103 protein-coding genes and 2 tRNA genes (2 of these 105 only partly in view) are annotated in these 113,544 nt (G+C 66.3%); 37 read left to right on the top strand and 68 right to left on the bottom strand.

What is annotated here, in order from left to right:
• The 8 genes from darH to OTERR_RS09290 form a co-directional block, all read right to left on the bottom strand.
• Positions 1 to 909, bottom strand: the 5' portion of a protein-coding gene (gene darH, locus OTERR_RS09255) for a BtrH-related acyltransferase DarH (protein ID WP_149425576.1). It extends 105 nt beyond the left edge of the window; the window shows 909 of its 1,014 coding nt (coding positions 1–909); its start codon is at positions 907 to 909; the stop codon falls past the left edge of the window.
• A complete protein-coding gene (locus OTERR_RS09260; protein ID WP_149425577.1) occupies positions 906 to 1,301 on the bottom strand; it encodes a DarG family dialkylresorcinol biosynthesis protein in 396 nt (131 codons plus the stop codon). Before OTERR_RS09260 ends, darH begins: the two co-directional genes overlap by 4 nt.
• A complete protein-coding gene (locus OTERR_RS09265) occupies positions 1,301 to 2,434 on the bottom strand; it encodes a beta-ketoacyl-ACP synthase III (RefSeq protein ID WP_149425578.1) in 1,134 nt (377 codons plus the stop codon). Before OTERR_RS09265 ends, OTERR_RS09260 begins: the two co-directional genes overlap by 1 nt.
• On the bottom strand, positions 2,424 to 3,404 hold the full coding sequence (locus tag OTERR_RS09270) for a dialkylrecorsinol condensing enzyme (RefSeq protein WP_149425579.1): 981 nt from the start codon (positions 3,402 to 3,404) through the stop codon (positions 2,424 to 2,426). Before OTERR_RS09270 ends, OTERR_RS09265 begins: the two co-directional genes overlap by 11 nt.
• Positions 3,405 to 3,602: 198 nt before the next feature.
• Positions 3,603 to 4,376 carry a ferredoxin--NADP reductase gene (locus OTERR_RS09275; protein ID WP_054621737.1) on the bottom strand — a complete coding sequence of 258 codons (774 nt, stop codon included), beginning with the start codon at positions 4,374 to 4,376 and terminating at the stop codon, positions 3,603 to 3,605.
• Between the two features lie 177 nt (positions 4,377 to 4,553).
• Entirely contained in the window at positions 4,554 to 5,852 is a 1,299-nt protein-coding gene (locus OTERR_RS09280) for a TRAP transporter large permease (protein WP_054621738.1), read from the bottom strand.
• A gap of 21 nt (positions 5,853 to 5,873) precedes the next feature.
• Positions 5,874 to 6,392: a TRAP transporter small permease gene (locus tag OTERR_RS09285; protein ID WP_149425580.1), complete on the bottom strand. Its 519-nt coding sequence runs from the start codon at positions 6,390 to 6,392 to the stop codon at positions 5,874 to 5,876.
• A gap of 102 nt (positions 6,393 to 6,494) precedes the next feature.
• Complete coding sequence (locus OTERR_RS09290; RefSeq protein ID WP_246154097.1) at positions 6,495 to 7,490, bottom strand: TRAP transporter substrate-binding protein; 996 nt, start codon at positions 7,488 to 7,490, stop codon at positions 6,495 to 6,497.
• 189 nt (positions 7,491 to 7,679) lie between these two features.
• Here OTERR_RS09290 and OTERR_RS09295 point away from each other — a divergent pair, with 189 nt between their 5' ends.
• The 5 genes from OTERR_RS09295 (at position 7,680) to OTERR_RS09315 (ending at position 13,534) form a co-directional block, all read left to right on the top strand.
• Positions 7,680 to 8,243 (top strand): winged helix DNA-binding protein, encoded by a 564-nt coding sequence (locus OTERR_RS09295; RefSeq protein WP_054621740.1) that lies wholly within the window; start codon positions 7,680 to 7,682, stop codon positions 8,241 to 8,243.
• Between the two features lie 3 nt (positions 8,244 to 8,246).
• A complete protein-coding gene (gene pxpB, locus OTERR_RS09300; RefSeq protein ID WP_149425581.1) occupies positions 8,247 to 9,002 on the top strand; it encodes a 5-oxoprolinase subunit PxpB in 756 nt (251 codons plus the stop codon).
• Positions 8,999 to 10,045: a 5-oxoprolinase subunit C family protein gene (locus tag OTERR_RS09305; protein WP_149425582.1), complete on the top strand. Its 1,047-nt coding sequence runs from the start codon at positions 8,999 to 9,001 to the stop codon at positions 10,043 to 10,045. Before pxpB ends, OTERR_RS09305 begins: the two co-directional genes overlap by 4 nt.
• A gap of 22 nt (positions 10,046 to 10,067) precedes the next feature.
• Positions 10,068 to 10,853 (top strand): LamB/YcsF family protein, encoded by a 786-nt coding sequence (locus OTERR_RS09310; protein ID WP_149425583.1) that lies wholly within the window; start codon positions 10,068 to 10,070, stop codon positions 10,851 to 10,853.
• A 266-nt stretch (positions 10,854 to 11,119) separates the two neighbouring features.
• On the top strand, positions 11,120 to 13,534 hold the full coding sequence (locus OTERR_RS09315; RefSeq protein WP_149425584.1) for an EAL domain-containing protein: 2,415 nt from the start codon (positions 11,120 to 11,122) through the stop codon (positions 13,532 to 13,534).
• Positions 13,535 to 13,599: 65 nt separating this feature from the next.
• On the opposite strand, the gene OTERR_RS09320 is transcribed toward OTERR_RS09315, so the two are convergent.
• The gene (locus OTERR_RS09320; RefSeq protein WP_054621744.1) at positions 13,600 to 15,186 is read right to left on the bottom strand and encodes a methyl-accepting chemotaxis protein; all 1,587 of its coding nucleotides are present in this window, start codon (positions 15,184 to 15,186) and stop codon (positions 13,600 to 13,602) included.
• Positions 15,187 to 15,324: 138 nt separating this feature from the next.
• Here OTERR_RS09320 and OTERR_RS16585 point away from each other — a divergent pair, with 138 nt between their 5' ends.
• A complete protein-coding gene (locus tag OTERR_RS16585; protein ID WP_281290329.1) occupies positions 15,325 to 15,459 on the top strand; it encodes a hypothetical protein in 135 nt (44 codons plus the stop codon).
• A gap of 178 nt (positions 15,460 to 15,637) precedes the next feature.
• Here the strand turns inward: OTERR_RS16585 and OTERR_RS09325 are convergent, their stop codons facing one another.
• From OTERR_RS09325 to OTERR_RS09340, 4 genes are all read right to left on the bottom strand, one after another.
• Positions 15,638 to 17,431: an acyl-CoA dehydrogenase gene (locus OTERR_RS09325; RefSeq protein WP_054621745.1), complete on the bottom strand. Its 1,794-nt coding sequence runs from the start codon at positions 17,429 to 17,431 to the stop codon at positions 15,638 to 15,640.
• A gap of 63 nt (positions 17,432 to 17,494) precedes the next feature.
• Positions 17,495 to 18,160, bottom strand: coding sequence for an energy-coupling factor ABC transporter permease (locus tag OTERR_RS09330; protein WP_149425585.1), 666 nt, complete (start codon positions 18,158 to 18,160; stop codon positions 17,495 to 17,497).
• Positions 18,161 to 18,199: 39 nt separating this feature from the next.
• Positions 18,200 to 19,135, bottom strand: a complete 936-nt coding sequence (locus OTERR_RS09335; RefSeq protein ID WP_054621747.1) for an electron transfer flavoprotein subunit alpha/FixB family protein — start codon at positions 19,133 to 19,135, stop codon at positions 18,200 to 18,202.
• Positions 19,136 to 19,897, bottom strand: a complete 762-nt coding sequence (locus tag OTERR_RS09340) for an electron transfer flavoprotein subunit beta/FixA family protein (RefSeq protein WP_054621748.1) — start codon at positions 19,895 to 19,897, stop codon at positions 19,136 to 19,138.
• Positions 19,898 to 20,157: 260 nt separating this feature from the next.
• On the opposite strand from OTERR_RS09340, the gene OTERR_RS09345 reads away from it, so the two are divergent.
• From OTERR_RS09345 to OTERR_RS09355, 3 genes are all read left to right on the top strand, one after another.
• Positions 20,158 to 20,763 (top strand): TetR/AcrR family transcriptional regulator, encoded by a 606-nt coding sequence (locus OTERR_RS09345; protein ID WP_054621749.1) that lies wholly within the window; start codon positions 20,158 to 20,160, stop codon positions 20,761 to 20,763.
• Positions 20,760 to 21,356: an LOG family protein gene (locus tag OTERR_RS09350; protein WP_149425586.1), complete on the top strand. Its 597-nt coding sequence runs from the start codon at positions 20,760 to 20,762 to the stop codon at positions 21,354 to 21,356. The genes OTERR_RS09345 and OTERR_RS09350 overlap by 4 nt, the downstream gene beginning before the upstream one ends.
• Before the next feature lie 305 nt (positions 21,357 to 21,661).
• On the top strand, positions 21,662 to 23,254 hold the full coding sequence (locus tag OTERR_RS09355; RefSeq protein ID WP_149425587.1) for a methyl-accepting chemotaxis protein: 1,593 nt from the start codon (positions 21,662 to 21,664) through the stop codon (positions 23,252 to 23,254).
• A gap of 91 nt (positions 23,255 to 23,345) precedes the next feature.
• Here OTERR_RS09355 and OTERR_RS09360 read toward each other — a convergent pair whose 3' ends face one another.
• Positions 23,346 to 23,783 carry a MarR family winged helix-turn-helix transcriptional regulator gene (locus OTERR_RS09360; RefSeq protein WP_149425588.1) on the bottom strand — a complete coding sequence of 146 codons (438 nt, stop codon included), beginning with the start codon at positions 23,781 to 23,783 and terminating at the stop codon, positions 23,346 to 23,348.
• 121 nt (positions 23,784 to 23,904) lie between these two features.
• Here OTERR_RS09360 and OTERR_RS09365 point away from each other — a divergent pair, with 121 nt between their 5' ends.
• Positions 23,905 to 25,386, top strand: coding sequence for a DHA2 family efflux MFS transporter permease subunit (locus tag OTERR_RS09365; RefSeq protein ID WP_149425589.1), 1,482 nt, complete (start codon positions 23,905 to 23,907; stop codon positions 25,384 to 25,386).
• 430 nt (positions 25,387 to 25,816) lie between these two features.
• Here OTERR_RS09365 and OTERR_RS09370 read toward each other — a convergent pair whose 3' ends face one another.
• The 7 genes from OTERR_RS09370 to ppx all read right to left on the bottom strand — a co-directional run bounded on the left by OTERR_RS09370 (position 25,817) and on the right by ppx (position 33,577).
• Positions 25,817 to 26,602 (bottom strand): enoyl-CoA hydratase, encoded by a 786-nt coding sequence (locus tag OTERR_RS09370; protein ID WP_149425590.1) that lies wholly within the window; start codon positions 26,600 to 26,602, stop codon positions 25,817 to 25,819.
• A 100-nt stretch (positions 26,603 to 26,702) separates the two neighbouring features.
• On the bottom strand, positions 26,703 to 28,343 hold the full coding sequence (locus tag OTERR_RS09375) for an acyl-CoA synthetase (RefSeq protein WP_149425591.1): 1,641 nt from the start codon (positions 28,341 to 28,343) through the stop codon (positions 26,703 to 26,705).
• A gap of 75 nt (positions 28,344 to 28,418) precedes the next feature.
• The gene (locus OTERR_RS09380) at positions 28,419 to 28,994 is read right to left on the bottom strand and encodes an ABC-type transport auxiliary lipoprotein family protein (protein WP_187775208.1); all 576 of its coding nucleotides are present in this window, start codon (positions 28,992 to 28,994) and stop codon (positions 28,419 to 28,421) included.
• Positions 28,995 to 29,115: 121 nt separating this feature from the next.
• Complete coding sequence (locus OTERR_RS09385) at positions 29,116 to 30,060, bottom strand: MlaD family protein (RefSeq protein WP_149425593.1); 945 nt, start codon at positions 30,058 to 30,060, stop codon at positions 29,116 to 29,118.
• A 23-nt stretch (positions 30,061 to 30,083) separates the two neighbouring features.
• A complete protein-coding gene (locus tag OTERR_RS09390; RefSeq protein WP_246154099.1) occupies positions 30,084 to 30,863 on the bottom strand; it encodes an ABC transporter ATP-binding protein in 780 nt (259 codons plus the stop codon).
• Positions 30,860 to 31,978, bottom strand: a complete 1,119-nt coding sequence (locus OTERR_RS09395) for an ABC transporter permease (protein WP_149425594.1) — start codon at positions 31,976 to 31,978, stop codon at positions 30,860 to 30,862. The genes OTERR_RS09390 and OTERR_RS09395 overlap by 4 nt, the downstream gene beginning before the upstream one ends.
• Positions 31,979 to 33,577, bottom strand: a complete 1,599-nt coding sequence (gene ppx, locus OTERR_RS09400) for an exopolyphosphatase (RefSeq protein ID WP_149425595.1) — start codon at positions 33,575 to 33,577, stop codon at positions 31,979 to 31,981.
• A 234-nt stretch (positions 33,578 to 33,811) separates the two neighbouring features.
• Between ppx and ppk1 the strand changes: the two genes are divergently transcribed.
• A complete protein-coding gene (gene ppk1 / locus OTERR_RS09405; protein WP_054621760.1) occupies positions 33,812 to 35,911 on the top strand; it encodes a polyphosphate kinase 1 in 2,100 nt (699 codons plus the stop codon).
• Positions 35,912 to 35,967: 56 nt separating this feature from the next.
• Positions 35,968 to 36,288 (top strand): cupin domain-containing protein, encoded by a 321-nt coding sequence (locus OTERR_RS09410; RefSeq protein WP_149425596.1) that lies wholly within the window; start codon positions 35,968 to 35,970, stop codon positions 36,286 to 36,288.
• Positions 36,289 to 36,556: 268 nt separating this feature from the next.
• On the opposite strand, the gene minE is transcribed toward OTERR_RS09410, so the two are convergent.
• The 4 genes from minE to OTERR_RS09430 form a co-directional block, all read right to left on the bottom strand.
• Positions 36,557 to 36,826, bottom strand: a complete 270-nt coding sequence (gene minE, locus OTERR_RS09415; RefSeq protein ID WP_054621762.1) for a cell division topological specificity factor MinE — start codon at positions 36,824 to 36,826, stop codon at positions 36,557 to 36,559.
• 2 nt (positions 36,827 to 36,828) lie between these two features.
• Entirely contained in the window at positions 36,829 to 37,641 is an 813-nt protein-coding gene (minD, locus tag OTERR_RS09420) for a septum site-determining protein MinD (RefSeq protein WP_054621763.1), read from the bottom strand.
• Positions 37,642 to 37,720: 79 nt separating this feature from the next.
• Positions 37,721 to 38,602, bottom strand: a complete 882-nt coding sequence (gene minC, locus OTERR_RS09425; protein ID WP_149425597.1) for a septum site-determining protein MinC — start codon at positions 38,600 to 38,602, stop codon at positions 37,721 to 37,723.
• 108 nt (positions 38,603 to 38,710) lie between these two features.
• Positions 38,711 to 40,915 carry a RelA/SpoT family protein gene (locus OTERR_RS09430; RefSeq protein WP_054621765.1) on the bottom strand — a complete coding sequence of 735 codons (2,205 nt, stop codon included), beginning with the start codon at positions 40,913 to 40,915 and terminating at the stop codon, positions 38,711 to 38,713.
• 191 nt (positions 40,916 to 41,106) lie between these two features.
• On the opposite strand from OTERR_RS09430, the gene OTERR_RS09435 reads away from it, so the two are divergent.
• The 4 genes from OTERR_RS09435 (at position 41,107) to OTERR_RS09450 (ending at position 43,920) form a co-directional block, all read left to right on the top strand.
• Positions 41,107 to 41,517, top strand: a complete 411-nt coding sequence (locus OTERR_RS09435) for a VOC family protein (RefSeq protein WP_149425598.1) — start codon at positions 41,107 to 41,109, stop codon at positions 41,515 to 41,517.
• Positions 41,518 to 41,674: 157 nt separating this feature from the next.
• Positions 41,675 to 42,589: a DMT family transporter gene (locus OTERR_RS09440; RefSeq protein WP_149425599.1), complete on the top strand. Its 915-nt coding sequence runs from the start codon at positions 41,675 to 41,677 to the stop codon at positions 42,587 to 42,589.
• A gap of 16 nt (positions 42,590 to 42,605) precedes the next feature.
• Entirely contained in the window at positions 42,606 to 43,442 is an 837-nt protein-coding gene (locus tag OTERR_RS09445) for a M90 family metallopeptidase (protein ID WP_149425600.1), read from the top strand.
• Positions 43,443 to 43,461: 19 nt separating this feature from the next.
• Positions 43,462 to 43,920 (top strand): flavodoxin family protein, encoded by a 459-nt coding sequence (locus OTERR_RS09450; RefSeq protein WP_149425601.1) that lies wholly within the window; start codon positions 43,462 to 43,464, stop codon positions 43,918 to 43,920.
• Between the two features lie 313 nt (positions 43,921 to 44,233).
• On the opposite strand, the gene cysB is transcribed toward OTERR_RS09450, so the two are convergent.
• A complete protein-coding gene (gene cysB / locus OTERR_RS09455) occupies positions 44,234 to 45,175 on the bottom strand; it encodes an HTH-type transcriptional regulator CysB (protein ID WP_149425602.1) in 942 nt (313 codons plus the stop codon).
• A gap of 117 nt (positions 45,176 to 45,292) precedes the next feature.
• On the opposite strand from cysB, the gene OTERR_RS09460 reads away from it, so the two are divergent.
• The 8 genes from OTERR_RS09460 (at position 45,293) to OTERR_RS09495 (ending at position 53,410) form a co-directional block, all read left to right on the top strand.
• The gene (locus OTERR_RS09460) at positions 45,293 to 47,008 is read left to right on the top strand and encodes a nitrite/sulfite reductase (RefSeq protein WP_149425603.1); all 1,716 of its coding nucleotides are present in this window, start codon (positions 45,293 to 45,295) and stop codon (positions 47,006 to 47,008) included.
• On the top strand, positions 47,001 to 47,609 hold the full coding sequence (locus OTERR_RS09465; RefSeq protein ID WP_149425604.1) for a DUF934 domain-containing protein: 609 nt from the start codon (positions 47,001 to 47,003) through the stop codon (positions 47,607 to 47,609). Before OTERR_RS09460 ends, OTERR_RS09465 begins: the two co-directional genes overlap by 8 nt.
• A gap of 10 nt (positions 47,610 to 47,619) precedes the next feature.
• Positions 47,620 to 48,360, top strand: coding sequence for a phosphoadenylyl-sulfate reductase (locus OTERR_RS09470; RefSeq protein ID WP_149425605.1), 741 nt, complete (start codon positions 47,620 to 47,622; stop codon positions 48,358 to 48,360).
• A gap of 58 nt (positions 48,361 to 48,418) precedes the next feature.
• A complete protein-coding gene (gene cysD, locus OTERR_RS09475; protein ID WP_054621773.1) occupies positions 48,419 to 49,327 on the top strand; it encodes a sulfate adenylyltransferase subunit CysD in 909 nt (302 codons plus the stop codon).
• Positions 49,327 to 50,652 carry a sulfate adenylyltransferase subunit 1 gene (locus OTERR_RS09480; protein WP_149425606.1) on the top strand — a complete coding sequence of 442 codons (1,326 nt, stop codon included), beginning with the start codon at positions 49,327 to 49,329 and terminating at the stop codon, positions 50,650 to 50,652. Before cysD ends, OTERR_RS09480 begins: the two co-directional genes overlap by 1 nt.
• A gap of 173 nt (positions 50,653 to 50,825) precedes the next feature.
• Positions 50,826 to 51,890: a methionine ABC transporter ATP-binding protein gene (locus OTERR_RS09485; RefSeq protein ID WP_246154102.1), complete on the top strand. Its 1,065-nt coding sequence runs from the start codon at positions 50,826 to 50,828 to the stop codon at positions 51,888 to 51,890.
• Positions 51,880 to 52,533 carry a methionine ABC transporter permease gene (locus OTERR_RS09490; protein WP_054621775.1) on the top strand — a complete coding sequence of 218 codons (654 nt, stop codon included), beginning with the start codon at positions 51,880 to 51,882 and terminating at the stop codon, positions 52,531 to 52,533. Before OTERR_RS09485 ends, OTERR_RS09490 begins: the two co-directional genes overlap by 11 nt.
• A gap of 73 nt (positions 52,534 to 52,606) precedes the next feature.
• A complete protein-coding gene (locus OTERR_RS09495) occupies positions 52,607 to 53,410 on the top strand; it encodes a MetQ/NlpA family ABC transporter substrate-binding protein (RefSeq protein ID WP_149425607.1) in 804 nt (267 codons plus the stop codon).
• A gap of 164 nt (positions 53,411 to 53,574) precedes the next feature.
• Here the strand turns inward: OTERR_RS09495 and OTERR_RS09500 are convergent, their stop codons facing one another.
• Both OTERR_RS09500 and upp read right to left on the bottom strand, forming a co-directional pair.
• Positions 53,575 to 54,168 (bottom strand): DUF4136 domain-containing protein, encoded by a 594-nt coding sequence (locus OTERR_RS09500; protein WP_054621777.1) that lies wholly within the window; start codon positions 54,166 to 54,168, stop codon positions 53,575 to 53,577.
• A 92-nt stretch (positions 54,169 to 54,260) separates the two neighbouring features.
• Positions 54,261 to 54,890, bottom strand: coding sequence for a uracil phosphoribosyltransferase (gene upp, locus OTERR_RS09505; RefSeq protein WP_054621778.1), 630 nt, complete (start codon positions 54,888 to 54,890; stop codon positions 54,261 to 54,263).
• Positions 54,891 to 55,312: 422 nt separating this feature from the next.
• Here upp and OTERR_RS09510 point away from each other — a divergent pair, with 422 nt between their 5' ends.
• The 3 genes from OTERR_RS09510 to OTERR_RS09520 all read left to right on the top strand — a co-directional run bounded on the left by OTERR_RS09510 (position 55,313) and on the right by OTERR_RS09520 (position 58,759).
• Positions 55,313 to 56,245, top strand: coding sequence for a DMT family transporter (locus OTERR_RS09510; RefSeq protein ID WP_149425608.1), 933 nt, complete (start codon positions 55,313 to 55,315; stop codon positions 56,243 to 56,245).
• Positions 56,246 to 56,778: 533 nt separating this feature from the next.
• On the top strand, positions 56,779 to 57,798 hold the full coding sequence (locus tag OTERR_RS09515; protein WP_149425609.1) for a sulfate ABC transporter substrate-binding protein: 1,020 nt from the start codon (positions 56,779 to 56,781) through the stop codon (positions 57,796 to 57,798).
• 19 nt (positions 57,799 to 57,817) lie between these two features.
• Positions 57,818 to 58,759, top strand: a complete 942-nt coding sequence (locus OTERR_RS09520) for an EAL domain-containing protein (protein WP_054621781.1) — start codon at positions 57,818 to 57,820, stop codon at positions 58,757 to 58,759.
• A 105-nt stretch (positions 58,760 to 58,864) separates the two neighbouring features.
• Here the strand turns inward: OTERR_RS09520 and rlmB are convergent, their stop codons facing one another.
• Both rlmB and rnr read right to left on the bottom strand, forming a co-directional pair.
• Positions 58,865 to 59,620: a 23S rRNA (guanosine(2251)-2'-O)-methyltransferase RlmB gene (gene rlmB, locus OTERR_RS09525; RefSeq protein ID WP_149425610.1), complete on the bottom strand. Its 756-nt coding sequence runs from the start codon at positions 59,618 to 59,620 to the stop codon at positions 58,865 to 58,867.
• 111 nt (positions 59,621 to 59,731) lie between these two features.
• Positions 59,732 to 62,986 (bottom strand): ribonuclease R, encoded by a 3,255-nt coding sequence (rnr, locus tag OTERR_RS09530; protein ID WP_342780099.1) that lies wholly within the window; start codon positions 62,984 to 62,986, stop codon positions 59,732 to 59,734.
• Positions 62,987 to 63,048: 62 nt separating this feature from the next.
• On the opposite strand from rnr, the gene OTERR_RS09535 reads away from it, so the two are divergent.
• Together OTERR_RS09535 and OTERR_RS09540 are read left to right on the top strand one after the other, a co-directional pair.
• Positions 63,049 to 63,133: transfer RNA gene (locus OTERR_RS09535), tRNA-Leu, on the top strand.
• A gap of 482 nt (positions 63,134 to 63,615) precedes the next feature.
• Positions 63,616 to 63,700: transfer RNA gene (locus OTERR_RS09540), tRNA-Leu, on the top strand.
• Positions 63,701 to 63,901: 201 nt separating this feature from the next.
• Here OTERR_RS09540 and OTERR_RS09545 read toward each other — a convergent pair.
• Positions 63,902 to 65,116, bottom strand: a complete 1,215-nt coding sequence (locus OTERR_RS09545; RefSeq protein ID WP_223115917.1) for an MFS transporter — start codon at positions 65,114 to 65,116, stop codon at positions 63,902 to 63,904.
• A gap of 109 nt (positions 65,117 to 65,225) precedes the next feature.
• Between OTERR_RS09545 and OTERR_RS09550 the strand changes: the two genes are divergently transcribed.
• On the top strand, positions 65,226 to 66,008 hold the full coding sequence (locus tag OTERR_RS09550) for an AraC family transcriptional regulator (RefSeq protein ID WP_149425613.1): 783 nt from the start codon (positions 65,226 to 65,228) through the stop codon (positions 66,006 to 66,008).
• Positions 66,009 to 66,110: 102 nt separating this feature from the next.
• Here the strand turns inward: OTERR_RS09550 and OTERR_RS09555 are convergent, their stop codons facing one another.
• From OTERR_RS09555 to ndk, 16 genes are all read right to left on the bottom strand, one after another.
• Entirely contained in the window at positions 66,111 to 67,421 is a 1,311-nt protein-coding gene (locus OTERR_RS09555; protein ID WP_149425614.1) for an adenylosuccinate synthase, read from the bottom strand.
• A gap of 5 nt (positions 67,422 to 67,426) precedes the next feature.
• On the bottom strand, positions 67,427 to 68,581 hold the full coding sequence (locus OTERR_RS09560) for an ATP phosphoribosyltransferase regulatory subunit (protein WP_149425615.1): 1,155 nt from the start codon (positions 68,579 to 68,581) through the stop codon (positions 67,427 to 67,429).
• The gene (locus OTERR_RS09565; RefSeq protein ID WP_054621096.1) at positions 68,581 to 68,766 is read right to left on the bottom strand and encodes a DUF2065 domain-containing protein; all 186 of its coding nucleotides are present in this window, start codon (positions 68,764 to 68,766) and stop codon (positions 68,581 to 68,583) included. Before OTERR_RS09565 ends, OTERR_RS09560 begins: the two co-directional genes overlap by 1 nt.
• Entirely contained in the window at positions 68,763 to 69,641 is an 879-nt protein-coding gene (gene hflC, locus OTERR_RS09570; protein ID WP_149425616.1) for a protease modulator HflC, read from the bottom strand. The genes OTERR_RS09565 and hflC overlap by 4 nt, the downstream gene beginning before the upstream one ends.
• A gap of 12 nt (positions 69,642 to 69,653) precedes the next feature.
• Positions 69,654 to 70,910: an FtsH protease activity modulator HflK gene (hflK, locus tag OTERR_RS09575; protein WP_149425617.1), complete on the bottom strand. Its 1,257-nt coding sequence runs from the start codon at positions 70,908 to 70,910 to the stop codon at positions 69,654 to 69,656.
• Positions 70,897 to 72,165 carry a GTPase HflX gene (gene hflX / locus OTERR_RS09580; RefSeq protein ID WP_082396877.1) on the bottom strand — a complete coding sequence of 423 codons (1,269 nt, stop codon included), beginning with the start codon at positions 72,163 to 72,165 and terminating at the stop codon, positions 70,897 to 70,899. The genes hflK and hflX overlap by 14 nt, the downstream gene beginning before the upstream one ends.
• A 146-nt stretch (positions 72,166 to 72,311) precedes the next feature.
• Positions 72,312 to 72,551 (bottom strand): RNA chaperone Hfq, encoded by a 240-nt coding sequence (gene hfq / locus OTERR_RS09585; protein WP_054621093.1) that lies wholly within the window; start codon positions 72,549 to 72,551, stop codon positions 72,312 to 72,314.
• Positions 72,552 to 72,695: 144 nt separating this feature from the next.
• Positions 72,696 to 74,063, bottom strand: a complete 1,368-nt coding sequence (gene der / locus OTERR_RS09590; RefSeq protein WP_149425618.1) for a ribosome biogenesis GTPase Der — start codon at positions 74,061 to 74,063, stop codon at positions 72,696 to 72,698.
• Entirely contained in the window at positions 74,060 to 75,223 is a 1,164-nt protein-coding gene (gene bamB / locus OTERR_RS09595; RefSeq protein ID WP_149425619.1) for an outer membrane protein assembly factor BamB, read from the bottom strand. Before bamB ends, der begins: the two co-directional genes overlap by 4 nt.
• A complete protein-coding gene (locus OTERR_RS09600; protein WP_149425620.1) occupies positions 75,223 to 75,894 on the bottom strand; it encodes a YfgM family protein in 672 nt (223 codons plus the stop codon). The genes bamB and OTERR_RS09600 overlap by 1 nt, the downstream gene beginning before the upstream one ends.
• A gap of 1 nt (position 75,895) precedes the next feature.
• Entirely contained in the window at positions 75,896 to 77,209 is a 1,314-nt protein-coding gene (gene hisS, locus OTERR_RS09605) for a histidine--tRNA ligase (protein ID WP_082396875.1), read from the bottom strand.
• 12 nt (positions 77,210 to 77,221) lie between these two features.
• Complete coding sequence (ispG, locus tag OTERR_RS09610; protein ID WP_054621088.1) at positions 77,222 to 78,451, bottom strand: flavodoxin-dependent (E)-4-hydroxy-3-methylbut-2-enyl-diphosphate synthase; 1,230 nt, start codon at positions 78,449 to 78,451, stop codon at positions 77,222 to 77,224.
• 42 nt (positions 78,452 to 78,493) lie between these two features.
• The gene (locus tag OTERR_RS09615) at positions 78,494 to 79,549 is read right to left on the bottom strand and encodes a helix-turn-helix domain-containing protein (protein WP_149425621.1); all 1,056 of its coding nucleotides are present in this window, start codon (positions 79,547 to 79,549) and stop codon (positions 78,494 to 78,496) included.
• Positions 79,546 to 80,319: a type IV pilus biogenesis/stability protein PilW gene (gene pilW, locus OTERR_RS09620; protein WP_246154104.1), complete on the bottom strand. Its 774-nt coding sequence runs from the start codon at positions 80,317 to 80,319 to the stop codon at positions 79,546 to 79,548. The genes OTERR_RS09615 and pilW overlap by 4 nt, the downstream gene beginning before the upstream one ends.
• Before the next feature lie 50 nt (positions 80,320 to 80,369).
• On the bottom strand, positions 80,370 to 81,500 hold the full coding sequence (rlmN, locus tag OTERR_RS09625; RefSeq protein WP_054621086.1) for a dual-specificity RNA methyltransferase RlmN: 1,131 nt from the start codon (positions 81,498 to 81,500) through the stop codon (positions 80,370 to 80,372).
• 88 nt (positions 81,501 to 81,588) lie between these two features.
• Complete coding sequence (gene ndk / locus OTERR_RS09630; RefSeq protein WP_054621085.1) at positions 81,589 to 82,014, bottom strand: nucleoside-diphosphate kinase; 426 nt, start codon at positions 82,012 to 82,014, stop codon at positions 81,589 to 81,591.
• Between the two features lie 694 nt (positions 82,015 to 82,708).
• On the opposite strand from ndk, the gene OTERR_RS16725 reads away from it, so the two are divergent.
• Complete coding sequence (locus tag OTERR_RS16725; protein WP_425466035.1) at positions 82,709 to 82,768, top strand: hypothetical protein; 60 nt, start codon at positions 82,709 to 82,711, stop codon at positions 82,766 to 82,768.
• A gap of 121 nt (positions 82,769 to 82,889) precedes the next feature.
• On the opposite strand, the gene OTERR_RS09640 is transcribed toward OTERR_RS16725, so the two are convergent.
• From OTERR_RS09640 to OTERR_RS09655, 4 genes are all read right to left on the bottom strand, one after another.
• Positions 82,890 to 84,176, bottom strand: coding sequence for a TRAP transporter large permease (locus OTERR_RS09640; RefSeq protein ID WP_149425623.1), 1,287 nt, complete (start codon positions 84,174 to 84,176; stop codon positions 82,890 to 82,892).
• On the bottom strand, positions 84,176 to 84,898 hold the full coding sequence (locus tag OTERR_RS09645) for a TRAP transporter small permease (RefSeq protein WP_054621082.1): 723 nt from the start codon (positions 84,896 to 84,898) through the stop codon (positions 84,176 to 84,178). The genes OTERR_RS09640 and OTERR_RS09645 overlap by 1 nt, the downstream gene beginning before the upstream one ends.
• Before the next feature lie 165 nt (positions 84,899 to 85,063).
• Positions 85,064 to 86,062: a TRAP transporter substrate-binding protein gene (locus tag OTERR_RS09650; protein ID WP_054621081.1), complete on the bottom strand. Its 999-nt coding sequence runs from the start codon at positions 86,060 to 86,062 to the stop codon at positions 85,064 to 85,066.
• Between the two features lie 131 nt (positions 86,063 to 86,193).
• Positions 86,194 to 87,555 carry a dicarboxylate/amino acid:cation symporter gene (locus tag OTERR_RS09655; protein WP_054621106.1) on the bottom strand — a complete coding sequence of 454 codons (1,362 nt, stop codon included), beginning with the start codon at positions 87,553 to 87,555 and terminating at the stop codon, positions 86,194 to 86,196.
• A 260-nt stretch (positions 87,556 to 87,815) separates the two neighbouring features.
• On the opposite strand from OTERR_RS09655, the gene OTERR_RS09660 reads away from it, so the two are divergent.
• Entirely contained in the window at positions 87,816 to 89,936 is a 2,121-nt protein-coding gene (locus OTERR_RS09660) for a sensor histidine kinase (RefSeq protein ID WP_149425624.1), read from the top strand.
• Complete coding sequence (locus tag OTERR_RS09665; RefSeq protein ID WP_149425625.1) at positions 89,933 to 90,550, top strand: response regulator transcription factor; 618 nt, start codon at positions 89,933 to 89,935, stop codon at positions 90,548 to 90,550. Before OTERR_RS09660 ends, OTERR_RS09665 begins: the two co-directional genes overlap by 4 nt.
• A gap of 46 nt (positions 90,551 to 90,596) precedes the next feature.
• Here the strand turns inward: OTERR_RS09665 and tilS are convergent, their stop codons facing one another.
• From tilS to OTERR_RS09680, 3 genes are all read right to left on the bottom strand, one after another.
• Complete coding sequence (tilS, locus tag OTERR_RS09670) at positions 90,597 to 92,117, bottom strand: tRNA lysidine(34) synthetase TilS (protein WP_149425626.1); 1,521 nt, start codon at positions 92,115 to 92,117, stop codon at positions 90,597 to 90,599.
• Positions 92,086 to 93,054 (bottom strand): acetyl-CoA carboxylase carboxyltransferase subunit alpha, encoded by a 969-nt coding sequence (locus OTERR_RS09675; RefSeq protein ID WP_054621079.1) that lies wholly within the window; start codon positions 93,052 to 93,054, stop codon positions 92,086 to 92,088. Before OTERR_RS09675 ends, tilS begins: the two co-directional genes overlap by 32 nt.
• Positions 93,055 to 93,267: 213 nt before the next feature.
• A complete protein-coding gene (locus OTERR_RS09680; protein WP_054621356.1) occupies positions 93,268 to 93,804 on the bottom strand; it encodes an FxDxF family PEP-CTERM protein in 537 nt (178 codons plus the stop codon).
• A 571-nt stretch (positions 93,805 to 94,375) separates the two neighbouring features.
• Between OTERR_RS09680 and epsA the strand changes: the two genes are divergently transcribed.
• From epsA to OTERR_RS09700, 4 genes are all read left to right on the top strand, one after another.
• On the top strand, positions 94,376 to 95,101 hold the full coding sequence (epsA, locus tag OTERR_RS09685; protein ID WP_223115918.1) for an XrtB/PEP-CTERM-associated transcriptional regulator EpsA: 726 nt from the start codon (positions 94,376 to 94,378) through the stop codon (positions 95,099 to 95,101).
• Positions 95,098 to 96,558: an undecaprenyl-phosphate glucose phosphotransferase gene (locus tag OTERR_RS09690; protein WP_082396984.1), complete on the top strand. Its 1,461-nt coding sequence runs from the start codon at positions 95,098 to 95,100 to the stop codon at positions 96,556 to 96,558. Before epsA ends, OTERR_RS09690 begins: the two co-directional genes overlap by 4 nt.
• A gap of 87 nt (positions 96,559 to 96,645) precedes the next feature.
• Positions 96,646 to 97,494, top strand: coding sequence for a lytic transglycosylase domain-containing protein (locus OTERR_RS09695; RefSeq protein WP_246154107.1), 849 nt, complete (start codon positions 96,646 to 96,648; stop codon positions 97,492 to 97,494).
• Positions 97,475 to 98,182: a class I SAM-dependent methyltransferase gene (locus tag OTERR_RS09700; protein WP_054621359.1), complete on the top strand. Its 708-nt coding sequence runs from the start codon at positions 97,475 to 97,477 to the stop codon at positions 98,180 to 98,182. The genes OTERR_RS09695 and OTERR_RS09700 overlap by 20 nt, the downstream gene beginning before the upstream one ends.
• Before the next feature lie 8 nt (positions 98,183 to 98,190).
• Here OTERR_RS09700 and OTERR_RS09705 read toward each other — a convergent pair whose 3' ends face one another.
• The 14 genes from OTERR_RS09705 to xrtB all read right to left on the bottom strand — a co-directional run.
• On the bottom strand, positions 98,191 to 99,180 hold the full coding sequence (locus tag OTERR_RS09705; protein WP_149425627.1) for a hypothetical protein: 990 nt from the start codon (positions 99,178 to 99,180) through the stop codon (positions 98,191 to 98,193).
• Between the two features lie 118 nt (positions 99,181 to 99,298).
• Positions 99,299 to 100,387 (bottom strand): hypothetical protein, encoded by a 1,089-nt coding sequence (locus tag OTERR_RS09710; protein ID WP_156313400.1) that lies wholly within the window; start codon positions 100,385 to 100,387, stop codon positions 99,299 to 99,301.
• Positions 100,384 to 100,956: a glycosyltransferase gene (locus OTERR_RS09720; RefSeq protein WP_054621362.1), complete on the bottom strand. Its 573-nt coding sequence runs from the start codon at positions 100,954 to 100,956 to the stop codon at positions 100,384 to 100,386. Before OTERR_RS09720 ends, OTERR_RS09710 begins: the two co-directional genes overlap by 4 nt.
• A 25-nt stretch (positions 100,957 to 100,981) precedes the next feature.
• Positions 100,982 to 101,458, bottom strand: a complete 477-nt coding sequence (locus OTERR_RS09725) for a glycosyltransferase family protein (RefSeq protein ID WP_054621363.1) — start codon at positions 101,456 to 101,458, stop codon at positions 100,982 to 100,984.
• Between the two features lie 78 nt (positions 101,459 to 101,536).
• Positions 101,537 to 103,621 (bottom strand): asparagine synthase (glutamine-hydrolyzing), encoded by a 2,085-nt coding sequence (gene asnB / locus OTERR_RS09730; RefSeq protein WP_149425628.1) that lies wholly within the window; start codon positions 103,619 to 103,621, stop codon positions 101,537 to 101,539.
• Positions 103,621 to 104,892 carry a glycosyltransferase family 4 protein gene (locus OTERR_RS16590; protein ID WP_187775210.1) on the bottom strand — a complete coding sequence of 424 codons (1,272 nt, stop codon included), beginning with the start codon at positions 104,890 to 104,892 and terminating at the stop codon, positions 103,621 to 103,623. The genes asnB and OTERR_RS16590 overlap by 1 nt, the downstream gene beginning before the upstream one ends.
• 28 nt (positions 104,893 to 104,920) lie before the next feature.
• The gene (locus tag OTERR_RS09740) at positions 104,921 to 105,373 is read right to left on the bottom strand and encodes a serine O-acetyltransferase (RefSeq protein ID WP_223115920.1); all 453 of its coding nucleotides are present in this window, start codon (positions 105,371 to 105,373) and stop codon (positions 104,921 to 104,923) included.
• Positions 105,370 to 106,788 carry a polysaccharide pyruvyl transferase family protein gene (locus tag OTERR_RS09745; RefSeq protein ID WP_149425630.1) on the bottom strand — a complete coding sequence of 473 codons (1,419 nt, stop codon included), beginning with the start codon at positions 106,786 to 106,788 and terminating at the stop codon, positions 105,370 to 105,372. The genes OTERR_RS09740 and OTERR_RS09745 overlap by 4 nt, the downstream gene beginning before the upstream one ends.
• Before the next feature lie 80 nt (positions 106,789 to 106,868).
• On the bottom strand, positions 106,869 to 107,978 hold the full coding sequence (locus tag OTERR_RS16150) for a nitroreductase family protein (protein ID WP_223115921.1): 1,110 nt from the start codon (positions 107,976 to 107,978) through the stop codon (positions 106,869 to 106,871).
• Positions 107,979 to 108,038: 60 nt separating this feature from the next.
• Positions 108,039 to 109,595 carry a lipopolysaccharide biosynthesis protein gene (locus tag OTERR_RS16595; RefSeq protein ID WP_149425631.1) on the bottom strand — a complete coding sequence of 519 codons (1,557 nt, stop codon included), beginning with the start codon at positions 109,593 to 109,595 and terminating at the stop codon, positions 108,039 to 108,041.
• Positions 109,596 to 109,619: 24 nt separating this feature from the next.
• Entirely contained in the window at positions 109,620 to 110,690 is a 1,071-nt protein-coding gene (locus OTERR_RS09760; protein ID WP_149425632.1) for a glycosyltransferase family 2 protein, read from the bottom strand.
• Positions 110,671 to 112,431 carry a hypothetical protein gene (locus tag OTERR_RS09765; RefSeq protein ID WP_149425633.1) on the bottom strand — a complete coding sequence of 587 codons (1,761 nt, stop codon included), beginning with the start codon at positions 112,429 to 112,431 and terminating at the stop codon, positions 110,671 to 110,673. Before OTERR_RS09765 ends, OTERR_RS09760 begins: the two co-directional genes overlap by 20 nt.
• Before the next feature lie 20 nt (positions 112,432 to 112,451).
• Positions 112,452 to 113,183, bottom strand: a complete 732-nt coding sequence (gene epsI / locus OTERR_RS09770) for an exosortase-associated protein EpsI, B-type (protein ID WP_082396994.1) — start codon at positions 113,181 to 113,183, stop codon at positions 112,452 to 112,454.
• Positions 113,183 to 113,544, bottom strand: partial view of an exosortase B gene (xrtB, locus tag OTERR_RS09775; protein WP_149425634.1) — the 3' end only. The gene runs 610 nt beyond the window's last position; 362 of the gene's 972 nt are visible here — the last part of the coding sequence; its start codon lies off the right edge, out of view; the stop codon is at positions 113,183 to 113,185. Before xrtB ends, epsI begins: the two co-directional genes overlap by 1 nt.

Raw genomic sequence — 113,544 nt, forward strand, 5'->3', positions numbered from 1 at the left:
CATGCGTGCGGCGCGCAGGGCGAAGACGCGCCAGTGGTCGCCAATGGTCAGCAACCGGGCCGAGAACTCGGCCAGCAGCGGCTTATCGCACAGTTCGGCGGCTTCCTGAAGGAAGGCAGCGTAGAGGAAGCGGAAGCCGGCACCGCCGGTGCCGATCTCTTCCTGCATGCGCACCACGTGGCCGACGAAGGCGGCACTGGCCGGGGCCTGGGGGTCGAGGGCGGCGATGCGCTTGGCCAGCAGGCCGATGGCCCGCACCCCGACGATGGGCACCGGCGCCAACATGGCGCGGGCGGTGCGGCGGATGGCGGCGAGCACGGCCTGGGGATCGACCCCGTCGCGCTCGACGCCCAGCACCCGGTAGAGCAGGCCCTTGGGTGCCAGCAGGCCCTTGGCGAAGCGGGCCCGGGCCAGATCGGCGCGGGAACAGCGCTGGGGCGTCTCGAACACCGGGTCGCTGATCAGGTAGTCGTCCCCTTCCCGGCCGATCACCAGCAGGTTGTGGCCGTTAAAGTGGAAGCGCATGTCCTCGGGGAAGTAGGACAGCCAGAACACCGAGGTTTGCAGCCCCACCACCTCGCCGGCGTCGAGCAGCTGGTCGAGGCGGGCCTGGCCCGCCTCCGGGCGGCGGAAGGTTTCGAACGACAGCTTCAGCCCCAGGGGCTTGGCCAGGCCGCGGATGATGGCCCGGGGCGGCATGCGGTAGGCGATCAGGGGCAGGCCCTGGAGTTTGACGAAGGGCAGGTAGGCGAAGGCCAGGGCGCCGGACAGGCCGAAGGCCATGGCCTCCGACAGGGGGAGGCCGGCGTGGCTGACCAGGGTCGAAATGGCGCCGCTCTCGCAGTGGGCGGCGTGACGGTGCTGGAAGGCGACCGAGGCTTTGGCAGAGGTGGGCAGCGCGGCGTTCATGGCAGGCGGGTCAGTTGGTCCACGGTCAGGCCCAGGGCGTCGGCGTAGCGGGCCAGTAGGGCGGGCGTGAGGCGGGAGAACACTGCCGGACGCAGGTGGCGGCGCACCCGCCAGCGCCACAGGCCGCTGGCCTGGGCGAGCAGGGCCAGGTCCATGCGTTGGGCGTACATCCAGTACTCCAGGGGCGAGGCCGTCCCGGCGACGACCCTGGCCCGGGCCTCCTCGGCCTGCTGGCGCAGGGCGTCCACCGCCTGCAGGGTGACGATCTCTTCTACTTCCCAGCCTTGCGACGGAGCGGTGACGATGCGTCCCTGGGCGTCCCGGGCGTAGAGGGCCTTGCGCAGCCCGGCGTGGGTGCGGTTGCCTTCCTGGGGAACCTGGTCGAATTCCATCAGACCGCTTCCAGGTACACGAAGCCGCATGAGAAACGGCCGCTTTCCGGCACGTACATGAGGATGCGCTGACCCTTCTCGATGCGGCCGCTCTTGAACAGCTCGTCGAGCATGATGTAGGGCGAAGCGGAGCCGGTGTTGCCCTTGTCCGACAGGTTGGTGAACCAGCGTTCCCGAGGGACCGGCAGGCCGATTTCGACCAGGCGCCGCTCCAACTCGTCGGCGAAGAACCAGGACGACATATGGGGCAGGAACCAGTCGATACCGTCCGCCGTCAGGCCGCGCTTGGCGGCGATGGCGGCCAGGGGCTCGGCGAAGGTGGCGGTACCGATGTTGTCGTTGAGCAGGCGCACGTCCTGCTTCACGGCAAAGATCGACTGGGCACCCCAGGCATCCGCCGAATAGCGCAGCCAGCCCTTGAGGCCGCCATCGGCGGTCTTGTCAGCGCCGGCGTACATGCAGGCGGGCAATTGGTGGGCTGCCGACGACAGGTCGATCCAGTGGATGCGCAAGGATAGGGGCCCGCGGGGTTGGTTTTCCAGCAGCATGGCGCCGGCGCCATCGGAGAGCATCCAGCGCAGAAAGTCCTTTTCGAAGGCTAGTTCGGGGCGCTCTTCCAGGGCCGCCACCTTGTGCTCGGCCTCGGCGTCGAACAGCTGGGCGCGCAGCAGGGGCGAGGCCAGTTCGGAGCCGGTGGCCACGGCGCGGCGGGCCTCGCCGGCGCGGATCGCCAGCCAGGCGTGCTTGAGGGCGGCGGTGCCGGCCAGGCAGATGCCGGCGCAGGAGACCACTTCCAGGCGCGGCCATTTCAGCTCGCCGTGCACCATCACCGCGTGGTTGGGCATCAACTGGTCGGGCAGCGTGGTACCGGTGGCCAGCACGTCCACCTGCCCCGTATCGCCCAGGCCCTCGATGGCGCGCACGGTGAGCTGGGCATTGGTCATGGCCGGCTCGCCGGTGGCCCGGTCGATGGCGTAGTGGCGGCTCTTGATGCCGTTGCTGCGCAAGACGACGCGCCGGGCCCGGGAAGGCTTGCCGCCGACCATACCGAGGACCTGCTCGATCTCGTCGTTGGACACCGGATCAAACGGCAGGTAGGCGGCGGTGCGGGTGATGAAGACGTCAGTGCTCATACTGGGAAAGGCGCTCGCGGCCGGAGCCGGACGGTTGTTCGAAATGGGTTTTCAGGGCCGCCAGGCGGCGCCGGAACAGGGGGCGCAGCAGGGTTTGCAGGGCCAGGCTGGCGGGGACCACGGCGATGATCGCCGCGATCAGGAAGAGCATGTAGGCGATCAGGGCTGGCCCCCGGCGCAGCGCCCCGGGTGGTCCCACCCAGCGCAGCAGTTTGCCCCACAGGAAGAAGCTGCGGGTACCGACCCGCTCGCTGACCAGCAGGCGCGGGTCCGCCTCGACGGCACCCAGGCCCGCCAGCAGCGGGCCGCTGCCTTGTTCCTCATCGCGCAGCAGCGCGTCGCGCAGGGCGCGGCCGAAGCGGGCGGCGGCGGCCACGGTGGGGGCGTCGATCCCGGCCGGCGGCAGGCCGAGCCAGGCATCGCGCCGGCCGGTGAACATCCAGCGCGGCGTGGAAATCAGGGTGGCCAGGGTCGGTCCTGGATCGGTCAGGGCCACATGGTCGAGGTGTCGGGCGCCAAGGCGGGCCAGACGGGCTTTCATCTTTTCCTGGGCGAGCAGCCACATGTTGCGGCAGGCAACCACGGTGACCACCGGTTTTCCGGCGAGCAGCCGGGCGGCCAGGGGATGGGCGAGAAAGCCCTGGATCGGCAGGGACGGCGCCAGGAACCATACCTGGTAGGGCAGGATCACCAGATCGAATGCCTCGTCCCCGCGGAGCCCGAGGGGCGCTAGCCGGGGCGGCACCTGGTGGGCGCTTTCAGGAAAAACATCGAGAAAGCGAAAAAATGGCCAGGGAAACGGGTAGGCGGGTTCCGGCTGCAGTTTTTCGACGTGGACGGCAAAGCGATCATCGGCCAGCAAGGGGGCGATGATCTGGGCGGTAACCGCTGAAAGCTGACCGCTTTGCGAATAATCGACCACCAAAACCCGTTTGCGGGGAGCTTCGGCGGCAGAAACAGGATTAGCCACGGAAAAGATCAAGAATTCGGGAAAGTGAGCGCCATCGACGCCGGCAAAATGCCGACGTGAAAAAGCCGGGAGTCTAGCATTTCTGCCACTCTCCCGGCTCTTTGATTGCCGCGGCGCCGTGCATGAAACTGGACGACACCGGGAAATTTTTATTCCCGTTCGATTCGCACAGGCGGATCGGGCGGAAATGACGGACCGTTACTTCTCGACGAAGGCCCGTTCGATGACGTAGTGGCCCGGATTGTTGTTGCGCGACTCCTGGAAGCCGCGGGCATCGAACATGGCGCACAGGTCCTTGAGCATGGCCGGGCTGCCACACAGCATGATCCGGTCATCGTCCAGGTTGAGCGGGGGCAGGCCGATGTCCTCGAACAGCTTGCCGGTCTCGATCAGGTCGGTGATGCGGCCCTGGTTGCGGAACTCTTCGCGGGTGACGGTGGGGTAGTAGATCAGCTTCTTGGCCACTTCCTCGCCGAAGAACTCGTTCTGCTGCAGGTCGCCGTCGATGAAGTCGCCGTAGGCCAGTTCGCTCACGTAGCGCACGCCGTGCACCAGAATCACCTTCTCGTAGCGCTCATAGACTTCCGGGTCCTTGATGATGCTCATGAAGGGCGCCAGGCCGGTGCCGGTGGACAGCAGGTAGAGGTGCTTGCCCGGCAGCAGGTTGTCCATGATAAGAGTGCCGGTGGGCTTGCGGCTGACCAGCAGTTCGTCGCCGACCTGGAGGTGCTGCAGGCGGGAGGTCAAGGGGCCGTCCGGCACCTTGATGGAGAAGAATTCCAGATGTTCGTCGTAGTTGGCGCTAACGATGCTATAGGCACGCATCAGGGGCTTGCCCTCGACCTGCAAGCCGATCATGACGAAGTGGCCGTTCTCGAAACGCAGGCCGGCGTCGCGCGTGGTGGTGAAGCTGAACAGGGTGTCGTTCCAGTGATGGACGGACAGGACGCGTTCGGTGGAGATGTTGGACATGGCGAAAAAGGAATAAGCCGGCCGCGTTTACGGCCCAATGAGAAAAATTCGCAGCGAGTCTACCACTTTTTACTGACTTCGGGCTGCCCCGGTTTTCCACAAGCCCTTGAGCTTAAAAGAGAAACCCCCGGAAAGACCAAGGTTTTTCCGGGGGTTTCTTGATTTTCGTCAGGGAAATCAACCGATCATCTTACCGGGCAGCCAGGTGATGATGCCGGGGAAGGTATAGATCAGGATAACCGCCAGGCACATCAGGACAAAGTACGGGATGGCGTAGCGGGCAATCTCGGTAATCTGCCGTCCGGTCATGCCTTGCAGCACGAACAGATTGAAGCCCACCGGCGGCGTGATCTGGGCCATCTCGACCACGATCACGACGAAGATCCCGAACCACACCAGATCGATCCCCGCCGCCTGCACCGTGGGCAGCAGCACTGCCATGGTCAGCACCACCATCGAAATGCCATCGAGGAAACAGCCGAGCACGATGTAGAACAGGGTCAGGGCCAACAGCAGCGCCAGGGGGGACAGATTCAGGGACGAGATCCACTCCGCCAGGTGGCGCGGCAGGCCGATGTAACCCATGGACAAGGTGAGGAAGGCCGAGCCAGCCAGGATCAGGGCGATCATGCAGTACAGCCGGGTCGCCCCCATCAGGCTGGCGAAGAAGTTCTCCCGGGTCAGGGATTTCTGGAAAGCGGCGATGATCAGGCTACCCACCACGCCCAACGCTGCGGCCTCGGTGGCGGTGGCGATGCCGAAGTAGATCGAACCAAGCACCGCAGCGATCAGCAGGATCACCGGGATCAGGTTGCGCGAGGCATCGAGTTTTTGCAGGAAGGTGGTACGCGGACCGGCCGGGGGGATCTTGCCTGGGTTGAGCAGTGCCCAAACGATCACCCAGCCCATGAACAGCCCAGCCAGGAGCAAACCGGGCAGCACACCGCCGATGAACAGCTTGGCGATCGACACCTCCGCCGAAACGCCATAGACGATCATGATGATCGAGGGCGGAATGAGCAGTCCCAAGGTACCGGCGCCGGCCAGTGTCCCCAGCGCCAGGCTGTCCGGATAGCCACGCTTTTGCAGTTCCGGCAGGGTGATCTTGCCAATGGTCGCGCAGGTGGCCGCCGACGAACCGGACACCGCGGCAAAAATGGTGCAGCCGATGATGTTGGTGTGGAGCAAGCGGCCGGGCAGCCGCTCAAGCCAGGGGGCCAGCCCCTTGAACATATCTTCGGAAACCCGGGTGCGGAAGAGGATTTCCCCCATCCACAAGAAGAGCGGCAAGGCGGTCAGGGTCCAGCTCGACCCGGAGCCCCAGATGGTGACGGCCATAGCGTCCCCCGGCGGACGCGGAGTGAAGGCGAGCATGCCCAGGTAGCCGACGGCAGTCAGCGACAGGCCGATCCACACGCCTCCGACGAGAAAGACGAGCAGCAGGACGATCAGCCCGGCAGCGATGAGAATATCCATGATCCTATTTCCTCGTGGAAATCACTCGACCCGGGCGGGTTCGTTGGAATGGGATTTGAGCCGGGCCACGGGGCGTCCGGCCAAGGTCAGCAACAGATCGTCGAGCAGGGCGACGAAGAGCACCACCGTGCCTGCCGCCATGCCGATCTGGGGAATCCACAGGGGCGTCGCATCAACCCCTTGGGAGATGTCGCCGAATTCGTAGGAGTTGAACACCAGCCGCAGGCTGTACCAGGCCAGGGCGCCGGCCACCACCGCCCCAACCACCAGGGCGACGGTTTCCACGGCGCGCCGGGTGCCGCCGGCAAAGCGGTCGATCAGGAGGGTGACGCGGATGTGCTCACCGTGCTTGAAGGTGTAAGCCAGCGCAAGAAAACCGCAGGCGGCCATGCAATAGCCGGCATAGTCGTCGGTACCGCGCACGTAGATATCGAGCAGGCGGGTGACGATGCCGGTCAGCACCATGGCCAGGGTGGCGATCATGAACAGCGCCGCCAGGCCGCCAGCGGCACGGTAGATCAGGTCGAGCAAGGATCTCATGGGCGTAGGGTTTAAAGACTGCATTGACGAATTCGACGGCGGGCACAGCTGCCCCGGTCGAACGGTGCGGCGCCATCTCCGGGGACGGCGCCGCGTAGGGGCTTACTTCTTGGCGCGGTAGGCGTCGAGGATGGCCTTGCCGTCAGGCCCGGCCTTGTCCTGCCATTCCTTGATCATCTGCTCGCCAACCTTGTGCAGGTCCTTCTTCAGGGCATCGGAGGCCGGCAGCACCTTCATCTTGTTGGCGGCAAGCTGCTCCAGGTACCAGCGGTTCTTCTCCTCGGAAAGCTTCCAGCCCCGCTCCTCGGCGGCGGCGGCAGCCTTCAGGATGGCATCCTGGGTCGGCTTGTCGAGAGCGTCGAAGGCCTTCTTGTTCACAAACACCACGTTCTTCGGCAGCCAGGCCTGGATATCGAAGTAGTAGGACAGTTGCTCCCAGCTCTTCGAATCGTAGCCGGTGGCGGAGGAGGTCAGGTTGGCCGAGACCACGCCGGTGGCAAGGGCCTGGGTCAGTTCTGCGGCCTGGACGGTAACCGGCACAGCGCCCATCAACTCGATCATGCGGGCCACGGTGGGGCTGTAGGAGCGCATTTTGACGCCCTTCAGGTCGGCCATCGAGGTCAGTGCCGTCTTGGAATAGATACCCTGGGGCTGCCAGGCCACGGAGTAAAGAATCTTCAGCCCCTGCTTGGCGAACTTCTCCTCGACCTTGGGCCGCGACACCTGCCACAGGCGCTTGGCATCGGCGTAGCCGGTGGCCAGGAAGGGCACGGTATCCAGGGCGAACAAGGGATCTTCGTTAGCCAGGCCGGAAATGATGGTCTCGCCAATCTGGGCTTGACCACCCTGCACGGCCCGCTTGATCTCGTTGGCCTTGAACAGGGCGCCGTTGGGGTGCACCGTAATCTTGACCTTGCCGCCGGTGGCCGCATCCACATCCTTGACGAACTGGTTGATGTTCTCAGTGTGGAAGTTGGTGGCGGGATACGGGGTGGGCATATCCCACTTGGCTTGGGCAGACGCCACTTGGGCTGCCAGAGCCAGAGCAACGGCAGCGCCGACACGGAACGTGGTGCGTAGAGACGGCATCATTTTCATGGACTCTTCCTCTGTTGTAGGTAGTACAGGGCGCCGGCCGGGGCCGACTACGGGTCTTGCAATGGCTTTACCATTGTTAGATTGATTTTTTCGTTATAAATTGTCAATAAATTTTGAACGTTTTTTACACACGTTTAGGCATTCCCCCAAGCTCAGCCCGCTTCGCATCGACCTCCAGGCACCCTCGACATGGCCAAGCCCCGTCTCACCTCCTCCTCCCCTGCCAGCACCACCGCCAACGGCGAAACCAGTCGTATCGTTTCCTCCGAGCACCTGGTATCGGAAAAAGCACCGGAGCTCTCGGAATTGGAGTTCGGTCTTATCCTGGCCTGGCACGCCTTTGCCCGCTGGATGATCCGCTGCATGTCGGCCGCCGGCGTCAAGGACGTCACTGCCACTGACGTCCTGGTGTTACACCACGTCGCGCACCGGGACCAGGAAAAGAAGCTTGCCGACATCTGCTTCGTGCTCAACATCGAGGACACCCACGTGGTTTCCTATTCACTCAAGAAGCTGATGGGTATCGGCCTGGTGCAGAGCGTCAAGCGCGGCAAGGAAGTGTTTTTCTCAATCACCGCTGAAGGTCAGCGCGTCTGTCTGGCCTACCGGGATGTGCGCGAGTCTTGCCTGATGCCCGGCTTTTCCGGCACAGAGGAGGAGAACGCCCGTCTGGGGGACGTAGCCCGGCTGCTGCGCACCCTTTCCGGCCGTTACGACCAAGCCGCCCGGGCAGCCTCTACCGCCGGGCTGTAACCCATGCAGCCCTCGGTCCGTCTCCTCAACCTGGGCGACACCGCCGTCACCGTCGAATTCGGCGATCGGGTCGACCCGCTCCTGATGCCCCGGGTCAGTGGCCTGGATGCCGCACTCCAAGCCTTGCTCCAGGCCGGAGAAGCCCCTGGCTTGATCGAGACTGTCCCCACCTTCCGTTCCCTCACGGTGATCTTCGACCCCTTGGTCACGGCCCGTCCCGCCGTGGACGCCCTGATCCAGCGCGCCCTGCAGGCAGCCGACACTCAGGCTGCCCCACCGGGACGCACCTGGCGCCTGCCGGTACTGTACGGTGGCGAGTTCGGCCCGGATCTGGCCAGTGTTGCCGAGGCCACCGGCCTGAGCTGCGAAGAGGTCATTGCCCGGCATAGCGGCACCCCGTACCGGGTATACATGCTCGGTTTTCTCCCCGGGTTTCCCTTCATGGGCGATGTAGCCCCTCCCCTCGCCCTGCCCCGTCGCAGCGAACCTCGAGTGCGTGTGCCCGCCGGCAGCGTAGCCATCGCCGGCGGCCTGACCGCCATTTACCCTTGGGAAAGCCCCGGGGGCTGGCACCTCCTCGGCCGCTGCCCGGTACGCCTGTTCGACCCGGCACGCCCAGCACCTTCTCTGCTTGCGCCTGGCGATCAGGTGATCTTCACGGCCGTGGAGGCCGCCCGCTACGCCGAAATCGACGCCGAACTGCGCAGCGGCGCCCGGGAAGCCGCGTCCTTCCTTGATCTTGGAGCAGCAGCCCAATGAGCGCCGTCGTCGCCATCGTCTCTCCTGGTGCCCTGGCCAGCGTGCAAGATCTGGGGCGCCACGGCTATCGTCGTTTCGGCGTTCCCCGGGCCGGTACCCTGGCCCCCGACCTGTTGCGTATCGCCAATCGCCTGGTGGGCAACCCAGACGGGTCGCCGGCCATCGAATTCTTTGTCGGCGGCCTAGCCCTGGCCGCCCGGGATGAACCACTCCAACTCGGCTTTGCCGGCAACTTTGCGGTGGAGATCGTCGCCAGCGACGGCGCCAAGCGTCTGTTGCCCGCCTGGCGCAGCGTCGTGCTGGCTCCGGGCGAACAGGCCCGCTGCGGCATGATCGCCGGCAGCCGGGTCGGCGTGGTGGCGGTGGCGGGCCTAGCCCCGCCCCGCCTCCTCGGTAGCGCTTCTACCTACGCGCGGGCTGGCCTGGGCCAACTGCTTGGTGCTGGCGACCAACTACCGGCTACGAGCGTCGCTCCGGGCACCCCTTGCCATTGGCTGCCGGCCCCGCCCGCAGTTGCGGCGCCCGACACACCGATTCGGCTCGTCCTCGGCCCCCAGGACGATCATTTCAGCACCGCGGCGCTTGTCACCCTGGAAAGCGTCACCTACACCGTCTCCCGGGAGGCAGACCGGATGGGCATGCGCCTGGACGGCCCCGTCCTGGAACACAAGCCGGGCATGACCGAGATTGCCTCCGACGGGATCGTGCCGGGAGCCATCCAGGTCCCCGGCAACGGATTGCCGATCGTGCTGCTGGCCGACGGTCAGACTGCCGGTGGCTACCCCAAGATTGCTACGGTGATTTCCGCCGACCTGCCCCGGCTGGCCGCCCTGCCCCCGGGCGCTCCCCTGCGCTTTAGCCTGATCGACCTGGCTGGTGCGGCATTGGCGGCCCGCCAGGCGGAAGCGGAGTTGCTCGCCTGCCTGGCCGCTATCGAACCCCTTGGGCCGGAAGGAGGCATCGACCTGAATGCGCTCTACACTGAAAACCTGGTCAGCGGCATGATCAATGCCCAGGCTGAGGAGTGGAAGTTGCTCTTGTAATTTCTCGACAAGGAAAGACGCCGTGCCGCACGAACTCAATCTGAACGCCGATCTGGGCGAATCCTTCGGTGCCTGGAGCATGGGCCGGGATCAGGAGTTGCTCCCCCTGGTTGGCTCCGCCAACATCGCCTGCGGCTTTCACGCCGGCGACCCCCTGGTGATGCGCAAGACCGTCCGGGCGGCCCTCGACAACGGCGTTTCCCTGGGGGCCCACCCGGCCTTCCCCGATCTGCAGGGCTTCGGCCGGCGCAAGATGGTCATCCCCGCCCCCGAACTCGAAGCAATGGTCATCTACCAGCTCGGGGCCCTGGCCGGTATGGCACGGGCCGAGGGGGGCACCCTGACTCACGTCAAACCCCATGGAGCCCTCAACAACATGGCCTGCGAGGACATCGCCTTGGCGCGGGCCGTGGTGAGGGCCGTCAGACAATTCGACGCCGAACTGATCCTGCTCGCCCCAGCCCTCTCGCACCTGGCCGATGCCGGCAAGGAGACAGGATTACGGGTCGCCCTGGAGGTGTTCGCCGACCGGGCCTATGACGAAGCGGGCAACCTGGCGCCCCGCAGCCAACCCGGGGCTGTGCTGCACGACCCGCGCGACTGCGTTGCGCACGTACAGCGCATGATCGAGGCCGGCGGACTGATCACCACCAGTGGCAAGGTGCTGCCGACCCCCTTTCACAGCATTTGCGTGCACGGCGACAACGCCGAAGCGGTCGAAGCCGCCGCAGCCATACGTCACGCCCTTGAAAGTCGGGGCCACCCGATCAAGCCCCTGCCCCACCTGAGTGCTCTCACCCGGACATGAACCGGGATGGTGCATACACCGCTCCTGGCACCGTACTGGTGCACCTTGACCGCCTAGGATCAGTCAAGCCGCAGTCAATGGCTTCTCCATGCTTGGAATCACCTGACCCTCTCGCAGCAATGACGCTCGCGGTGCGAGGCCGATGCTGCCGGCTCGCAGATGGAGCCCTGGCGCCCGATCGACCCCAGTGACAACAGGATAGACAGCGCATGGCACAGCCCTTGCAATGAGGGCTGCACATCCATAACGCCCAACGGCGACCTGCCATGCACCTCCTGCTCAAGTACGACGGCCAATACGCCCCGCCCCTGTGGCAAGCCCTCGGGGCCGAACATTCCAGCCAGTACGTCTGGCGCTTTCGCGTAAGCGACGAGGCCGCCCTCGACGCCTTGATGGAAACCCTGGCGGTGCAAACCAACCAGGACACCCTGCAGCAGACCTACGCCCTGGTCCATGACGAAAATTCGTCGCTCGCCAATCCCGGCGCCGTGCTCGACCGGGTGACACCGTTCAACGCCCTCTATGCCCGCCGCCTGCACGCCTGGATGGAAGGGGATCTGGCGCCCTATATCCGCATGCATTTCCAACCCCTGGTGGATCTGGCCCAGGGTGGTGAAATCTTCGCCTTCGAGGCCCTGTGCCGCCTGCAGGACCCCCAGGGGCGTCTGCTGTCCGGTGCCGATGCCTTCCGCCTGGCGGCCCAGTTGCAGCGCGAAGCAGACCTGGACCTGGAATGCCAGCGTCTCGCTCTGGCGGCCAAGGCGGCGTCGATTCCCGCCGACAAGCTGTTGTTCATCAACGTATTGCCACGCAACCTGGTGCATCAGAGCTGGATGAACTGCCTGTCCCAATCCTTGGAAAGCATGGGCATCGACCGCCGCCAGGTGGTGATCGAGGTGGTGGAATCGGAACGGGCCGATCCGGCCATGCTGGCGCAAAGCTGCGACATCCTGCGCACCCGGGGCTTTCGCATCGCTCTGGACGACATGGGCTCGGGCTTCAACGGCCTGTCCACCCTGGCGGCGGTGCGCGCCGACTTCATCAAGGTGGACCGGGGCATCGTGCACGGCGCCCAGGGCAGCAAGGTGCGCTCGGTGTTGCTGGAGGCCATTGTTTCCATGGCCCAGCGACTCGGCGCCACGGTCATCGCCGAGGGGCTGGAGCGGGCCGAGGACATCACCTTCGTTCGCGACATGGGCATCGGCTATGCCCAGGGGTACTACTTCGCCCCACCCCAGGCCGGGGTCACCGCCGCGGTGACGCCCCTGCCCAGCCTCGACGAATCCTGCCTGTCCCGGGCCAAGGATCGCTTCGCCCTGACCGACCTGATGGACCCCGGCGTGGCGGTGGAGATCCAGGAGCCCCTGGAGATGGTGCGCCGCCTGTTTATCGACAACCCCTCCCTGGCCCTGGCCGTGGTCACCGATGACGCCCAGCCGATCGGCCTGGTGCGGCGCGGCCGGGTGCTTTCCAGCCACACCAGCAAGACCCTGGGCAAGCTCTCCGAGCCCCTGGCGCGCAGCCTGCCCAGCCGCCTCACCTCAGCGGCCCTGGCCCGGGTGCTGTACCACGACCGCAAGGACGCCGATCCCTGGGTGGTCACCGCGCCGGACGGGCGCTACCAGGGCTTGATCCACCCCATGACCCTGATCGCCCAGCTGCTGGCGCGGCGCGAGAACGGCAGCAACCTGCATCCCCTGTCCCAGCTGCCCACCGGCCCGAGCCTGCGCCTGACCTTGGACAACCGGCTGGCCCAGGGCCAGGAGCTGTGCCTGGTCTATATCGACCTGGACAATTTCAAGGCCTACAACGACCGCTATGGCTTCATCCGGGGCGACGCCATGATCCGCTCCCTGGCCGAGCTGTTGCGCTACCGCTTCGCCCACCGCAAGGATTGCCTGCTTGGCCACATCGGCGGCGACGATTTCGTGCTCATCCAGGAACACGTGCCCGCCGATCTGGTGCCGGAACTGCTCGACATCATGAGCCAGTTCCACGCCATCGCCGCCCACCTTTACGACAGCGACGACGTAGCTCGGGGCCATTTCGTCACCGAGGACGGCAACGCGTATCCGATTGCCAGCATGTCGGTGGCGGTGGTTACCGGCCGGAGTGGCGATGGCACGCCCCTGCCCAACTCCCTGGCCGCCGCCGAGCGCGCTGCCGCCCTGAAGAAGATTGGCAAGGTGGCCGAAGGCAGCGTGGTGGTGGTGGAAGGCACGCCCCCCACCCTGCACCGGGAAAGCCCCCGCTCGGCGCTGCGGGACTGGACCGACACGGCGCTGGAATCCTTGCAGGAACTGGTACTGGCGCCGCGCAACCGGGACCCCCACGCTCTGGATGTGGCCTTCCGCAACTTCCCGTACTTCGAGATGGTGTTCGAGCTGGATGGGGAAGGAAAACAGCGCTTTCCCAACTGGATCAACCCGGAAATGTACGGCCGCATCAAGGCCGGCGGCATGGGCGCCGACCGCTCGGCCCAGGCTTACTTCACCGAGGTGCGCGACACGGGCCGCCCCTTCGTGTCGCCGATTTACCTGTCCACCGCCAGCGAGGACTTCTGCCTGACCCTGGCCGTCCCCCTGCAGGATGCCCGGGGCCGGCTCGACGGCGTGCTGGTGGCGGACATCAACATCGGCGCCCTGGCCACCCTGCTGCGCCGGGAAACGCTCCCCGCCTGAACGACGCCGCGGCCAAGCTCCGATCCCCGGGCACGGGTGGCCCGGGGGAACGGTACAGCCGGGTCTTAGCGCAGGGCGGTTTCCAGGTGGCGCAGCAAGTCCTTCAGCTCCCGGGCCGTGGCGTAGAGCCGCTGCACTCCACCGCCCACGTTATCGGTGGACGCCACGCTCTGGTTGGCTGCCTGGGCGATCCGCTCCATGCTCACCGCCACGTCGTGGGAAGCCTGGGATTGCTGGTTGAGCATGTGCGAGACGTCGTCGGCCATGCCCAGGCATTTGTCGGTGGCCGACACGATCGACTCCAGGCTCAGGCTGCTCTCTTCGATCACCGCCGTACCGGAGGTGACCTCGGCCGCCGTGTTCGCCATGGTCCTCACCGCGCTGTGGGAGCGCTGGGTGATCTCGCTCACCACCGTGGTGATCTCGGCGGTACTGCTGGTAGTCCGTTCCGACAGCTTGCGCACCTCGTCGGCCACCACAGCAAAGCCCCGGCCGTGCTCTCCGGCCCGGGCCGCCTCGATGGCGGCATTGAGGGCTAGCAAGTTGGTCTGCTCGGCGATGTCCTTGATGATGGTGGTGATGTGACCGATGCGCTCGACGTGCTCGTGCATGCCGTTCATTTCGGCCATGGCCCGGTCGACGATGTTCACGATGCGCTGGGTACCCGCCATGCTCAGCGCCATCTTGTCCTTGCCGCTCTGGGCGATTTCCTGGGCCTGCTGGGTGGCCGTGACATTCTGCTGGGTGAATTCGGAGACTTCCTGGATCGACACGCTCATCTGCTCCAGGGCGCTGCCGATCTCCTCGACGCTGGCGCTCTGCTCGTTGGCGCTCTGCACCAGCTTCTGCATCTCCGCATCGAGGGCCTCGGCCCTGGCCTCCACCTCCTGGGACGACAACAGTACGTCGGCAAACATGGCGCGTAGGTGGATGCGCAGGGATTCCATCTGCAACAGCAGCCCCAAGTGGTCACTGCCGCGCAGCAGGCTTTCGTGCAGGCGCCCTTCATCGATGGCGACGATGCCACGGCGCACCCACTGCACCGGCAACAGTACGTTCTGCCACAGCCAAGCGGCCTGCCCCGCCAGCACCAGGGCCGCCAACAGCGCCAGGCCCAGGCCGGCCAAGCCGCCCAGCCAGGCGCCGAGCAAGGCCAGGACGGCGCTCGCCACGCTCAGGGAGCACAGCACCCGGGCCGGCTGGACCCGCCGGGTGCGCCGGCGGGCACCGGGAAAGGCCGCTCGCTTGTCGCGGATCGCGGCATAGAGTTTTTCCGCCGCCGCCACCTCGCTCCGCTCCGGGGTATTGCGCACCGACATGTAACCGATTGGCACGCCGTTCTCGGTCATCGGCGTGACGTAGGCCTCGACCCAGTAGAAATCGCCGTTCTTGCAGCGGTTCTTGACCAGCCCGTGCCAGGGTTGGCCTTCCTTGAGGGTTTTCCACAGATCGTCGAAGGCCTCCGGCGGCATGTCCGGATGGCGGACGATGTTATGGCTGGCCCCGAGCAGTTCTTCCCGGGTAAAGCCGCTGACATCGACGAAGGACGCATTGACGTAGGTGATGCGGCCCTTGAGGTCGGTCTTGGTGACGATGGGTTTGCCCGGCTGCAGGAAACGCTCCTGCCCCGTCACGGGTAGATTGACTTTCATGCGTAGCCCCCAATCAATCGAATGTTATTGATTTGCCTAAAGCTCGGGCCGGGCGTCTGTCATCCCCCGTCGTTCTCGTGTACCGCTCCTGATGGCCCGGCAAACAGTCCCACACCAGAAAATATCCCTGGAGCCACCATGGACACGCGCATGTCATGCAAGTTCATGCGGATCGGGTATTTTTTGAGACAAATCAACGGCATCGAGCGGCAGCCATCAGCCATCGATCAACGGTCATTTATCGCCCTGCTGTCGAGCCGCACCAGCGCTTGATCTCCAGACCCCCACCTCGGAACGCCGCGCCAGTCCTTGTGTTGCGGAGCCCCCCCGCCAAGAATGAGTACTGGCGCGGGTCTCAGGCCGGTTACCGATCAGGAGCCCACAAAGAAAAACCCCGGCCACCTTGCGGTGCCGGGGTTTGAACTGCAGGGTTGCTGCGGTGTGCCGGGGCTTAGAACTGGTCTTCGCCCAGGGCCATCACGCCGCTGGCGCCCGCCACGATGCTCTCGGCCAGACCGTCGGCCTGGGTGAGGATGTGGTCGGCGTAGAAACGGGTGGTGACGACCTTGGCGGCGTAGAACGGATCGGCGTCGCCGCCGTCGATCTTGGCCTGGGCGATCAGGGCCGCCCGAGCCATCTGCCAGCCGCCGGCGACGATGCCGGTGAGCTTGAGGAAGGGCACCGAGCCGGCGTGGGCCGCCTTGATGTCGCTGCCGTAGGTGGCGACCATGTACTCGGAGGCCTTGGTCAGGGCAGCCACACCGGCAGCCAGACGGGCACGGATCACGGCGAACTGCTCGCCCTTGGCCTCGGCCAGCTTGCCCAGGGTCTGCTGCATCAGACCGAGCACGGCCTTCATGGTGACGCCGCCTTCCCGGGCCATCTTGCGGCCGATCAGGTCGTTGGCCTGAATGGCGGTGGTGCCTTCGTAGATGGCGGTGATGCGGGCATCGCGCAGGTGCTGGGCGGCACCGGTTTCCTCGATGAAGCCCATGCCGCCGTGCACCTGCACGCCGGTGGAGGCGATCTCGATCGACTGCTCGGTGCTCCAGCCCTTGACCACCGGGATCATCAGGTCGGCGAAGGCCTGGTTCTTGGCCCGCTCGGCCTCGTCCGGATGGCGCTTGGCGGCATCCATGGCGGCGGCCACCACGTAGGCCAGGGCGCGCATGGCTTCGGTCTGGGAACGCATGCTCATGAGCATGCGGCGCACGTCCGGGTGCTTGATGATGGCGACCTTGGGACCGCCGCGCACACCCACCTCGGTACCCTGGATGCGCTCCTTGGCGTAGTCGCGGGCGCGCTGGTAGGCGCGCTCGGCCAGGGCCACGCCTTCCATGCCGACGGCGAAGCGGGCGGCGTTCATCATGATGAACATGTATTCCAGACCACGGTTTTCCTGGCCCACCAGGTAACCGATGGCGCCACCGTTGTCGCCGAAGGCCATCACGGCGGTGGGGCTGGCGTGGATGCCGAGCTTGTGCTCGATGGACACGCAGTAGGCATCGTTGCGCGCGCCCAGGCTGCCGTCGGCGTTGACCATGAACTTGGGCACGACGAACAGGGAGATGCCCTTCACGCCCTCGGGGGCGTCGGGCAGGCGGGCCAGCACCAGGTGCACGGTGTTGGACACCATGTCGTGGTCACCGTAGGTGATGAAGATCTTCTGGCCGAACACTTTGTAGGTGCCGTCGCCCTGGGGCTCGGCGCGGGTGCGCACGGCGGCCAGATCGGAACCGGCGTTCGGCTCGGTCAGATTCATGGTGCCGGTCCATTCACCGCTCACCATCTTCGGCAGGTAGCGCTGCTTGAGCTCGTCGGAGCCGGCCACCAGCAGGGCCTCGATGGCGCCCTGGGTGAGCATCGGGCACAGGGAGAAGGCCATGTTGGCCGACTTCCACATCTCGTTGACCGGGGTGGAGAGAATCTTGGGCAGACCCTGACCGCCGAATTCGGGATCACAGGCCAGGGCGGTCCAGCCGTTTTCGGCGAACTGCTGGTAGGCGGACTTGAAGCCGGCCGGCATGGTCACGGCGTTGTTGGCCCACTTGGCGCCTTCCTGGTCGCCGCTCCAGTTGAGGGGCGACAGGACGTTGCTGGCGAACTTGGACGCTTCGTCGAGGATGGCATCGGCCAGGTCGGCGGTCGCTTCTTCGCAGCCGGGCAGCTGGGCAACCTGCTCCAGACCGGCCAGTTCCTGCATCACGAACTGCATTTCGCGAAGGGGGGCGATGTATTCAGCCATGGAAAGCTCTCCTTAATGGTGGATGTGCGTTGAATTGAGCAAACGGGCAACAGTCGTTCTGTTTTATTTTTTGGCCAGGTACTGGGCATCGTCGAACAGCGACACCCATTCGGGCCGGTAGATCACCATCAGGGTCACCACCATCCCGGCCAGCCATCCCTCGGAAAAGCCAAGCAGCAAAAAGTACGGCAGGTAGTCATCAAAGAGGACGGGGAACGGGTAGATCCCGGCGCCGCCCAACGCCAGCAGTACCGCCAGGCCGGTGAGAAACACCACCAGGGCCGAGCCGAAGAAGCCGTTGGCAAAGATGAAGACAAACACATTCTTGGGCAGGTAACGGTCGCCCAAGCGAAACAATCCCCAACTCAGTCCCACCGGCAGCGCAGCCATCAGTACCGCGTTGAGGCCAAACGCCTCCCAGCCCGCCGCGCCATTGAGGGTCACCGCCGCCAGCACCGTGGTCAGCCCGAGGAAAGCCAGGGATGGCCCGACTTCGAGGGTGAACACCATGGCGCCGAGCAGGTGCAGGGAAAGGCCGGGCAGAACCCCGGCCTTGAGGCTCCACAGCAGCATCAAGGCGACGATGGAGCCGAGCCAGACGTTGCTGCGTCCGCCCTCGGTCAAGCTGCGCCAGGGGGCCCGGCGCAGCGCCACGAGCAGAATCAGCACGAACAGCCCCCAGCCGGCGCCTATCCAGGCGCCGCCGAGGAGACCGTCCGGCAGATTCATGGCCTTGGCCCAATGACCGGGTCGGGCGTTTCTTCCCGTTTACAGGGAAGCGGTCAGCTGCGGCACGGCCTCGAAGAGGTCGGCCACCAGGCCATAGTCGGCCACCTGGAAGATCGGAGCTTCCGGATCCTTGTTGATCGCCACGATCACCTTGGAATCCTTCATGCCGGCCAGGTGCTGGATCGCGCCGGAGATGCCGACGGCGATGTACAGCTCGGGAGCGACGATCTTGCCGGTCTGGCCGACCTGATAGTCGTTGGGCACGAAGCCGGCGTCCACCGCGGCACGGGAAGCGCCCAGGGCGGCACCCAGCTTGTCGGCCAGGGGTTCGAGCAGGGCCTTGTAGTTGTCGCCGTTGCCGACACCGCGGCCGCCGGAGACGATCACCTTGGCGGCGGTCAACTCGGGACGCTCGGACTTGGTGATCTCGCGACCCACCAGCTTGCTCTTGCCGAAGTCGGCAGCAGCAGCCACCGGGGCGACGCTGGCAGCACCGCCGTCAGCAGCGGCGTCGAAAGCGGTGGTACGCACGGTGATGACTTTCACCGCGTCGGCGGACTTGACCGTGGCCAGGGCGTTGCCGGCGTAGATCGGGCGGACGAAGGTATCGGCACCTTCAACCCCGACGATGTCGGAGATCTGGGCCACGTCGAGCAGGGCGGCAACACGCGGCAGGGCGTTCTTGCCATTGGCGGTGGCGGGGGCCAGCACGTGGCTGTAGCCGCCGGCCTTGGCCACGTCGACGATCAGGGCGGCCAGGTTCTCGGCGGTCTGATCGGCGTAGTGGGCGGCGTCGGCCAGCTTCACCTGGGCCACGCCGGCCAGCTTGGCGGCTTGGTCGGCCACGGCGGCGCAGCCGGCACCGGCCACCAGCACGTGGATATCGCCGCCGATCTTGGCGGCAGCCGTCACCGCGTTGCGGGTGGCGGCCTTGAGTTGGGCGTTGTCGTGTTCGGCAATAACGAGAATGGCCATTTAGATCACCTTCGCTTCGTTCTTGAGCTTTTCCACCAGCTGGGCCACGTCGGCCACCATCACGCCAGCCTGGCGCTTGGCCGGCTCGGCCACCTTGACGGTGGTCAGGCGGGGGGCCACATCGACGCCCAGGTCGGCCGGCTTGACGGTGTCGAGCGGCTTCTTCTTGGCCTTCATGATGTTGGGCAGAGTGGCGTAGCGCGGCTCGTTCAGGCGCAGGTCGGTGGAAATCACCGCCGGCAGGGCGAGTTCGAGGGTTTCCAGGCCGCCGTCCACTTCGCGGGTCACGGTAGCCTTGTCGCCGGCCACCACGACCTTGGAGGCGAAGGTGGCTTGCGGCCAGTTGGCCAGGGCGGCGAGCATCTGGCCGACCTGGTTGGCGTCGTCGTCGATAGCCTGCTTGCCGCAGATCACCAGCTGGGGCTGTTCCTTGTCGGCCAGGGCCTTGAGCAACTTGGCCACGGCCAGGGGCTGCAGGTTGTCGGCTTCGTCGGCGCTGGTTTCGATCAGGATCGCCCGGTCGGCACCGATGGCCAGGGCCGCGCGCAGGGTTTCCTGGCAGGCGGCGACGCCGGCGGAGACGGCCACCACTTCGGTGGCGATACCGGCTTCCTTGAGGCGCACGGCTTCTTCAACGGCGATTTCGTCGAAGGGGTTCATCGACATTTTCACGTTGGCGATATCCACGCCCGTGCCGTCGCTCTTGACCCGCACCTTGACGTTGTAATCCACCACTCGCTTGACTGGTACCAGGATCTTCAAGACTTTCTCCTCACAAGTGTCCTCTGTCCGAGGTAAACGCAATTGCCCATGCTACCCCGGCAAACGCCCCTTTGCATGCCTTGTCGCATCGCGAGGCCCCCCGTGGCGCCCGCCCTGTCTTGGTTTGACAGCGCATGGAGCTCCCCGGACAATGAGCCCATACCTTGCGGTATGGATTCGCATACGGTACCGTATGGAAAAAAGCGCGTCAAGCAATAGCCGGCGCCATAATCTTCCCCAACCATTCACCGGGATCCTCCATGCCCCAGGAACGCGCCAAACCCCGCACCTCGCTGGACCGCAACGACTGGATCCAGGCTGCCCTGGAAGTCCTGGCCGAGAAAGGCCTGGACGGCCTGCGCGTGGAAGTGCTGGCCAAAAGTTTCGGCGTCACCAAGGGCAGCTTCTACTGGCACTTCAAGGATCGCCAGGATCTGCTCTCGGCCGTGCTGACCCTGTGGAAGGAAGGGCGGATCAAGGACATCATCAAGCAGACCACCGCTGCCCCGGGCCGCGCCCTGCCCCAGATCTACCACGTCATCGAAGTCTATTCCGCCGCCCGCAGCCGCAAGGGCATGAACATCGAGCTGGCGATCCGCGACTGGGCCCGCCGCGATGCCGAAGCCGCCGCCGTGGTCGAGGAAGTGGACCGCTGGCGTCTCGAATGCGCCAGCCGCCTGTTCATCGAGTGCGGCCTGCCGGAAAAGGAAGCCAAGAGCCGCAGCCTGCTGCTCTACGCCTACGTCTTCGGCCAGAGCCTGATGGTGTTCGACAAGTACGACGCCAACGTCCCCGACCTGCAGGCCTGGATTGCCGACGTGATCGCCCGGGCCCCAACCATTCCCGAAACGACCTCCCCATCATGACCACTTCCCTTACCCACGTCTGCGTCTATTGCGGCTCCAACCCGGGCGCCAGGCCCGAATACGCCGAGGCCGCCCGCGAACTGGGGCGCACGCTGGCCGAACGGGGGCTGACCCTGGTGTACGGCGGCGGCAACGTGGGGCTGATGGGCATCGTCGCCGATGCAGCACTGGCCGCCGGCGGCCGGGTCGTGGGCATCATTCCCCAGGCCCTGGTGGACAAGGAAGTGGCCCACTTCGGCCTGACCGAGCTGGTGACGGTCGCCAACATGCACGAACGCAAGCTGGAAATGGCCAACCGCTCCGGCGCCTTCATCGCCTTGCCCGGCGGCATCGGCACCCTGGAAGAATTGTTCGAGGTGTGGACCTGGCTGCAACTGGGCTTTCATACCAAGCCGATCGGCCTGCTCAATACTGCCGGCTACTACGACCACCTGCTCAGCTTCATCGACCACCAGGTGGCGGAACGCTTTCTCAAGCCGCACCAGCGCGACCTGCTCCAGGTCAGCCCCAGCCCCGCGGCCCTGCTCGATCTGGTGGCCAAGCATCGCCCCGAAGCCGGCGACAAGTGGTACACCGGTCGCGAACTGGCCTGAGCACGGCGCCCTGCCGTCATGCCAGACAGGTGTTTATTCCAAAAACAGAATTTCACCTTAACGTAACCACGCAGCAAGCAACACAACACCCCTCCCAACAAAGCAAAACATTGGTTACGAATTTGCTTTGTCATGTATGATTAAAACAATCAATAAGTACTTTCACCTATAAATTTGGTGAATTGCCTATAAAAACAACAAGGCAATTGTGTGCGTACTTAAAGAAAAAGAGCCGGCACTTGCCGGTCATGTGAGCAGGCGCAGCACCAGATTGCGCCGCTCGCCCATCCCGCCGAGATCTCTCCATGAAGGTAAACCTGCCCGTTACCGGGGTTGAGCGCATGCTCAGCCCCGGCCGCCCGATCGTCACCAAGACCGACCTCAAGGGCTGCATCACCTACGCCAACGATGCCTTCGTGCAGATCAGCGGTTTTTCCGCCGCCGAGCTGATCGGCCAGAACCACAACGTGGTTCGCCACCCGGACATGCCGCCGGAAGCCTTCGCCGACCTGTGGAGCACGGTCAAGGCAGGTCTGGCCTGGCGCGGCCTGGTCAAGAACCGCTGCAAGAACGGCGACCACTACTGGGTCGAGGCCTACGTCACCCCCATAACAGAAGGGGGCCGCACCGTCGGCTACATGTCGGTGCGCTCCAAGCCCGGGCAGGCCGAGGTCCAGGCCGCCGAATCGCTCTACGCCGCGGTGCGCCAGCAGCAGGCCCGTCTGCCGGCCACGGCTACCCAGCGCCACCGCCTGTCGATCAAGCAATCCCTGGTCGCTTTCTCCCTGGTGCTGGCGGCCCTGCCCCTGATCGCCACCACCCTGCCCGCCCCCTGGCTGCTGACCATGTCGGTCGGCAACACCCTGGTCGCCCTGATCTTTGCCTGGTGGCTGCTGAACAACGTGCGCCTGCCGTTGAAGCAGGCCAACGCCATGATCCGCGAACTGAGCGAAGGCCGTCTCAACGCCGCCTTCGCCCCCCAGCACCGCTTCAAACTCAACCGCCTGACCATGCGCCTGCAATCGCTGCGGGTGAACCTGCGGGCGATCTTTGCCGATGTGCTGGCCCACAGCCGCCAGGTCGAAGAGGAAGCCCACTCCATCGAAACCCAGATCCAGCGCATTACCACCGCCGCGCGGCAACAGGCCGAACACGTGGAATCGGTGAGCGTGTCGATGGAAGAGCTATCGGCCGCCTCGGCGGACATCGCTTCCCATGCCGGCGACAGCTATCGCCTGGCCGAAGAAGCCCTGGCCGAAGTCGATAACGGCACGGCCCAGATGGCCGAAACCCGCGCCGTCTCGCAGCAGGTGCTGACCGTGGTGGAATCGCTGCGCGGCCAGCTCGACAGCCTGGGCCAATCGGTCGGCCAGATCGGTTCCCTGAGCGACGCCATCCGCGAAATTGCCGACCAGACCAACCTGCTGGCGCTCAACGCCAGCATCGAAGCCGCCCGGGCCGGCGAAGCCGGACGCGGTTTCGCCGTGGTCGCCGACGAGGTGCGCAAGCTGGCCGAACGGACCAGCAACTGCACCGGCGACATCGCCGCCACCCTGGTCGCCGTCGGTCGGGAATCCCAGGCCGCCCTGGCGACCATGGGCGAAGCCGCCGTCGAAATCCAGCGCAGCGGCAGCCAGATCGAACGCTGCGACCAGAGCCTCGCCTTGATCCGCAGCGCCAGCGAATCGGCGCGACGGGCCAGCGAAGAGATCCGCTCGATGCTGCAGCAGCAGGCCACCCTGACGGAAGGCATCGCCCAGACCATGGAGCAGTTCCGCCAGAATCTGGAACAGGGGGTGGAAAACGTGGAAGCGGTGGGCGGCTCGGTGACGGTGCTGGCCCGCACGGCAGACGAGCAGTACCAGTTGATCCGCCACCTGGAAGGGCAACTGGGCTGAGAAGCGGGGCGACGCCCGAGACCCACGGCCGCCGCAACGGTAGCAGCGGCAGCAACTGTAGCAACGGCGGCCGCGGCCGCCACCTCCCCCGCTAGGCGCGACGCGCCTGGAGCAGCTGGAACACCTGGTCGAGCACTTCGGTGCACTGGCCGAGGGCTGCCTCATTGATACCCGCGAGCAATTCGCGGCTGAAGCCATCCAACTCCAATTGCAGCCCTTCGGTCAGGGCCAGCCCCTCGTCGGTCAAGGACAGCAGCTTGCTGCGCCGGTCTTGGGGGTCCGGACTCCGGAGCACCCAGCCCTGGCGCTCCAGCCGGTCGAGCAGGCGCACCAGGGTCGGCCCTTCGATGGCCAGCCGGCCCGCCAGCTCGGTCTGGTTCATCGGCGCGTGGCGGTTGCGCAGGATCAGCAAGGCACGCCAGGTGGCCTGGGACAAGCCAGTGGGTTTGAGGCGCTGGTCGAGGGCCTGGCGGTACAGGGAAGCGGTGCGGTGCAGCAGGAAGGCAAAGCGTTGAGGCAGGTTGTCCATGTCCCATTTCTCCCGGAACGAGCGGATAAAGTCTTGTCACAATAATTAGCTTGTTAACTATTTCACCAACAACTTATCATCATCCCACTGGTCCGACAAGTACGCTTCCGTTACGAACGCCATGGATTCTTCCCGCCCTCCCGCTCCCCATCCCCGCTCCCTCGCCGCCCTCCGGGCACGCCATGGCGACGCCTACAAGTGGCGCCTGCTCATCGCCATGTCGGTGGGCATGGTGGCTTCGGTGATGTCGGCCACCATCTTCAACGTGGCCACGCCCCACCTGATGCGCGACTTCGGCCTGGGCCACGACGCGGTGCAGTGGGCGGTGACCGCCTACATGGCGGCCATGACCGTGGCCATGCTGCCCACCGCCTGGCTGATCGACCGCTTCGGCTTTCGCCACGTTTTTCTCGGCGCCTTGGCGATCCTCGGCATCGGCAGCATCGGCGGCGCCCTGAGTCCGGCCTTCGGCGTGGTGGTGGCGATGCGCATCCTGCAAGGGCTGGCCGCCGGCATGCTGCAACCCATGTCCACCCTGATGGTGCTGCGCGCCTTCCCCCTCGAAGACCAGGGCCGGGCCATGGGCCTGCTCGGCTTCGGCATCGTCCTGGCCCCGGCGGTGGCGCCGGTGCTAGGGGGCTTTCTGGTGGACCACTTCGGCTGGCGGCCGATCTTTTTGATCGTGCTGCCCGGCTGCATCCCGGCCCTGATCATGGGCCACTTCCTGATGCCCCTGCGCGACGTGGATACCCCCTCCGGCCTGCCGCCGCGCCATGGCTTCGACTGGTGGGGCCTGGGCCTGCTCGGCACCGCCATCCTGGCCCTGTTGCAGACCGCCAGCGGCCTGCACGCCCACGGCTTCGCCTCCCTGCCGACCCTGGCCGGGGTGGCCATCGCGGCGGTGACCCTGGCCCTGTTCGCCCGCCATTCCCGGCGCGTGCCCGGGGCCCTGATCCAGGCCAGCATCTTCCGCGACCGGCCGCTGCGCGTCGGCACCGTGGTGGCCTTCACCTACGGCCTGGGCCTGTTCGGCTCCACTTACCTGCTGCCGGTGTTCATGCAGACCGTGCTGCACTTCAACGCCACCTCCGCCGGCCTGGTGCTGCTGCCCAGCGGCCTCGCCCTGGCCCTGATGATGCCGGTGGCGGGCAACCTGACCAACAAGCTCGCTACCCACCGCCAGACCGCTTCCGGCATGGCCCTGTTCGCTCTGGCCTTCTTCATGTTCTTCGCCGTGGCCTATGGCGAGCACCCGGCCTGGCTGGCCGCCGGCCTGACGGTAGCCGCCGTGGTCAGCCGCATCGGCCTGGCCCTGACCCTGCCGGCGCTCAACATCGGCTCGCTGCGCACCCTGCCCAAGGACAAGACGGCACAGGGCTCCAGCCTGACCAACTGCGTGCGCCAGGTGGGCGGTACCCTGGGCATCAGCCTGGGAGCCGTGTTCGTCGAGACCCGCAGTCAGATGCTCGGCGGCGGCAACGGCGCCGAGCACGAGGCCTTTGCCGAAGCTTTCCTGATCATCGGCGTACTGTTCGTCCTGGCCACCGTGATCGCCCTGGGCATGAAAGCAAAAACCGCCCAGTCCGAAACCGTTTCGGAGTGAGCGGTAAGGCTGGGTCAGGAATAGCGGTGGGGTGCCGGGGCGAAATCGCCAGAGGGATTTTTTAGACTAACCGGAACGCCGCACCAGTGCTTGGTCTCCAGGCCCCCTGCCCGTAACGCAAGGATTGGCGCGGTTCTCCAGGCATACCCCGTGAAAGTCCGCGCCAGTCCTAGGGTTTAGGCAGCCACTCGAAAGCGGCCCCGCATCGTCGGCAGTCAATGCCGGATCACCGCCCCTTCCACGCCGCCGGACTCGCGATGATTTTTCAGCCTGGCCGGAACGCCGCGCCAGTACTTGATCTCCAGACATGCTGCCCGCAGCGCAAGGATTGGCGCGGTTCTCCAGGCATACCCCGTGAAAGTCCGCGCCAGTCCTAGGGTTTAGGCAGCCGCTCGCAAGCGGCCCCGCATCGCCGGCAATCAACGCCGGATCAGCAGCCCTTCCACACCGCCGGACGCTTGGCGATGAAGGCGTCGATGCCCTCAGCCACGTCCTCGGCCATGGCGTTGCAGGCCATCACCTCGCCGGCCAGCTGGTAGGCGGACTCCAGGCCCATTTCCAGCTGGCGGTAGAACATCTGCTTGCCGGCGGCCACGGCCACCGGGGTCTTGGCGATGATGCTGGCGGCCAGCTTGTCCACCTCGGCGTCGAGCTGCTCCAGGGGCACCACCCGGTTCACCAGGCCCCGCTCCTTGGCCTCGGCGGCCGAGATGAATTCGCCGGTGAGCAGCATCTCCATGGCCTGCTTGCGTCCCAGATTGCGCGACAGCCCCACGCCGGGAGTGGCGCAGAACAATCCCACGTTGATGCCCGAAACGGCGAACTTGGCCACGTCGGCCGCCACCGCCAGGTCGCACATCGACACCAGCTGGCAACCCGCCGCGGTAGCAATGCCATGAACCCGGGCAATCACCGGCTGGGGCAGCTTGGTCACGGTCATCATGACCTTGGTGCACGCCTTGAACAGGGCCTGCATGAAGGCCTTGTCATGGTTGGCGCGCATTTCCTTGAGATCGTGCCCGGCACAGAATGCCTTGCCGTCGCCGGCCATCACCACCACCCGCACCTTGGGGTCCCGGCCAATGGCATCCAGTTCGGTCTGCAGGGCGGCGAGCATCTCCTTGGACAGGGCGTTGAACTGGCTGGCGCGGTTGAGGGTGAGCGTGGTCAGACCGTCAGGACGGTCTTGGCGTAGGACGTAGGGGATGTTGGTCATGGGTTGTCTCCTTTTGCTCTTCTGATGAAAGCAGGCTTTCTCTAATGAAACGCCCCGGGAAATAAAGCCCGGGGCGTTTCTATTCACAAGCCGCTAACGCTTATTCAAACGCCGCCGTCGACTTCGCCCGATCGCGCAGCACGAACTTCTGAATCTTGCCCGTGGAGGTCTTGGGCAGGGCGCCGAAGATCACGCGCTTGGGCACCTTGAAGCGGGCCATGTGCTCGCGGCAGAACTCGATCATCTCTTCTTCCGTGGCGTTGCTGCCTTCACGCAGTTCGACGAAGGCGCAGGGCACTTCGCCCCACTTCGGGTCGGGAGTGGCCACCACCGCCGCGGCCAGCACTGCCGGGTGCTTGTAGAGGGTGTCTTCCACCTCGATCGACGAGATGTTCTCACCGCCGGAGATGATCACGTCCTTGGAGCGGTCCTTGATCTTGACGTAGCCGTCGGGCTGCATCACCGCCAGGTCGCCGGTGTGGTAGTAGCCGCCGGCGAAGGATTCAGCGGTGGCCTTCTCGTTCTTCAGGTAGCCCTTCATCACCAGGTTGCCACGGAACATGATCTCGCCCATGGTCTCGCCATCCCAGGGCACCGGGGCCATGGTGACGGGGTCGAGCACGGTGACGTCTTCCTGGCCGTGGTAGCGCACGCCCTGGCGGCCGTTGAGGGCCACCTGGTCGGCCAGGGGCAGGCTGTCCCATTCGGTGTGCTTAGCGCACACCGAGGCCGGGCCGTAGGTTTCGGTCAGGCCGTAGACGTGGGTGATGTTGATGCCGATCTTGGCCATGCTCTCGATCATCGAGGCCGGCGGGGGGGCCGCGGCCACCAGGCCGGAGACGCCGTGGGTGATGCCTTCGCGCCATTCGGCCGGGGCGTTGGCGATCATGCTGTGCACGATCGGGGCGCCGCAGTAGTGGGTGACCTTGTTCTCGCGCATCAGGGTCAGGATCAGCTTGGCGTCCACCTTGCGCAGGCAGACGCTGGTGCCGGCGTTGGCGGCCATGGTCCAGGGGAAGCACCAGCCGTTGCAGTGGAACATGGGCAGGGTCCACAGGTACACCGAATGGGGCGGCATGCCCCAGGAGACGATGTTGGACACGGCGTTGAGATAGGCGCCCCGGTGGTGGTAGACCACGCCCTTGGGGTTGCCGGTGGTACCGGAGGTGTAGTTGAGGGAGATGGCGTCCCACTCGTCGTCGGCGCCGCGCCAGGCGAAGTCCTCGCTACCGGCGGCCAGCAGGGCCTCGTAGTCGATCTCGCCGAGGCGCTCGCCCGGGCCGGTGTATTCCGGATCGTCCACGTCGATCACGGTGATGGCGCGGCCGAGCTTTTCCAGAGCCCCCTTGACGATGTGGGAGTATTCCTTATCGGTGATGAGGATCTTGGCCTCGCCGTGGTTGAGCATGAAGGCCACGGCTTCCGGGTCGAGCCGGGTGTTCAGGGTGTTGAGCACGGCACCGGTGACGGGCACGCCGAAGTGGCACTCGTACATCTCCGGGGTGTTGTTGAGCATCACCGCCACGGTGTCGCCCTTCTGGATGCCGCGGGCGACCAGCGCCGAGGCCAGGCGCTTGGCCCGGGCGAAGGTCTGGCTCCAGGTATAGCGGCGCTGGCCGTGGATCACCGACAGCCGGTCCGGGTAGATGTAGGCCGACCGTGCGATGAAGGTCAGCGGAGTCAGCGGAACGTAGTTGGCCTGGTTTTTTTCCAGACCGATTTCGTAGATGTTTTGGGCCATACGCAATCCTTCGATCCCTATTTGGATTCTGAATACTTAATTACGAAGCGAGCTTCGAACTATACCGTCCCTTCCTTACTTCGTCCTTGCGTCACGACAAACAGATGCATCGGCGCCGTCGAAACGGGCCAGCATTGCCGCGGCATCCCGCGCCAAGGCGTCCGCCGCCTGCACCAGGGCGGCCACCCCACCCCGGGCATCGGCGCTGGGCGCGGCAATGGCGTAGGCCACGTCCTGCCCGGCGAGGGTCTTGCGCCGTGGGTCGAGCACCGTCATGCGCCCGGCCAGGCGGGCCTGGCTGGCCTGGGGCGCCGTGAAGGTCTGCTCGAACAGATCGACCTCCACCCGCACCAGGCAACCGCCCTGCCCCGCCGCGCCAAGCTGGCGCCGCAGCCGCGCCGCCAACAACTGGGACGGGGCCGCCGCCCAACGGCTCTGGGCGTAATCGCGGCGCCGGGTGGCGTCCTCATAGGCCAGCCGGTAGGTCATGGCCTCGCTGTCCATCCAGCCCGGCAGGCGCACCTCCACCGCCAGGGGATAGGGGCGCAGCGCCCCGGCGTCGGGCACCCCCAGGTCGAACGCCGCGACTGGCGCGGCGTTTCGGGTAGCACACCCGGAGAGGCCCGCCAGTAAAAGGATTCCGAGCAGCATGCCCGGAAAGCCAATACTGGCACGGGGTTTGGCGAGGGGTGATTTTAACGGCATAAACGGCCTCGTAAAGTCGGGACGCTCAAAAGGGGTTCGCCCGCCCTGTAGTCGGCGGCCGCCGCCCTCACGGCGCAGTACCGCCGGCGGGCGCGGGCGAAGCGGAAAAGCCCGCCTCCCCCGGCCCCGGCGCCGCCGGCGGAGCGCCGAAGATCAGGCTCTGGGGGTTGCGCTCCAGGTGCTTGAGCAGCCGGTTGAGCTGGCGCACGTCGGTGGCCACCTGGCCGGCCAGTTCGTCCCAGCGCGGCGAGAGCACGCCGAAGCCGCTGCCGGCGGATTCTTCCACGCCCCGGTCGAGGCGCTCGGCCACGGATTGCAGGCGCACCGCCAGCTGCTGAGCCTCGCGCAGGGTGCCGGCGGCTTCCTGGGTGGCGGCGGCGGTGTTCTTGAGGGTGCTTTGCAGGGCGGCGACGTTCTCGGGCGAGACGGCGCTGCGCAGGCTGGCCAGGGTCGGTTGCAGCTCCCGGGTGGCGGCTTCCAGGTGGTCCAGGGTGGCGGTCATGCGCGCCCGGTTATCGTCGTCGGTGAGCTTGTTGAGGTTGGTCACCAGCTGGCGCACCTGGCGCAGCACGTCGGCACCGGAATCGGCCAGTTCGTCCACCAGGGAGGGCTTCATGGCGATCACCGCCGGGGCCTTTTCGGTGGACACCAGGGGCGTCGGGTCGCTGCCCGATTCTTCGAGCTGCACGTAGGCGATGCCGGTGATGCCCTGGTAGCCGAGCTTGGCGGTGGTGCCGCGGGTGAGCGGTACGTCGTCGCGGATGCGGATGCGGATGTGGATCAGCGCCGGATCGTGGCGGTCCAGGTCGATGCCCTGGACCCGGCCGACCCGGATGCCCCGGTAGCGCACCTGGCCCTGGGGATTGAGGCCGGTGACGTTGGCCCGGGTCTCGACCACGTAGTCCCGGGTCTGCTCCTGTTTGTTGCCGAACCACCAGAAGGCAAAGGCCGCGGCGATCCCGAGCAGGATCACGAACAGGCCGGCAAGGAGGGCATGGGCACGGTTTTCCACGGCAGGCAGTCGTCGTCAGGAAGTCAGGGTTGGGGGGCAGGCGCGCCGGCAAAGAAGGCCTGGATGAAGGGGTGGTCGCTGCGCCGCACCGCTTCCGGGGAGCCCACCGCCACCAGGTGGCCGTCGGCCAGCACCGCCACCTGAGTGGCGAGAGCCGACAGGGATTCCACGTCGTGGGTGACCATCACCACGGTGAAGTGCAGCGCCTCCTGCAGGCAGCGGATCAAGTGCACGAAACTGCGGCTGCGGTCCGGGTCCAGGCCCGAGGTGGGCTCATCGAGCACCAGCAGGTCCGGCTCCAGGGCCAGGGCCCGGGCCAGGGCGACGCGCTTGACCATGCCGCCGGACAATTCGGCCGGCATCAGGTGGGCGTGGTGCGGCTCCAGCTCCACCTGGGCCAGTTTTTGCAGCACCAGGGCGCGGATCAGGTCCGGGTCGAACCACTTCAGTTCGCGCAGCGGAAAGGCGATGTTGTCATAGACCGACAGGGCCGAAAACAGGGCGCCGTGCTGGAACAGCACGCCGAGGCGGCGCTTCAGGGCGCGGCGCTCGTCCCCGGGCACCCGGTACAGGTCGGCGCCGAACAGGCGCACTTGGCCCTGCCAGGGCGGCAGCAGGCCGACCATCTGGCGCAGCAGAGTGGTCTTGCCGCTGCCCGAGCCGCCGACGATGGCGCACACGCTGCGCCGCTGCACCTCCAGGGAAATACCCTGGTGGATGACGTGGCGCCCGTAGCGGGACCACACCTGGTCCAGGGCCACGGCGGGCGCCATGGTGGCGTGGGGGTCGCAGGCGCCAGTCATTGCTGGGGAATCCCGACTTCCCGGGTGAGCAGGGCAAAGATGGCGTCGGCCAGGATCACCACGGTGATGGCGGTGACCACCGAACTGGTGGTGCGGGCCGACAGGCTCTCGGTGTTGGGCCGCACCTTGAGGCCGAAGTGGCAGGCGATCTGGGCGATGAGAAAGCCGAACACGGCGCCCTTGGTCAGGGCGATCCACAGGTTGGGCACCGGCACCGCCCGGGCCAGGCCGTGCAGCAGGAAGTCGAAGGTCAGCCCCAGTTGCAGGTGGGCCGAGACCATGCCGCCCAGGAGGCCCATGGCCGAGGTCCACACCACCAGCAGCGGCATGGCCAGGGTCAGGGCCGCCACCCGGGGTAACACCAGGCGCAGGGTGGCGGGAATGCCCATGGTCGTCAGGGCGTCGATCTCCTCGGTCACCCGCATCACCCCGATCTGGGCCGTCATGGCCGAGCCCGAGCGCCCCGCCACCAGCACCGCGGCGAGCACCGGGCCGAGCTCGCGGATGATGGCCAGGCCCATGACGTTGACGATCAGGGGCTCGGCGCCGAAGTTGCGCAGTTGCAGGGCCGACAGGTAGCTGATCACCACGCCGACGAGAAAGCCCACCAGGGCGGTGACCGGCAGGGCCTGGGCACCGCTCTTGAAGACGGTGGCGGAAAACTCGCGGAACGGCGCCCGGCGCGGGGTGCGCAGCAGGCCCACGGCGTCCAGGGCGAGGCGGCCGAGCAGTTCGGTAAGCTCAATGAAGTTGCGCCCGGCGCGCAGCACCTGGTTGCCCAGGGCCTCGACCTCGGCGAAGGGCCGGCGCGGCGGTGGCGGCAGGGCATCGGGCACGGCGGCGGCCCGGGCGATGGCCAGGCGCTCTTCGTCCCCCAGGACCACCTCGGCCGGCCAGGCACGCCCCCAGGCGCGCCACAGCAAGGTGGCGGCAGCGCTGTCGAGGCGCTCCAGGCCGTTCAAGTCCCAGGGCAGGCGCCGTGCGGCGAAATCGGCCAGGCGGGCTTCGAAGGCGTTGCGCGGCAGGGGCTGGCGCAGCAGGTTGACCAGCGTCCAGTCGCCGGCGAGGACGATACGGCCGCCCTCTTCCTTGAGAACCAGGCCCCCGGTGGGCATTTAGGCGGCTTGGGTCAAGATCGGCGCCATCCCATCCGTCCCTGCCGAAACCCCTTCGACGGGCAGCACCGTGAGGTTGCCCGAGAGCTCGCCGCGCCCCCGGGATTTGAGGCGGAAGGTCAGGCCGACACCGCGCCAGGCATCCACTTCGTCGGACAGGGCCGCGGCGGTGAGGGGGTTGGCCGCCAGCCAGTCCCCCGGCAGTTCGAGCAAGAAGCCCTTGTCACCGGCGCGCACGCCCCATTCGCTGGGCGGTTTGCTTTCCCGGGAGCGCAGCAGGATGGTGGCCAGGCGCAGGGCGAACACCATCAGCCAGTTCACGTCGCCGTAGGGCAGCCCCCCCACTTTCTGCAGCTTGCCCTTGTGGCCGAGCACCAGCATCGCCAGGCGGGCCTGCTCCTTCTTGGAGAAGCCGGGCATGTCGGCGAAGGTGAGGATGTAGGCGCCGTGCTTGTGGTAGCCGTTGTGGGCCACAGACAGGCCCAGCTCGTGCAGCCGGGCCGCCCAGCACAGGAAGTGCTCGTCGTTGACGTGCTCCACCGGATGGGTGTCGGCGCGCCCCGGCGTCAGGGCACGGAACACGGTCAGCGCCACTTGCTCGACACGGGCGGCCTGGGCCGAATCGACCTGGTAGCGTCGCATGAACTGGGTGACCGTGGCATCGCGCATGTCGCTGTGGTGGAAGCGGCCGAGCAGGTCGTACAGCACGCCCAGGCGCAGCGCCCCGTCGGCATAGGTCATGCGTTCCAGGTTGAGCTCCTGGAACACCGCCATCATGATCGCCAGCCCGCCGGGAATCACCGGCAGGCGGTCGGATTTGAGGCCTTCCAGGTCCAGGGCGTCGAGGGAGCCGGCCTTGATCAGCAGGGCCTTCATGCGCTCCATGCCGGCCCGGGTGATGCCGACGGCGCCCCCCGGGTTGAGGCCGTTCAGCTCCAGCACGTCGGCGATTGCCCGGGCCGAGCCGGAAGAGCCCACCGCTTCCTTCCAGCCCAGACGCAGGTAGTCGTAGGCGATGGTCTGGATTTCCTTGCCGGCGGCCACCTCGGCCTCGCGGAAGCGCTTCTTGTCCATGCGCCCATCCGGAAAAAAACGCCCGGTGTAGCTGACACAGCCCATGAACAGGGATTCCATCGACTGGGGCTCGAAACGCTTGCCGATGATGAACTCGGTGGAGCCGCCGCCAATGTCCACCACCAGCCGCTTGTGCGGCACCAGGGGCAGGGAATGGGCGGCGCCGATGTAGATCAACCGGGCCTCTTCGCGGCCGGCGATGATTTCGATGGGAAAGCCCAAAGCCGCTTCGGCCTTGGGCAGGAACTCGGCGGCGTTCTTGGCCACGCGCAGGGTATTGGTAGCCACCGCCCGCACCTGTTCCGGGGCAAAGCCGCGGATGCGCTCGCCAAACTTGGCCAGGGCCGCCAGGGCGCGGCGCTGGGAGGCCTCGTCCATGTAGCGTTCCGGGGTCAGGCCCGAGGCCAGGCGTACCGCTTCCTTGAGGGAATCCAGGGTATAGATCTGGTCCTCGACTACCCGCCCCACTTCCAGGCGAAAGCTGTTGGACCCGAGGTCTACAGCGGCGATCAGTTCATTTTGCATGGCAGCACACGGCGCGCAGAATCGCTATGGGGAGGGAAACCGGCGCATTCTAACACCGGCGCTCCGGTTGCAAGGGCGACGAACGGCGCCTGGGCGAAACAGCAAAGTCCGCGCCAATACTAGCGTTCCGGCCAATGACAAAAAAACGCAAGCTGTCATCTGGAGGCAACAACCCTGTAACATACTTTGGCACGTGATCCACTTGCCGTCGTCTTCAACGTGTCTGCCACTGTCATGAATCGAGCCACCCTCACCCGCCGCTTTCCCCCGGAAAACTACCTGAACCGCGAACTGGGGCTGCTCGCCTTCAACCGCCGGGTGCTCGCCCAGGCGGCGGACGCCCGGATGCCCCTGCTGGAACGCCTGCGCTTTCTCTGCATCGTCTCTTCCAACCTGGACGAATTCTTCGAGATCCGGGTCGCCGGCCTCAAGGAACAGCTCAAGCTGGGCGCCACCAGCCGCACCACCGACGGTAAGACGCCCCGGGAGGTGTATCGCCAGGTCAGCCAGGAAGCCCACCGGATGGTCAATGAGCAGTACACCCTGTTCAACCAGGAAGTGCTGCCGGCCCTGGCCGCCGAGGGGATCTGCTTCCTGCGCCGGACCAGCTGGAGCAATGAGCAGCGCGAGTGGATCCGCGACTACTTCTTCCGCGAAGTGATGCCGGTGCTCACCCCGATCGGCCTCGATCCGTCCCACCCCTTCCCGCGCATCCACAACAAGAGCCTCAACTTCGCCGTGGAACTGGAAGGCCGGGACGCCTTCGGGCGCAACTCCGGCGTGGCCATCGTCCAGGCGCCCCGGGCCCTGCCCCGGGTAATCCGCCTGCCTTCCGAACTGGCCGGCTGCGAGTACGGCTGCGTCTTCCTCTCCTCGATCCTGCACGCCTTCGTTGGCGAGTTGTTCGCCGGCATGACGGTGCGCGGCTGCTACCAGTTCCGCGTCACCCGCAACTCCGACCTGTTCGTGGACGAGGAAGAGGTCAAGAACCTGCGCACCAAGATCCAGGGCGAGCTGCCCCAGCGCCACTTCGGCGACGGGGTGCGCCTGGAGGTGGCCGACAGCTGCTCCGAAACCATGGCTGAGTTCCTGCTCAACCAGTTCGCCCTGGCGCCGGACGACCTGTACCGGGTCAACGGCCCGGTGAACCTGGTGCGGCTGATGCAGGTGCCGGACTGGGTGGATCGCCCCGACCTGAAATTCCCGCCCTTCGCCGCCGGCTTTCCCAAGCCGCTGCAAAAGAAGCGCAGCATCTTCGCCGCCATGCGCGAGGGCGACGTACTGCTGCACCACCCCTACCAGAGCTTCGCCCCGGTGGTGGAACTGCTCGAAGAGGCTGCCGACGACCCCCAGGTGGTGGCGATCAAGATGACGGTGTACCGCACCGGCACCGACTCGGTGCTGATGAACGCCCTGATCCGCGCCGCCCAGAACGGCAAGGACGTGACGGCGGTGGTGGAACTGCTCGCCCGCTTCGACGAAGAGGCCAACATCAACTGGGCCAACAAGCTCGAAGAAGTCGGCGCCCACGTGGTCTATGGCGTGGTCGGCTACAAGACCCACGCCAAGATGCTGATGATCGTGCGCCGCGAACGGGACGAGGACGCGGGCCGCAGCCGCCTGCGCCGCTACGTGCACCTGGGTACCGGCAACTACCACCCGCGTACCGCCCGGCTGTACACCGACTTCGGCCTGCTCACCAGCAACGAGGAAATGGGCGCCGACGTCTCGGAAGTGTTCAAGCAGCTCACCGGCCTCGGCCGCGCCCAGGCCCTGCATCACCTGTGGCAGGCGCCCTTCTCGCTCCATTCCAACGTGATCGCCGCGATCAAGCGGGAAACCGAAGTAGCCAAGGCCGGCGGCCGGGGTCGCATCATCGCCAAGATGAACTCCCTGCTCGAACCGGAGACCATCGCCACCCTCTACGAAGCCAGCCAGGCCGGGGTGGACATCGACCTGATCGTCCGCGGCGTATGCGCCCTGCGCCCCGGGGTGAAGGGCCTCTCGGAGAACATCCGGGTGCGCTCGGTGATCGGCCGGCTGCTCGAACACCACCGCATCTTCTACTTCTGGGCCGAAGGCGAGGAAAACGTCTATCTTTCCAGTGCCGACTGGATGGAGCGCAACTTCTTCCGCCGCATCGAACTGTGCTTCCCGGTGCGCGACCCGCGCCTCAAGAAGCGCGTCATCGCCGAGGGCCTGCGCATGTACCTGGCGGACAACCAGCAAGCCTGGGAGATGGATTCCAACGGTGCCTATCACCGCAAGCGCCAGGGCCGGGCCAAGCCCCGCTCGGCGCAAAACGAGCTGATGGCGGCCCTGGGCGGGGTATAGCAAGGTATAGCAGGCCATACCGGCCTGACGCCCCAACACGAACGAGGAGCGTAGCGATGTTGATGAACAAGGTCACCGGGCGGGAATGGACGCCCACGGATTTTCCCGGCATCGAACGCAGCCTGTTCCGCAACAACCCGGAAGGCGGACGCTCGTCGGTCGTGCGCCTACGGCAAGGCGCCCGTTTCCCCCGCCACACCCACCAGGGCACCGAAGAAGTGGTGGTGCTGGTCGGGCGGATCACCATCGGCGGGGTGGAGCTGGAGGCCGGCGACTACCTCTTCACCAGCCCGGGCGAAGAGCACGACGTGGTCGCCCTGAGCGACGCCCAGATCTTCGTCTCGTCGCAGAAGGCCACGCCCCTTATTCCTGAATAAGCGCGGATGGGCGGCCCCGCACGGCGCTGCCGTTGCGGGTGCCGGCCGAAGGATGGGGACGACAGCCGCGCTGCACGACAGGCAAAGCGCGCAACGAGGACAACCCGACAGCAAAACGGGGAAAGGCGTGAGCCTTTCCCCGTTTTGATCGAACCGTCCGACACCTGGCGAAACCCCAGGACTGGCGCCATTCTTCACGGGTACCCCGTGGAACTCGGCGCCAGGCGTGGCATTCCAGCCTGTCCGCGGCCGGACTGCCCGGAACGCCTTATTTGGCCTGGGCCGCGTCCGGCAGCACGATATTGACTTCGAGCACCTCGAAGTTGCCCTGCTTTTCCAGGGACACCTTGATGTCGTCCGGATTGACCGAGACGTACTTGGAGATCACCTGGATCAACTCCTGCTGCAGCTTGGGCAGAAAATCCGGAGAGCCGGCGGACGCGTCGGTGCGTTCCCGGGCGATGATCAGCTGCAGGCGCTCCTTGGCCACCGACGCGGTCTTCGGCTTCTGGCCGAACAGCATGGAAAGCAGCGACATGGTCACTTCCCTCCGAAGATGCGCTTGAGCAGGCCCGGCTTTTCGTAATCGACGAAGCGCAGGGGCTTGTCCTCGCCGAGGAAGCGCGCCACCACGTCCTGGTAGGCGGCGGCCACGTCGCTGCCATCCATGTGGATCGCCGGGGTGCCCTGGTTGGAGGCCTGGAGGACGATTTCCGATTCCGGGGTGACGCCCAGCAGGGGGATGCGCAGCAGTTCCTGCACGTCCTTGTAGGAGAGCATTTCGCCGTCCTCGACGCGCTTCGGGCTGTAGCGGGTCACCAGCAGGTGCTCCTTGACCGGCTCGACACCGTCCTTGGCCCGGCGGGACTTGGACTGGACGATGCCAAGGATGCGGTCGGAGTCGCGCACCGACGACACTTCCGGGTTGGTCACCACGATCGCCTCGTCGGCGAAGGTCAGGGCCATCACCGCGCCGCGCTCGATGCCGGCGGGGGAATCGCACACGGCGTAATCGAAGCCCATGTGTTCCAGCTCTTTCAGCACCTTCTCCACGCCCTCTTCGGTGAGCGCGTCCTTATCCCGGGTCTGGGAGGCGGGCAGGATGAACAGGTTGTCGGTGTGCTTGTCCTTGATCAGCGCCTGGGAGAGGTTGGCCTCGCCGTTGAGCACGTTCACCAGGTCGTACACCACGCGACGCTCGCAGCCCATGATCAGGTCCAGGTTGCGCAGACCGACGTCGAAGTCGATGACCGCGGTCTTGAAGCCGCGCAGCGCCAGGCCCGAGGCAAACGCGGCACTGGTGGTGGTTTTGCCCACACCACCCTTGCCGGAAGTGACGACGATGACTTTCATGGGACCCCTTCTTATCAATGATTCAGTAATTTGGATTCAGTACAACCGGATGGAGCGGATAACGGGAACGGCGGCCGACTCAGCGCAGGTTGAGCGGCTCCAGCCGCAATTGCTGCTGATCGACATCGGCCCCGGCGAGACGGACCTGCACCGGCTGGCCGGTCAGGGTTTTTTCCGAACCGGGTTCGAAGGTCCGGTACACGCCGGCAATCGAGACCAGTTCAGCTTCGAAACAGGTGGTGAAGATGCGCGCCCCCACATCGCCCCGGGCACCGGCCAGGGCGCGGCCGCGCAACGGCGCATAGACGTGGATGTTGCCGTCGGCGATCACCTCGGCGCCGGGATTGACCATGGCCAGCACGATCACGTCGCCGCCCCGGGCATAGACCTGCTGGCCGGAACGCAGCGGCCGGTCCACCACCAGGGTGCCGGTGAATGCGGGGGCTGGCGCGGGGGCGGGTTCCGGCGCTGCCGGAGCGGGAGCCACTTCCGGCGTGGCGAACAGGTCGCCATTGACCGGCGCCTCGGCGGCCGCGACGGGGCTTTCCGCCTCGGCGGCCGCCCCGGCCTCGGCCGGGCCGGCCGTATCGGGGGATTGGGAGGAGTGGGCAGAGCGGGCGGCGGGCGCCGCGCGCACCACGGTTTCCACTTCCTCGGCGATCACCAGGCCAGCGGCCCGGGCCGCCTCGGCTTGGGCCGGCGACGCGTTGCGCACGGCGAACGGCGTGAGTTGGTGGCGGCGCAGCAGGGGCAGCAAGGTGCCCCAGTCGGGCTGGGCATCGGCATCGAGGCCGGCCAGATCGACCACCGTCGGATCGTGGCTGAAGAAATCGGGAGCGGGGCCGCACAGATCGGCCAGGGTGCGTTCCACCGCCGCCGCATCGGCGCTGCCCAGGGCGGCGTGGAGCACCGTCAGGGCCAGGGTGGAACCTTTGAATTCGAGAGTGGGGGCGGACTTCATCAGGGCCCTGAGCTTAAAAAAGGCGCCAGTCTAGCAGAGGCCGCGCGGCCCCACGGCCCGGCACGGCCATGGCGGCGGGACGGGGCAAGGCGAACGGCCGGACCAACGTCATCCGCGCCGCGCCCCCACCACGCCGTCCACGTCGTGGATCAGCTTCAACACCCGCTTCATTTGCGGCAGTTCGCCGATTTCCACGGTAAAGCCCATGTGGGCCTTGCCCTGCTTGGAGAAGGTATTCACGCCGATGACGTTGATCTTCTCCTTGGCGAAGATGTCGGAGATGTCGCGCAGCAGGCCCTGACGGTCGTGGGCGTCCACCACGATGTCCACCGGGAAGATGCCTTCCGGGCGGCCGCCCCACTCCACCTCGATCACCCGTTCCGGGTGCAGGGCCGAGAGCATGGCGAAGTTGGGGCAGTCGTGGCGGTGGATCGAGACGCCCTTGCCCCGGGTGACGAAGCCGCCGATGTCGTCCGGCGGCGCTGGCTTGCAGCAGCGCGCCAACTGGGTCAGCAGCTTGTCCACGCCGACGATCAGGATGCCCCGGTCGGTGGGTTCCACCTTGTTGCGCCGGCGCGGCGCCGGTTCGGCGTGGCGCTCTTCGACCGGCGGCTCCTGGCCGCGCACGGTGGCCTGGAACAGGCGCAGGCCCAGCTCGCCCCGGGCGGCGGCGATGTACAGGTCGTCGGCCTTGGCGAAGCCGAGCTTGCCCGCCAGCTCTTCCAGGTTGGCTCCGCCGGCGCCGAGGCGCTGCAGCTCCTTGGCGATGATGGTGCGGCCTTCGGCCAGGGTTTCTTCCAGGGCCAGGTTGGAGAACCAGGTGCGCACCTTGGTGCGGGCGCTCTTGGTGGCGATGTAGCCCAGGCTGGGGTTGAGCCAGTCCCGGGAGGGGCCGCCCTGTTTGGCGACGACGATTTCCACCTGCTGACCGGTCTGCAGCGGCGTATTGAGGGGCACCAGGGCGCCATTGACCTTGGCACCGCGGCAGCGGTGGCCCAGATCGGTGTGCAGCCGGTAGGCGAAGTCCACCGGGGTCGCGCCCTTGGGCAGATCCACCACCTTGCCCTGGGGCGTCATCACGTACAGGGTGTCGTCCAGGGCGGCCTGCTTGTAGTGCTTGACCCAGTCGGAGGAATCGGTGACTTCCTCCTTCCAGGTGAGCAGCTGGCGCAGCCAGGCGATCTTGTCGTCGTAGCCCTCGTCGCTGCGCTTGCTGCCTTCCTTATAACGCCAGTGGGCGGCGATGCCCAATTCGGCGTGGCGGTGCATTTCCCAAGTACGGATCTGCACTTCCAGGCTGCGCCCGTCGGGGCAGCGCACGGCCGTGTGCAATGAACGGTAGTGGTTGCCCTTGGGGTTGGAGATGTAGTCGTCGAATTCCTTGGAGATCGGCGTCCAGATGTTGTGCACGATGCCCAGCACCGTGTAGCAATCCTTGACCTCATTGACAATCACGCGCAGGGCGCGGATGTCGTAGACCTCGGAGAACTCCAGGTCCTTCTTGCGCATCTTGTTCCAGATGGAATAGATGTGCTTGGGTCGGCCATAGACCTCGGCCTGGATACCCACCGCCGCCACTTCCTTCTTCAGGCGCTCGGTGGCCTCGGCGATGAACTGCTCTCGCTCGACGCGCTTCTCGTCGAGCATCTTGGCGATCTTCTTGTAGGTTTCCGGGTGGAGGAAGCGGAACGACAGGTCCTCCAGTTCCCACTTCAGTTCCCATACCCCCAGGCGGTTGGCCAGGGGGGCGTACAGGTCCAGGGTTTCCCGGGCCACATGGGCGCGCAGCTCCTCGGGGCGGGAGGCGTAGTAGCGCAGGGTCTGGGTACGGGAGGCAAGGCGCAGCAGCACTACCCGGATGTCCTCGACCATGGAGAGGAGCATCTTGCGCAGCACCTCGACCTGGGCCTTCACTTCCTTGGGATTGGCCTCGGTGTCGGCAACGAAGTCGCGGGTGATGGGGCGCAGGCGGTTGAGGCGGGAAATGCCGCTGACCAGATGCACGACCTCGCCGCCAAAGTCGCTCTCGATGCGGGCCAGGCCATCCTGCTCGTGGCTGGGCACGGCGAACAGCAGGGCCGCCACGCGGCTGTCGCAGTCGAGTTTGAGCCCGACCAGGATCAGCGCCATCCCCAGGGCATGGGGCCAGACGCCTTCGCCGCTGCCGAGGAGGTGGTCGCCATAGGCCTGCTGGGCGAACAGGGCGGCGGCGCGCAGCCGCTCGGCCTCTTCGGGGCCGAGGCCCTCGCTCAAGGTGGCAAGGGTTTGATCGAAGTCGGCCTGAGCGGCGACGGAGTGAGCAACGGAAACCATGGCGGCAATTATACGTTGCCTCGCCCCCCGGCACACACGGCGTCCCGCCCGAGCGGGGCGTTTGGCGCGACAGGCCGTCATATTCCCGGCCGCCCCCCCCCCCCCGGGCCGGTACGGATTGCCGGCAGCATGGCGGGACAGTTATCGTGCAGCCTTCCCCCTGCCACCCTCACCCGCGCCAAGGAGCCGCCATGGAACCCCGCATCAGCCTGATCACCCTGGGCGTTTCCGACCTGGAACGCTCCCGCGCCTTCTACCGCGACGGTCTGGGATTCACCTTGCGCCCGGAAAGCCAGGACGGCATCGCCTTCTTCGCCCTGCACGGGCTGTGGCTGGCCCTCTACCCCCGCGACGCCCTGGCCGAAGACGCCCACCTGCCGCCCAGCCCGGCCGTGCCCGGGGCCTTTCCCGGCTTCACCCTGGCCCACAACCTGCGCACCCGGGCCGAGGTGGACGAAGTGCTGGCCCACGCCGTGAAAGCCGGCGCCACACTGGTGAAACCTGCCGAGGAAGTGTTCTGGGGCGGCTACAGCGGCTACTTCGCCGACCCGGACGGCTTTCTCTGGGAAGTGGCGCACAATCCCTTTATCTGGATCGAATAGGGGCGCCGCTCCCGCCATTCCCCTCCCGCCGCTCCGGCCGGGCACCGCCGCCGGCGCTGTCGACGGCCCGGCCGCGGGTGGCATAATCGCCTTCCCCAACCCGGCACGGCCGTCAGGCCGGCGCCGGAGCCCGCCCCAGAAAAACCAATAAACCGCCATGGCCCCCGAGTCCCGGACGCACTTGCTGCGCCACCCCTACCTGCTGCTCACCCTCACCGCCCTGTTCTGGTCCGGCAATATGGTGCTGGGCCGGGCCATCCGCGCCGACGTGCCGCCCTTCGCCCTGGCCTTCTGGCGCTGGAGCCTGGCCTTGCTGCTGGTGCTGCCCCTGGCCCTGCCCCACCTGCGCAGCCAGTGGCCGATCCTGAGGAAGGGGTGGAAGCCGGTGCTGCTGCTGGGCGTCCTCGGCGTGGGCTGCTACAACACCTTCGCCTACATCGCCCTGCAATACACCGCCGCCACCAACGGGGTGCTGCTCAATTCGTTCATTCCCATCGCCACCATCGCCCTGTCCTGGGCCTTTCTCGGTAAGCGGCTGCGGCCCATCGAGGGGCTGGGGGTGGCCTTGTCCTTCGTCGGCGCCGCCACCATCATCTGCCGCGGCGACCTGGACGTGCTGGCCGGCCTGACCCTCAACCGGGGCGACCTGTGGATGCTCGCCGCCGTGCTGGTCTGGGCGGTCTATACCGTGGGCCTGCAATGGCGCCCCTCCGGCGTGGACCCGATGCTGATGCTGGCGGCCATGACCGTGGTCGGCGTGCTGGTGCTGGCCCCGGCCTATGCCTGGGAAATCACCCAGGAGCGCCATATCAACGTCAACGCCGGCGCCCTGGCCGGAATCGCCTACGTGGCGATCTTTCCCGGCTTTCTCGGCTACGTGTTCTATAACCGGGGGGTGGCCGAGGTCGGCGCCAACAAGGCCAGCCTGTTCATCCACCTGATGCCGGTGTTCGGCACCCTGCTCTCGGCCCTGCTCCTGGGCGAAGTGCCCCACCTCTACCACTACGCCGGCATCGCCCTGATCTTTGCCGGCATCTACCTCACCACCGTGCTCGGGCCGCGGTTGAAGTGAGGCGGAAGCACACACCATGATCCACCGCCTGCTCGCCGCCCTGGGCCTGGGCCGCAATGCGCGCCCGGCGGCGATTCCCGAGCCCCTGTGGCGCAGTACCGTTGCCGGGCTGCCCTTTCTCGCCGCCCTCAACCGGGAGGAACAGGGCAACCTGAAGCAGCTGGCCGAGGCGTTCCTGGCCGACAAGTCGTTCACCGGCGCCGGGGGCCTGGTGCTGACCGACGCCATCTGCGTCTCGGTGGCGGCCCAGGGCTGCCTGCCGGTGCTCAACCTGGGGCTGCACTGGTACAAGGACTGGAGCGGCGTGGTGATCTACCCGGACGAATTCGTCATCCCGCGCCAGATCGCCGACGAAACCGGCGTGGTGCACGAGTACGACGAAGTGGCTGCCGGCGAGGCCTGGTCCGGCGGGCCCTTGATCCTCTCTTGGCGCGACGTGCTGCTGGCGGACGAAGGCTACAACGTGGTCATCCACGAATTCGCCCACAAGCTCGACATGCGCGAGGGCGAACCCGACGGCGTGCCGCCGCTGCACCCGGGCATGAACCAGGAGCACTGGATCGAGGTGCTGGATGCCGCCTACGAGGACTTCTGCGCCCGGGTCGATGCCGGCGAGGAAACCTGGATCGACCCCTACGGTGCCGAGCACCCGGGGGAATTCTTCGCCGTGCTGTCGGAAACCTTCTTCACCTTCCCCGAAGCGGTGCGGGACAGCTACCCGGCCCTGTACGCCCTGTTCGTGCGCTTCTACCGCCAGGACCCGGCGGCCCGCCTGCCCTATCCGCCAGCGCTGCCGCGCCGGGCGGCGACGGCGGCCGTTCCGCCGGCCTCCCGGGCTTCCCGGACCTGCTAATCCCGGCACGGCGCGCGCCATGGCCCGGCTACTGATCGTCTACCACACCCAGAGCGGGCGCACCGAGGCACTGGCCCGGGCCGCCCTGGCCGGCGCCCGTGAGGCCGCCCCGGCGGTGGATACCCGCCTGCAACGGGCCGCCGACACCAATGCCGACGACCTGCGCGGCGCCGACGGCTACCTGATCTGCACCCCGGAGAATTTCGGCTATATGGCCGGGCTGGTGAAGGATCTGTTCGACCGCACCTTCTATCCCCTGGAGAACCAGACCACCGGCCGCCCCTACGCGGTGCTGGTGGCCTGCGGCAACGACGGCCGCGGCGCCCTGCGGGAGGTCGGGCGGATCGCCACCGGCTACGGCTGGAAGCCGGTGCATCCCGGCCGCATCGCCCGCCAGCCCACCACCCCGGCGGACCTGGAGGCCAGCCGCGAAATCGGCGGCCTGCTGGCCGCCGGGCTGGAGATGGGGCTGTTCTGATCCGGGCATTCAGCCGGAGTCGCGGTTGCGCGGCGGGCCTGTTGCATGGTGGGCCGGCGTCACGGGCATCGAGGCCGTCCCTCAAACACCGCGCCCATGGCCGATCTCCGAGGCATACCCTTGGAGACCCGCGTCAATCCTTGATCTCCAGAGCCACCCTTTGAAGAACGGCCAGGGGCGCGGGGTTTCGCGGGTCAGGCTCCCTCCCTCCCCTTCGCCCCTGCCTCGCCCCTGCCTCGCCCCTGCCTCATCACGGTGCGCCGCTTCCTGCGCCGCCCCGCTGCGGACCCTCGTCGGCAACGGGCAGACCGGCTTACAGCTGGTAGGAGTCTCCCGCCCCGGCCATGGCCATTTCCACGGCCTTGCGGGTCAGTTGCGGGGCGAAGTACTCGATGAAGTCGTATTCGAAGCGGCGCAGGTAGGTGCCGCGCTTCAGGCCGATGCGGGTGGTGTTGCGCTCGAACAGGTGGCTGGCGTCCAGGGCGCGCAGGCCGACGTCCCGCTCGGCATCGAAGGCCATGGCGGCGATCACGCCCAGACCCAGGCCCAGGCCGACGTAGGTCTTGATCACGTCGGCGTCGATGGCCGCCAGCACCACGTTGGGGGTGATGCCGGCCCGCTCGAAGGCCCGGTTGATCCGGGAACGGCCGGTAAAGGCCGGGTCGTAGGTGATCAGGGGATAACGGGCCATTTCCTGCAGGGTCAGGGCTGGTTCGGCCAGGATCGGGTGCCCTTCCGGGGCGATCACCACGTGGGACCACTGGTAGCAGGGCAGCATCACCAGCTGGGGATACTGGTCCATGGCCTCGGTGGCGATGCCGATGTCGGCATCGCCGTTGCTCACCCATTCGGCGATCTGGGTCGGGCTGCCCTGGTGCAGGGACAGGCGCACGTTGGGGTACTTGTCCACGAAGCGCTTGACCACCGCCGGCAGGGCGTAGCGGGCCTGGGTGTGGGTGGCTGCGATGGTCAGGCTGCCGGAGTCGCCCCCGGCGTATTCGGCGCCGACCCGCTTCAGGTTGTCCGCCTCTTTAAGTATGCGGCCGGAAATCTCCAGCACCGCCTTGCCCGGCTCGGTGATGCCCACCAGGCGCTTGCCGCTGCGCTCGAAGACGACAATGCCCAGCTCGTCCTCGAGCAGTTTGATCTGCTTGGAGACGCCGGGCTGGGAGGTGTACAGGGCTTCCGCCGCCTCGGAAACGTTGAGCCCGCGCCGGGCCACCTCCACCAGATAGCGCAACTGCTGCAGTTTCACGAGTTCTCCCTTATAAATAACAAATCGCTATAACAATCTAACCGGATATTCTTTTTGAATCAATAACCCGGTCTTACCATAGCGTCACTCATTTCCGCAGGCCTGTCTGGACCCTCCATGTACCGCTACGACGCTTACGACCACGCCATCCTCCGCCAACGGGTCGCCCAGTACCGCGACCAGGTCCGGCGCTGGAAAACCGGCGAACTCTCCGACGACGAATTCCGCCCGCTACGCCTGCAGAACGGCCTGTACATCCAGCGCCACGCGCCGATGTTCCGCATCGCCGTGCCCTACGGCCTGCTGTCGTCCACCCAGCTGCGCAAGCTGGCCGAGGTGGCCCGGGACTACGACCGGGGCTACGGCCACTTCACCACCCGGCACAACCTGCAGCTCAACTGGCCCAAGGTGGAAGACACCCCGGACATCCTGGAAAAGCTGGCGGACGTGGAAATGCACGCCATCCAGACCTCGGGCAACTGCGTACGCAACGTCACCACCAGCCATTTCGCCGGCATCGACCCGGACGAGATCGCCGACCCGCGCCCCTTTGCCGAGCTGCTGCGCGAATGGAGCACCTTCCAGCCCGAATTCGCCTTCCTGCCGCGCAAGTTCAAGATCGCCGTGAGCGGCTCCACCCGGGACCGGGCGGTGACCCTGGCTCACGACATCGGCCTCAACATCAAGAAGAACGCCGCCGGCGAGATCGGCTTCGAGGTGCTGGTGGGCGGCGGCCTGGGCCGCACCCCGATCCTGGCCAAGGTAATCGAGGAATTCCTGCCCTGGCAGCACCTGCTGACCTTCGTCGAGGCCATCCTGCGCGTCTATAACTCCTACGGCCGCCGCGACAACCCCTACAAGGCCCGTATCAAGATCCTGGTGCACGCCCTGGGCGCCGAGCAGTTCCGCAAGGAAGTGCTGGAGGAATGGGCCAACCTGAAGGACGGCCCGAGCACCGTCGGCACCGAGGAGCTGGAGCGCATCGCCCGCCACTTCACCGCCCCGGACTACGCCGCCCTGCCGGCCCGCGATGAACGGGTCGACGCCCTGAAAGCCTCCAACCCGGCTTTCGCCCGCTGGGTGGCGCGCAACGTGCACCCGCACAAGCAGCCGGGCTACGCCGCCGTCACCATTTCCCTGAAGGACCCGCGCCAACCGCCCGGGGATTGCACCTCGGAGCAGATGGAAGCCGTGGCCGACTTGGCCGACCAGTTCAGCTTCGGCGAATTGCGCGTCTCCCACGAGCAGAACCTGGTGCTGCCCGACGTGCCCGTTTCCGCCCTGCCCGACGTCTGGGAAGCGGCCAAGGCCAAGGGTCTTTCCACCCCCACCGTGGGCCTGCTCACCGACCTGATCTGCTGCCCCGGGGGCGACTACTGCTCCCTGGCCAACGCCAAGTCGATCCCCATCGCCGCAGCTATCCAGGAGCGCTTCGCCGACCTGGACTATCTGTTCGACATCGGCGACCTGGACCTCAACATCTCCGGCTGCATGAACGCCTGCGGCCACCACCACGTCGGCCACATCGGCATCCTCGGCGTCGATAAGAACGGCGAGGAGTGGTACCAGGTCACCCTGGGCGGCCACACCGACGGCGTCAAGGGCCGGGAAACCGCCCTGGGCAAGGTGATCGGCCCCTCCTTCTCGGCCGCCGAAGTGCCCGAGGTGGTGGAAACCCTGGTGCGCACCTACGTGGCCCAGCGCCACGACGATGAGCGCTTCCTCGACACCTTCGAGCGCCTCGGACTCGCCCCCTTCAAGGAAGCGGTCTATGCTGGCCGCCGCCCCGCCGCCCTCAACACCTCCGCTGCCCGGGAATCGACCCATGCCTGACCTGATCCGCCGCCCCCAGATCATCCGCTCCACCCCGGCGCCGGCCATCGTCGCCGACGATTTCGCCCGGCTGGTGCTGACGGTCTCCACCGACGCCCCGGAAAGCAGCGAGAGCGCCGCCACCGTCACCCTGCCCTCCGTCGCCGACGCGCCCAACCTGATCGTGCCCCTGGCCGTGTGGCAGGCCCGCCGCGACGAGCTGCTGGCCCGCCTGACCCAGGGCGGCAAGCTCGGCGTGAGCCTGGCCCCGGGCGAGGAAGCCGAGCAATTGGCCGGCGACTTCGCCCACCTGGCCCTGATCGCCGTGGAATTCCCCAAGTTCGTGGACGGCCGTGGCTACACCAGCGCCACCCTGCTGCGCCGCCTCGGCTGGACCGGCGAGATCCGCGCCGTGGGCGACGTGCTGCGCGACCAGTTCTTCCTGATGCGCCGCTGCGGCATCGACGCCTTCGCCCTCAAGGAAGGCAAGGACCTGAACGACGCCCTGAAGGCCTTCGACGACTTCAGCTTCACCTATGCCGGGGCGGTGGACGATCCCCGTCCCCTGTTCCGCCGGGTGCAGCGCGGCGGTGCCAGCCTCGACGCCGGCCAGTCTTCCTGAGCGCTACGCCATGGCCAACTTCAACCCCGCCGTCCTCAAGGGCGACAACCCGCAGGCGCTGCAAAGCGCCCTGGCCAAGGCCGAAGCGGTGCGTGCCGTGCTCGCCGGCATCGCCGCCAAACATGGCGCCGGCGCCGCCCTGGCCTCCAGCCTGTCCGCCGAGGACATGGTGCTCACCGACCTGATCGCCAAGGACAAGCTGCCCATCGGCATCTTTACCCTGGACACCGGCCGCCTGCCGGCGGAAACCTACGATCTGCTGGCCGAAACCGCCAAGCGCTACCCGGGCACCCCGGTGAGCGTGATCTTCCCCGAGGCCGCCGACGTGCAGACCTTCGTCGTGCGCTTCGGCATCAACGGTTTTTACGACTCGGTGGAAGCCCGCAAGGCCTGTTGCGGCGCCCGCAAGGTGGCGCCCCTCAACCGGGCCCTGACCGGCAAGGCAGCCTGGATCACCGGCATGCGCGCCGCCCAGTCCGCCACCCGGGCCGAGCTGCCGGTGGAAGACTTCGACAGCGACCGGGGCATCCCCAAGTACAACCCGCTTTCCGACTGGAGCGAGGCCGAGGTGTGGGCCTACGTGCGCCACTTCCAGGTGCCCTATAACGCCCTGCACGACCGTTTCTACCCGAGCATCGGCTGTGCTCCCTGCACCCGCAGCATCACCCCGGGCGAGGACGTACGCGCCGGCCGCTGGTGGTGGGAAAACCCCGAAAGCAAGGAGTGCGGGCTCCACGTCAAGCAGGCCTGATTGCCATCTGGCCGACCGCTCCCCACGAACCGATTTCATTATTGCGATGAGTGCACCCATGACCACCCGCGTCACCCTCTCCCACCTGGACTGGCTCGAAGCCGAAGCCATCCACATCCTGCGGGAAGTGGCCGGCCAGTGCGAGAACCCGGCCCTCCTGTTCTCCGGGGGCAAGGACTCGATCTGCCTGCTGCGCCTGGCGGAAAAGGCTTTCCGCCCCGGCAAGTTCCCCTTCCCCCTGCTGCACATCGACACCGCCCACAACTACCCGGAAGTGATCGCCTTCCGCGACCGCCGCGCTTCTGAATTGGGCGAGCGGCTGATCGTGCGCAGCCTGGAGGATTCCATCGCCCGGGGCACCATCGTGCTCAAGTCGCCCCTGGAATCGCGCAACCGCTTCCAGTCGGTGACCCTGCTCGAAGCCGTGGAGGAATTCGGTTTCGACTGTCTGATCGGTGGCGCCCGCCGCGACGAGGAAAAGGCCCGGGCCAAGGAGCGGGTGTTCAGCTTCCGCGACGAGTTCGGCCAGTGGGACCCGAAGAACCAGCGCCCCGAGCTGTGGAACCTGTACAACGCCCGGGTGCGCAAGGGCGAGCACATGCGCGCCTTCCCCATCTCCAACTGGACCGAGCTGGACGTGTGGCAGTACATCGCCCGGGAAGGCCTGGAACTGCCCTCGATCTACTTCACCCACAAGCGCCAAATCGTGCGCAAGAACGGCCTGCTGGCCCCAGTCACCGACCTGACCCCGGCCAAGGACGGCGACGTGGTGGAGGAAATCGACGTGCGCTTCCGCACCGTCGGCGACATCCCCTGCACCGCGCCGGTGGAATCCACCGCCGACACCATCGACAAGATCATCGCCGAGACCGCCAGCACCGCCGTCTCGGAACGGGGCGCCACCCGCCTGGACGACCAGACCAGCGAGGCCTCCATGGAACAACGCAAGAAGGAAGGGTATTTCTGATGGCTGCCCTGGAACGCATTCAAGACCACGGCCTGCTGCGCTTTCTCACCTGCGGCAGCGTGGACGACGGCAAGAGCACCCTGATCGGGCGTCTGCTCTACGACACCCGGACGATCCTGACCGACACCCTGGCCCAGATCGAGCGCACCTCCCAGCGTCGCGGCCTGTCCGCCGTCGATCTGTCCCTGCTCACCGACGGCCTCTCCGCCGAGCGCGAGCAGGGCATCACCATCGACGTGGCCTACCGCTACTTCTCCACAGGCACGCGCAAGTACATCATCGCCGACGCCCCCGGGCATGAGCAGTACACCCGCAACATGGTCACCGCCGCCTCCACCGCCGACCTGGCGATCCTGCTGGTGGATGCGCGCAAGGGCCTGTCGGTGCAGACCCGCCGCCACGCCGCGGTGTGCCACCTGCTCGGCATCCGCCACCTGGTGGTGGCGGTGAACAAGATGGACCTGGTGGAGCACGACCGGGCCGTGTTCGAGCGCATCCGCGCCGACTTCCAGGATTTCGCCGCCGGCCTGGGCCTGTCCGACACCACCCACGACGTGACCTTCGTGCCCATGTCGGCCTTGAACGGCGACATGGTGGTGGACCGGGGCGAAGCCCTGGCCTGGTACGAGGGCCCGACCCTGCTGGAACTCCTGGAAACCGCCCCCGGCGCCCACGGCGACGCGGCGGCCAAGGCCGAGCAGTTCCGCTTTCCGATCCAGTGGGTGTGCCGTCCCCAGGCCTCCGACAACCCGGAACTGCACGACTACCGTGGCTTCTGCGGCCGTATCGAGTCGGGCACCGTCCAGGTGGGCGACCGCATCCTGGCCCTGCCGGCCTGGATCGAGACCAAGGTGAAGGCCATCCACATTGGCGGCCAGCCCCTGACTTCGGCGGTGGCCGACCAGTCGGTGACCCTGCTGCTCGAAGACGAGATCGACCTGTCCCGGGGCGACATGCTGGTCAAGGCCGGCAGCACCGCCAGCGCCGCCAACGGCGACGGGGCCGTGCCGGAAGTAACCAAGCAGCTGGAAGCCATGGTCTGCTGGTTCGCCGAAACGCCGCTCGACCGCAGCCGCAAGTACACCATCCGCCACACCACCCGCAGCACCCGGGCGGCGGTGGGCGAGATCGCCTACAAGCTGGACGTGAACACCCTGGAACAGCAGGGCGCCGAGAAGCTGGCCATGAACGACATCGCCCGGGTCAGCTTCCGCCTCGCCCAGCCGGTGTTCTGCGATTCCTACGCGAAGAACCGGGCCACCGGGGCCTTCGTCATCATCGACGAGGCCACCTTCGACACCGTGGGCGCCGGAATGGTCGTGTAACGCCCCGAGGGCTATAATCCCGGGCTTGGCCCGACCGCCTACCAGTGGTCGGGCCGCATTCTTTTCTGCCGCATCCGTCCTTTCGACTGCCTCCACCCGGCCGGCGGCAGAAAAGCATCGCCGTTGGCGACACCATCGAGCCAATCCAAGCACACAAAGAACCATCGGGAATCATGGAGAACCTCCAGACCGCGCCCATGATCGCGCTCAACGCGATCGCCAAGCGCTACCCCGGGCCCAGCCGCGACAGCGCCGTGGTGGAAGCCCTGAGCAACATCGACCTGACCATCGCCGAAGGCGAGATCTTCGGCATCATCGGCAAGAGCGGCGCCGGCAAATCGACCCTGATCCGCTGCATCAACCTGCTCGAACGCCCCAGCGCCGGCCAGGTGGTCGTCGCCGGCCGCGACCTGACCTCATTGTCGGACGCCGAGCTGCGTGCCGCCCGGCGCGAGATCGGCATGATCTTCCAGCACTTCAACCTGCTGGCCAACCGCACCGTCTTCGCCAACGTCGCCCTGCCCCTGGAACTGGCCGGCGTGCCCCGGGCCGAGATCGCCGCCCGGGTCGACCCGCTGCTCGAACTGGTGGGCCTGGCCGCCCAGCGCGACCGCTACCCGAGCCAGTTGTCCGGCGGCCAGAAGCAGCGCGTCGGCATCGCCCGGGCCCTCGCTTCCCGGCCCAAGGTGCTGCTCTGCGACGAGGCCACCTCGGCCCTGGACCCGGAGACGACCCGCTCGATCCTGGCCCTGCTGCGCGACATCAACCGGCGCCTCAAGCTGACCATCGTGGTGATCACCCACGAGATGCAGGTGATCAAGGACCTGTGCGACCGGGTGGCGGTGCTCGACCACGGCCGCATCGTCGAATCGGGCCGGGTGTTCGAGGTGTTCACCTCCCCCACCCAGCCCATGACCAAGACCCTGATCGCCGACGTGATCGGCCACGAACTGCCCGAGGGCCTGCTCGAACGGCTGGCCCAGCCGCACCTGCAAAAGGGCGGCCAGGTGGTGCGCCTGTTCTTCACCGGCGCCTCGGCCGACGCGCCGCTGATGTCGGCCCTGACCCGCCAGTTCGGCCTGGACGTGAACATCCTGCACGGCCAGATCGACGAGATCCAGGGCGAGCCCTTCGGCTCCCTGCTGGTGCTGCTCGAAGGCGACGTCGCCAACCGCCAGGACGCCCTGACCTGGCTCGATCAACAAGGCATCCGCACGGAGGTGGTCAATGTCGCCTGAACTGCTTTCCCTGCTCTGGGACTCGTTCATTGAAACCCTGGTGATGGTCGGCCTGTCCGGCGGCATCGCCACCTTGATCGGCATTCCCCTCGGGCTGCTGCTCGCCGTCACCGCCCCGGGCCACATCCTGGCCCGGCCGGTCTTCAACAAGACCCTGGGCCTGGTGGTGAACGCGGTGCGTTCCACCCCGTTCATCATCCTGATGGTGGCGATCATTCCCTTCACCCGCCTGATCACCGGCACCTCGATCGGCACCGCCGCCGCCGTGGTGCCCCTGGCGATTGCCGCCATTCCCTTCGTCGGCCGCCTGGTGGAAGGCGCCCTGCGCGAAGTGGACGGGGGCCTGATCGAGGCCGCCCAGGCCATGGGCGCCACGCCGATGCAGATCATCACCAAGGTGCTGGTGCCCGAATCCCTGCCCGGCATCCTCAACGGCCTGACCATCATGCTGGTCAGTCTGATCGGCTTTTCCGCCATGGCCGGCGCCGTCGGCGGCGGCGGCCTGGGCGACCTGGGCATCCGCTACGGCTACCAACGCTTCATGCCCGAGGTGATGGGCATGGTGGTGCTGGTGCTGATCGTCTTCGTCCAGCTGGTCCAGTCCTGTGGCGACTGGCTGTCGCGGCGCTTGAATCACCGCTGATCATCGCAGACCACCGTCTGACGCCGGATCGCCCTTTTCCCTTGTTTCCGACCCTTAGCCAACAGGAGTCCCCATGAAAATCGCAAAAACCCTCGCCGCCCTGCTGGTGGGCGCCACCGCCCTAGCCAGCCTGAGCAGCCTGGCCGCCCACGCTGACGACAAGGTGTACAAGATCGGCGTCACCGCCGGCCCCCACGCCCAGGTGATGGAACAGGTCAAGAAGCTGGCCGAGAAGGAAGGCCTGAAGATCCAGGTGGTGGAATTCTCCGACTACGTGCAGCCCAACGCCGCCCTGGCCGCCGGCGACCTGGACGCCAACAGCTATCAGCACCAGCCCTACCTGGACGACCAGGTGAAGTCCCGGGGCTACAAGCTGGTGTCGGTGGCCACCACGGTCAACTTCCCCATGGGCCTCTACTCCAAGAAGGTGAAGAGCGTGGCCGAACTGGCCAACGGCGCCACCATCGGTGTCCCCAACGACCCGACCAACGGCGGCCGCGGCCTGCTGCTGCTGGAAAAGCAGGGCCTGATCAAGATCAAGCCGGGCGTGGGCCTCAAGGCCACCCCCCTGGACATCGCCGAGAACCCCAAGAAGTTGAAGTTCAAGGAACTCGACGCCGCCCAGCTGCCCCGCACCCTGGGTGACCTGGATGCCGCCACTATCAACACCAACTACGCCCTGCCGGCCGGCCTCAACCCGACCAAGGACGCCATCGCCATGGAAGCGGCCAAGGGCCCCTACGCCAACGTGATCGTGGTGCAGGAGAAGAACAAGGATGCGGCCTGGGTGCACAAGCTGATCAAGGTCTACCACAGCGCCGAGATCAAGAAGTTCATCGACACCGAGTTCAAGGGTTCCGTGCTGACTACCTGGTAAGCGCCGGCCAGCAGTGGATGCGCCGCTGCCGCCCAATCCCTGGCTACAAGCAAAACGCCCGGCTTCGCGAAGCCGGGCGTTTTGCTTATGCGGGCATGTTGGGGTACGTCGCCGGCAGCGCAGCGGCGCTCTCGCGGGACGCACCGCGCTTGAAGGAAGGCCGCCTACTTGTCCTTGGCCGGCGCCGTGGCCCGCACACCGGCCACGAACGGGTAGCGGGCGAAGATGGCGGCCACCGCCTTGTCCAGGGACTTTTGCGAGATGGCCTCCTCCACATCGCCCACCGTGCCGACCCCGACCCCCTCCCAGACCAACTGGCGACGGCGGGCGTCCACCAGGTCGATGTTGAGGGTGCCCTCGGTGTAGTTGATGACTTCCTGCCCCCAGCCGTAGCCGGGCCAGGGGCCGTAGAAACCGCCACGGTAGCCGTAGTAGCCCATCGGCGGCGGCGGTGGCGCCGGTACCACGCTGGTCCGGTGTTCCAGCTTGCCGCTGAAATTCACCAACAGATCGGGAGAGGCTTCCCGGTAGACGTAGCCGCGCCGCTCCAACTCGGCCCGGGTGGCGTGCTTGAGCCGCTCGGTCACCAGGGTGCCGTAACCGGCCTTGTCGGTGCCGGCCGGGGAGAAGAAGGCAAAGGTCTGGTAGCGCGAGAAATCCGCCTGGGGGTCGTAATCGCTACGCACCCGGGGCTCGCTGGCACAGGCGGCCAGGAGCAGGGACAGACACAAAACGAACAGCCGGGATGGCAGGACCATGGCGGTCTCCCCTCTCGATGGAAAGCGGCGAAAACGGTCCCGGGTGGAGCCGGCCCCGTCGTTTACTCAGACGCCGGGCCCGGTACTGGGGTTCATTGCTTGGTACCGAACAGCTTGTCGCCCGCGTCGCCCAGGCCGGGGATGATGTAGCCGTCGGCGTTGAGGTGGCTGTCCAGGGACGCGGCGTGGATCGCCACGTCGGGATGGGCAGCGGTCACCGCCTTGACCCCCTCCGGCGCCGCCACCAGCACCAGGGCCTGGATCTGGCGGCAGCCCTTGCGCTTCAACATGTCGATGGTGGCGTTGAGGGAGCCGCCGGTGGCCAGCATCGGGTCGATGATCAAGGCCATGCGCTCTTCCAGGCTGCCCACCAGCTTCTCGAAATAAGGCTCGGGCATCAGGGTTTCCTCGTTGCGGGCGATGCCCACCACGCTCACCCGGGCGCTCGGCATCAGGTCGAGCACCCCGTCTAGCATGCCCAGGCCGGCGCGCAGGATGGGTACCACGGTGACCTTCTTGCCCTTCAGTTGCTGCACTTCCACCGGGCCGCACCAGCCCTCCACCGTCACCGTTTCCACGGGAAAGTCGCGACAGGCCTCGTAGGCCAGCAGCCGGGCCAGTTCCGCCGTCAGCTCGCGGAACTTCTTGGTGCTCATGTCCGCGGCCCGCAGCAAGCCGATCTTGTGCTGGACGAGGGGGTGGTCGACGACGGTAAAGGCCATGGTGATCTCGAAACGGGGGAAATGGCCGGATTATCGCCCGGAGCGGCACGGGCCGGAATAGCGACAGCGCCCGTCGGCACCGCCACGGCGCCGGCGACAGACGGCCCAGCCGCACCGTTACTGCGTTGCCGGAAGGATGGGGTGCTAACTTTCGCCTGCCCGGATCGCCACGATCCATGCGGTGTTTCAGGGTGGCCCTCTGAAGAACCGCGCCAATGCTTGATCTCGGAAAGCCATGGTCCAAGAACAAGGCTGGGCGCGGAGTTTCACGGTGGTGGCCTGGCTGCACCTGCCAAAGCACGGTGGCGATGTCGGTTGCACACCCTCCCCCCCAACCGGGCGAGTGACGCCACGGAGCCGCCCGGTTGGCGTCCGAAGCGGCGATAATCCCCGCCTTTGCCCACCGCCGAAGTCGTCGCGCCATGCCCGTCCACACCCGCCATCCCCTCGCCCTGGGCGTGCTCTGCGCCCAGGGCGCCGGCCTGCTTTGGGGCTTGGTCTTCGTCGCCCCGTTACGCTTCGCCGACGTGGCACCGGCCTCCCTGGCCCTCGGGCGCTACCTGGCCTTCGGCCTGGTCGCCCTGCTGCTCGCCGGCACCGACCGGCGCCGCCTCCAGGCCCTGGGCCGGGCCGACTGGCGACGTGCCGTGGCCCTCACCCTGGTGGGCAACTTCATCTACTACGGCTGCCTGGCCGCGGCGTTGCAGCAGGCCGGCGGGCCGCTGCCGACGCTGATCATCGGCACCCTGCCGGTGGTCATCGCCGTCTGCGCCAACCTGAGCAGCCCGGACCTGCCCTGGCGGCGCCTGGTGCCGCCCCTGCTGGCCATCGGTTGCGGCCTGCTGCTGGTCCACGCCCAGGAGGCCGGCGATACCGCCTCCCCGCAGTTTTCCCTCGGCGTGCTGCTTGCCGTGGCGGCAGTGGCCTGCTGGACCTGGTATCCCCTGGCCAATGCCGCCTGGCTGCGTCGCCACCCCCACCTCTCGCCGACCACCTGGGCCACCGCCCAGGGACTGGTCACCCTGCCCCTGGCCGTGATCGGCTTTGCCGGGCTTCTTCTGGTTCAGCCCACCCCACGGATCTGGGGCAGCGACCCGGCCGCCTACATCGCCGGCATGGCGGTACTCGGCCTGGGCGCCTCCTGGGCCGGCACGTTGCTGTGGAACCGGGCCAGTCAACTGCTGCCGCCCTCCCTCACCGGCCAGTTGATCGTCTTTGAAACTCTGGCTGCCCTGGGCTACCTCTACGCCTTCGCTGGCCGGGGACCGACGGTTTTCGAGAAGGCCGGTATCGTCTTGCTGCTCTGCGGCGTATTGCTCGGCGTGCGGGCGGTTAGCGGGAAGCAACGCCATTAACGGCGCCAAGCCTTGCTCCCAGGCGGATTCCTGCAACGCACAAATTTTGATTGCATAAAACAGAATTGCAATGGAATATTTTCCTCTCCTACAACGCAACGGGGCCTTCACGGGCCTATTTTTGCAAAGGGGAAAATCATGCAGTCATCGTCCTCTCGCCTCTCGGTCGCGCAGGAATCCTCTTGCCCCGACTGCCTGAAGCGGTATCTCTCCGGTCAACGTCCCACCAGCACCGCCTCACCCCCCGGTAACGCCTGCCGCAACGGCCGTCGCTGCCCCTTGCGTGAAATCCAACTCTTCGGCCGTATCAGCGATCTTTCCTACCACGCCACCTGGCTTGCCCTGGCCAGCCTAACGGCCTTCCTAACCATCGCCATCCTCACCAGCGTTTAAGGTGCTACCCGGGGCTCTGCGGAGCCCCGCTTATTACAATAATTAATAAAAATACAGAATTTTATTCTTTTTCAAGAAAAACCCGCCTCGATACAGTACGCCCATCACCTTTCGTTCATTCCGAACCCACGAGGATCACCATGGCGTACAAGACTCCCCTTTCCCGCGTGCTCGGCACCCTGGCCCTGGCACTTTCCACCGCGTTTGGCGCCGCCCACGCGGCCGACGTGAATCTGCTCAACGTCTCCTACGACCCGACCCGGGAGCTGTACCAGGACTACAACGGCGCCTTCACCAAGTACTGGAAGGCCAAGACCGGCGACAACCTGACCGTGCGCCAGTCCCACGGCGGCTCGGGCAAGCAGGGCCGCGCGGTGATCGACGGCCTGGAAGCCGACGTGGTCACCCTGGCCCTGGCCTACGACATCGACGAGATCGCCGCCAAGGCCAAGCTGCTGCCGGCCGACTGGCAGAAGCGTCTGCCCCACAACGCCAGCCCCTACACCTCGACCATCGTCTTCCTGGTGCGCAAGGGCAACCCGAAGAACATCAAGGATTGGGAAGACCTGGCCAAGCCGGGCATCTCGGTGATCACCCCCAACCCCAAGACCTCCGGCGGCGCCCGCTGGAACTACCTGGCGGCCTGGGGCTACGCTCTGAAGAAGTACGGCAGCGAGGACAAGGCCCAGGAATTCGTCGGTCGCCTGCTCAAGAACGTGCCCGTGTTCGACACCGGCGCCCGGGGTGCCACCATCACCTTCGTCGAGCGCGGCCTGGGCGACGTGCTGCTCGCCTGGGAGAACGAGGCCCTGCTGGCCACCAAGGAAATCGGCAAGGACAAGTTCGACATCGTGGCGCCGGAAACTTCGATCCTGGCCGAACCGCCGGTGTCGCTCGTGGACAAGAACGTGGACAAGCACGGCACCCGCAAGGTGGCCCAGGCCTACCTGGAGTACCTGTACTCGCCGGAAGGCCAGGACATCGCCGGCAAGCACTACTACCGCCCGGTGGATGCCAAGGTGGCGGCCAAGTACGCTAGCCAGTTCCCCAAGGTCAAGCTGTTCACCATCAACGACGTGTTCGGCGGCTGGGAAAAGGCCACCAAGGCCCACTTCTCCGACGGCGGCTCCTTCGACCGGCTGGTCGGCGGCAACCGCTAACGGGAGCCCAGGCAACGCCATGACCGCCCTGGAAGCCCTGCACGACGTGGTCCGCTACTTCAACGACCACGCCTTCGCCCGCCCCACCGGCCAGCCGGCCCTGAACGTGACCCCTCAGCAGGTCGAGGGGCTGTTCACCGACCTGCGCCTGGAATCCCGCTACCAACCCCTGATCTCGGTGCGGGACGGGGCCAGCGTGGCCCACGAGGCCCTGCTGCGCGCCTTCGGGCCGGACGGCACACCCCTGTCGCCGGAAGACGTGTTCTCCCTGCCGGGAGGCAGCGAGGAGATGGTGCACCTGGATCGCTTGGTGCGCACCCTCCACGCCCTCAACTTCCTGGCCAACGGGGCTCGGGGCGACCTGCACCTGAACGTCCATCCCCAGCACCTGCTGGCGGTCCAGGGCGGCCATGGGCAAGTCTTCGAAACCATCCTGCGCCACCTGGGGCTATCCCCTAGCCAGGTGGTGCTGGAAATCGTCGAAACCGGTGACAGCAGCGGCGGTGACGGCAAATCCTACGAGGCCCACCTGGCCCGGGCCATCGCCGGGTGGCGCGAGCGGGGCTACCGCATCGCCCTGGACGACTTCGGCCGGGCCCACTCCAACGTGCACCGCCTGGCCTGGCTGTCGCCGGACATCGTCAAGCTCGACGGCACCCTGATCTACGCCGCCGAACAGGACCGGCGCCACGCCAGCATCCTCAGCCGCATGGTGGCCATCGCCCACGACATCGGCGCGGTGGCGGTGTGCGAGGGCATCGAGACCCCGCGCCACCTGGAGCTGGCCATCGCCGCCGGCGCCGACCAGGTACAGGGCTACCTGTTCGGCCAACCGGCCTCCTTCAGCCAATTGACCCAGGCCAGCGTAGCGGATGGCAACGCCATGAGCGCCGCCCTGGGCACCCTGCAAACCCTGTTCGCCGAATTCGCACCGGATGCCTCCAACGCCCTGGCGGCCTGATCGACGCCCTGCGTCCCCCGTTCCGGTAGTCGCCGCCCCCAAAGAAAAAGGCCCCTGAACGGGGCCTTTTTCTTTGGATAAACCAGAAAGCTACTCAAGCGCTCTTCAAGCGCCGGCCATGCGCCGCCGGCGCGCCTCGAACAGACAGACCCCGGTCGCCACCGAGACGTTGAGGGATTCGACGCTGCCCAGCATGGGGATGCTCACCAGGGCGTCGCAGGTCTCCCGGGTCAGGCGGCGCAGCCCTTCCCCTTCGGCCCCCAGCACCCAGGCCGTGGCTTCCGGCCACTGGGCTTCATAAAGAGTGGAGGTGGCTTCACCGGCGGTGCCCACCACCCAGATGTCCCGCTCCTTCATTTCGCGCAGGCTGCGGGCCAGGTTGGTGACCACCACGTAGGGCACGGTTTCGGCGGCGCCGGAGGCGGCCTTGATCGCCACGTCGGTGAGCCCCACCGCCCGGTCCTTGGGCGCCACCACGGCATGGGCGCCGACCGCGTCGGCCACCCGCAGGCAGGCCCCCAGGTTGCGCGGATCAGTGATGCCGTCCAGCACCAGCAGCAGGGCCGGTTCGTCCAGGGTATCGAGCACGTCGTCCAGGGTGATGTGGCGGATGCGGGCATCCACCAGGGCGATCACCCCCTGGTGGCGCGCCCCCGGCGCCATGCCGTCGAGGCGCTTGCCGTCCACCGGAATCACCCGCACGCCCTGGGTTTCGGCGTGGCGGAGCAGATCCTTGGCCCGCCCGTCCTGGCGGTTGGCGTCGAGGTAGATTTCCTTCACCGCCTCCGGGTCGTGGCGCAGCTTGGCGATGATGGCGTGAAAGCCGTGGATGGAGCGGGTCTGGGAGCGGCTTTCGGCCATGACGAGTACCTTGCAGAAATGGGAAAAACAGGGCGGCGATTGTAGCCGTTCGGCGCCGTCCCGGCGGGAAAGATCACGCTCCCGTCAGGACGGCGCCATAGCAGTTACCGATCAGCCCCCTTTGCTGGCTTTGCTTGCCCCGGTCTTGACGGGTTTGGCGGTGGCGGCACCGGCGGCAGTCTTGCCCGTTGCGCTCTTGTTCGCCGTTTTGCCGGTAGCCTTGGTGGCCGTCGTGGGTGTTGCCACCGTCTTGCTTGCGCCTTCAACCACGGGGGCCGCGGCCTTGGCGCGCTTGGGAGCCTTCGTGGTCGCCGCCGGTTTGGCAGCTGGTTTTTTCTTCGCACTGGTCTTGGGCGCCACCGCTTGTTCCACCGTGGCCGGAGCCGCCGCTTTGTCCGCGGCAGGGGCGCTCTTGGTCGGCTTACGCTTGACCGCCGCGGCCTTTGCCGGCGCTTTTTTCACCGTTGCTGCCGTTTTTTTGCCTGCACCGGTACCGGCGGCCTGGGTCGCTTGGCTGGCTTTCGTTGCTTTGGTCGCTTTAGCCGATTTCACCGTTTTCACGGGCTTGCCGGTCGCGCTTTGCTTCTTCTTCGGCAGCGCTTCCACGGGAGCCTGGGCGACCTCGACCAGCGGCAAGGGAACACCGCCCAGCAAAGCCGCTACGGGTGCCTTGCGCCGCCTCGACGTGGCGGCGGGAACGCTAGGAACGGCGGCGTTGGCCACGCCTTCAGGCGGTCCGAAGTAAGTCGTCGGACGATCCTCGTCGCGCATCGGAGCGGCCTTGGCCGGGAAGGTTTTCTTGCTCGTGCGCTCCTGGTGGCGATGGCTGCCCGGGGCACTCTTGGCAGCGTAGTGTTCCGCCCCCCGGTGCGACGAGGAAGCCCCCTTCTTGCCGGCAGCCTTGTCACGGCGGGAGGTGCGCCCATCCTCGCGCTTGGCGAAGCCGGAAGCCGGCTGGGGCTCGTGCCTGGCAGTATGATGGGGTTTCTTGCCCATTTTGTCCGGTGTCGCGGCCTCGACAGCCCGCGCCCCCTTGCCTGCAGCCGCACCGTCCTTGACCAGGGCGAAATCGATCTTGCCGCTCTCCATGTCGGCACGCACCAGCTTGACCTTGACCCGGCCGCCGAGGCGATAACTGACCTTGGTCCGCTCACCGACCATGGCATGCTTGACCGGGTCGTGGTGGAAGTAGTCCTCCCCGAGCTCGGAAACATGCACCAGGCCTTCGACGTACACCTCGTCCAGGGCGACGAAGATGCCGAAGGGCACCACGGTGGAAATGGTGCCGTCGAACACCTCGCCGATGCGCTCCTTCATGTAGAAGCACTTCAGCCAGTTCTCCACATCCCGGGTAGCCTCGTCGGCACGCCGCTCGGTGGCCGAGCAGTGCAGGCCGATGGATTCCCAGTTGGCGTGATCCTTGTCCTTGGGGGCCTCCGCCGGCAGGGCCTTGGCGGTCTTGACCTCGGCCGGGCGCGACTGGGCGCCGTTACGCTTGAGGGGCTTTTCCGGAATCAGAATCAGGTCCTGGTAGCCCTCGGGCTTGTAGCGCTGACCGGACAGCACCGCCTTGATCGCCCGGTGCACCAGCAGGTCCGGGTAGCGACGGATCGGCGAGGTGAAATGGGTGTAGGCCTCGTAGGCCAGGCCGAAGTGGCCCAGGTTGTCCGGGCTGTAGATGGCCTGGCGCAGGGAGCGCAGCATCACCGTCTGCAGCAGCGGTGCGTCGGGCCGGTCCTTCACCTTGTCGAGCAGTTCGGCATAGTCCCGGGCCCCCGGGGCATCGCCGCCGCCGATGGACAGACCGAATTCCTTGAGGAAGTCGCGCAGGGCTTCGAGCTTTTCCGGCGTCGGGCCCTGGTGCACCCGGTACAGGCAGGTCTGCTTGTGCTCTTCGAGGAAATTGGCGGCACAGACGTTGGCCGCCAGCATGCATTCCTCGATCAGTTTGTGAGCATCGTTGCGGACCACCGGCACGATCGTGTCGATCTTGCCTTGATCGTTGAAGATCATCTGGGTCTCGGTGGTCTCGAAATCGATGGCCGCCCGCTGATCCCGGGCCTTGGAGAGCACCTGGAACAGCTTGTAGAGGGTTTGCAGGTGAGGAAAGACCGCCACGTGTGCATCGGCTTCGGGCTGCGCGGCGCCGGAGATCCAGTTCCACACCTGGGTGTAGGTGAGGCGGGCCCGGGAACGGAACACCGCCGGGTAGAAACGGTAGCTCTTGATACGGCCGGCACTGGTGATCTGCATGTCGCAGACCATGGACAGGCGGATCACGTCCGGGTTGAGGGAGCACAAGCCGTTGGAAAGCTTTTCCGGCAGCATCGGGATCACCCGGCGCGGGAAATAGACCGAGTTGCCCCGGGAGAAGGCGTCGTGGTCCAGGGCCATACCCGGCTTGACGTAGTGGGAGACGTCGGCGATGGCCACCACCAGGCGGTACCCCCGGCCGACCTTTTCGGCATAAACCGCGTCGTCGAAGTCCCGGGCGGTTTCACCGTCGATGGTCACCAGGGGCAGGTGGGTCAGGTCCTCGCGGCCGGCGGTATCGACCTTGCGCACCGTGTCCGGAATGGCCTTGGTCTCGGCCTCGGCTTCCGGCGAGAAATCGAAGGGCAGATCGTGCTTGCGCAGGGCGATCTCGATCTCCATGCCTGGGTCGGCGTAGTTGCCCAGCACCTCCTTCACCCGGCCGATGGGCTGGGTGTAGCGGGTCGGCTGCTCGATGATCTCGACCACCACCACCTGACCGGGCTGGACCACGGCCACGCCACCACGCTTCTTGCCCTTTTTGCCGGTTTCACCCTTTTCGGCGGGAGCCAGCAGGATTTTCTGGTTGATGCGCCGGTTCTCCGGCACGACGAAGCGCACGCCGTGCTCCTCGAAGACGCGCCCCACTAGCAGGGTATTGGCCCGCTCCAGCACCTCGACGATGACCCCTTCGCGCCGCCCGCGCCGGTCCACTCCAGCCACCCGCGCCAGTGCACGGTCGCCGTGCAGTACCCGGTCCATCTGCTTGGGTTCGAGGTACAGGTCGTCGGACTGGTCGTCCGGAATCAGAAAGCCGAAACCGTCGGCATGGCCCATCACCCGACCGGGAATCAGATCCACTTTTTCCGGCAGGATCAGGGCGCCCTTGCGGTTGCGCAGGACTTCCCCTTCCCGCTCCATGGCACGCAGGCGTCGCTCGAACAGATCGCGCTCGAAGGGAGCGATATCGAGCAAGGCGCACAGATGCTCGACGCTGACGGGTCTGCCTTGTTCTTCCAGGGTCAGGGTGATGTATTCCCGGGAGGGCAGCGGCGACGGGTACTTTTGTACCTCGCGCTCAAAAAACGGATCGCTGCGGCGAACTTTCGACAATTTTGGTGTTGACACTTTCTTATGGGTCCTTATAATCCGGCCTTCTTCGATGTTCGCACATCGCCCAGATGGCGGAATTGGTAGACGCACTAGTTTCAGGTACTAGCGCCGCGAGGCGTGGAGGTTCGAGTCCTCTTCTGGGCACCAAATCGCAGGGAAAAGCCAGCTTTCGAGCTGGCTTTTTTCTTTTCTGCGCGGCCTGTTCTCAGCGCCATTATTTGATCCCTTGCGTCCGTTGGGGTTGTGGTAGCGCCCGCCAAGCCAGGCCCCACGAGGCATTGACCGGAATGACGAACGCCGGATATCGGTACGCGGCAAGACGCTGACATTGCGCTGGCATCGCCGCAGCGCCGATGATACCAGCCCTGGGCCCGCCTCCCGCCCTTTTCCGTCTTCCCTACCCTCCTTTCCCTCGCCCAGATATCCGCCCACCCGCGCTGGCGACCGGACTTCGCTACGAATAGCGTTGTTGAAAACAGGCACCACGGCGTCCTTTCACGCGAAACAATGGGAAAAGAGCAAGAAAACGACAAGTAAAAAAACATCATGGCCGCACCATCACCTGCATCAGCGTTTGCGTTGCGCGGCGAGATTCCTTATAATGCGCGCCTATCCGATGTTCGAATATCGCCCAGATGGCGGAATTGGTAGACGCACTAGTTTCAGGTACTAGCGCTGCGAGGCGTGGAGGTTCGAGTCCTCTTCTGGGCACCAATCGCAGAAAAAAGCCGGCTTTCGAGCCGGCTTTTTTCTTTTCTGTTTCCGGCAGGCTTGCTCTCTATTCCGCAATCAGCCCCCCTCCAAAATTACGACTACGCAGGTCTTAGGCTCCGGAAAAAATAGGGAGCATTACGGCTCTCGGTGCGAAACGGTCGAAAAAGAGCAGGACAAGGTTGCTTTTGCCTTAATACCCCCCTAGCGCGGCCTGGCCGGATTTGGCAGCAGGGCGGCACAAATACCCAGCAGGGGCAGGAACGAGCACAGCCAGTACACGTACTCGATGCCCCAGGCATCGGCCAGCCGGCCCAGCACCGCGGCGCCGATGCCGCCCATGCCGAAGGCAAAGCCGAAGAACAGGCCCGACACGGTGCCCACCTTGCCCGGGATCAGCTCCTGGGCGAACACCAGGATGGCGGAGAAGGCCGAGGCCATGATGAAGCCAATGATCACCGTCAGCACGCCGGTCCAGAACAGGTTGGCGTAGGGCAGCGCCAGGGTGAAGGGCGCGGCCCCCAGGATCGACGCCCAGATCACCCGCTTGCGCCCGATCCGGTCGCCGATGGGGCCGCCCAGGATGGTGCCGGCGGCCACGGCGAAGAGGAACAGGAACAGGTGCACCTGGGCCGACTGGATCGACAGGCCGAAGCGGCTGATCAGGTAGAAGGTGTAGTAGCTCTGCAAGCTGGTCAGGTAGAAGTACTTGGAGAAGATCAGCAGCAGCAGCACCCCCATGGCCAGGGCCACGGTGCGCCGCGGCAGGGGCGAGGCCTGGGCCTTGGCGTGGCCGCCCCGGGCCCGTTGCAGGGCCTGCTGGACCCGGTACCAGCGGCCGATCTGCCACAGCACGGCGATCGCCAGCAGGGCCGCCAGGGCGAACCAGGCGACGCTGGCCTGGCCGTTGGGGATGATGATCCACGCCGCCAGCAGGGGCCCCACGGCACTGCCGCCGTTGCCACCCACCTGGAAGATGGACTGGGCCAGGCCGTGGCGCCCGCCGGAGGCCATGCGCGCCACCCGGGACGATTCCGGATGGAAGATCGACGAGCCGGTGCCCACCAGCATGGCGGCCCCCAGCACGGTTATGAAGTCGGGGGCCACCGCCAGCAGCAGCAGGCCCGCCAGGGTGCAACCCATGCCCACCGAGAGGGAATGGGGCTTGGGGTGGCGGTCGGTGTACAGCCCCACCAGGGGTTGCAGCAGGGAGGCGGAGAGCTGGTAGGCCAGGGTGATCAGGCCGATCTGGGCGAAGCTCAGGCCGAAGTTGCCCTTGAGCAGCGGATAGATAGCCAGAATCAACGACTGGATCATGTCGTTGAGGAAGTGGGCGAAGCTGATCGCCCCGAGCACCCGGAAGCCGGTGCGCTGGGCATCCCCGGCGGCGGTAGCGGTTGTGGCGAGGGTGTTTTCCATGGGGTTGGGGTGCCGGATCGGGCCGGCTTGTTGTGATCGAAGCGGCATCCTAACGGCGAAAAAATCGCCCGTCCTGCGATAATAAGACAACACCTTTCGCGAAACAGACATGGCCAGCCACCATTTCGACGACGGCCTGGACCGTAGCGACCTGCCCGTCACCGGACTGGCGGCGGACTACCGCTCCGGCGAGGCCACCTGCCGCCATTCCCACCTCAACGCCCAGCTGATCTACGCGGTGGAGGGGGTGATGGTGGTCAACAGCCCGGAGGGCCGCTGGATCGTCCCCCCCACCCGGGCAATCTGGATGCCCGGTGGCACCGAGCACTGGAACCGCATGGTCGGCGGGGTGCGCATGCGCACCGTGTTCATCCGTCCCGACGCGGCCCCCGGCCTGCCCCGGGACTGCTCGGTGATCGGCGTCTCGCCCCTGCTGCGCGAGCTGATCGTCGCCGCGGTGGCGGTGCCCCTGCCCTACTCCGCCGAATCCCGGGACGGTCGGCTGATGCGCCTGCTGCTCGACGAGATCACCCAGATGGACGTGCTGCCCCTGCACTTGCCCACGCCCCGGGACGGACGCCTGGCCCGGCTGTGCGACGGGTTGCTGGCGGCCCCCGACGACACCACGCCGCTCGGCGACTGGGCCAGGCGGCTGGGGGTGACGGAAAAAACCCTGCAACGATTGTTCCGCCGCGATACCGGCATGACCTTTGGCGAATGGCGCCAGCAGGCCCGGCTACTCGAAGGGCTGGAACAGTTGGCCACCGGCAGCAAGATCGTGGACGTGGCCCTGAACCTGGGCTATAGCAGCCCGAGCGCCTTCGCCACCATGTTCAAGCGCCAGTTCGGCGTACCGCCCAGCGCCTATTTCGCCGACGCGGCGGGGGGCTGAGGGGCGGCCCGCTCTCCACCAACCGATCCCGTTGAAACAAAGCAAAAGGGCCGACATCTGTCGGCCCTTTTGCTGTCCCGGGGAGCGATCCCCCTGGTCCGCTCAACCGTTGAACGGGTGGCGGCGCAGGATCGTTTCTTCCCGGTCGGGACCGGTGGAGATGATGTCAATCGGGGTCTCGGTCAGCGCGGCGATGCGGTCCAGGTAGGCGCGGGCGGCGGCCGGCAGGGCCTCCAGGGTCTTGGCGCCGACGGTGCTCTCGGACCAGCCGGGCATCTCTTCGTAGATCGGCTCGCAGCGGGCGGTTTCCTCGGCGCCCACGGGCAGGATGTCCACCACCTTGCCGTCCAGCTTGTAGCCGGTGCACAGCTTGATGGTTTCGATGCCGTCGAGCACGTCCAGCTTGGTGATGCACAGGCCGGACACGCCGTTGATCTGGATGGAGCGCTTCAGCGCGGCGGCGTCGAACCAGCCGCAACGACGGGTGCGGCCGGTGACTGTGCCAAACTCACGGCCCACGGTGGACAAGTGGTGACCGACGCCGCCTTCCGGCTCCAGCGGCAGTTCGCTGGGGAAGGGGCCGCCGCCGACGCGGGTGGTGTAGGCCTTGGTGATGCCCAGCACATAGTGCAGCATGCCCGGGCCGACGCCGGCACCGGCCGCGGCCTGGCCGGCCACGCAGTTGCTGGAGGTGACGAACGGGTAGGTGCCGTGGTCCACGTCGAGCAGGGTGCCCTGGGCGCCTTCGAACAGCAGATTCTGACCAGCCTTGTGGGCGGCGTGGATCAGCACCGACACGTCGGCCGCCATGGGCAGGACACGGGGCGCCAGGGCCAGGGTGTCGTCCAGGACCTTCTGATAGTCCACCGCCTCGGCGTTGTAATAGCGGGTCAGCATGAAGTTGTGGAAGTCCATCAACTCCTTGAGCTTGTCGGCGAACTGGCCCGGGTTGAACAGGTCGAGCACCTTCAGGGCGCGGCGCGCCACCTTGTCCTCGTAGGCCGGGCCGATGCCCTTGCCGGTGGTGCCGATCTTCTTGTCGGCGCACTTGGCCGCTTCCCGAGCCAGGTCGACGGCGCGGTGGAACGGCAGGATCAGGGGACAGCCGACGCTCACCTTGAGGCGGGAGCGCACGTCGATGCCGCCCGCTTCCAGGGTGTCGATTTCCTTGAGCAGGTGCTCGATGTCGAGGACGACGCCGTTGCCGATGTAGCAGGCGACGCCTTCACGGACGATGCCCGAGGGCACCAGGTTGAGCTTGTATTCCTTGTCGCCCACCACCAGGGTGTGGCCTGCGTTGTGGCCGCCCTGAAAACGGACCACGCCGCTGGCGTTCTCGGTCAGCCAGTCGACAATCTTGCCCTTCCCTTCGTCGCCCCATTGGGTACCGACGACGACGACGTTCTTAGCCATGTACTTCAATCCTTCGAGATAGGTTCGATAATCCAGGAATCATTAACCCGGTCAATGCGCCGGTCGAAGGCCACGCCTTCCACCGCCGTTTCGCCGGGCAGGAGTTCGATCACGGTTTCCCCAGCCTGGCGGAGCGACGCCAGGGCCGCCGCCAGTGAGGCATCGTCGCCGCTATAGGGGGCGAGGATGGCGCCCGCTTGGGCCTGCACCGGAACATAACGGGCCAGTTCGCGCAGATCCAGGGAGAAACCGGTGGCGGGGCGGGCCCGGCCGAAAGCCTGGCCGGCACCATCGTAGCGGCCGCCAAGAGCCACGGCACTGGGCACCCCCGCCGTATAGACGGCGAATACCACACCATTGTGATAGTGGTAACCGCGCAAATCAGCCAGATCGAACGACAGCGGCAAACCGGGCAAGCCGTCCGCCAGAGTCTGCAGATCGGCCAAGGCCGCCTTGATGGCAGGCAACCCAGGCAGCACTTTGGCTGCTTGCGCCAGCACCTCGCGTCCACCGTAGAGATTCGGCAGGGCCAGCAGGGCCGCACCGAGATCATGAGGCAAACCCTTGGCCACTGCGGCAAGCCCCGGAACGTCCTTGCCCTGCAATAGGGAGAAGACTTCCTCGGCCTGCTCGTCCGTCAGGCCGGCAGCCTCTACCAGGGCGGTGAAGATGCCGAAGTGGCTGAGGTCGATGCGGGTTGCGGGAACACCGGCCGTCTCGAGCACCGTGGCAAGCAGACGGATAATTTCCCGGTCGGCCTCCAGGCCGGCATAACCGTACAGTTCGGCACCAAGCTGGATCGGTTCGCGGGTGCCATGCAGCGAGGCCGGCAGGGTATGCAGTACGCTGTCGCAATAACAGAGTCGCACCACCCCGTTGCGGTTGAGCAGGTGAGCATCAATGCGCGCGACCTGGGGAGTCATGTCTGCCCGAACCCCGAGGGTGCGACCTGAGAGCTGGTCCACCAGCTTGAAGGTGCGCAGCTTGAGATCCTGCCCGGAACCGGTCAGGAGCGATTCCAGGTATTCAAGCAGGGGGGGGATGACGAATTCGTAGCCGTGGACGCGGAAGACGTCAAGCAGAGTACGCCGCAGACGCTCGATACGCGCCGCTTCCGCCGGCAACGCGTCGGCGATGTATTCAGGGAGAAGCCAGTTCATCAACGAAAAATCATCAACAGCACCAGCCCCACCAGCATGGCGGTCAGACCGATGAAGCGGATCTGACCGTCGTTAAGCTGGATGAGACGGGAAAAGGTTTCTTTCCAGGCCTTGGGGGCCAGAAAGGGAAGCACGCCTTCAAGCACCAACATCAGGGCAAAGGCGAGCAGCAGGTTCTCGCTCATTTAGCGTTTTTACCCACGCTCTTCATGTACTTGAAGAAATCGGAGGTGGGGTCCACCACCAGCACGTCGCCCTTGCTCTTGAAGCTGTTGCGATAGGCGTCGAGACTGCGGTAGAAAGCGTAGAACTCGGGGTTCTGGCCGAACGCTTGGGCGTAGATCGCGGACGCCTTGGCATCGCCCTCGCCCTTGATCACCTGGGCATCACGATAGGCTTCGGCCACGATCACCTCGCGCTGCTTGTCGGCATCGGCACGGATCTTCTCGGCCTCGGCGGAACCCTGGGAGCGCAACTCGTTGGCGACCCGCTTGCGCTCGGCCTCCATGCGGCGGTACACCGATTCGGATACTTCCGCCGGCAGTTCGACGCGTTTCAGGCGCACATCGACGATCTGCACGCCGATCTTGCGTGCATCCTGGTCGGCCTTGGCCCGCATGTCTTCCATGATCTTGTCACGACCACCCGACACCACGTCGTGCACCGTGCGCTTGCCGAACTCCTCGCGCAAACCGGCGTTCACCGTCTGCGACAAGCGGGTGCGGGCCCGGGACTCGTCACCGCCGACGGAGATGTAGTAAAGCTTGGGATCGACAATCCGCCACTTGACGAAGGAGTCCACCAGCACGTTCTTCTTTTCCGAGGTGATGAAGCGCTCGGGCTCGTTGGAGTCCAAGGTCAGAATACGCCGGTCGAAGTAGCGCACGTTCTGGATGAACGGCCATTTGAACTTGATGCCCGGCTCGGTGATGATCTGTTTCACCTCACCCAATTGGAAAACCACGGCGTATTGACGCTGGTCCACCGTGAACAGGCACATGGCAAGAACGGCGAGGGCCAGGGCGGCAACGCCGCCGAGAAAGCTGAGATTTCGTTTCATAGTGTCGCCCCCTTAGCGCCCTTCCCGATCCCGGGACCGGAGGGAATCACGGTTGCGGAAATCCAGTTGCTTGTCCACCTGTGGAGGAACATCGTTGGGGATGGCAGCCGCCGGCGCACTACGGGTAACCGGTTCGGCGCCCGGGGTCGCCCCCTGGGTCGCAGCCACCGTCCCGCTGGCCTGCAACAGCTTATCGAGCGGCAGGTAGAGCAGGTTGCCCTGCCCCTTGGTATCGATCATCACCTTGCTGGTATTAGCGAAAATCTGCTGCATGGTATCCAGGTAGAGGCGCTGCCGGGTCACTTCCGGAGCCTTGGCGTACTCGGTCACCACCTGCTTGAAGCGCGATGCATCACCTTCGGATTGGGCAATCACCCGCTGCTTGTAGCCGGTGGCTTCTTCCATGAGGCGAGCGGCGGTACCCTTAGCCTTGGGAATCACGTCGTTCGCATAGGCTTGGCCTTCATTCTTCTGACGTTCCCGGTCCTGCCCAGCCTTGACGGCATCATCGAAGGCGGCCTGGACCTGCTCGGGCGGCTGGGCATTCTGCAGGGTCACCTTGGAGATCAAAACGCCGGTCTTGTAGCGGTCCAGGATGTCCTGCATCAGCTTCTGTGCTTGGGCGGCAACCTGCTCACGGCCTTCGTAGAGCACGAAGTCCATCTGGCTCTTGCCGACGATCTCACGCATGGAGGTCTCGGCAGCCTGCATCACGGCCTCGTCCGGGCCCCGGTTGTTGAACAGGTACTCGACCGGATCTTTGAGGATGTACTGCACGGCAAACTGAATGTTGATGATGTTTTCATCATCGGTGAGCATCAGCGCTTCCTTGAGCACCTTGTTCTTTTCGGTGCCACGATAGCCGATCTCGATGGTGCGCACCCCGGTGAGGTTGATCACCTCGTGGGACTCGATTGGATAAGGCAGACGCCAGCGCAAGCCGGGTTCGGTGGCTTCCTTGAAGCGGCCGAACTGCAGCACGACCCCGCGTTGGGACGCATCGACGATGTAGAAGCCGCTCGCCAGCCAGGCGAGCAGAACCAATCCGGCGATAACGCCGACGCCACCGCCGAACAGTTTGGGACTCAACTCCGGCATGCCGCCGTTGCCCCGACCACCGTCGTTACCACCGCCGCCCTTCTTTCCGAAGATACCGGAGAGCTTGCGGTTGAAATCCCGCCACACTTCTTCCAGGTCCGGCGGGCCACCCTGGGGGCGACGGCCGCCATCGTTACCCCCACGACCCCACTGGGGGTCATTGAGGGACATGAGCAGTCCGATGGTTGAAATCATAGGGTTCGTTCAGGTTGGTAGAGCGGTCAGAGGAAGGAGCCGATTCCGCCTCTCCCCCTTCATTCGGGGAAAGCGGAAGGCTCGCGACGGTTTCTGCCTGGGCTGCGCTTGCGGCCGCAAATCGAGCGGCGGCGTCACGGGTTTTATCCAGGGCAATTTCGGCCAGGGCTTCGCGCAGCAGATCAAGCCCCGCGCCAGTTCTGGCGCTGATACGAACGCGGCGGATTCTACCATATTCATCCCGCTCGACTGCCGCGGGCAAGCCGGTCAGATCCGCCTTGTTGAGCACCAGCACCTGGGGAACATCGGCTGCGCCGATTTCATTCAGGACTTTGTTAACCTCGTCGATCTGCTCGTCGCGGGCCGCCGAGGCGCTATCCACCACGTGCAGCAGCAGGTCGGCCTGGGCGGTCGCCTCCAGGGTCGCCTGGAAAGCTGCCACCAGGGAATGGGGCAGATCGCGGATGAACCCGACTGTATCGGAGACCACCACTTGCCCTACTTCCGCCAGCCATACCTTGCGCGACGTGGTATCCAGGGTAGCGAAGAGTTGGTCGGCGGCATAAACGCCTGCCTTGGTCAGGGCATTGAACAGGGTCGACTTGCCGGCGTTGGTATAGCCGACCAAGGAAACATTGAGCTGATCGCCGCGCATCCGGGCCTTGCGCTGCACCCCCCGCTGGCGGGACAGCTTGGCCAGGCGCTCCTTGAGCGCCTTGACCCGGATACCGAGCAGACGCCGGTCGGTTTCCAGCTGGGTTTCGCCCGGGCCCCGCAGGCCGATACCACCGCGCTGCCGCTCCAAGTGGGTCCAGCCTCGCACAAGCCGAGTAGACAGGTGTTCGAGCTGGGCCAATTCGACCTGCAGCTTGCCCTCCGCACTCTGGGCGCGCAGCGCGAAAATATCGAGAATCAGGCTGGTGCGATCCACCACCCGGCACTTGAGCTCCCGCTCCAGGTTGCGTTGCTGGCCCGGGGAAAGCTCGTGGTTGAATACCACTAAGTCGGCTTGGGCGGCGCGCATCACCGCACCAATCTCCTCGACCTTACCCTTGCCCGCAAACAGGGCCGGATCGGGTGCCTGGCGGCGACCGGTGACCTCGGCCACTACCTCGCCACCGGCGGATTCGATCAGGAGGCGCACCTCCTCCAGGTCTTCCTTGAGGTCGCGGCGCCCGAAGTCGAGCTGGATGACGACGGCGCGTTCGCCGGCGGAAGGACGTTCAAACATGTGTATCTCGGTTGGCGCGAAGGAGTGACGGGTATTCGACCCGATTTTTCAAGAAAAATGCCACAAGAACCCCACGCGCCGGCACCGGGCCAGACGACACGGCCGGCAGAGCCGGCCGTTGCAAACGTCGAGCCGTAACGGCTGGATCAGGAATCCTGAGCCTGGTCGTGCTGAAGATTGACCGGACGAGCGGGAACGACGGTGGAGATGGCGTGCTTGTAGACCATCTGGGTGACCGTGTTCTTGAGCAGCACCACATACTGATCGAAGGATTCGATCTGGCCCTGCAGCTTGATGCCATTGACCAAGTAGATCGAAACCGGGACGTGCTCCCGGCGCAGGGTGTTGAGGAACGGGTCTTGTAAAAGTTGCCCTTTATTGCTCATGGTCTTAGCTCCATGGGTTAGTTGTTTTAGAAATATGAGTGAAGCTTAAAGGGATTTACCGTAACCGCCAACGGAAATCCTGTAACGAAAGACGACGTCGCCGCCGCTTCCGGCCAACCAAGAGCCCCCCAAACGCCAGGCTCCCTACTTCTTGAAAGTGCTGCGTTTGCCTTCGAGACGCCGCTTCGGTACTTCATCAGCATACGGATTGCGCGTCACGTTGAACTGGATACGCAATGGCGTTCCTTGCAATTTGAACGCGTCACGATAAGTCCGTTCCAGGTAGCGCCGGTAACTGTCGGAAATATGATCCAGGGCATTACCGTGCACCACCACGATGGGCGGATTGGAGCCCCCCTGGTGCGCATAGCGGGGCTTCGGCCGGAACAGGCCGTGCCGCGGCGGTGCCTGTTTGGCCACGGCATCGATCAATACCCGGGTGAGCTGGGGCGTGGACATCTTGATCATTGCCGCCCCGTAGGCGGAGTCGATGGAATGAAGCAGATCGCCAAGCCCCTGCCCCTTCAACGCCGAAATGGTGTGAAAACGGGCAAAGTCGAGAAACTTCAGCTTGCTCAGCAGGCGGTTCTTGATCTGGTCGCGCTCGTAGGAGGACAAGCCATCCCATTTATTGATCGCCACCACTAGGGCCCGCCCGGATTCGACGATGAAGCCGGCGATATGCGCATCCTGGTCGGAAATATCGGCCTGGGCATCTAGGACCAGCACCACCACATTGGCATCCTCGATGGACTGCAGGGTTTTCACCACCGAGAATTTCTCGATGGCCTCGAATACCTTGCCCTTGCGGCGCAGACCGGCAGTATCGATCAGGGTGTACTTGCGGCCGTTGCGCTCGAAGTCGACAAAAATCGAGTCCCGGGTCGTCCCGGGCATGTCAAAGGCGATAACCCGCTCCTCACCGATGAGGGCGTTGATCAGGGTGGATTTACCGACGTTGGGGCGGCCGACGATCGCCACCCGGGGGTGACGCTCCTTTTCTTCGTCCTCGGCGGGCTCGGGATAAGGCTCCAAGGCCATTTCGACCAGCCCACGCACGCCTTCACCATGAGATGCCGAAATCGACCAGGGCTCACCCAAGCCGAGTTCATGGAAATCGGCGGTGGTCACCCCCTTGTCCATGCCCTCCGTCTTGTTGACGGCCACGAACACCGGCCGGTCGAGGCGGCGCAGCTTGTTGGCGATGTCCTTGTCGTGGGCGGTAATACCCTGGCGGCCATCGACAACGAAGATGACCACGTCCGCCTCGGCAATGGCCTGCTCGGTCTGGCGGGCCATTTCGTGCAGGATGCCATCCTTGGCCAGGGGCTCGAAGCCCCCCGTATCCACCACCAGGAAAGGCTTGCTGCCGCTCTTGCCGTGACCGTAGTGACGGTCACGGGTCAGCCCGGGTAAATCTGCCACCAGGGCATCCCGGGTCTTGGTCAGGCGATTGAACAGGGTGGATTTGCCCACGTTGGGGCGCCCCACGAGTACGACAGTCGGTTTCATTGAACATCCAGGGCGAAGACCCCGCCCTTCTGGGTTTGCACAACGAAGCCTGCGCCCTGGGCCACCAGGGGAGCAGTCACGGGACTGCCATCGGTGGCGGTGCGGCCGATAAAGCTGCCGTTGTCGCGATTAAGAACGTGCACATAGCCCTGGACATCCGCCGCCACCACGACACCACGACGGATCACCGGTGCCGAGACGCCGCGCAGGGACAGCTTGTCCTGTTTCCAGACAGAAGATCCGCTGTAGCGATCGAGGGCATGGATGCCGCCCTTTTCGTCCACCGCGTAAACCTGGCGATTGTCCATGGCCAGGCCCACAGTGGAGGAGAAATCCCGAGCCCACAGGGAATTGCCGTTCTGCAGGTCGAAGCAGGCGATCCGCCCCTGGAAGGCCACGGCGCAGATCTGATTGCCCTCCAGTACCGGCGGCGCCACCACATCGGCAATCCGGTCCAGTTCGGTGGTGCCCTTGGGCAGGGCGACGGCTCCTTCCCACAGGGCTGCGCCGTTGTTGCTGGCGACGGCTACCAGTTTTCCGCCGGGAAAGCCGGAGAACACGTAGCGGTCGGCAATCAGCACCGGCGACGTCGAGCGCAGCGCCAGGGGCGGCGTTTGCCGCTGATAGGTCCACTTCTTACGCCCGTCGGCCGGATCGAAGGCGAACAAGCGATAATCGCTACCCTTCACCACGATCAGGTCGCTGCTCACGGCGGGAGGGGCCAGCACTTCGCTGCCGGCCTTGGCCCGCCAGAGCACCTTGCCATCGACGGCGGACAGGGCGATCACATCGCCCTTGGCGGTAGCCACGACGACCAGCTTGCCGTCGCTTCCCACCCCGGCGGAGAGCTTTTGATCCACATCGCTTTTCCACACGCGCTTGCCGCCTTCGAAGGCGGCGACCACGCCGTTGCGGCCGGCGGCGAATACGCGCTCCCCGGCTACGGCGGGAACGAACGAGTAGCCCTCGGCCTTGCCGACCGAGTCGGACCACAGGGTCTTGACATCAACACTGGGCTTGAGGGCCGGCAGATCGGCCATCTTGACCTTGTCCTTGCTGGAAAACGGATTGATCGCATCCAGCGTGGAGCACCCCGCCAGGCCGGCCAATGCAACGGCCAGCGTCAGGGTACGAACGGGAAATCGGTAATGACGGCGCATCAGGCACCCCCGAGAGCGTCGAGCTTTTGCTGCAGCAATTCTTTGTAGGGACCGGCGGATTGGGCAGCCACGGCGCTGCCTTCGCCCGCCTTGTCGGCATTCAGCTTGCTCAGGGCTTCCTGATAGGACGTGCGGGCATCAGCGGCCTTGCCTTGAGCAAACAGCACGTCACCCTTCAATTCGGCAAAGCGGGCGGCAAAGCCCTCTTCCGGCGCAGTCTGGAGCACCTTCAGCGCTTCGTCGTACGCCTTGTCGTCGAGCAGGACCGCCGCCAGGTGCAGGCGAGCCACATCGCGCAACTCGTTGCTGCCATGCTCGGTGGCCCAGGTCAGCTGGGCGCGGGCAGACTTGAGGTCACCCGCATCGAACAGCACCTTGCCGGCCATCAGCGCCCCCATCGGGGCATAGCTGGTGCCGCTGTACTTTTCGACCAATTCCCCGGCCGCCACCTTGACCCGGGCGCTGTCCTTGGCTTCGGCCGCCTGGGTCAGAACACCGTAGATGGCCGAGGCTTCGCCGGTTTTCTTGTTCTGGTAACCCTGCCAGCCGTAGTAGCCCCCCACGCCGATAGCGGCCACCACGATGGCGCCGGTGATCAGGTTGCCGTACTGCTTCCAGAACGCCTTGGCGCTGGCGATCTGCTCTTGTTCTTCGAGGTCGTAGACTGCCATGTCACTCTTCCCAATCCATAAGGGTGTTCATGATGGTGTCGGCCAGATCCTCGGCTTTCACCCGTTGTTGTTCTGCCCGCTCGGCAGGGTCCAAACCATCGCTGCGCAATGGTTTCAAACTGACTTCTCCGGCCGCAGCCTCGTCGTCGCCGATAATCACGGCGAAGGCGGCACGACTGGCATCGGCCCGCTTCATCTGAGCCTTGAAACTGCCCCCACCGCAATGCAGCTGGGTGCGGATGCCCACGTCGCGCAACTGCTCGGCGACGCGGAAGGCCAGACGGGTGGCCTCCTCCCCCTGGTGCACCACGTACACCTCCACCCCTTCCGGAGCCGGGACGCCACCGGCGTCCTCGATCAAGGCGATCAGCCGCTCCACGCCCATGGCGAAGCCGCAGGCCGGGGTCGGCTTGCCGCCCAGTTGGGCGACCAGACCGTCGTAGCGGCCGCCAGCGCAGACCGTGCCCTGGGCGCCGAGACGATCGGTAACCCATTCGAACACGGTCAGATTGTAGTAGTCGAGCCCGCGCACCAGACGGGGATTGATTTCGAAGGGAATGCCAGCGTCGCGCAGCACCTGCTGCACGCCTTCAAAGTGGGCCAGGGATTCGGCACCGAGGAAGTCGATCAGCTTCGGTGCATTGGCACACAGCTCCTGCATCGCCGGATTCTTGGTATCCAAGATACGCAGGGGGTTGGTGTGCAGCCGGCGCTGGGCATCTTCGTCGAGCAACTCGGCATTGGCCTCGAAGTAGGCAATCAGGGCGGCCCGGTGCTGGGCCCGCTCGTCCGGCTGGCCCAGGCTGTTCAATTGCAGGCGGATGCCGTCCAGCCCCAGGTCGTCCCACAGGCGGGCGCCCATCAGGATCAGTTCCGCATCCACGTCCGGGCCGGCGAAGCCGATGGTCTCCACCCCCACCTGATGGAACTGGCGATAACGCCCCTTCTGGGGCCGCTCGTGGCGGAACATGGGGCCAAAGTAATAGAGCCGCTGGGGAATCTGGTTGGCGATGCCGTGTTCGATCACGGCACGCACGCAGCCGGCGGTGCCCTCGGGGCGAAGGGTCAGCAAGTCGCCGTTGAGGCTGTCCTCGAAGGAATACATTTCCTTCTCGACGATGTCCGTGACCTCGCCGATGGCCCGCTTGAACAGCGGGGTCGGCTCGACGATGGGCATGCGGATCGGCCGGTAGCCGTAGCCCTTCAGCCAGGAGCGAACGGTTTCTTCGAAGACTTCCCAGAATTCAGCGGCGTCCGGCAGGATGTCGTTCATCCCCTTGACGGCCTGGAGCGCTTTTTGTGCGGGTTTGCTCATGCGTTGCTTTTGTTAGACGTGTGTAGCGGGGTTGATCTTGCGCTGGTAGGTGCGAGCCACGTAGCGGTCGATGATGGCCTTGAACTCGCCGACGATGTTGTCGCCGCGCAGGGTCACGGTCTTGGCGCCATCCTCGAATACCGGGGCGGCCGGCGCCTCGCCGGTGCCGGGCAGGGAGATGCCGATGTTGGCGTGCTTGGATTCGCCCGGGCCGTTGACCACGCAGCCCATCACCGCCAGGGTCATGTTCTCGACCCCGTCGTACTCGGCCCGCCAAGCGGGCATCTGGGCGCGGACGTAGCCCTGCACCTCAGCGGCCAGTTCCTGGAAGAAGGTGCTGGTGGTGCGACCGCAGCCCGGGCAGGCGGCAACCATCGGGGTAAAGGCGCGCAGCCCCATGGACTGGAGAATTTCCTGGGCGACGATCACTTCCTGAGCGCGGCTACCGCCGGGTTCCGGAGTAAGCGAAACACGGATGGTATCGCCAATGCCGCCCTGGAGCAGGATGGCCAGGGCGGCCGTAGAGGCGACAATGCCCTTGCTGCCCATGCCGGCCTCGGTAAGGCCCAGGTGCAGCGGGTAGTCGCACTTGCTCGATAGATCCTTGTAGACAGCAATCAGGTCCTGGACGCTGGATACCTTGCAGGAGAGCACGATGCGATCGCCGGGCAGACCGAGTTCCTCAGCCTTGGCAGCGGACTCCAGTGCCGAGGTCACCAGGGCCTCGCGCATCACCTCAATGGCATCCTTGGGCTGGGGCCGGCTGGCGTTCTCATCCATCACGCGGGCGAGCAGATCCTGGTCCAGACTGCCCCAGTTCACGCCGATGCGGATCGGCTTGCCGTACTGGACGGCGAAACCGACCATCTGGGCAAATTGTTCGTCGCGCTTCTTGCCGTGGCCAACGTTGCCCGGGTTGATGCGGTACTTGGCCAGCAGTCGGGCGCACTCCGGGTAATCGGCGAGCAGGCGGTGGCCGTTGTAGTGGAAGTCACCGATGATCGGCACGTCCAGCCCCAGGCGCTCCAGGTGCTCGACGATCTTGGGCACGGCGGCAGCGGCTTCCGGGGTATTAACGGTGATACGCACCATCTCCGAACCAGCCCGGGCCAACTCGGCGATCTGCAGGGCGGTTGCCAGGTAGTCGGCGGTATCGGTGTTGGTCATGGACTGCACCACTACCGGGGCATCGCCCCCCAGGACAACCCGGCCGATGGTGACCTGGCGGGTTTTCTTGCGCATGACGGGACTCACGGAACTCACGACACTCACGTTGCGACAACCTTACTGAAGGGTAATCCGGGCCACATCGCTGACCTCGTTAGGCGCCAGAGCCACCGGCTTGCCGTTGTAGAACACCTTAACGTTACTGGCGTTGCCCACCACCAAGACAAACGGCGGCGTACCCGCCACTTCCTTCTGGCTGCCGGCCGGCTGGAGCTGGGAAAGCAGGGTCTGGCCAGTTTTGTCCTTGATCTCGACCCAGGAGGACTTGGAGAACTCAAAGCGCAGCTTGCCCTGGCCCGGCGGCGTGATGGTTCCTTGTGCAGCGGGAGCCGGTGCGGCAGCCACCGTCGCAGGTGCCACAACAGGGGTGGGAGTGGTGGCAGAAGCCACAGCGGGGGCAGGTTTCTCGGCCGCAGGCGCCGGTACAGGCACTGCGGCAGCAACTGCAGCTGCCGCAACCGGCGCCGCTGCTTGTTCCGCCGGTTGCGCTGCCGGTGCAGACTGGCCGCTGCCCTCAGGCGCAGCGGCTTCGGCGGCCGCGGCCGCAGCAACCTGCTCAGCGGCATCCGTTGCGGCCTCGCTCTCGGCAGCCTTCTCGTCAGCAACCGGCTCAGCCGGCTGGCTGGCAAAGAGTGGCTCGACGGTGGTTTCCCAGAAATTCTCGGGCAACAGGAAATAGATCCCCAGGGCAACGGCCACCATACCGGCCGCGCCGAACACGGCGACCAGGTCGCGGCGCTTGGCGTAACCTGGGCGCGGCAATTCACCGGAGGCGGTTCGCGCCAGTTCGATATTTACCGGCTCGGGCGCCAGGTTGGCTTCGAGATGGGCCAGCAGCATGTCGCCATCAAGGTGGAGCAGGCGGGCATAGTTGCGCAGAAACCCTCGGGCGAAGGTCTGGCCGGGCAGGCGTTGCCAATCGTCCGCTTCAATCGCCTCCACCTGCCGCTGGCTCAGCTTGAGCAGACTGGCCACTTCGGCAATCGACAGGCCCCGCTCTTCCCGAGCAGCCCGTAAATACTGGCCGACCGTGTGCTGTGGCTCGGTCGAAGCGGCAGCCGGTGCAGGTGAGGCCGCCAGGGCGCCATCCGAGGTGAAGGTCTGCTCGCTCATCGTCCGTTTCCTTTCAGCATTTCCTGGGTTTCCGGAGCGTCGGGGAAGCGGCGGCGAAGCTGGGTGGCATAGCTAAGTTCGGCACTGCGATCGCCTAGGGCACGCTCAATGCGCACCCCGAGCCAAAGCGTTTGGGGACCGGGGTCTTGAAGTCGATTCATATCCATGAGCAATTGACGAGCCTGGGTTGCCTCGCCGCGTTTCAAACGCAGGTTGGCCAGTTCGAACATGGCCGTAGGGTTGTTCGGGCTCAGGCGTAGGGAACGTTCTACATACTGTAGGGCCAGGGCGTCATCCCCCATGCGGGCCGCGCACTGGCCGGCGTTGAGATAGGCACGCTCCGGCGTTGGATAGAGCGGGTTTTTTATCGCCGTCAGAAAGTATTGCAGGGATTGGCGCACCCGACCGGTCTGGCAGAGGAAGTAGCCGTAGTTGTTGTTGATCTCGGGATCGTTTCCGGCCAGGGACAGGGCACGCTGGAAGCTGCTTTCGGCATCCCCGGTTTCGCCCAGGTAAAGGTGGACCAGCCCCTTCATGTTGTAGGCGGAGGCGTAATTCGAATCGGCGTCCAGGGCCTGGCGCAGTTCGTCCAGGGCCACCGCCATGTTGCCTTCACTGTAATAGAGCGATGCCAGCTCCGTGTGCAGCTTGGCCCGTTTGGGGCCATCGGCTTTGACCGGAGGTTGGTTGCTGGCATCCTGCGCCATCGGCTGGGCTGCCGGAGCTCGCGGCGTCGAACTGCACGCCGTCAGCCCGGTGGTCAGGGCCAAAGCCAGGCTCAGAGTCGCCACCGGGATGGGGCGAAAACGGAAGAACGGGGTCATCCACGAATCTCCGTGATGGGAATGATCGGAGCGGTACCACCGGCTTCGGCGGCGGCCTTGGCCGCCAATTGGGCCGTGCGCTTGGTTTTGTCCTTGACCTGACCCGCCAGTTGGCCACAGGCGGCATCGATGTCGTCGCCGCGGGTCTTGCGCGTGGTGGTGACGATGCCGGCCTGGATGAGGATCTCGGCGAAGCGGCGGATGCGCGGTGCAGGCGACTTGCGGAACGGCGATCCCGGGAAGGGATTGAACGGGATCAGATTAAATTTGCAGGGCACATCCCGGGTTAGCGCGACCAGTTCGCGGGCATGGGCCTCGGAGTCGTTGACCCCGTCGAGCATCACGTACTCGAAAGTGACGAAGTCACGAGGCGCTTTTTCCAGGTAGCGGTTGCACGCCGCCATCAGCTCGGCCAGGGGATATTTCTGGTTGATCGGCACCAGCTCGTCGCGCAGGGCGTTGTTGGGCGCGTGCAGGGACACGGCCAGGGCCACCGGGCATTCATCGCGCAGCCTGTCCATGGCCGGCACCAGGCCGGAGGTGGAAACGGTGACACGGCGGCGCGACAGGCCGTAGGCGTTGTCATCGAGCATCAGGCGCAGGGCCGCCACCGTGTTGTCGAAGTTGGCCAGGGGTTCGCCCATGCCCATCATCACCACGTTGCTGATGATGCGCTCGCCCTTGGGATCGGCGCCGAGCAGGCGGTTGGCCTGCCACAACTGGCCGATGATCTCGGAAACGTCGAGGTTGCGGTTGAAGCCCTGCTTGCCGGTGGAGCAGAAGGCACAATCCAGGGCGCAGCCCGCCTGGGTGGAGATGCACAAGGTGCCCCGGTCGTCCTCGGGGATGAACACCGACTCCACCGCGTTGTGGTTGCCCACATCGAGCAACAGCTTGCGCGTGCCGTCCTCCGACAATTTGTCGGATACCACGGCCGGCGCCTTCACGACCGCCTCTGCCTGGAGCATGCTGCGCAGGCTCTTGGCGATGTCGGTCATGGCATCGAAATCGCTCTGCCCGAACCGGTGGATCCAGCGCAGCACTTGTTTGGCGCGAAAGGGCTTCTCACCCCGGGCGGCAAACCAGGCGGTCATGGCATCGGCGTCGAAATCGAGCAGGTTTTGCATAACTGAAATTCGCTACATCCAAAAAACACTTCGGGCGCCTTCCAACGGTGCCGCCAGGGCACCGCCGGAATGCGCCCGCGTCAGCTCCTTAGCGGGAGTAGACGTTCATACCGGGGAAGAAGAAAGCCACTTCCACGGCGGCGGTTTCGGGGGCATCGGAACCGTGCACGGCGTTGGCGTCGATGGACTCGGCGAAGTCGGCGCGGATGGTGCCCGGGGCAGCCTTCTTCGGGTCGGTAGCGCCCATCAGGTCGCGGTTCTTGGCGATGGCGCCTTCACCTTCCAGCACCTGGATCATCACCGGGCCGGAAATCATGAAGGAAACCAGATCCTTGAAGAAGGGGCGCTCTTTGTGCACAGCGTAGAACTGGCCGGCTTCCACTTCAGACAGGTGAACCATCTTGGAAGCGATGATCTTGAGCCCCGCATCTTCAAAACGCTGATAGATCTTGCCGATCACGTTCTTGGCGACGGCATCCGGTTTGATGATGGACAGGGTACGTTCGATGGCCATGGGAAAGCTCCAGAGTCGATTGGTGAGTGAAACGCTTGATTTTATCAGGTTTTCCCACCAGAACTAAGCCTGCGGCCCAGTACAAAAGTGCAACGCCCCGTGTGGGCCGGCCGGAGCGGGGATTAGCCCGAGCGGACTATTGAGACTATGCCATCCGTATGCCAAAACGGGGATTAGATCCCCGCTGCACGGAGGTTCCCTCATGAAAAAGCCCCTTGCCGCCCTGGCGGCGACTCTCGCACTTCTGGCCGGAGGGCAGGCAGGCGCAGCCGTCCCCTCCCCCGATGGCGCGCACTGGACCGTTCCGGCAGGTGAAACCCTGATCTCGGCCCCTAGCCTGGGTTTCGGCAAGTGGAGCATCGGCCTCGAAGGCGGTCTGGCCGCCTATACGGACGATGCGCTCATGTCGGTGGGAATCTTTGGCAGCCGCTCCCTGTTGTTCACCAACAAGAGCCCTCTAGGATCGATCGTCGTCAACAACACCTCCCTGACCGAATCGCTGCGCTTCTGGCTACATGTGGTCAACACCGGCCAGACCTACTCCGATCTGGGCCACAACGCCAAATGGACGCAGATCGGCCCCTCTTCCTTCCGTCTGTACTGGGAGGACCTGAACCTGCGGCATTCGGACAAGGACTACAACGACCTGGTGATGAATATCAGCGCCGTTCCCGAGCCGGAAACCTACGCCATGATGCTCGCCGGCATCGGCATCCTCGGCGCCATCGGGCGCCGACGCCGCCGGGATGCCTGACGCCTCCTTCACCCCGGACCTCGCCGAGCGCTGGGTTTTTCAATAAAAAAAACGCGCGCCGGTTGCCCGGGCGCGCGCCAACTCAACGCAAACTGTTTTTGCTTTCTGCGGCGAGGAGCCGTTAGGAAATCATCCCCAAGGTCCGCGGCAGCCACAGGGAAATCCAGGGCACGTAGGTCACCAGGGCCAGGAACACCAGCATGGTGAGCAGCCACGGCCAGACGGCCACAGTGAGCTCGGTAATCCCCATCTTGGTGATGCCGGAGGCCACGTACAGGTTGAGACCCACCGGCGGGTGGCACATGCCCACTTCCATGTTCACCGTGATCAGGATGCCCAGGTGGATCGGGTCGATGCCCAGCTTCATCGCCACCGGGAACAGGATCGGCGCCATGATCAGCACGATCGAGGACGGCTCCATCACGTTACCGGCCAGCAGCAGCAGCACGTTGACCGCCAGCAGGAAGGTGATCTGGCCCAGGCCCTTGTCGAGCAGCCACTCGGCGAGGAATTGCGGGATGTTCTCGTTGGTCATGATGAACGAGAACAGCACGGCGTTGGTGATGATGTAGAGCAGCATCGCCGACATGTTGGCCGAGTCCATCAGGACTTTCGGCACCTTCTTCAGCGGCATGTCGCGATAGACGAACACGGCGACGAAGAAGGCATACACAGCGGCCATGGCGGCAGCTTCGGTGGGGGTGAAGATACCGGTGTAGATACCGCCCATCACCACCACGATCAGCAGCAGCCCCCAGATGGAATCACGCAGGGCCTTGCCACGCTGGCCCCAGGTGGCCTTGGGCATGCGCGGGTAGCCGTTCTTCCACGCCCGGTACCAGGTGGTGGCACCGAGGAAAGTAGCCAGCATCAGGCCCGGCACCACACCGGCCATGAACAGGGCACCCACCGAAGTATTGGTGGCCACCGAGTACATCACCATGACGATGGACGGGGGAATCAGGATGCCCAGGGCACCGGAGGTGGTGATCACGCCCGCGCCGAAACGGTTGGGGAAGCCCTGCTTGACCATGGCCGGCAGCAGGATCGAACCGATCGCCACCACGGTCGCCGGGGACGAGCCGGACACAGCGGCGAACAGGGCGCAGGCCAACACGCCAGCCATGCCCAAACCACCATGCCAGTGGCCGACCATGGACGTGGCGAAGTTGATCATCCGCCGCGCCACCCCACCGTGGGTGAGGAAGTTACCCGCCAGGATGAAGAACGGGATCGCCATGATCTCGAACTTCTCGATACCGGTGAACAACTTCAGGGCCACCGACTCGATGGGCACCTGGGTCATGGTGAACAGGAAGGTCAGTACGGTCAGACCCAGGGAAATGGAGATCGGCATGCCCGTCAGCATCAGGGCGAGCAGCAGACCGAAAATGATGGCGGCGTTCATTACTTGTCGCCCTCCTTCGTGTTATGCGGATGGCGCTTGGCCCATTCCTTGTCCGACAAACCGGCGTGGCCGTGTTCGCGCTCTTCGCCGAGTTCGAAAGCTTCGCCCACCAGCACCGGGCTGTCGCCCAACTCTTCTTCCAGGCCTTCAACGTGGCCATGGTCGTGGTGGGGCAGCTCGCCGGTCTTCCAGAAGGTGACGAGCACCTGCAGGAAGCGGTAGCACATCAGGCTGGAGCCAAGGGGAATGGCGGAGTAGACGATCCAGGTCGGCCATTCCAGGTCGGGCGTAGTCGGGCCTTCCGGCACGTCGCCCACATCCAGGCCGAGGAAAGTAAAGATGGCGTGGTGCGCGCCGTTTTCCCAGACGAAGGTCCCGCCCAGGGTGCCCACCACCCCGGTAAACAGGGCGCCGGCCGCCAGACCGAACATGACGAAGCGGCCACGGTTCTTTTCCGAGAGCTTGTTGATCAGCACGTCGACGCCGACGTGGATGCCGGTACGCACCCCGTAAGCGGCGCCAAACTTGGCCATCCACACGAACATGATGATGCACAGCTCCTGAGCCCAACCGAAGTTGAGGGACAGCAGCCAGTCCTGCACCACGGGAATGTCATAGCCGGAGGCATAGCGGTGCATCACCGAGACAAAAATGATGAGGGTCGCAGCCCCCATCAGGAAGGTGATGATCAGCTCTTCCAGATGGTTAAGTAACTTATTCATGAGCACACTCCTCCCGACGGGCAACGACCTACGTTGGGCCATTGCGACAGGAGATAACCGGATCGGTGATTTATGTCAGACCCGCGCCCGGGACGAGCGTCCCGGGCAACGAGCCTGAAGCGATTGCGACTCTGTTGGGGGCCGGCGAGCGGCCCGAGTTGCCGCTTAGTTGGCGGTGAAGCCGGTTTCCTTGTAGACCGCTTCGATCACGTCCTTGCCGATCCGGCCTTCCATCTTGTGGTGCACCGGGGTCAGGGCCTTCTTGAAGGCATCACGCTCGGCCTTGGTCGGGACATAGACCTGGGTCTTGCCGGACTTCTTCACGCCTTCCAGGGCCTGGTCGTTCTCTTCCTTGGCGATCTTGTTGGCGTACTGGGTGGATTCCTTCATCGCGGTTTCCAGCTGGCCGCGCACGTCGGCGGGCAGGCCGTCCCAGAACTTCTTGTTCACGATCACCGCGTAACCCAGGTAGCCATGCTCGGTCAGGGTCAGATGCTTCTGCACTTCATGCATCTTCTGGGTGTAGAGGTTGGAGATCGGGTTCTCGGTACCGTCAACCACGCCGGTCTGCAGGGCCTGGTACACCTCGGAGAAGGCCATCACCTGGGGCAGGGCACCCAGGGCACGCATCTGCTCTTCCAGAACCTTGGAAGACTGGATGCGCATCTTCTTGCCGCGCAGGTCGGCCGGGGTCTTGATCGGAGTATTGGCGGAGAAGGACTTGAAGCCGTTGTCCCAGAACGCCAGGCCCTTGATGCCCTTGGGCTCGAGCTTGGAGAACAGCTGCTGGCCGACGGGGCCGTAGGTCACCTTATGCAGCTCTTCGTAGTTGTCGAAGATGTAGGGCAGATCGAAGAGTTCGAATTCCTTCACGCCGATCGGACCGAACTTGGCCAGGGACGGGGCCAGCATCTGGACGGCGCCCAGCTGCAGGGCTTCCATTTCTTCCTTGTCCTTGTACAGCTGGCTGTTGGCGTAGACCTCGACCTTCACCTTGCCCTTGGTCAGCTCATTGGCGCGCTTAGCGAAGAACTCGGCAGCCTTGCCCTTGGGGGTATCGGTCGCCACCACGTGGCTGAACTTGATGACGATGGGGGTCTGGGCCACGGCCGCCAGGGGCAGCGCACAGATCATCAGACCGGTCAGCAGTTTGGAAATTTTCATCTTCTCTCCTCCAGAAATAGTTTCTTCATGCGGAATCAACTCCAGCGCGCGGAGTATTCCGCAAAGCAAAGGCGGGGTTCTACTGTGGATATCCACATATCACCCCGCCTTTTACCGCTACGACCACAGAATCAGGCGCTCTGGCGCGGCCTCATCAACGCCGGCTCGGCCTCGGCCAGCTCTTCGGCATCCATTTGCGCCACGTCCTCGGGGTCGATGCTCATGTCACCATCGAGCACCCGCTGCATGCGCTTCTTGTCGAGAGCGTTCTCCCAGCGGGAAACCACCACGGTGGCCACGCCGTTGCCGATCAGGTTGGTGATGGCCCGGGCTTCGGACATGAAGCGGTCCACGCCGAGCAGCAGGGCCAGCCCTTCCACCGGCAGTTTGCCGCCCAGGGTGGCCAGGGTCGCCGCCAGGGTGATGAAGCCGCCGCCGGTGACCGCTGCAGCCCCCTTGGAGGTAAGCAGCAGCACCGCCAGGATGGTCAGCTCTTCCCACAGGGTCAGATCCACGTTGGTGGCCTGGGCAATGAAGATCGCTGCCATGGTCAGGTAGATCGAGGTGCCGTCCAGGTTGAACGAGTAGCCGGTGGGAATCACCATGCCGACCACCGGCTTGCGGCAGCCCAGGTTTTCCATCTTGGTCATCATGCGCGGCAGGGCCGACTCTGACGACGAGGTGCCGAGCACGATGAGGATTTCCTCGCGGATGTACTTGAGGAATTTCCACAGGCTGAAGCCGTTGTAGCGGGCGATGGCGCCGAGGACGACGAAGACGAACAGGAAACAGGTGATGTACACGTTGGCCATCAGGAAGCCCAGCTGCTTGAGCGACCCGATGCCGTACTTGCCCACGGTGAAGGCCATGGCACCGAAGGCGCCGATGGGGGCGAAGTGCATGATCATGCCGATGGCACCGAACAGGGTCTGGGACAGCTGGTCGAGCACCTTGACCAGGGGTTCGACCCGGTTGCCGAGGCGGGACAGGGCCAGGCCGAACAGCACCGAGAAGAGCAGCACCTGGAGGATTTCACCCTTGGCGAAGGCATCGACCACCGTGTTCGGGATGATGTTCATCAGGAACTCGGTGGTGCTCTGGTGCTTGGCGGCCTCTGCGTAGGCGGCGATGCCCTTGGTGTCCAAGTGGGCCGGATCCACGTTCATGCCGGCCCCCGGCTTGAGCACATTGACCACCACCAAACCGATGGCCAGCGCCACCGTGGTCACCACTTCGAAGTACACCAGGGCCTTCAGGCCGACCCGGCCCACTTCCTTCATGTCGCCCATCTTGGCGATGCCCACCACCACCGTGGTGAAGATGATCGGGGCGATCATCATCTTGATCAGCTTGATGAAGCCATCCCCCAGGGGTTTCATCGCCGCCCCGGTATCGGGATAGGCGGAACCGAGGAAAACGCCGATGGCGATGGCGACCAGCACCTGGAAATACAGGCGCTTGTAAAAGGGCTTGGGCTTGGATTCGGGAACCACGATGACCTCCCGCACTGACTGGATGACGAAACGCCACCGCTTCCCTACTCCTCGCCGTCGTGCGGGACGGTGGGTTCGAAACCCGGAAGCCGCAGCAATACGGGTGCGAATTGTGTTGCAGCCATATGACCGTAGCCATTGTGGTCAACCCTATTGTGGTCAACCGCAACCCTGCCGCCCCGTGCCCTTCCCCCTTCCCAAATCAGCCTTGGGAGCCAATCCGCCCGAAGGCGGCGAACAACCCCTAAAATTGCGGCCATATGAGTGAGCACGACGCCCCCCCCATCGCCGGCCAGCCGGCCCTCCCGCCGACGGCGCCCAGCCACCACTGGGCCGGCACCTACCTGCTCATGCCCAAGCTGGCCATGGGCCTACTGGTGGTATCCCTGATCAGCCTGCTGTGGATCCTGCACCGCAACGAACTCGACGAGCAGCGCACCGCCCTGATCAAGGACATCCTGTGGATGGAGCAGAACCTGCGCTTCCACCTCTCGGGCATCGACGACCAGCTTTCCCAGCTCGGTCTCGATCTGACCCAGGACGCCCGGCCCGGTTCCACCTTCCAGGTGCGCACCCGCCACCTGGTCAAGAACAACGCCGAGCTTGAACAGGTGCTCTGGCTCGACGCCCAGGGCCGCCTCCTGGATGCGGTGCCGAGTGCCACCACCGGCCGCCAGGTCCTGGAGCCTTTTGGCGACACCAGCCTGAACTCGGCCCTGGCCAGCGCCTTCGACGCCGCGCGCAAACTGGGCAAACCCGTCTATGGCCAGCCCTACTCGGTTCCCCAACGCGGCACCGAGATCGAGATCTACGTGCCGGTGTTCCGCAACGGCCAGGTCAGCGGCATGCTGGTGGGGGTCTACTCCCTCAACAACCTGCTCAATTCGGTAGTGCCCTGGTGGTTCGCCGAGAAGTACCAGTTCCGCATCCTCGACGGCAACGGCGCCGTGCTGGCGGCCAAATCGAACATCGTCGGCGAGCTGGGGCTCGACTACCGCATCCCCTTCGACCCGCCCGGCCACGGCATGGTGCTCGAAGCCGCCACCTACAGCACGCCGGGCAACATGGCCCAGCGGCTCCTCGCCGCCGTGATCGTGGTCCTGGCCGCCGCCGTTTCCTGGAGCCTGTGGGCGATCCGCGGCCACATCCTGCGCCGCCTCGAAGCCGAACAGGCCCTGCGCGAGGAACACGCCTTCCGTAAAGCCATGGAAGACTCGACCATGGTCGGCATGCGCGCCCGGGACATGGCCGGACGGATCATTTACGTCAACCCGGCCTTTTGCCGCATGAGCGGCTATTCCCCCGACGAACTGATCGGCACCCGGCCACCGATGCCCTACTGGGATCCCGATCAGATGGACATGCACGAGTTCCAGAGTACCCGGGTGCTGGCCGGTCAGTCCCCCCAGGAAGGTTTCGAATCGCGCATCCGCCACAAGGACGGGCACATGGTGCACACCATGGTGTACGCCACCCCGCTGATCGACGCCTCGGGCAAGCAACGGGGCTGGATCAGCTCGGTGCTCGACATCACCGAGAAAAAGCGCATCGAGGCCCTGCAGCGCCAGCAGCAGGAGAAACTGGAGCAGACCGCCCGCCTCGTGACCATGGGGGAAATGGCCTCCACCATGGCCCATGAACTGAACCAGCCCCTCTCGGCCATCGCCAGCTACGCGGCAGGCTGCGCCAACATGCTGCGCCAGGAGGATCGGCCACCTGACCGGCAGGCCCTGCTGGCGGTCATCGACAAGCTGGCCGCCCAGGCCCAGCGGGCCGGCCGGGTGATCCGGCGCATCTACGACTTCGTACGCAAGAGCGCGCCCCAGCAAGAGGCCGTGCATCTGGACGAGGTGATCGAAGAGGCCGCCGGCTTTCTCGAAGCCGAAGCCAAGCAGCGCGGCGTCGTCCTCAACCTGAACCTCGCCCGGGGCCTGCCGCCGGTGGAAGGCGACCCCCTGCTGCTCGGCCAGGTGATGATCAACCTGCTGCGCAACGCCGTCGAGGCCGTCTCCGACCAGCCCCTGCACCGCCGCCGGGTCCGGGTCAATGTTCGGGCCAGCGACGACAGCAGCCAGATCGAGGTGCGGGTCGAGGATTCGGGCCCCGGCATCCCACCGGAGCAGGCCGAAAACCTGTTCACCCCCTTCTACACCACCAAGGCCGAGGGCATGGGCATGGGCCTGCCGATCTGTCGTTCGATCATCGAATCGCACCACGGCCACCTCAGCCTCGAGCCGCGCGAGGGGGGCGGCAGCGTATTTGCCTTCCGCCTGCCTCGGGAGGGCGCTACCATGGCGCCTGATTCGCTTTCGCCCCCCGCTTCTGCCCCCGTGTCCTCCCCTGCCTCTCCGCCCACTTCGACCCCCAACGCCACGCCATGAACGGAACCGTCCACATCGTCGACGACGACGAAGCCATTCGCGACGCCCTCGGCTGGCTGCTGCAATCCCGCGGCCTGGCCTGGCAAGGCTACGACTCGGCCGAAGCCTTCCACCAGGCGGTGGATCAGGCCCGGGCCGGCTGTCTGGTGCTGGACATCCGCATGGGCGGCATGAGCGGCCTGGAACTGTTCAACCTGCTCAGCGAACAGGGTTTCCCCCTGCCGGTGATCTTTCTCACCGGCCACGGCGACGTGCCCATGGCCGTCAGCGCCCTCAAGAAGGGCGCCTTCGATTTCTTCGAAAAGCCCTTCAACGACAACGACCTGGTGAACCGGGTGATCGAAGCCCTGGAAAACGACGCCCGCCGCCGCGACCAGGAAACCGCCTCGGATTCGATACGGCACAAGCTCGACGCCCTCACCCCCCGGGAGCGGCAGATCATGGACCTGATCCTGGCCGGCAAGTACAACAAGGTGATCGCCGACGAACTGTCGATCAGCATGCGCACGGTGGAAGTGCACCGAGCCAACCTGCTCGACAAGATGGGCGTGCGCACCGCCGTCGAACTGGCCCGTCTGCTGCAATCGGCCACGGAAGGGCGATCAGCCCCCTAAGTCGGGCCCCGGGCCACCGTGCGGTGGCGCGTGCGCCCCGGGCCCCCTACCCCGCCGCCGGCACCCACACCGGCAGGATGCCCGGCTCGTCCGGACCAGCCAGGCAATCGGCATCGACCCCGACCCCCGCCAGCCAGAGCAGGCGCTCATCGACTGCCAGGGCCGGCAGCAAGGCGCGCTGCCAGGGCGGCACCCCGGCCTCCTGAAACAAGCGCTGGGCATCGCGGCGATGCCGTCCCGGCGCCGGGCGCAACAAATCCCGGGAATGGCGTACCCGCAGCACCCCGCCGGAACCCAATAGGGACGCGCGAATCCCGATGCCCTGCCCGGAGACGAAGGAAACACGCCCATCCCCAAAGGGTACCTCTGCTTCTCCGCGCCAGTCCTGGGTTTCCGGGGTGGTGATAATTGGAAACAGCTCGATGTAAAGCTCGCCCCGCCACGCCGCCACCTGGTGGCGCCCCAGCTTGATGCGCGGCGCATCGCCGTGACCGTGGATGAACTGGCGCTCCATTTCAGCCAGCACCGCCTCGTCGGGCATGGGCGCCCCGGCGCAACGCAGCCAGTAACGCAGCAGGTTGCGCCGCCGCGCCGGCGACAAGGCCGCCAACGCCGCCACGGCAAGCCGACCGGACGGGGTGCGGGCCTGGGCGGCATCCTCTTCGGCGCGCTCGTCGAGAAGCGCCGCCGCCTCGGCAAAGTGCCCGGCGGCCCGGGCCAGGGTGGCGCCCGCCCGGGGGAAACGGCCGGTCAGCCGGGGCAGAATGTCCTGGCGCAAGAAATTGCGCGCGTAATCGGTATCGGCATTGCTCGGATCGTCGATCCAGGCCGCCCCCTCCTGGCGCTCCAGCCACCCCTGCAGCAAGGCCCGGGGCGTCTGCAACAGGGGGCGCAGCAGGAGCAGGGGCGCCCCAGCGGGCCGGGGCAGCCGGCGTTCGGCGGCCATGGCCGCCGCGCCGTTCACGCCACTGCCGCGCAGCAAGCGGAACAGCAGGGTTTCGGCCTGGTCGTCCTGGTGGTGGGCCAGGGCCAAGGCATCGGCGCCGCTGGCGAGAAAAGCGGCGTAGCGCGCCTCCCGGGCCGCGCCTTCCAGGCCAGCCGGGTGGTTGCGGGGTACCTGGACGCGCACCACTGCAAGGGGAATATCCAGGCGCCGGCACAAGTCAGCGCAAAAGTCGGCCCAGTGATCGGCCTCGGCGGTCAGGCCGTGATGGACGTGCAGGGCCGACAGGCGCAAACCGCCCAGACCATGCGGCCCGGCCTTGCGGCATACGGTATGGCAGAGGAGCAGCAAGGCCACGGAATCGCGCCCGCCGGAAAGCCCCACGCACAACGAGGCGTCGGGTTTCAGGCGGGCGCGCAGGAAAGCGGCGAGATGGTCGGGCAGACCGGCCAGGGCGGCCAGGCTAGGCGCCGGGAGCGCCACCGGGGCAGCGGTCCCATTGGCTCCATCGGCCGGAACGGCGGGCCGGGAAGCCGCTGCAGAAGCAGAGTCGGGCGTGGCCGCCGGGCGACCGCTCAGGTCGCCGAGCGGATCAGCGCGGCTCTTCTTCCTTGAATCGGCCATAGGCCATCAGTCGGTCGAAGCGGGTTTCCAGCAGTTCGGTGGTGGACAGGCCGGACACCTGCTTCAAGGCGTCCTGGAGGGACTTCTTGAGGGTCTGGGCCATGGCGGCATGGTCGCGGTGGGCGCCGCCGGCAGGCTCGTTTACGATCTTGTCGATCAGCCCCAGGGTCTTCAGCCGCGGCGCGGTGATCCCCATGGTTTCGGCCGCCTCGTTGGCCTTGTCGGCGCTCTTCCACAGAATGGAAGCGCAGCCTTCGGGGGAGATCACGGAGTAGGTCGAGTACTGCAGCATCTGCACCACGTCACCCACGGCGATGGCCAGGGCGCCGCCGGAACCGCCTTCACCGATGATGGTGACGATGATCGGGGTCTTCAGTTCGGCCATCACGTACAGGTTGCGACCGATGGCCTCGGACTGACCCCGCTCCTCGGCGTCGATGCCGGGGTAGGCGCCCGGGGTGTCCACGAAGGTGAACACCGGGATCTGGAACTTTTCCGCCAGCTTCATCAGCCGTTCGGCCTTGCGGTAGCCCTCAGGGCGCGGCATGCCGAAGTTGCGGAAGATCTTTTCCTTGGTGTCGCGGCCCTTCTGGTGGCCGATGACGACGCAGGGCTGGCCGTTGAAGCGGGCCAGGCCGCCCACGATGGCCTTGTCGTCGGCAAAGCTCCGGTCGCCGTGCAATTCTTCAAAATCGGTGAAGATGCGCGAGACGTAGTCCAGGGTGTAGGGGCGTTGCGGGTGGCGCGCCACCTGGGCGGTTTGCCAGGAGGAAAGCTTGGCGTAGATGTCCTTGGTGAGCGTCTGGCTCTTCTTGGACAGGCGCTCGATCTCTTCCGAGATGTCCACCGCCGAGTCTTCCTGCACGAAGCGCAGTTCCTCGATCTTGTTTTCGAGTTCGGCGATGGGTTGTTCGAATTCTAGAAAGCTGGTTTTCATCAGCAGCAGACTGCTCCCGCAAGGGAGGCTGACTTGAGAGGGGCGCCCATTTTACCCGAATCGGGCCATTCAACCGCCCTTTCCGCACAGTCCGCGCCAGGCCTGGCCGACAAGCGGTTTGCCGGGGGGGGGGGGCGGGACAAAAAGACGTGGCGGGACGAATTCCCTCGTCCCGCCACGCCGGATGCGGCAATACACATACAGCTCAGGTCCTCATACAGGCATCGCCGCAAACCCCGAGTTGAGACGCAGCCGGCGCCGCGCCACCACGCCGAGCATGCCCAGGCCGCCCAGCATCATCAGCCATTCGGCGGGTTCGGGAACCGCCGCCACGCTGACCAGATATGAACCGCCGGCCGCGCCGGTGATGTCACCGGTGAAGTCGATGTGGTACTGGCCCGATCCGGGCAGGTTGAAGGTGAAGGTTCCGTTATTGCCGGGGAAGGTGCCGTAAGTGAAGTTACCCAGGGGGTGGAAGTTGTCCCACAGGGTGCCGGTCAGATTGGAGATGCCGAAGATCGATCCGCCATTGCCCAACTGGATGGATACCGCAGACGCGGCGATCCCGGTGCCCGTCAGGTTGAAGTTGAGGGTATCGAAGAACGAACCGCTTTCACCCGCATGGTTGAAGTTGTAAACGATCGGCGAGCCAGGCGAAACGCTGGTCGTATACGTCTGGCCAGTCGCAGCGAATGCCGCCGTGGTGCATGCAGCCGAGATGATCCCGGCCAAAACAAGTTTTTTGAACATGTTGACTCTCCTTGGGCCACGCAAAGAACGGAAAACCCTTGCCCCCAGCCCCTTTCCAGCAGGGGCTCTGGCTTACTTCGGGATTCCAACCGCTCGAAAATCACGCTCGCCGCACAGTTGGGGTTTCCAACTGCCGACTTACAGCTAAAGTTAGATGACAGCAGGGAGCCAAGAAATAGTCCGACCGCACTAGACCCCCAAAGGCAGGCGGCGGGCAAATAAAGCAGTGGGAGCAGGACAGATGGGCGCACCATCACGCCTTGGCATGTCCCCAGGTGCCACCGGTTGGCCGGGCGCCGCGTGTTCAGGGTCGATCATTGCCTTTGCCGCCGGGCATTTTTTGTCCTTGCGCCAAGGCGATTCGCCGTCTAAGCCCACTCCGGGTGGCGGCCCTCAATAGTCCGATCGGGCCATGTCGATCGAGCGCAATTTGTTATCTGATCAGGGTAAGACCTTGCCGGCAGCAGGGCTACACCGATCAATAACATCAACCTCCGAGCTTCGGCCCCGGGGATTGCCCTCTCAAGACGCCATGTCATTTTTCTCTCACCTCTCGGTCGATGAGCTAGGCATGTTTCTGCGCCTGGTGAGGGACTCCCTTGCCGTGCGTCGGCACCTGGAGCTCTTTGAGTGGCTCCAGGGTGACCTGCAACGCTTTTTGCCCCACCAGGTGGCGATCGCCGCCTGGGGCAACTTCGCGGTAGGCGTCATCCATTTCGACGTGGTGTCGTCCCTGCCCGGCCTGCGTACCGTGCAACTGGAGGACCGGGAGATCTGCCCGATTCTCAGCCGCCTGTTCAGCCGCTGGGAACACACCGCCCGCACCCCGATCTGCGTCAATCCCCAGGACGAGTGCCTGCAGGATGTGACCGCCAGCCCCGATGTGGCCAAGGTGCTCGCCAAGAGCAGCTCGGCCCTGGTGCACGGCATCAAGGACGAGCGGGGCCAGCACGACTGCCTCTACGTCATCCTCGGTGCCAGTCCGCTGCAGGAACCGCGCTGCCGGGACGCCCTGCAAGTGCTGCTGCCCTACCTGGACACGGCCCTGCGCCAGGTCAGCCACCTGCCCGCCCAACAGCCGGTGGAGCGGGACGACGATGCCGAGCTGACCAACGACTTCGGTTTGAGCGGCCGCGAACTGGAGATCATGGAATGGGTGATGAAGGGCAAGACCAACCAGGAGATCGGCATGATCCTGGACATCAGCGCCTTCACGGTGAAGAACCACCTGCAGCGCATCTTCAAGAAGCTCGATGTGCTCAATCGGGCCCAGGCCGTCGCGAAGCTCTACAAATGAACACCACCACCGACCCCGCCCTCCAGGCGGCGGCCTCGGTGCCGCCGCCCCACTCCCATTCCCATTCCAGCCGTTTCCGCCGGCCGGCCTACCCGGGCCTGGGCCGGGACAACGTGCTGTCGATCATCGAGGCTCTGCTCGAACCCCTGGTTCTGGTGCTTACCCTGTGGGTCGTGGACGTGCGCGTCAACGGCGCGCTGACCCCGCCGATCCTGATCGTTTCCCTGGTGCTGTTCTCGGTCACTTTTCCCGGGCCATCGCGGCTGCGCCAGCCCTGGACCCGGGCCCTGCGCGGCATCCTCACCTCCTGGGTGGTGATCACCTCCCTGATCCTCTTTTGCGGCTACGCCACCCGCTACATCCATCAGTTCGAGCCGCGCACCATCGAAACCTGGCTGTGGCTGGCGCCCATCAGCCTGGTGGCCAGCCACCTGGTCTTTCGCCTGGCTGCCCCGCGCCTGATGCTGGCCCAGCAGGCCCCACGGCGGGCGATCATCGTCGGCATCAACGAGCAGGGGGCGGAGCTGGCCCGGCGCATCGCCGCCAACCCCTACTCCGGCGTTTCCGTGCTGGGCTTTTTCGACGACCGCCACCCGGCGCGCATCGCCGAAGAAGGGGATTTCACCCTGCTCGGCGCGATCCGCGACCTGCCCGAGTTCGTCAAGCACAACCGGGTGCAGATCCTCTACCTGTCCCTGCCCATGGCCACCCAGCCGCGCATCCTGCAACTGCTCGACGAACTGCGCGACACCACCGCCTCGATCTACTTCGTCCCCGATATCTTTCTCACCGACCTGATCCAGGGGCGCATGGACAGCATGTGCGACATGCCGGTGGTGGCGGTGTGCGAAACCCCCTTCACCGGGGCCAACGGTTTCGTCAAACGGCTCTCGGACGTGGTGCTGGCCAGCCTGATCCTGGTCCTGATCTCGCCCCTGCTGCTGCTCATCGCCCTGGCCGTGCGCCTCACCTCGAAAGGGCCGGTGATCTTCCGCCAGCGCCGCTACGGTCTCGACGGACAGGAGATCATCGTCTACAAATTTCGCTCGATGGTGGTCTGCGAGGACGGCGGCACCATCGACCAGGCCCACAAGCACGACGCCCGGATCACGCCCTTGGGCGCCTTCCTGCGCAAGAACTCCCTGGACGAGCTGCCCCAGTTCGTGAACGTGCTGCAGGGGCGCATGAGCATCGTCGGCCCACGTCCCCACGCTGTGGCCCACAACGAGCTGTATCGCAAGCTGATCAAGGGCTACATGATCCGCCACAAGGTCAAGCCTGGCATCACCGGCTGGGCCCAGGTCAACGGCTGCCGGGGCGAGACCGACACCCTGGAGAAGATGCGCGCCCGCATCGACTACGACCTGGACTACCTGCGCAACTGGTCCCTGCGCCTCGATTTGTTCATCATCCTCAAGACCGTCTGGGTGATGTTCCGCGACCAGCAGGCCTATTGAGGACCACGGTGAGGCTCCGCCATGATGCGCCGCGCTCTCCGCTGCCTCCGCCCCCCTCCGGCGTCACGGCCCGCTGCGTCGCAGCGGGTGTTTTCGACCGCAGCCGCCCTGGCGCTCTTGTTTCCGTTACTGGCGGTCAGCACTACCGTCTGGGCCGACCGCCCGGCCCCGGCCAGCACCGCCAAAGCAACCAAGATGGCCAAGGCCGCCAAGGCGCCCTCCGACCCATCGGCCCCCTACCGCCTCACCCTGCCCCCCCAGGCCCCATACCGGGCCACCATTCCCGCCGCCGCCACCGCTACCTCCTCCCGTAGCTTTTCCCCTGGGGGAGCCACGGCCCATCCGGGCGGCGGCCTGGCCATCCAGCCGGCCATTGCCCAGCGCCCCTACGCCCGGGAAATCGCTGCTGCCGCCCGGGAACATGGGGTGGATGCCGCCCTGATCCACGCCGTGGTGGCGGTCGAATCGAACTACCACCCCGATGCCCGTTCGCCCAAGGGGGCCCAGGGATTGATGCAACTGATGCCGGACACCGCCCGGCGCTACGGCGGCCGCCCCGATCCGGTCCGCCCCGAGGACAACCTGCGCGCCGGCACCCGGTACCTGCGCGACTTGCTCGACCAGTTTCCCGCCCGACTCGATCTTGCCCTGGCCGCCTACAACGCCGGCGAGAACGCGGTGCGCCGCTACGGCAATCGCATCCCCCCCTATGCCGAAACCCGCCAGTACGTGCCGGCAGTGATGACCCGTTTCAGCGCCTGGCGGCGCACCCCCTGGCAGATCGATGCCGCCGCCGACAGCGCCGCCTGGCACCTGGACCCGCGCGCCCTGGCGGCCTGGCGGCAACGCCCGGCCGACCCCGGCAGCCATCTCGGCCCCCTCGCTGCCACCCCGTCCTTGGGAGAGTTCCATGGGAATGACCGCCCGGATCACTAGGCAGATCACCGACTACGACAATCCGGCGGCCCTGGCCACCCGGTTGCGGCAGAAGCGCATCGCGCCCCTGGTCGAACTGATTCGCCAGGCCCACGCCCGCCACGGCGAAGTCCGCATCGTGGACGTGGGCGGCACCCGGGCCTACTGGAACATCCTGCCTGCCGGGCTCCTGGCCGAATGCCGGGCCCAGGTCACCCTGGTCAACCTGCAGCCCCCCGGCCCTGCCGCCACGGCGGGAGACACGTTCCACTACCACCAGGGCGACGGCTGCCGGCTCGACGAATTCGCCGACGGGGCGTTCCACATCGCCCATTCCAACTCGGTGATCGAGCACGTTGGCGACTGGGCACGGATGGAGGCCTTTGCCCGGGAAACCCGGCGCCTGGCCGAGAGCTATTTCGTCCAGACCCCCAACTTCTGGTTCCCCCTGGAGCCCCACTGGATGACCCCCTGCTTCCACTGGCTGCCCGAGCCATGGCGGATCGCCCTGGTGCTGCGCTACAGCCTGGGCAACATGGAACGCTGCGCCACAGTGGACGCGGCCTGCCGCCAGGTCGAAAGCGCCCGGCTGCTCGACCGACGCCGCTTCGCCCACCTCTTTCCGGAGGCCCGGCTGGTCACCGAGCGCTTTTTCGGCCTGCCCAAATCCCTGATCGCCATTCGGGAAGCCAGCCCGCTGCCGGGCTGAAGGATGAGTCACTGCACGATCATCCGCGCCGTGTTCCAGAAGGTGTAGCGGGTCAGGGAATTGGGGCACGGGTCGTTGTACAGGTAGTTGCCGATGATCGAGGTGTGAGGGGTGGTGGCCAGGGCATTGAGGGTCGGGCCAATCAGCCACACCACTTGCTTGCCTGCGACCCAGACCTTCCAGTAGCCCGATCCCCCAGCGGCCTGATAGCGCTCATCCAGGTAGGCCTCCATCTCGATATGGATCGGCTGGTGGCGCGGTAATCCATAGACGGTGCCGACCCGGGACGACGGCTCCTTGCCGCCCCGGTAGCCGAAGAACATCATCAGCGCCCCGGGCGTGCGGGGGTCGGTATCCACGTTGATGGTCAAGGCTGCCACGTTGTCGCCGGGTTTCAGTTCCCAGATCAGCACCGGACTCACCCCGTTGGGCGTCAGCACCCACTCGTAACCCGCATCCGTCGAACCCATCTGCACGTCGAACACCCAGGACACCGTGCGCCGCGACGGCACGGCAAATGACACCATCTGGGTGCGGCAACGCCCGGCAAAGGGCTGGTCGCCCATGATCGTGCCGAGGATGGTGGTGCCGTAACGACGCTGGATGCGCGGCGGGTAGCCGTCACTGAGGATGCTGGCCCCTACCAGCACCGTCGCGCCCGTGGTCGGCAGCCACAGGTTGAAGGTGGCCATGTCCGGCACCAGGGTGATCGGATTGACGAAGGGTTTGCCGCCGCCGAAATCGAAGGTGCGCGGTTTGTCGCTGATGTTCACCGCCACCGGCTTGCCCTGGACCAGCACCTGGTAGGGCGACTTGGCCGTAAACGCCGGGGTCGTATTCAGGTAGGGCTCGGACTGGGTCAGGCTCTGCTGCAACTGCATCTGGGCCGGCACCGGCGGCGCCACCGCCAGCAAGGCCACACATAAAACGACGAGCAGCGCCGCCGCACCGCCCCCCGGCACCCGGCACCGCCGCCGTGAAGAAAAACAGGGCTTCATGTCCACATCCTTTCGCTTGCCGTGGCCCGGGCTCCTCATGGAAACCAGGCGCTGGAACGCGGCCAGTAGCGCGTTCCAGCGCCTGCACCAGGGAGCCGGCGACGCACCGGCCGATTTTTCACTGCACGATCATGCGGGCCGTGTTCCAGAAGGTGTAGCGGCTCAGGGTGTTCGGACAGGGATCGTTGTAGAGGTAATTGCCGATGATCGACGTATGGGGAGTGGTCGCCAGGGAATTAAGGGTCGGCCCGGTCAGGTTCACCACCTGCTTGCCCCCCACCCAGACCTTCCAGTAGCCCATGCCCCCGGCACTGGGATAGCGCTCGTCCAGGTAGGCCTCCATCTCGATGTGGATCGGCTGGTGGCGCGGCAAACCGGACACGCTCCCCACCCGGGTCGAGGCCTCGGTACCGCCCCGGTAGCCGAAGAACATCATCAGCGATCCCGGATTGGCCGGGTCCGTATCCACGTTCACGGTCAGGGCCGCCACGTTGTCGCCGGGTTTCAGCTCCCAGATCAACACCGGACTCACCCCGTTAGGCGTCAGCACCCACTCGTAGCCCGCATCCGTCGAGCCCATCTGCACGTCGAACACCCAATAGGCCTTGCGCCGGGACGGCACGGCAAACGAGATCATCTGGGTGCGGCAACGCCCGGCGAAGGGCTGGTCACCGGCGAGGGTGCCGAGCACCGTGGTGCCGCTGCGCCGATCGATGCGCGGCGGGTAGCCGTCGCTGAGGATCTTGGAACCGACCAGCACCGTCGCCCCCGAGGTGGGCAACCACAGGTTGAAGGTGGCCATGTCCGGCACCCCGGTGTAGGGATTGACGAAAGGTTTGCCACCGCCGAAATCGTAGGTGCGTTGCACCCCGCCAATGCTCACCGCGACAGGCGCCCCGTTGACCAGGACGCTGTAGGGATAGGTGGCGGTAAACGAGGTGGTGGTGCTCAGATAGGGCTCGGTGGTGGACGTCGAGGTGGAGGTGGTCGTAGTCGTGGTGGTGGTGCTCGTACTGGTGCTGGTGCTCGTACTCGGGCTGGTCGTGGTGGTTGTGGTGGAGCCCGAGGTCTGGTTCTTTTTCGGCGCGGCCGTCGCCGGGAAAGCTAGCGTTACTGCGGCCAAGAGCAGCGCGGACGCGGCCAGCCGTCGCCCCGCCGCCGGAGCCTGGCCGCAGCGCCGCGAGGCGCCTAAGGGTTGGGGTGTCATTTCGGTTTCCTTTCACTGGCTTCGCCCGAAATAAAGTCGCGGATATGTTCGATCAGGTCGTCGCACGCGACGCCGCGGATAGCCTGGGGCGGCAGGATCTCCTGCCACCGATTCAGCGCTTCCGCCAGATCCGCCTCATCCATCACCACCCGGATACCGGGCTTTTCGGTCAGCCACCGGGCCGTGGCGACTTGGTGATCATTGCGGGTTTCCTTGAGACTCCCCCGCCGCGGCAGCACGATCAGCGGCTTGGCCCGTTCGGCCGCGCTGATCACCGTGCCCATGCCGGCGTGGGAAACGATCAGGTCGGCGCGGCGGAACAGGGCGTCGAAGCGCGCCGGGTCCAGGTTCCGCACCCATTCCATGGCCCGGGGCGCCAGGGTCGAGGCCCCGATCTGGGCCACCACCTTCACCTCGGGCTGGTGCAGCGCCCAGCGCTCCACCGCCTGGATCAGGCGGTCGAAGGGCATCTGGGAGCCCACCGTGACGAACACCAGGGGCATGTGCCCCCCTTCCTGGGTCGGTAGTCCGCCCCACAGGTCGCTACGCAGATCGGTGATCGCACCCATGTCGCTCTCCTGTCATCCGTCGGGCCTAGAGCACCGACCCCAGGTAATGGGGGCCTTCCGGCCGGGCCAGGTGGGGCCACTGGGTCAGCCACAGGTCGGCATGGGGGCCGATTCGCCGGCCCGACAGGGAGACTTCCTCGACGTTGGCGATGCTGTCCAGCCAGATGGTGCGCGCGCCCAACAGCTTGCCCAGGCGCAGGGCCAGGTAGCCCGGGGCGGCGCCGGTGGACAGCACCACGTCGGGCCGTTCGCGCAGCAGGATGCGCAGCAGCTGGAAGCACAGCACCAGCAGCCCCCAGCGATCCCAACGGGTCGCATCGCGCACGCAATAAAAGCGGCAATCGGGGGGCAGGTCGCTGCCGTATTCGGCCTGCACGGTAACGAAGGCCGCGTCGCTGCCGGCCACCGCCGGGATCAGGCGGCGCAACTGGACCCAGTGGCCGCCGCCGGAGGCCACCGCCAGCACCCGCCGGGGCCGGCCGTTCTTTTTCTTCGCGTCCATCACAACTCCTTGCACCCCACCCCCGAAACCCCACGACTGGCGGGCTTCTCCAGGGCATACCCTTGAAACCCCGCGTCCCTATTGGTTCTCCAGCATGGCCTCTTGCCGAGGCCCGTCCATGCTTGCGATCCGGCCAGGAGCTGGATCGGCGCCCATCGTCTGCGGCCCCAGCCAGCGTTCCTGCCAGGCGCAGAACATCAGCACCGACCACATCTTTTCCGCCTGACCGGCCCGCCCGGCCAGGTGGGCCTGCCAGGCGCCGTCGATGGCCCGCCAGTCGAGCAGGTCCGCCGTGCGCCGCCGCCCCGCCGCCAGCACCGCCTCGGCCCAGCCGCGCAGATCGCCGGCCAGCCAGGCCCCGATCGGCGCCGAAAAACCCTGCTTGGGCAGATCGACGATCTCCCGCGGGACGAACCCGAACAGCAACTCGCGCAAGATCCGCTTGGTGGCGCCGCGGCTCGCCTTCATCGACGAGGGCAGGCGCCAGGCATACTCCACCACCCGGTGGTCGAGCAGGGGCGAACGGGCCTCCAGGGCCACGGCCATGGTGGCTCGGTCCACCTTGGCAAGCAGGTCGCCGGGCAGGTAGTGGAGGATTTCCCAGAACTGCATCGCCTCCGCCGCATCGCCGGCGAGCACGCCCGGACAGACGTAGAAATCCCCGTCCCGGGACGCGTCCGGCAGCCAGCCGGGCACCAGGGTCTCGGGCTCCCAGAACGACAGAAAAGCCTGGGCACGCCGCCCCGGGTCGTCCAGGGCCAGGGAGCGGGACAGCTTGGCCACCTTCGAGGCGAGAAAGCGCGGCCGGCGCCGGGCCGGCAAGGCCCGCGACAGGGAATCCCAGACCTGGCCCGGCACGTCCCCCAGGCCCCGGGCCAGGGGCGCGCGCAGGGCATGAGGCAGGTGATGCAGTGCGCCGGCCAGGCCGTACTGGCTGCGGTAGCGGGCGTAGCCGCCGAAGGGCTCGTCGCCGCCGTCGCCGGTGAGGGCCACGGTGACCTGGCTGCGGGTCAGACGGGCAAGCAGGTAGGTGGGGATCTGGGAGGCGTCGGCAAAGGGCTCGTCGAAAATCTGCGGCAGCTGGGGCACCACATCCTGGGCCTCGGCCTCGGTCACGCGCAGTTCGCTGTGCTCGGTGCCCAGATGGCGGGCCACCGCCCGGGCCACCGGGGCCTCGTCGTAGAGCTGGTCGGCGAAGGCGATGGAAAAGGTACGCACCGGCCGGGGGCTGTGCTCCTGCATCAACGACACCACCAGGCCGGAGTCGATGCCGCCGGAGAGGAACGCCCCCAGGGGCACGTCCGCCAGCATGCGGCTGCGGGTGGCCAGGCGCAGCCGTTCGAGCAGCCCCTGGCGGGCCTCTTCCGGATCGCCGATGGGCGCTTCCTTGCCCGCCAGCACCGCATCGACCAGGCGCCAGTAGGCGATGCTGCGCGCTGCCTGGCTCAGCTCGGGGCCCAGGGTCATGACCGTGCCCGGTAGCACCTTGCTCACGCCGGCAAAGATGGCGGCGTGCTCGGCCACGTAGCCAAAGCGGAAGAATTCCCCCAGGGCCTGCCGGTCGATGGCCGGGGCGAAGCCCGGCAGGGCCCACAGGGACTTGAGTTCCGAGGCGAAAGCCAGGCCGCCGCCGGGGGCGGCATAAACGTACAAGGGCTTCTTGCCCAGCCGGTCCCGGGCCAGGGTCAGGGTGCCGTCGCGCCGGTCCCACACGGCAAAGGCGAACATGCCGACAGCCTTGCGGCAGGCGGCCAGGGTCCCCCAGGCGGCGATGGCCTCCACCAGCACCTCGGTATCGCTGCTGGAGCGGAAGCGCACCCCGTCGCGCACCAGCTCCTCGCGCAGTTCGGCGTGGTTGTAGATCTCGCCGTTGAACACCAGCACGTAGCGACCGTCGGCCGAGAGCATGGGCTGGTGTCCGCCCGGGGTCAGGTCGACGATGGCCAGGCGGCGATGGGCCAGGCCGACCAGGATGTCCCGGCCGTGCCGGCTGCGCTGGTCGAACCAGAAGCCTTCGTCGTCCGGACCGCGGTGGGCGATGGCGGCGGCCATGCGCGCCAACACCCGGAGCGGGTCGTGGCGCCCCCGGACATGGCCAGCCCCTTCCTGCGCCATCAAGGCGGAGGTGTCAGCCGGCAGGACGAATCCGCATAGTCCGCACATCACGAAGGCTCCACGGTTGGGGCTCCCGGCGCCGCATCCAGGGCGCCGCCGGCCGGGATGCCGGGCAGCCAGCCCAACTCCCGGTACAGCCGCGCCATCTCGGCCAGTACCCGTTCCTTAGCATAGACGGTCCGGACCCGTTCTTCCCCGGCCGCGCCGAGCCGGGCACGCCGGGCCCCATCCGCCGCCAGATCGGCCAGGGCCGTCGCCAGGGCAGCGACATCGCCCGGGGCGACCAGCAGACCGGCCAACGCCGCGTCAGGGCCATCCGGCGCCGCCTCGGCCGCGCCCAGGGCATCGGGGATGCCGCCAACCTGCGTCCCCAGCACCGGAATGCCCCGCCCCATGGCCTCCAACACCCCCATCGGCAAGCCTTCGAAATAGGAGGGCAGGACGAACAGATCGGTAGCCGCCCATAGGGCTTCCCTGGCCGCCCCCTCGACCCAGCCGGGGAAGGCGAAACACTCCGCCACCCCAAGCTGGCGGGCCCGTGCCAGCAACGGCGCGGCATTGCCATCGCCGCCGCACGTCACCCGCAAGGTGGCGGCCAGGGAGGGATCGCGAGCCACCGCGACCCCCACCGCCTCAACCAGATCGAACACGCCCTTTTCCCGCCACAGGCGGCCGAGAAACAACACCCGCAGACGCCCCTGCCCGGTCCCGGCCCTGCCCCCCCCTGCCTGCGCCTGCCTGGCCGATTGCAACTCCCGCTCCCGCGCCGCCTGTGCTCCCGGATGCCACTCCACCGGGTTGGCCAGCACCCGGAAGGTGGCCCGGGGCGCCAGGGCGGCGATGGCCCCGCGCCAGCCCGGGGTGAGCACCCAGACCTGGCTGACCCCCTCCAGCACCCCGCGCACGGCACGGCGCTGCCACGGCCTCAGGCTCGCCACCCAGGTGGGGAAAGTGCCGTCGTGCAGATGCAGCACCGTGGGATGGCCCCAGGCCCGGGCCAGCAGGAGAAACACCGATTTGCGCCAGAAACTGCCTCGCCCCGCCGTATGGGCATGCACCCCGGCCACCTGCCCGGTCAGCAGCCAGGAGAGAAAGTGTCCCAGGGCGAGCAGCGCGGTGCCCAGCCGGTCGCCGGGGAAACGGTTGCGGTAGGTGGCAAGAAACCGCACCGGCCAGGTGGCGAACACCCCGGCGTCCCGGTAGGTGCGCAGCACCGCGGTGATGCCCCCGAGCGCCGTGAAATCGGTGCCGAGCATGACCACGACGCGGGGCGGCGCGCCGTTCGCGGGCGGGGCTGTGGCCTGGTTCGGGGTGTCCATGGCGGTTCTCGGTACGGGGGCGGTGCGTTCAGAAGAAACGGTCGTAACGGGGCAGGTCTTCCGGTCGGTTGATGCGCACGACCCGGGCGGGAATGCCCACCGCCACCCCGTAGGGCGGCACGTCTTCGAGCACCACGGCATTGGCCCCCACCGAGGCGAAGCGGCCGATGCGCACCGGCCCCAGCACCTTGGCCCCGGAGCCGATGAAGGCGCCCTCCTCGATCACTGGCACCACCTCGTGGCCGGAGCGGCCGCCGATGGTGACACCGGTGGAAATCACCGCGCCGTCGCCGATCCACGCCCGGCCGTGGATCACCGTGCCCAGCCCCTGGTAGGAGAGCAGCACCTGACGGCCCAGGTGGCAGGACGGCGGCAGCACCACGCCGAAGACGATGCGGTTCACCACCTTGATCGCCCAGGGCAGGAAGGGCACCCGCCAGCGCCACAGCAGGTGCGAGAGACGATAGAGACGGATCATCATGGCCGCGGCTCCGGCATCAGGGGCGCCGCAGCCGCAGTCGCGGCCAGCCCCCCGCCCTGTCCAGCACCGAGGCCCGTGGGCCGGGCGGCGAGCAGGCGCCCCAGGGCGGCGGCCCCGGCCTGCGCCCGGGCCCGCCATTCCGGCAGGCGCTCGGCGAGCTGGGCGTGCAAGCCATCCTCGTCGGCTTCCAGGCGCCGGCGTGCCGCCAGCAGGGTCGCGGCACTGACCCGGGCGGTGTCGAGCACGTAGTCCTCGTGACCGAACAGGTCCCGGTTGATGCCCCGGGCCTTGACGCTGTAGGCGATCGACACCGTGGGCACCCCCGAGGAGAGGGCAGCGATGGTGGCGTGGGTGCGGGCGCCGATGAACAGGCGGCAGCAGGCGATGATGTATTTCAACTGGGGCGCGTTGGGCTGGCCGGTCACCAGACCGACCCGGCCGTCCAGGGAGCCGGTCAGGGCCAGGATCTCGCCCAGGAACACCTGGTCGTTGTTGCCCCCCTGGCCGCTCAGGGGCGCCACATGGGGCACCAGCAGCACGCTCCAGCCCTCGGCCACCGAGGCGCGGATGAACTCCGCCACTTCCCGGCGCAAGTCGCCGCTCACCCCGGCCTTGGCCCGTACCCGCTCGATCAGGGGGCTGACGTTGAGGCCCAGGACCCCGCGCCCTCCGGCCCGGCCAATGCCCGGATCGTGGCTGGCCAGCTGGTTCCGGGTCAGGGCGCCCCGGGGCCAGCCGGGAATGGGCTCCAGGGGTTCGGGAACCATGGTGAAGGCGGAATCGGCGACCTGGAGCACGTTGTCGCGTACCCCGAGGGAGGCCAGGTAATCCCGGGAATGGCTCTCGCGCACCGCGATCAGGTCGAGGTGGCGCAGGTGGGCGGCCAGTTGCGCCTCCACCCCCGGCAGCCGGGAGAACGGCCCCACCGAGGCCCCCCACAGAAGCACCGGTTTACCCAGGCGCTTGGCCGCCTCGGCAATGCCGACGAAGTAGAAGAGCGAGGCCAGGTCGTAATCCAGGGAATAGTTGTCGCCGCCGATCGACAGCACGGCATCGCAGCTGCGCAGTTGTCCCGTCAGTTCCGCCCCCGGAGACAGGGTCGGCCAGGGCAGGCGAGCGAGCAGCGGCAGGCGCCGGGTCAGGCGCTCCCAATGGACGAAGCGGTGTGGCAGCGGCGGTGGCGCGACGAAACGGACGCCCTGGGCGCTGGCGTCGGGCCACTGGGCGCTGTCCCGGGGAATGTCGAGGGACGGCACAAGGAATTCGGCCGGCCCCAGGGCCTCGCGCACCAGGCCGACGGTGGAACGCACCAGGGCTTCGCAGCCCCGGTTGCCGAAGTTGTTCTGGCCGGTGAGATAAAAGCGCAGGGGGCGCACGGCGGCTCCTGGCGTCGGGGTGGATGGATCGGAACTCATGATGGGTCGCTCCGGAGAAGGATGAGCGGAATCGGCAGGGTCGGACGGGCCGCATCTGGGTCGATCCCGGCGCACTGGCGCTACAGGACGTGCAGTTGCCCCCCCGCCTCCCGCCGGGGGCTCTGGGTCACCCGCAGGCGCTCGGGCAAGTGCCCGACGGCAAGCAGGAAGATGACGCACTGGTCGTCGGGAATGCCGGTGGCCGCCTTGAGCGCCTGGTCGGCGGCCGGCTCCACGCTCCAGTTCAGGCAACAGGTACCCAGCCCCAGGGAATGGAGGGCATAGATCAGGCTCATGGCGAACAGGCCGCCGTCGATCCAGGGCTGGTAGCGCTCGCCCACGGTGAGGAAGCAATCGAGCCGGGTGGTGACGACCAGGATCGTGCCGGCCTGGTGGCCAAAGCCCCGGTTGCCGTTCTGCAGGGCCAGGGCCTGGGCGCGGATGACCGGGTCGTCGAGCACGTACACCTGGCCGGCCTGGCGGTTGCACACCGACGGGCTGTGGGCGGCCATCTCCACGGCGGCGCGGATCAGGTCCAGATCCACCGCCCGGGGCGCGAACTGGCGGATGCTGTGGCGGGCGGCAAAGAAGGCGCGCAGGTCGAGGCGGGCGTCGCGCCACAGGGATTCCCGCTCCACCAGCCGGGTCCCGCCCTGCTCGTGGCGGAGGGCATGGCGCGCGCGCAACCGCTCCACCTCCATGGTCAGGCGCGGCATGGGCAGACCCTGGCCGTGGTTGAAAGCCAGATACTCGGTCAGGGTGTTGACCGCCTCCAGGCTGACGGTGTCGGGGGCAAAACGCGCCAGGTACTCGTCCAGGTCGGCGCGCAGGGTCGCCACCGCATCGGCGCCGAAGCCGGGGCGCGGTTCGGACAGGGCCAGGCCCTTTTCCAGGCGGTGGTAAGTCTTGCGGATAGCGGCCTGCAACACCCCCTGGGAGCGGCTGCCCGGCGCCGCGGCGTGACCCAGCACCCCGGAGTGACGCAGGAACTGCAGCCGGTCGTAGCGGCTGGCCCGCCGCATCTGCCAGCGGGTCCGCAAGCCACGCCACAGGCCGATCAGGCGCTGTCCCGCACCGCCGGGCAGGCCCAGCAGCAGACGGCGCAAGGTTTGGCGCAGGGAGGCGCCGCCCTCCCCTTCCCAGTTGTTCACCACCGCCAGGTTGCCCTGGGCCTCTCCCCCTGCCGTCATGATCCGGCTCCTTTTGAAAAATGCTGGTCGGGATTGGGTTGATGTCGATTGCGTCGTGCCCTACCAGAACCACCAGCGCAGCGGCAGCACCTTGCCCAGCACGTCCCGCTCCCGTCCGGTAAAGGGTTTCAGCCCCGCCGCCAGGGTCAGAAAGCTCGCTCCGGCCAACAGGCCGTGGCCCAGCAGGGCCCAGCCGCCCACAGCCGGCCCCGGGAGCAACGCCGTGGTGAGCAGGTAAGCCGCCCCGGTGGCGACCAGCAGGCGCAGCCAGCCGCCAACCAGCACCTGCAGCGGCAACAGGCCATGGCGGGCCAGGCTGAGGGCCACCGTGGCGCACCACAGCAACTCGCCGCCGATCAGGGACCAGGCCACCCCGGGCAAGCCAAAACGGGGGGCCAACACCAGGGCGAAGGGCAAGGCCAGGCCTGCCAGCAAGGTCGCGACGATGTTGGCGCCGGCCCGTTCCAGGGTCACCGCCACCAAACCCAGCACCAGGTGCACGCTCTGCACCGCCACCAGCAGCACCAGCCAGAACAGCATCGCCCCGGCATCGCCGTAACGGCCGCCGCTGAGCAGGGCGGCGAAGGCCCGCCCATCGAGGGCGAAAAAGACCGCCACCGGAGCCAGGACGAACAGGTTGAGCTTGAGGGCCAGGCCGGCCAGCCAGGCCAGTTCCGCCGTGTCGCGACGCTCCACGTAGCGCGCCACCAGCAGGGGACGGATCCAGCCGGTCAGCAGGTAGGCCGGCAGGTAGCTGCGGATGATGTCGGCGAAGGCCTGGGCAAAGCCGAACACCGCGGTCTGGGTTACCCCCAGGAGGCGGGTGGTCAGCAGTTTGAGGATGTCGGCCCCGTACAACTGACCCAGGGCCTGAACCAGGAAAAAACGCAGGGACACGCTGGCCAGGCGGGGATTGGCGTAATGGGGATCGCCGCCCGACACGGCGTTGCTATGAAGATGGCCGGCCAGCAGCCCCGCCCCGAGTACGACCGAGCCTAACTGCACCAGGGCCTCCAGCAGCACCAGGGCATGCAGCGCCACTGGCCCGCCGCCCATCAGGGCGACCAGGGCCGCCAGGCGGACGGCGTTGCGCAAGAAGAGCAGGCCCTGGGTGGCGCCCTGCATGAGCAGAGCGGCAAACAGTTCGTCGAGAAAGCGCACCATGACGCCCGCCACCAGCAGGGCCACGGTGCCGCCGAGCAGGGGGCCGCCCAGGGCCGCGACCGGCCCTTCCCGAGCAATCCAGCCCTGCTCCAATCCGGCCAGGGCCACGCCGGCGATCAGGGCGACGAAGCCCAGGGCCAGGGCCAGACGCAGGGCGAGCAGCCGCAGGATGAAGGTACGAAAACGGCCCGGACTGGCCTTCACCCGGTATTCGGCCACGTAGCGCTGGGCAATGGTGGACAGGCCCCAACCGGTGAGCAGGTAGAAGATTTCGAGAAACGCCAGGAGGGCCACGTAGGCGCCGTAATCCCGGGGCGCCAGGGCGCGTACCAACACCAGCAGCAGTACCAGGCCGGTCAGGGCGGCGGCGACCTTGCCCAGGCCGAAATGGATCAGGCTGCTACGGGCCCGCCCCAGGGTGTAGGGAACCCCCATGTTCATGGTGGCGGCCATGGCATCGTCCGTCCAATTCCGTTCTCATGCCGCCCGGGGCGCCTGGTGCGTCGGCGGCTGGTGCAGCACCCGCACCGGCAGGGGGCTGGCCGGGGAGCGTTGCGGACGGAGAGCGCCGAGCACGATGGCCAGGGCGCCGTAATGCCAGTGGTAGAGCGACAGGGCCACGTGGCTCAGGCTGCGCCGCCGCCAGGCCAGGGCCAGGGCGGCCCCCGCCAGCACGGCCAGCAGCAAGGCCGACCACAGGGCCAGGGCCAGCGGCAGTTGCGCCGCCTCGCCCCGGGCCGAGCACAACAGCACCAGCAGGAGTGCACCGGCCAGCCCGCCCAGCCACCACAGCAGGATCGCCAGGGGGTGGATAAGCAGACGCACCGCCGCCCACCACCAGGGTTGTCCCCAGGCGCTGCGCAGCAGCACGCCGGCGGCCATGGCCCGGCCGCTGCGCCAGTGCCGGGCCAGCAGGGCCAGGGTGTCCAGGTCGTGGCCGGTATGGCGCACGGCGGGCAGGGGCAGGCGCTCCAGGGACCAGCCGGCGGCGGCCAGGCGCATGCCCAGCTCGGCCTCTTCGTAAGCCTTGAGATTGGGGTCCGCCGCGTAGCCGCCGGCAGCGGCGATGGCGCGACGGCGGTACAGGCCGCCGCCGTTGAGCCAGGGCAGGCGGCCGATACGGGCCCCCTCGCCGCTGCTCACCCGCAGCCGATCCACGCCGTTGCGCACCCGGTTGTCGGCCAGGGTACCGGCGACCCCGGCCAGGGTCGGCTCGGCGTCGAGCCGGCGGCGGGCGGCGACGGGAAAGTCGGTATTCAATTCCATGTCGCCGTCGAGCAGGTAGAGGTAATCGCCCTGGCTGGCCTGATAACCCAACTGCACCCCGGCCCCGCAGCCCCGCTCTACTTCCGGGGGCAACTGCACCACGTCCACGGCGTAGCGGCTGGCCACCGCCACTGTGGCGTCACTGGAGCGGGAATCGGCCACCACGACCTGGACCGGCTCGCCGAACTGGCGCGTCCATTCCGCACCCGCAGCCAGGGCCGACTCGATCGCCCGGGCGACCTTGCCCTCCTCATTGAGGGTCTTAATGACGATGGAGAGCATGGGCGGGGGACTCCCGGGCCAGGCGGGCGCTCGGCACCCAGGCGGTGGCCGAGCGGGTGGACGGGGTGAACACCGGCAGGAATGGCGTCGGCGGACGGGAAATCGGCTGGCGTGCCGCCCGGGCCAGTACTCCGGGGGGAACCCGGGCGGCCAGCATGACCACCTGGCCAAGCATCAGGGCGATCAGCAACTGCATCTGGGGCACGTTGGCAAAGTCGGTGTTGTAGGGCAACTCCAGGATCAGCAGGAGCAGGGAGGCGGAGATGGCGGCGCACACCGCCCGCTCGAAGGTGCCGATCCCGTGACCTTCGCCGGGGGGAAGATGGGTTTCATCCGGCAGGCAGGCCAGCCGCCCGGCCTGCCAGGCGCCGAGCAAAAGCAGTCCGATCACAACCAGCACCCCGAGCACGCCGATTTCCCACAGGTAGATGGCCAGGGTCGAACGGTCGATGCGAAAGCTCAGCTGGCGGGCGACCTCGCCCCCCACCAGGCCGATGCGCGAGGCGCCGATGCCGTGGCCGAGGAAAAACTCCACCGGGTCGTTCAGGTCATGGCGCTGCCACCAGTACTTGAGGGCCGCCACCCGGCTCATTTCGCCGGTCATGGGATTGACGAAATCCGCGTCGGAAGAGCGCTCGAAGGATTGGGTCACGTATTCGCTCAGGGTGGTATGGCCCACCCCCTTGCCGTCGCTGAACTGGGTCTTGTAGGCCACCAACAGCCCGCCGGACAGGCTGACCGCGAGCACTAGAGCCGCCAAGGTGCGCAAAGGGTGGTGCAGCATCTCGCGCCGGTAGAGCAGCATGACCCCCAGGGGAATCATCAGGATGGCGAACTTGACCTCGGCCAGGGCGATGCACACCAGGGCCGTGCCGACCAGCATCAGGACGGTCCAGAGCGGCACCAGGCGATTGCGCCACAGGGAGATCACCAGCAGGGACATGATCACCAGGAACAGGGCCATGGCGCCGCTGGCGCCCCCCCCATCCGGATTGCCACCGAACAGCCCCACCACCGCGTCCCAGGAGGTGCCATCGCCGCGCCGCGAAGAAACGACGAAGCGCTGGTAGAGCACCACCGGCAGCTGGGCCGGCACATAGGCCAACAGGCACCACCAGAGCCGCCGCAGGAAAACGTCGGACACCAGCCCGAGGCCGACGGCAAAGAACAGGCTCCACAGAAACAGGTATTCCTTGATGCTGACCAGCACCTGGAGCAGAGGCGCGCTGTCGATCAAGGAGGCCACCAGGGCGACCAGGAAGAACAGGCCGAGGACGACGCTGATCGAATTGAGCGAGCGGGGCCGCCCCGGAGTCGGCCCGTAGTGGCGGTGCTGGCCGAAGAAGGCCCGGCCGGCCAGGTCGATGGGAATGCGCACGAAGAGCAGCAGGCCGAGCAGATAGGGAATCCAGAAGGCCCGGTTGATGTGGGCGAAGTACTCCAGCTGTCCCGTGACCAGATAGGTCGCCACCAGGAGCAGCAGCAACAGCCAGGAAATCGGTACGAATAGCAGCAGCGTTCCCGCCAGCAGCCCGACGGTGAGCAGGGCGAAGGGCAGACCGATCATGCCGATGCCCACCCCCAGGAACAGGGACACCCCGATCAGCAGCGCCCCCTGGAAGACCAGGGCAAGCAGCCCACCCCAGGATTTTCCCTGGGCCGGACCAGCCGGATGGCCCGGCATCCAGACCGGCGCGCGCGGCCGGGCCGTGCGGGTGAACCATTGCGGTAACGTGGCCATGGTGCACTCCCCCCCTCGCCTCAGCGCACCGCCACCGCGGCCGGCGCGGCAGCCTGGACGCTGCCGCCCGGCTCCGGCGCGCCGAAGAAACGCCGCCGCTGAGCCGGATCGATGGCGGGATACAGGGCATCGATGAACGCGGCATGTAGTTGCCAGGCATGTTCCGGCGAGGGGTCGATGCTCGACACCCGCATCAGCACGCCGTCCGGCACCACGCCGCGAAACCCGGAGGCCAGCTGGGCCAGCTTCTGTTCCATGCCGCTGCCCACCACCCGGTCGCCCACCACCATCCAGTAGGTGATCGGCTCGATCCGCTCCTGCTGCCGCGCGGTAAGCTGGCGGGTGGCGATGGACAGGGCGCCGGCCCGCACCATCTCCCGGCGCTTGGCCGAGACTTCGAAGCCCTGGGCCACGTAGCACACCTCGGGCCGGTGGGCGCGCATGCCATCGCTCTGGTCGCCGCCATAGGCCACCGACAGCATGATGCGCTGCCCCCGGGAATTGACGTAGGTGCGCCCCAGGGTCTGACTGTAGATCCGGTTCAGGGTGGCCAGCACCTCAGGGGCCGGCGCCACCGGGATCACCGTACGGTCCAGCTGCCAGTCACCGAACTGCTCGGGAATGGCCTGCTCCAAGGAAAAGCGGTTATCCGCCGCCCGCACCGTCGGTTTGGCCAGCACCGCCGCCCCCGCCGCCAGGAGCATCAGTCCCCCGGCCAGCAGGCTTTGCCAGAACACGCCGCGCCGTGTCATCACGAAGCCTCCTGGCGCCATGCCCGGGACGGCGGCGGACCGCCCTGCGCCGCTTTCGCACGGCGAAAGAACATCCCCAGGAGGCTGTCCAGCAGCATCAGGATGAGCAGGGCGATGACGAACAGCACCATGCCGGAAAAGCCGTGGATGAAGCCCTGCCCGGCCGCATCGCCGAAGTGGTAGGTGATCAGCACCAGGAACATCACCCGGATCACATTGGCGACGAAGGCCACCGGCAGGATGGCGGCAATCAGCAGCGCGTTGCGCCAGAACCCGGCATACCCCATCAGGTGCAGGTAGAGCAGCCCCAGGGCGCTCAGGCTGTACATGGAATTGAGCCCGGAGCAGGCATCGGCCACCA

The sequence above is a fragment of the Oryzomicrobium terrae genome, assembly GCF_008274805.1.
Lineage (GTDB): Bacteria > Pseudomonadota > Gammaproteobacteria > Burkholderiales > Rhodocyclaceae > Oryzomicrobium > Oryzomicrobium terrae.

Coding starts and splice junctions, on each gene's coding strand:
- OTERR_RS09550 (WP_149425613.1), top strand. CDS start 65,226: ATGGCCAGCCACCATTTCGACGACGGCCTGGACCGTAGCGACCTGCCC.
- OTERR_RS09480 (WP_149425606.1), top strand. CDS start 49,327: ATGGCTGCCCTGGAACGCATTCAAGACCACGGCCTGCTGCGCTTTCTC.
- OTERR_RS09765 (WP_149425633.1), bottom strand. CDS start 112,431: ATGGCCACGTTACCGCAATGGTTCACCCGCACGGCCCGGCCGCGCGCG.
- OTERR_RS09645 (WP_054621082.1), bottom strand. CDS start 84,898: ATGAATAAGTTACTTAACCATCTGGAAGAGCTGATCATCACCTTCCTG.
- OTERR_RS09495 (WP_149425607.1), top strand. CDS start 52,607: ATGAAAATCGCAAAAACCCTCGCCGCCCTGCTGGTGGGCGCCACCGCC.
- epsA (WP_223115918.1), top strand. CDS start 94,376: ATGTTTCTGCGCCTGGTGAGGGACTCCCTTGCCGTGCGTCGGCACCTG.
- ispG (WP_054621088.1), bottom strand. CDS start 78,451: ATGCGCAAGAAAACCCGCCAGGTCACCATCGGCCGGGTTGTCCTGGGG.
- OTERR_RS09290 (WP_246154097.1), bottom strand. CDS start 7,490: ATGAAAATGATGCCGTCTCTACGCACCACGTTCCGTGTCGGCGCTGCC.
- OTERR_RS09675 (WP_054621079.1), bottom strand. CDS start 93,054: ATGAAAACCAGCTTTCTAGAATTCGAACAACCCATCGCCGAACTCGAA.
- OTERR_RS09465 (WP_149425604.1), top strand. CDS start 47,001: ATGCCTGACCTGATCCGCCGCCCCCAGATCATCCGCTCCACCCCGGCG.
- OTERR_RS09510 (WP_149425608.1), top strand. CDS start 55,313: ATGCCCGTCCACACCCGCCATCCCCTCGCCCTGGGCGTGCTCTGCGCC.
- tilS (WP_149425626.1), bottom strand. CDS start 92,117: ATGGCCGATTCAAGGAAGAAGAGCCGCGCTGATCCGCTCGGCGACCTG.
- OTERR_RS09500 (WP_054621777.1), bottom strand. CDS start 54,168: ATGGTCCTGCCATCCCGGCTGTTCGTTTTGTGTCTGTCCCTGCTCCTG.
- OTERR_RS09260 (WP_149425577.1), bottom strand. CDS start 1,301: ATGGAATTCGACCAGGTTCCCCAGGAAGGCAACCGCACCCACGCCGGG.
- hisS (WP_082396875.1), bottom strand. CDS start 77,209: ATGAGCAAACCCGCACAAAAAGCGCTCCAGGCCGTCAAGGGGATGAAC.
- OTERR_RS09445 (WP_149425600.1), top strand. CDS start 42,606: ATGATCCACCGCCTGCTCGCCGCCCTGGGCCTGGGCCGCAATGCGCGC.
- OTERR_RS09315 (WP_149425584.1), top strand. CDS start 11,120: ATGCACCTCCTGCTCAAGTACGACGGCCAATACGCCCCGCCCCTGTGG.
- OTERR_RS09410 (WP_149425596.1), top strand. CDS start 35,968: ATGTTGATGAACAAGGTCACCGGGCGGGAATGGACGCCCACGGATTTT.
- OTERR_RS09355 (WP_149425587.1), top strand. CDS start 21,662: ATGAAGGTAAACCTGCCCGTTACCGGGGTTGAGCGCATGCTCAGCCCC.
- OTERR_RS09435 (WP_149425598.1), top strand. CDS start 41,107: ATGGAACCCCGCATCAGCCTGATCACCCTGGGCGTTTCCGACCTGGAA.
- OTERR_RS09325 (WP_054621745.1), bottom strand. CDS start 17,431: ATGGCTGAATACATCGCCCCCCTTCGCGAAATGCAGTTCGTGATGCAG.
- OTERR_RS09690 (WP_082396984.1), top strand. CDS start 95,098: ATGAACACCACCACCGACCCCGCCCTCCAGGCGGCGGCCTCGGTGCCG.
- OTERR_RS16585 (WP_281290329.1), top strand. CDS start 15,325: ATGGACACGCGCATGTCATGCAAGTTCATGCGGATCGGGTATTTTTTG.
- asnB (WP_149425628.1), bottom strand. CDS start 103,621: ATGTGCGGACTATGCGGATTCGTCCTGCCGGCTGACACCTCCGCCTTG.
- OTERR_RS09515 (WP_149425609.1), top strand. CDS start 56,779: ATGGCGTACAAGACTCCCCTTTCCCGCGTGCTCGGCACCCTGGCCCTG.
- OTERR_RS09560 (WP_149425615.1), bottom strand. CDS start 68,581: ATGAACTGGCTTCTCCCTGAATACATCGCCGACGCGTTGCCGGCGGAA.
- OTERR_RS09330 (WP_149425585.1), bottom strand. CDS start 18,160: ATGAATCTGCCGGACGGTCTCCTCGGCGGCGCCTGGATAGGCGCCGGC.
- OTERR_RS09390 (WP_246154099.1), bottom strand. CDS start 30,863: ATGACTGGCGCCTGCGACCCCCACGCCACCATGGCGCCCGCCGTGGCC.
- hflK (WP_149425617.1), bottom strand. CDS start 70,910: ATGTCCCTCAATGACCCCCAGTGGGGTCGTGGGGGTAACGATGGCGGC.
- OTERR_RS09650 (WP_054621081.1), bottom strand. CDS start 86,062: ATGAAAATTTCCAAACTGCTGACCGGTCTGATGATCTGTGCGCTGCCC.
- OTERR_RS09350 (WP_149425586.1), top strand. CDS start 20,760: ATGACCACTTCCCTTACCCACGTCTGCGTCTATTGCGGCTCCAACCCG.
- OTERR_RS09380 (WP_187775208.1), bottom strand. CDS start 28,994: ATGCTGCTCGGAATCCTTTTACTGGCGGGCCTCTCCGGGTGTGCTACC.
- OTERR_RS16590 (WP_187775210.1), bottom strand. CDS start 104,892: ATGGACACCCCGAACCAGGCCACAGCCCCGCCCGCGAACGGCGCGCCG.
- OTERR_RS09485 (WP_246154102.1), top strand. CDS start 50,826: ATGGAGAACCTCCAGACCGCGCCCATGATCGCGCTCAACGCGATCGCC.
- OTERR_RS09430 (WP_054621765.1), bottom strand. CDS start 40,915: ATGGTTTCCGTTGCTCACTCCGTCGCCGCTCAGGCCGACTTCGATCAA.
- OTERR_RS09545 (WP_223115917.1), bottom strand. CDS start 65,116: ATGGAAAACACCCTCGCCACAACCGCTACCGCCGCCGGGGATGCCCAG.
- OTERR_RS09720 (WP_054621362.1), bottom strand. CDS start 100,956: ATGGGTGCGATCACCGATCTGCGTAGCGACCTGTGGGGCGGACTACCG.
- minC (WP_149425597.1), bottom strand. CDS start 38,602: ATGAAGTCCGCCCCCACTCTCGAATTCAAAGGTTCCACCCTGGCCCTG.
- OTERR_RS09275 (WP_054621737.1), bottom strand. CDS start 4,376: ATGTCCAACATCTCCACCGAACGCGTCCTGTCCGTCCATCACTGGAAC.
- OTERR_RS09760 (WP_149425632.1), bottom strand. CDS start 110,690: ATGCTCTCCATCGTCATTAAGACCCTCAATGAGGAGGGCAAGGTCGCC.
- bamB (WP_149425619.1), bottom strand. CDS start 75,223: ATGCGCCGTCATTACCGATTTCCCGTTCGTACCCTGACGCTGGCCGTT.
- OTERR_RS09450 (WP_149425601.1), top strand. CDS start 43,462: ATGGCCCGGCTACTGATCGTCTACCACACCCAGAGCGGGCGCACCGAG.
- minE (WP_054621762.1), bottom strand. CDS start 36,826: ATGTCGCTGCTTTCCATGCTGTTCGGCCAGAAGCCGAAGACCGCGTCG.
- OTERR_RS09565 (WP_054621096.1), bottom strand. CDS start 68,766: ATGAGCGAGAACCTGCTGCTCGCCTTTGCCCTGATGTTGGTGCTTGAA.
- minD (WP_054621763.1), bottom strand. CDS start 37,641: ATGAAAGTCATCGTCGTCACTTCCGGCAAGGGTGGTGTGGGCAAAACC.
- cysD (WP_054621773.1), top strand. CDS start 48,419: ATGACCACCCGCGTCACCCTCTCCCACCTGGACTGGCTCGAAGCCGAA.
- OTERR_RS09640 (WP_149425623.1), bottom strand. CDS start 84,176: ATGAACGCCGCCATCATTTTCGGTCTGCTGCTCGCCCTGATGCTGACG.
- OTERR_RS09490 (WP_054621775.1), top strand. CDS start 51,880: ATGTCGCCTGAACTGCTTTCCCTGCTCTGGGACTCGTTCATTGAAACC.
- OTERR_RS09365 (WP_149425589.1), top strand. CDS start 23,905: ATGGATTCTTCCCGCCCTCCCGCTCCCCATCCCCGCTCCCTCGCCGCC.
- OTERR_RS09710 (WP_156313400.1), bottom strand. CDS start 100,387: ATGACACCCCAACCCTTAGGCGCCTCGCGGCGCTGCGGCCAGGCTCCG.
- OTERR_RS09335 (WP_054621747.1), bottom strand. CDS start 19,135: ATGGCCATTCTCGTTATTGCCGAACACGACAACGCCCAACTCAAGGCC.
- OTERR_RS09320 (WP_054621744.1), bottom strand. CDS start 15,186: ATGAAAGTCAATCTACCCGTGACGGGGCAGGAGCGTTTCCTGCAGCCG.
- upp (WP_054621778.1), bottom strand. CDS start 54,890: ATGGCCTTTACCGTCGTCGACCACCCCCTCGTCCAGCACAAGATCGGC.
- OTERR_RS09680 (WP_054621356.1), bottom strand. CDS start 93,804: ATGTTCAAAAAACTTGTTTTGGCCGGGATCATCTCGGCTGCATGCACC.
- epsI (WP_082396994.1), bottom strand. CDS start 113,183: ATGACACGGCGCGGCGTGTTCTGGCAAAGCCTGCTGGCCGGGGGACTG.
- OTERR_RS09600 (WP_149425620.1), bottom strand. CDS start 75,894: ATGGCAGTCTACGACCTCGAAGAACAAGAGCAGATCGCCAGCGCCAAG.
- OTERR_RS09725 (WP_054621363.1), bottom strand. CDS start 101,458: ATGGACGCGAAGAAAAAGAACGGCCGGCCCCGGCGGGTGCTGGCGGTG.
- OTERR_RS09745 (WP_149425630.1), bottom strand. CDS start 106,788: ATGAGTTCCGATCCATCCACCCCGACGCCAGGAGCCGCCGTGCGCCCC.
- OTERR_RS09470 (WP_149425605.1), top strand. CDS start 47,620: ATGGCCAACTTCAACCCCGCCGTCCTCAAGGGCGACAACCCGCAGGCG.
- OTERR_RS09370 (WP_149425590.1), bottom strand. CDS start 26,602: ATGACCAACATCCCCTACGTCCTACGCCAAGACCGTCCTGACGGTCTG.
- OTERR_RS09265 (WP_149425578.1), bottom strand. CDS start 2,434: ATGAGCACTGACGTCTTCATCACCCGCACCGCCGCCTACCTGCCGTTT.
- OTERR_RS09700 (WP_054621359.1), top strand. CDS start 97,475: ATGACCGCCCGGATCACTAGGCAGATCACCGACTACGACAATCCGGCG.
- pxpB (WP_149425581.1), top strand. CDS start 8,247: ATGCAGCCCTCGGTCCGTCTCCTCAACCTGGGCGACACCGCCGTCACC.
- ndk (WP_054621085.1), bottom strand. CDS start 82,014: ATGGCCATCGAACGTACCCTGTCCATCATCAAACCGGATGCCGTCGCC.
- ppk1 (WP_054621760.1), top strand. CDS start 33,812: ATGAATCGAGCCACCCTCACCCGCCGCTTTCCCCCGGAAAACTACCTG.
- OTERR_RS09660 (WP_149425624.1), top strand. CDS start 87,816: ATGAGTGAGCACGACGCCCCCCCCATCGCCGGCCAGCCGGCCCTCCCG.
- ppx (WP_149425595.1), bottom strand. CDS start 33,577: ATGCAAAATGAACTGATCGCCGCTGTAGACCTCGGGTCCAACAGCTTT.
- OTERR_RS09375 (WP_149425591.1), bottom strand. CDS start 28,343: ATGGCCCAAAACATCTACGAAATCGGTCTGGAAAAAAACCAGGCCAAC.
- hflX (WP_082396877.1), bottom strand. CDS start 72,165: ATGTTTGAACGTCCTTCCGCCGGCGAACGCGCCGTCGTCATCCAGCTC.
- OTERR_RS09555 (WP_149425614.1), bottom strand. CDS start 67,421: ATGGCTAAGAACGTCGTCGTCGTCGGTACCCAATGGGGCGACGAAGGG.
- rlmN (WP_054621086.1), bottom strand. CDS start 81,500: ATGCAAAACCTGCTCGATTTCGACGCCGATGCCATGACCGCCTGGTTT.
- rlmB (WP_149425610.1), bottom strand. CDS start 59,620: ATGGCCGAAAGCCGCTCCCAGACCCGCTCCATCCACGGCTTTCACGCC.
- OTERR_RS09395 (WP_149425594.1), bottom strand. CDS start 31,978: ATGCCCACCGGGGGCCTGGTTCTCAAGGAAGAGGGCGGCCGTATCGTC.
- OTERR_RS16150 (WP_223115921.1), bottom strand. CDS start 107,978: ATGACGGCAGGGGGAGAGGCCCAGGGCAACCTGGCGGTGGTGAACAAC.
- OTERR_RS16595 (WP_149425631.1), bottom strand. CDS start 109,595: ATGGCCGCCACCATGAACATGGGGGTTCCCTACACCCTGGGGCGGGCC.
- OTERR_RS09285 (WP_149425580.1), bottom strand. CDS start 6,392: ATGAGATCCTTGCTCGACCTGATCTACCGTGCCGCTGGCGGCCTGGCG.
- hflC (WP_149425616.1), bottom strand. CDS start 69,641: ATGAAACGAAATCTCAGCTTTCTCGGCGGCGTTGCCGCCCTGGCCCTC.
- OTERR_RS09740 (WP_223115920.1), bottom strand. CDS start 105,373: ATGATGATCCGTCTCTATCGTCTCTCGCACCTGCTGTGGCGCTGGCGG.
- OTERR_RS09460 (WP_149425603.1), top strand. CDS start 45,293: ATGTACCGCTACGACGCTTACGACCACGCCATCCTCCGCCAACGGGTC.
- OTERR_RS09345 (WP_054621749.1), top strand. CDS start 20,158: ATGCCCCAGGAACGCGCCAAACCCCGCACCTCGCTGGACCGCAACGAC.
- OTERR_RS09615 (WP_149425621.1), bottom strand. CDS start 79,549: ATGAGCGAGCAGACCTTCACCTCGGATGGCGCCCTGGCGGCCTCACCT.
- OTERR_RS09705 (WP_149425627.1), bottom strand. CDS start 99,180: ATGAAGCCCTGTTTTTCTTCACGGCGGCGGTGCCGGGTGCCGGGGGGC.
- OTERR_RS09305 (WP_149425582.1), top strand. CDS start 8,999: ATGAGCGCCGTCGTCGCCATCGTCTCTCCTGGTGCCCTGGCCAGCGTG.
- hfq (WP_054621093.1), bottom strand. CDS start 72,551: ATGAGCAATAAAGGGCAACTTTTACAAGACCCGTTCCTCAACACCCTG.
- OTERR_RS09665 (WP_149425625.1), top strand. CDS start 89,933: ATGAACGGAACCGTCCACATCGTCGACGACGACGAAGCCATTCGCGAC.
- der (WP_149425618.1), bottom strand. CDS start 74,063: ATGAAACCGACTGTCGTACTCGTGGGGCGCCCCAACGTGGGCAAATCC.
- OTERR_RS09360 (WP_149425588.1), bottom strand. CDS start 23,783: ATGGACAACCTGCCTCAACGCTTTGCCTTCCTGCTGCACCGCACCGCT.
- OTERR_RS09520 (WP_054621781.1), top strand. CDS start 57,818: ATGACCGCCCTGGAAGCCCTGCACGACGTGGTCCGCTACTTCAACGAC.
- OTERR_RS09440 (WP_149425599.1), top strand. CDS start 41,675: ATGGCCCCCGAGTCCCGGACGCACTTGCTGCGCCACCCCTACCTGCTG.
- OTERR_RS09295 (WP_054621740.1), top strand. CDS start 7,680: ATGGCCAAGCCCCGTCTCACCTCCTCCTCCCCTGCCAGCACCACCGCC.
- OTERR_RS09280 (WP_054621738.1), bottom strand. CDS start 5,852: ATGGATATTCTCATCGCTGCCGGGCTGATCGTCCTGCTGCTCGTCTTT.